Source organism: Nocardia sp. NBC_00511, from assembly GCF_045161165.1.
Taxonomy (GTDB): Bacteria; Actinomycetota; Actinomycetes; order Mycobacteriales; family Mycobacteriaceae; genus Nocardia.
Genome location: NZ_CP107849.1, coordinates 228345 through 342906, shown reverse-complemented (window position 1 = coordinate 342906; position 114562 = coordinate 228345). Strand labels below are relative to the sequence as shown.

The window sequence follows — 114562 nt, the reverse complement described above, 5'->3', positions numbered from 1 at the left end:
ACACCGCGGTCGCCATCGCCACCGAGGCCATCGACCGGCTGCACACCACCGCCGAATCGCATCAGCGCGTCATGCTGGTCGAGGTGATGGGACGGCACGCGGGCTGGATCGCCGTCAACTGCGGTATCGCCTCCGGCGCGCACCTGACCCTGGTCCCCGAGGTCCCGTTCGACGTGGACGAGGTCTGCGCCATGGTGAAACGCCGCTTCCAGCGCGGTGATTCGCACTTCATCTGCGTGGTCGCCGAGGGCGCGCACCCGGATCCCAACTCGATGACGCTGCGCGACGGCGGCATCGACGAATTCGGGCATGTCCGTTTCACCGGCGTCGCCCAGCAGTTGGCCATCGAGATCGAACGCCGCATCGGCAAGGAGGTCCGCACCACCGTGCTGGGCCACGTGCAGCGCGGCGGCACCCCCACCCCCTACGACCGGGTGCTGGCCACCCGCTTCGGCGTGCACGCGGCCGAGGCCGTGCACGCCGGGAGCTTCGGGCAGATGGTGTCGCTGAAGGGCAGCGATATCGAACTGGTCCCGTTGTCGGAGGCCACCAAGCAGCTCAAGCTGGTCCCGCCGGACCGCTACCGCGAGGCCGCCGCCTTCTTCGGCTGAGCCCACCCCGCAGCCATCACGAGCGCCCCGATCACCCGGTCGGGGCGCTCGTCGCGTGTGCGGCCCCGGCTCTCAGTCCCGGTGCTGCTGATAGTGGCGCGCGGCGCGGGCGCGGTTGCCGCATGCCACCGAGCACCACTCCTGCCGGGGATGGGCCTTCAGGTAGTAGCGCACGCAGCGCGGCGCGGGACAGACGCGGACCTGCTCGGGCAGCGGTCCGGTGAGGAATTCGATGGCGGCGTCGGCCAAGCCCGCACGGAGGGTGTCGATGTCGCCAGAGGTGAGCAGGCGGAATTCCGGCCGGGGACCGGCGTCGTCCCATTCCAAGCGGCGCAGCACGGGGGCGGCGGCGCGGTTGAGGGCCGCGAGGGCGTCCGCGAAGGGCGGCAGCACCGCGGCGTCGGCCGAGCTGGGCGCCTGCGGCGCAACGGCTTCGGCGAACAGGGCGCGCACGTTCCGGCGCAGCTCCACCAGCGCGAGCCGATCGGCTTCGGTGGGGTGGTACGCCTCGAGATCCAGGTACACCCCCAGGTTCGCGGCATTGGCGAGCAACCAGTCATGGGTGGACTCGGGGGTGGCGAAGGCATCGGTGAGACCGCGGCCGGTGGCGCGCAGGGTGTTCACGAACCGGAATGCCAAGGGGTCGACCATCTCTCGATTCTAACGGGAATTGAATCGGTAGGACATTATGTTCTAACGGATGAACAAACGATCTTCCGTTAGAAAGTCGCAGATCATGATCCCTCGGAGCACACCCGGAAACGACTGTCCGGCAGCCTGATCCACCCTGTCGCCAACTGTCCCCCACCTGGCGCGACATGCCCCGTAAGGCCGTCGCACGTCACCTTAAGGTCGGAAAAATGAACGCCGTCAACGTCAATCAGCCCCTGGATCTCACCGTGCTGCGCAGCCTGCTGCACAACGGAATCGTGCAGCGCGCCGTGGCCCTGGCCCTCGCGACCATCGTCCTGATCGCCCTGCACCACCCGACCTGGGTGCCGTATTCGGTGAGCCTGTACGCGATCTGGAACGCGGCCGCCGTCACCATCAACGCGACCCGCGCCGCCCGGTCACGCTGATTCCCACTCCCGGACAGGAGTCCGTCCCATGCCCTTCGCCCGACTCACCATCGCCGACCCCGCCGTATCCGCGGACGTACAAGCCGAATTGGCCGCCGCGATCACGGCGTTGCTCGAGAAGGACCTGCTCAAAGAGCCGGAAGTGACCGTCTTCCATACCAATCTGGTGCCCGCCGACCGCTGGTTCGTCGACGCCACCCGGCTCACCGGCACGACCGGTGCGCATCTGGAAGTCAGTATCACGGTGGGCACCAACACCGCCGCGGAGAAGGCGGCGTTCATCGAGCACGCCTACGAACTGCTGCACGATCGGCTCGGGCCACTGCCGGGTGCGGTCTACGTCGCCCTCTACGAACTCGACGGCGAGAGCTACGGTTACAACGGCGTCACCCAGTTGGCCCGACGGCGGCTCGATCCCGGCGAAAAGGACTGAGCCGCACCACCGTCCGCGCCCCGGCGGATTCGATCAGTTGGTATCGAACCGGCCGGCGGCCAGGGCGGCGGTGAAGCGGTCCCAGTCCGCGGCCGGGAAGATCAACGCGGGTCCGGTGGGATTCTTGCTGTCGCGGACTCCGACACCGGCGGACAGGAACGCGACTTCCACGCACTCCTTGGCGCCGGTGCTGCGGACGCTCTTGAACCACCTGACGCCGGATTCGACGGTCACGTCGCGTACTCCTTCGCTGCCCTCCGCAGGAGGTCTCTGCTGGTCGTCTCGTCCAGCGCGGATTGCTGGATCGCTTGGTACGCCTGGCGATAACGGTCCACCGCCGCCTGCTTCTCCAGGTAGAGGTCCCCGAGGAAGTTCTCCAGGTATACGACCGTGGGTTCGAGGGGCCGATTACCGCTGTCCGCACCGAACTCCAGGATCACGAACGGGCCGACGGTGTGACCGATCGGCACGCCCGCGGAGAAGGGTAGTACACGAACAGCGATCGACGGCAATGTCGACATGTCCGCCACGCGCCGAAGTTGCCCGGCCATTACGCGCGGATTGCCGACAACGCGATGTAGTGCGGTTTCATGCACCACCACATCGAATCCGGCAGGACTTCGCTTGCGCGTCAAGAGGCTTTGACGACGCACCTTCAGCTGCACCCGGCGGTCCAGTTGCTCGGGTACAGCATCCGGCCAGTAATCACCGATCAGGACCCGCGCGTACTCGGCGGTCTGCAGCAGACCCGGGAAGATCTCGGGCTGATAGGAGACCAGGTTGCGGGCCGAAGCTTCCAGCCCCACATACACATTGAAACCTTCGGGCAGCAGGTCGTCGTATTCGTGCCACCAGGACTTGACGCTGGCCTGTTGCGCGAGGCCGGTGAGCGCGGTGGTGAACTCCTCGTCGAAGTCGTAGATGCGGCACAGCTCCCGGATGTCGAGCACCCGGATCTTCTCCGCGTTCCCGGTCTCGAGTCGCTGTAGTTTCGACTCGCTCCACTCCATCAGGGCGGCGGCCTCGGCGATGGTCATATTGCACTGCATGCGGGCTTCCCGCAGGTAACGGCCCAGTTGGCGACGCGGCAGTGTGGAACCGTGCTCGGACATCGAATCCTCCCCCACGAAGGCTTATTTCGGTCACTGCGAATGATGCTCCCACGCGATATGAATGCCGACCTGGAGCTTTGGGAAAGTTTGCCACCACGACCGGCCTGCGATTGTCGGTTCGCCCGAACGGTGCTGGACTGGGTATCGCGCCCGGTGAGAAACCGGAGCCCTTGCTATCTCTGGACCCACTCGTCCCCGAGCCGGGCGCACCAAACTTCCCTCGCCGCCGATACCCTGGGCAGAGACCCGCGCTCATGCAGCGCCGACACCGACGCCGGATCGCGAACCTGCTCACAACCCTCGCAGACCGGTGGACGCGATGCTCTTCCTCTTCGACTGCATGATGGATCCCGGCAATCTGGCGCTGCCACAGGCACATCAGGCCATGCAGATCCACAAGTGCTGCACCACCGAGAACTGCATGGTGCGGCGACGAGCCCGTCAGGTCCTGGTCGAGCTGGGGGAAGTGGTGCTGAGTCTGCCGCAGGCCGACCTGTGCGGGCCGCCCCTGGCCCCGGGACGCTAACCCGCGACGACGACCAGCACGACCGCCAGCATGAGCACCAGGGTCAGCACCGCCAGGCCCAGCACCACCATCGCGGTGACTTGCGAGGGCTCGGCGCGCTGTGGGGTCCGAATCAGCCTGGGCGGCGTGATGTTCGGGGCGTACTGCCCGTACGGCGGCGGTACCGCGTATCCGGCCGCGGTGACATTCGCCGCGGATGCGTCGACACCGGCGGTCCCGAGCGCACCGTCCGAAACTGGCGAAATATCCGAATCAGGTTCGGCGGCAGCGGATGCCGCGAATGAACCGTCCGAAGTGTCGAGTTCCGAACCGGACCGGCGATGGGCACCGGGAGTCCGCGACCCGACGGCGGCACCCGCGACCGGGACGAACTCCCCGGATTCAGGGTGGCGGGCGTGTTTGCCTGAATTTCGGGGCATATCAGTGGAATCGGACAGGTCGGTGAAGTCGGCGGGTTCCGGCGCCCCGGCGACCGGTTCGCTCGGCGCGGACGTCGCCGCCACGCCCGATCCACGTTCGGCTACCGAGACGCGCTGTGCCCCGGCGAGAAACGCGGCCACCGCCACCAGCGGCTGCGCGACGGAGGTATCGGTGGGGGCAGCCTGCGCGGGCTCGGCGGTACTCGGGGATTCCGCCACCGGGTCCGGCGTACGGATCGGGTTCGGAGTGATCACCGGCTGCGCGACGATATCGGTGGGCTGCTGCGACGAATCACCCTGCGCCGGTTCGGCGGACCCCGGATAGGAGCGAACGGTCGGTCCGGACGCCACGGTATCGGCCTCCGACGCCGACGGCCCGGCAGGCGCGGGCGGCACCACGGGAACCAGCGGTGCGGGCACGGCGACGAGTTGCGGCGGCCCGGCGGGCACGGGCGGCACCACGGGAGCGGGCGGCGCGGGCACGGCGACGAGTTGCGGCGCAGGGGGCACTGCGGTAGCGGGCACGGGCTGCGGCGGCGGGCCGGACGGCTGCGGCGCGGGCGATGCCGACGGCTGCGGCACCGCGCCCGGCTGATGCGGCGGCGACGGATACACCGGGCTCGGATATGCCGGTGGTGGAACCGGATACTGCGCGGGCGGATAACCCCCGGCCGGTGGATAGCTCGGCGCGGCCGCCGGATATCCGGGTTGCGGGACGTAGCCGGGCGGGTACGGCTGCGGCGAATCCGCGTGCGCGCCAGGCGGATTCGGATACGGCCGCGGGGTCTGTGGCAGCAGATGGGACGGCAGCGGCTGCGCGGCGGTCAGGGCGCGGCGGGCGGCCTTGGCGAAATCGCTACAGGTGGGGAAGCGGTCGGCCGGGCGTTTGGCCATGCCCTTGCTGAGCACGGCGTCCATGGCCTGGGTGAGCCCGGGGCGGCGCAGGCTGACCGGCGGCGGCAGCATCTGCAGGTGGCCGTTGATGAGTTCCTGCGGGTCCGGCGAGTCGTAGGGGCCGGCGCCGACCAGCAGCCAGTAGAGCGACAGGGCCAGCGAGTACTGGTCGGTGCTGGAGTCCAGTGGCGCGCCGGTCATCTGCTCGGGCGAGGCGTAGGCGAGGGTGGCGGTGAACATGCCCGCCTGGGTGAGATGGGTGGAATCCTCGCGCAGGCGGGCGATGCCGAAGTCGGTGAGGAACACCCGCTCCCCGTGCCCGCCGATCGCGCGCGCCAGAATGATGTTGGCGGGCTTCACATCCCGGTGCAGCACCCCCATGCCGTGCGCGTAATCCAGTGCGCCCGCGACGCCTTCGATCACCTGGACCGCGCGCTCCGGCGGCAGCTGCGTCACGTCGACCGCGGCCGCGTCCACGCCGTCCACGTACTGCATGGAGATCCACAGCTGCTCGTCCTCGGTGCCGCGATCGAACACCTCGACGATATTCGGGTGGTCGAGCTGCGCGACCAGGTCGGCCTCGCGTTCGAAGCGGGCGCGGATCTCCCTGTCCGCGTACAGTTCCCGGTTCAGCAGCTTGAGTGCCGTCAACTTGCCCAGCCGGGGGTGGCGGGCGAGATACACCGCGCCCATCCCGCCCTGTCCGAGCAGTCGTTCGATGGTGAAACCGGCGAACACGTCACCGCTATTCAGCACTGTTCAGGACCCCCTTCCGGTGACGTACAAGTCCGTGAGCCTACCCGCAGAATCGCTGTCCGGGCAGGTCAGCCCGGGGTCACCAGGCCGGACTCGTACGCGAGCACCACCGCCTGCGCCCGGTCGCGCAGGTTCAGTTTGGTGAACACCTTCGAGACGTGTGTCTTCACGGTTTGCTCGGCGACGAAAAGGCTTTCGGCGATCTCGGCATTGGACATGCCGCGCGCCACCAGTTCCAGCACTTCGCGTTCGCGCGGGGTGAGCACCGACAGCTGCGGCGCGGGTGCGCGGCGGGCGCGGCGGCGGGTGACATCGGCGATCAGCCGCCGGGTGACGGTGGGTGCGAGCAGGGCGTCACCGGCGGCGACGACGCGCACCGCGCGCACCAACTCCTCGGCGGGGGCGTCCTTGAGCAGGAACCCGCTCGCGCCGAGGCCGAGCGCCTCGTAGACGTAGTCGTCGATATCGAAGGTGGTGAGCATGAGCACCCGCACCGGCGGTTCGAACCCGGCCGAGAGGATGAGTTTGGCCGCGTCGAGGCCGTTCATCTCCGGCATGCGCACATCCATCAACACCACGTCCGGGCGCAGCCGTTTCGCTTCCGCGACAGCGGTTTTCCCGTCCGGGGCGTCACCGACGACGCTGATATCGGGCTGAGCGGCCAGTAGCGCGCCGAACCCCTGCCGCACCATCGCCTGGTCGTCGGCGATCAACACGGTTATCGCCACAATCCCACCTCACGCACGCCACCGAGTTTGCCATGCCCGGGGGCCGAGAGCTGCCCGCACGGCAGGTTCGCACCCCGGGCACCGGCGATCCGGCGCGACCGGCGACGGTGAGCGGCCCCGCGGGGGTGACCGCGGGGCTCGGTGCGGGGCTCGGCTCAGCGTCGCACGGCGGTCGGATCCAGGGCGGCGACCAGCGGCAACTCCGCGCGCACTTCGAAACCGCCGTCCGCGCGGGGACCGGCGATCAGCATGCCGCCGACGGCGCTCGCACGGGCCTGCATTCCGGCGATCCCGCTGCCGGAGGCGCCGGAGTGCTCACCGGTGCGCACCGCGATCGGGCGGTCGTTGCCGACGATGAGGGTCAGGGCGGTCGCGCAGGTGATGGCCACTCGCACCGGCGCGCCCGGGGCGTGCCGGGAGGTGTTGGCCAGCGACTCCTGCACGATTCGATACAGCGCCAGTCCGGTGGTGTCGGGCACCGCGTCGAGGCTGCCGTCGACGGTCCAGGTGATCGGGACGCCCGCGCGCTGTGCGGCCTCGAGCAGGCCGGGCAGGTCGGTGGCGGCGGGTTGCGGGGAGTGTTCGGGCAGCTGCCCGTCGCTGCGCAGCACGCCGAGCATGCCGCGAATCTCGTTGAGCGCGGCCCGAGCTCCGGTGCCGATGGATTCGAATTCCTCGCGTGCCGCCGGAGAGAGTCCGTCGATGCGGTAGGGCGCGGTCTGCGCCTGCACCACCACCATCGACATGTGGTGGGCCACCACGTCGTGCAGATCCCGTGCGATGCGGGCCTTCTCCTCGAGGATGGCGCGGCGGGCCCGCTCCACCTCGGTGACCTCCTCCTGCTTGAGCAGGGCCTGCCGCGACACCACCACCCAGCGGATCAGCAGCCCGAAGATCACCAGCCCGGTGATGGCCAGCGGCCAGCCCAATCCGGTTTCGGCGAAACTGTCACCGGTCTGCGCCATGGTGGTGGCGAACAGCAGCGATGTCGCCACCCACACCACGGCCACCATCCGGACCGGCGAGCGCACCGCCACCGCGAACACCAGCACGAACAGCGCCAGAATGTGGACCACCTGGAACGGCAGCGAACTGCCCGCCTTGTGCGGCACCGCGAGCGCGATCAGCAGTGCCGACCCGGCCGAAACCGCCCATCCCAGTTGCGGATTCACCCGCACCAGCAGCACCGGCAGCGCCGCGAACCCCGCGATGAACGGCATCGCCGCCGCGGGCACCCGATGCGTCAACTGCAGCGTCGGCCACGCGACCGCCATGAACACGATCGCCACCAACACCGTGAAGCCATCGAACCACTGCCGCGCTCCGAGCACCCGCGACCGACCAGACAAAGTACCGACCATGCCCTCGACCGTAGAGACCTCCGGCGTCCCTCACCTCCCGCCCCCGGGTGATCTCCCACCCCCTACCCGGGTACTACACCCGTCCGCCACTCCCCCACCCCGCCCACCCCGGAACGCCCCCGCAGGCTGACGCCCCGCTCACACCCCGATTCCTAGCGTCGTCCTCATGAGAGCGTTCCCGACGTCCCCCAGGATCTCGCCCCGTTCCACCACCCCGCAGCCCCTGCGGGCCACCGACGACGCAGCGATCACTTCAGCGCCCGAGGAGTCGGCGAACAGGTCGCGGCACCCGCTGGCGCGAGCCGCGGTGCTGGCGGCGGCCGCCGCCATGGTGTTCTCCGGCGGCGTCGCCTTTGCGCCGAGTTCAGGCGCGGCCGTGACCACCCCGATCGCGCCCGAATACGCTCCCGCCCGCGTGGGGATTCTGGAAGCGGTTGCCGCGCAGCCGGATCCGGCGCTGATTCCCGATGACTTCGTCACTCAGGCCGGGTATCGGCCGGTGGTCGAGGCCGGGATGCTGATCAATCCGCAGGGGGACTGCTCCTCTCCGGTGCCGCTGCCCGCCGAGTTCGATCTGGCCTGCAAGTCGCATGATCTCGGGTACGACCTGCTGCGGTATGCGGCGGCGCACGGGGAGCCGCTGGGGCCGTGGGCGCGGCAGACGGTGGACGCGGCGTTGGAGCGGCGGATGCATGCCGCGTGCACGGATCGGGCCGGGGCGTTGTCGCGGGCGCAGTGCGATGTGATGGCGTCGGTCGCCACCACGGCGGTCGATCTCAATTCCATTCGCCAGGACTACGGCGATCCGATCTACGAGCCGTTCTTCGAACCCTCCTCGCATACCCCGTCCGAGGCGACCATGCTGCTGGGCGGGGTGGGGCTGGCGTTCGTGTCGGCCACTGTCGCAACGGTTCTCGTGCGCCGCCGTCGTGCTGCCGGTCACGTGTCGAGCACTCGTGCCGGGCGGGCGACCATGCCGATCGCGACGGTGTCGCAATGACCACTCGAATCGGGGTGGCCCCATCTGCCAGTGGCGTCACGACGCCCCTTGTCGCGCGCGAAAAGCGGCTGTCCGGTGTGAGTGGCGCGTCGGTCCACCGCTCCACGGCGACGACCGGTGCTCGCGGCCGAATGTCGTTGCGGAGCTTGGAAATCACGCTGCCGAGGTTTGGCACGAGTATCGCGGTGGGAGTGGGGGTCGTGATGTCGCTCGGGCCGGGACTGTTGCCGCGGACGCCGTCGGCGCAGGGGATGTTGACCGCGTTGCTGGTGCTGGTCGCGCTCGGGGTGGCGGCGCTGGTTCGAATGCTGTTGCGGTTGACCAGGTTCGGTGGGTTCACCTCGCGGTGGGGGCGGGCCTCGGCGGCGGTGGTGGCCGTCTTGGCGGTGAGTACGGCGATGGGGTACGCGGAGCACTGGCAGAACGAGTTGCGCTCGGCGATGGGGGTGGCGGGGATCGGTCCGGCGTACTGGGGACAGTGGGCGCTGTGGACGGCGGGGATCGCTGGGGTGGTGCTCATGGTCTGTCGCGGCGCGCGGTGGGTGGTGCGGCGGCTGGGGCGGGCGCGCAGCGTGGTGGCGGGAGTGGCGTTGTTGGTGGCGTTGCAGGCGATAGTTGTTCCGGCCGTGGTGGATTGGCGTCGCTCGGCGTACGCGGCGTCGAATTCTTTCGTGGATCCGGAGCTGGTGCAGCCGGAGTCACCGAGCCGGTCGGGGAGTCCGGTGTCGATGGCGAGCTGGCCGTCGCTGGGTGCGCAGGGGCGGCGCTTCGTGGCGGGCAGTCCGGCGCGGACGGCACGGATCTATGTCGGGTTGAATTCGGCGGTGGATCTGGATACCCGGGTGGCCCTGGCCATTCGGGAGCTGGAGCGCACCGGCGGGCTGTATCGGGGCAATATCGTGGTGACGGTGCCGACGGGTTCGGGCTGGATCGACGGTGATGCCGCGCGCGGCCTCGACGAACGCTTCGGCGGGGACGTGGCGCTGGTCGGCCTGCAGTATTCGGACGCCCCGAGCTGGGTGACCTTCCTGTTCGGCCGCCGCGCGGCGGAGGATTCGGCGCGGGCACTGTTCGAGGCTGTGGAGCAACGGATTTCGGCGCTGCCGCATCCGCCGAAGCTCTACATCTACGGTCAGAGCCTGGGTGCGCTGGGCGGCAGCTCGGTCTTCGCCGACGACGCCGATCAGGATCGCCGCACCTGCGGGGCGCTGTGGGCGGGTCCGCCCGCCGGGCAGGCCCATCACGGCCGCGCGACCGTGCTGGCCAATGCCTCCGACCCGGTGGTGCACTGGTCCCCCGCACTGTTGTGGCGCGCACCGGATCTCACCGGCACCCGCCCGGACGCACCTGTCCCGCAGTGGCTTCCGGTGATCAGCTTCCTACAGACCAGCGTCGACCTGCTCGGCGCACTCGACGCCCCGCCGGGACACGGCCATCGCTACGGCACCGATCAGGGCACCGCCATGCCGTCGTGCTGACCGAACCGGTCAGGGCATGATGCGCGGCATGGTGGTGCCGGGACGTGCTGGCGGGGAACGGAATTCGTGGTCGAAGTCGGTGGCGAGGCGTTCGATGGCAGCCGCCACGTCCAGGCGGGTCCGCCACAGCTGCGGGATGGCCTGCACACCGAGCCGGGTACCCAGCAGCGACCCGCAGATCGCACCGGTGGAGTCGCTGTCGCCGGAGTGGTTGACCGCCAGCAGGACTCCGGTGCGGAAGATCTGCTCCGGACTGCCGCCGATGTTCTCGGCGCACAGCGCGGCGCACACGGCCAGCGCCAGCGCCTCCGACCCGATCACCCCGGAGCCGAGCACTTCGAGCACGGCGGGATCCGGAATCCGATGTCCGGGAGCCGAGACCCGGTCGGCGAGCCGCACCGCCGCGTCCAGCGCCCCGGAGGTCTCCTCGTGGTCGCGATGCCGGATCAGCAGCACCCGCGCCCGTTCCAGCGCCGCCCGCACGTCGAGGCCGCGCCGCAGCCCGAACACGGTGGCGGCCAGCACCCCGGCGGGCAGCCACCCGCCGGGATTGCCGTGGGTGAGAGCCGCGGCGTCGCACGCCAATTCGAACGCGTACTCCATCGACTGGGTGAATCCACAGGGCGCGGAACGCACTACGGCCGCACAGCCCTTGGAGTCGTTGATCGGCCGATCCCGGGTGCCCAGCGGCGTTCCCGGGCGGCGCTGCGCCGCGACCCGCTGCAGCGCGGTGATGGTCGCGTGGGTGGGCCCGCGGTAGGTCATCAATTCCGGGTATCCGGTGAGCCCGCTCTGCAATGGCACCGGCTGTTCGGGCACGGTGGCCTGCCCCTGTCCGCGCAGCCAGACCAGCAGGTTCTCCTGCACCAGCCCGACGGTCGCGGCCACGCCGCGCTCCCGCGCCCGGGCGCCGCGGATCAACGCCTCCATGGTGAACAGGGTCAGCTGGGTCTCATCGGAGATGCGGCCCTTGTACGAGCTGCCTTCCCCGGTGATGCCCTGAATCCCGTACCGCTGCTGAATGTTGTGCAGCAGCATGGTTTCGATCGGCGCGCCCAGCGCGTCCCCGACCGCGCCGCCGTAGAGGCAGCCCAGCACGGTCTCCGGTCGCGGCGCGCGTTCGGTGGTCGCCGCGCGCGGCCGCCGCACCAGCGTCACCGGTTCGGCCATGGTCTCCCAGGCGGCCTGCGCGAATTCGAAGCAGGTGTCGTAGCGGTCGCGCGGATCCTTGGCCAGCGCCCGCCACAGCACCTCGTCGAGTTCTGCGGGCAGTTCGGGTCGTAGTCGGCTCACCGACGGCGGCGCGGACTGCAGATGCCCGAGCATCACGGTCGCGATGTTCGCGGCGTCGAACGGCCCCTGCCCGGTGAGCAGCCGGAACAGCGTGCACGCCAACGAGTATTGGTCGGAGCTGCCGTCCAGCGGCGCGGAGGTGAGCTGTTCGGGCGAGGCGTAGGCGAGGGTGGCGTTGAGCATGCCGGTGCGGGTCAGGTGCGCGTCGTCGTCGAGGGCGCGGGCGATCCCGAAGTCGCTGAGCAGCGCCCGCGCGCTGAATCCGGCGCCGATCCCACCCGAGCGCGACAGCAGGATGTTGGCGGGCTTCACATCCCGGTGCAGCACGCCGCGCTCGTGCGCGTAGTCGAGGGCGGCGGCGGTCTGCACGACGATCTCCATCGCGCGTTCGGGAGCCAGGTCGTAGGGGTCGATGGAGGCGCAGTCCACGCCGTCCACGTATTGCATGGCGATCCAGAGCTGTTCGCCCTCGGCCCCGCGGTCGTAGACGTTGATGATGTTGGGGTGGTCGAGCTGGGCGATGACGTTCGCCTCCCGCTCGAAGCGCGCCCGGGTCTCCGGGTCGGCGAACATTTCCCGGTGCAGCAGCTTGAGCGCGATCAGCCGCGGGAGCCGTGGGTGGCGGGCAGCGTAGACCGAACCCATTCCGCCACGGCCCACTTCGCGCTCGATCACGTAGTCCGCGAAGACTTCGCCGCGTCGCAACATCCCCTGAGAAACCCTTCAACCCTGCCGAACCGGTGCCAGCCTACCGGTCTGGTCCGACTGATCGCAGTCGTTGCCGATTCGAGAACGAACGGCCCCCACCGGTTTCGCCGGTGAGGGCCGAATTCGCTTGCGGAAAAACCCGTTCGGGCGATGCTCGATCAGGCGGTCAGACGATGGCGCCGCGGGCCGCCTCGTAGGCCGCGCCGACCCGGTAGAGCCGATCGTCGGCCAGCGCCGGAGCCATGATCTGCAGACCCACCGGCAGCCCGTCGTCGGCGGACAGGCCCGACGGCACCGACATGGCGCAGTGCCCGGCCAGGTTGGTGGGCAGCGTGCACAGGTCCGAGAGGTACATGGCCAGCGGGTCGTCGACCTTCTCGCCGAGCTTCCACGGGGTGAACGGGCTGGTCGGGGAGACCAGCACGTCGACGGTCTCGTAGGCCTTGTCGAAGTCGCGCGCGATCAGGTTGCGGACCTTGTTGGCCTGGCCGTAGTAGGCGTCGTAGTAGCCCGAGGACAGCGCGTAGGTGCCGATCATGATGCGGCGCTTGACCTCCGGACCGAACCCGGCCTCACGGCTGAGCGACATCACCTGGTCGGCGGAATGCGTGTGGTCGTCGCCGACGCGCAGGCCGTAGCGCATGGCGTCGAAGCGCGCCAGGTTCGACGACACCTCCGACGGCAGGATCAGGTAGTAGGCGGGCAGCGCGTATTCGAAGTGCGGGCACGACACCTCGACGACCTCGGCACCCAGATCCTTGAGCTGCGCGACGGCGGCATCGAAGGAGGCCAGCACGCCCGGCTGGTAGCTGTCGGAGTGAAGTTCGCGCACCACACCGACTTTCACACCCGACAGATCGCCGTTCGCGCCCTGACGAGCGGCGGCGACCACCGGCGGCACCGGCACATTGCGGGAGGTGGAGTCGCGCGGGTCGTATCCGGCGATGACCTCGTGCAGCAGCGCGGTGTCGAGAACCGTTCGGCCACAGGGCCCGCCCTGATCCAGCGAGGACGCGCAGGCGACCAGGCCATAGCGGGAGACGGTGCCGTAGGTGGGCTTGGTGCCGACCGTCGCGGTGACCGCGGCGGGCTGCCGGATGGAACCACCGGTGTCGGTGCCGATCGCCAGCGGAGCCTGGTAGGAGGCCAACGCCGCCGCCGAGCCGCCACCGGAACCGCCCGGAATCCGGTCGGTGTCCCACGGATTGCGGGTCGGACCGTACGCGGAGTTCTCGGTGGAGGAGCCCATGGCGAACTCGTCCATATTGGTCTTGCCCAGGATCGGGATCCCGGCTTCACGCAGCTTGGTGGTGAGCGTCGCGTCGTACGGCGACACCCAGCCCTCGAGTACCTTCGACCCGCAGGTGGTCGGCATGTCGGTGGTGGTGAAAACGTCCTTGAGCGCCAAGGGAACACCGGCCAGCGGCGAGGCGACGGTCCCGGCGGCGACCTGCCGGTCGACCTCGGCGGCGGTCACCAGCGCCTGCTCACCGGCGACGTGCAGGAAGGCGTTGATCTCCCCGTCGACCTCGGCGATGCGCTGGATGTGAGCCTCGGTGACCTCGACCGCGGAGACCTCACGAGCGTGGATCTTGCCGGCCAGTTCGGCGGCCGACAGTTTGGTCAGGTCGCTCATTCGCCCTCCCCCAGAATCTGCGGAACCATGAACCGCTGCTCGTCGACCGCGGGCGCCATGGCCAACGCCTGTTCAGGCGTCAGGCAGGGCTGCACCACGTCGGGACGCGTCACATTGGTCTCCGGATTCGGGGATGCGGTGGCGGGTACATCGGCGGCGGCGACCTCGGAAATCTGCGCGACGTGGGTCAGGATGGAATCCAGCTGACCGGCGTAGAGATCGAGTTCTTCGTCCGTCAAGGCGAGCCGGGACAACCGGGCGAGGTGTGCGACCTCGTCCCTGGAGATGGCGGGCACCGCAGGACCCCTTTCGGCGTGGTTCGTGCTCGGGTTTCGACCATCGACAGCCTAGTGGGTCGGCTCGGGCGCCCGGTCGCAGGTGCGGCCCGGACCTGGCACCATCAATAGGTGGCCCGTTCTCGAGTGGTCCGCGTCACAGCCCGAGTTCCGATTCGATAACCCGGTCCATAGGGTGTAAATATTGCGGGACTCGGGTACCCGTCCGAAAGTTTCGGTCGCAGAGGTCAAAGGAAAGGAAGGCACGTGTCATACCTGCTTCGCGTGCAACTTCCGGATCGCCCAGGGAGTCTCGGTTCGCTCGCTCTCGCGCTCGGTTCCGTCGGCGCCGACATCCTGTCACTGGATGTCGTGGAACGCGGTGACGGATTCGCGATCGACGACATCGTCGTGGAGGTGCCCTCGGGCGCCCTGCCCGACACCCTCATCACCGCAGCCGAATCCCTGCACGATGTGCAGGTCGATTCGCTGCGCCCGTACTCCGGAATCCTCGACACCCACCGGGAACTCGAGCTGATCGATCAGGTCGCCAACGCGCGCGACGATCGGCTGCAGGTCCTGGTCGACGGCGCGCCACGGGTGCTGCGCGTCGGCTGGTCGACGGTCATCGACATCGGTCCGCAGGGCGCGTACCGCGTGGTGGGCTCGCAGAGCGCGCCGTCCACGCAGGCGGCCTCCGCGCCGTGGATGCCGCTGGAGAAGCCGATGGTGCTCGACGGCGAAGGCGACTGGGTGCCGGACCTCTGGAAGGACATGGACACCAAGCTCGCCGCCGCCCCGCTGGGCAACACCGGCAAGGTGCTGCTGCTGGGCCGTCCCGGCGGTCCGGACTTCCGCCCCTCCGAGGTGGCTCGCCTCGGGTACCTGGCGGGCATAATCGCCGGGGTGCTCGGCTGATCGACGGCGGATCCCGCCGTACCGCAACGCTTTTCACGCCCCTGACCGGTTTCCGGCAGGGGCGTTTCCGTGCCTGCCACGGGGTGCCGTCACGTCGGCCGTCGAATGTGCCGTCGAGCACCATCTACGGACTTACTCAGTAGATTCCCAGGATTCACCTACTATTCACCTACGTAGATGACCTACTGTCTAACTACGTAGATAAGTCACCGACGTGACCTGAACCGGCAAGCAGAGAGGCAATGACGCCATGCCGCAAGCCCATCGATCACGCCCGAGAACCCGTCGAATCGGCCGCACCCTGGCCATGCTCGCGAGCGCGGCCACCGCCGCGGTCCTGACCACCGGCACCGCCCTGGCCGAACCGCCCGGCCGCGGCTCCACCACCGAGAGCGGCGGACGCGACAGCACGCCCGGCGGCGCGGGCAACTCACTGCACAATCCGAGCCCGCGCTACAACGGCGACACCACCGGCGCGCACCACAACGATCCGCTCGGCTACCACCACACCGACTCGAATCCCCTGCTGCAGAACGAACATTGGCAGAACCAGCGCGCGCAGTACCCGGGACAGCCGGCCGATCAGCCGATGAACTCCAACGGCGGCAGCGCCGCCGGCTGGACGCAGAACTGGAACCAGGACGGTTCCGGCTGGACCGTCTGCCCCGCCCTCGCCAGCCACTGCTGACCGCTCGCCGATCGAAGGGAATTCGCATGTCTGTCAATGCCACTGCCGTCAATGTCACTGCCGCCGCCCCCACCCGCCGACCCCGGTCGCGCGCCCTGCGCATCGCCGCGGCGCCCCTCACCGTCGCCGCCCTGGCCGTCGGCGGACTGCCACTGGCGGCCGCCGCCGAAGCCGACCCCGGCGAACGCCGCTCCCGCCCCGCCGCCGGATGCCTGTGGGCCGGAACGACTTACCCGCAGCAGAGCAGTGTCGTCGCGGGCGGTGTCGGCTACACCTGCGGCACCGAGGCCGGTGCCCCGCACTGGTTCGCCGGTGCGGTCAGCGGCAAGGCGAGCACGGCGCCGACCCCCGGCGCGATCGCCAACCCCACCGGCCAATTCAGTTCCGGCGCAAGACAACCCGGAACCGCCTACACCGATTACTGCGTCGGCAACCAGTTGATCCCCGGCACCGACGACGTCTACCAGGTGGTCCGCACCTCCGGCGGCCTGCTGTGGAAGGCCGCGACCCCGATCGGGCAGTGGAAGTTCGACACCGAGCGCCCCGCCGAAACGTGGCGCACGCCGTCGCTCTGTATCGACGGCACCCTCACCTGAGACCCCGCCCGCGGCATCCGCTCGCGGGCTCGCCAGGCAGGCTGACTCGGCCGCACACCGGCCGAGTCGGTCGGCCGCCTCACTCCGCCGCGGTGGTGTCCATTCGCATCACGGTCAGCGGCAGGCCCGTCCTGGTGAGCCAATCCCGTTCCGGCGCATGGGCGAACCCCATCCGGTCGTAGACGCGGCGAGCGTCCTGCATCGACGGCATGGTGGTGAGCACCACCGCCTCGAAGCCTTCCGCGTGGGCGATCTCGATCACCCGCCGCACCAGCGCCGTTCCGATTCCCAGCCCCCGGGCCCCCTTGGACACCGCCAGCATCCGGAACTCCAACTCCCCGTCGCGCGCGATATCGGCGAACGCCGTCCCCGGCCGAGCCACCGTCAAGGACCCCAGCAGCTCGTCCCCGCGCATCGCCACCAGCACCTCGGCCGCCGCGGCCCGCGTCGCGGTATCCGCCAACTCGCTCACATAGGGGCTGGCGGTCGAGACATGCCCCTCCCCCACGTACACCTCGACCGTCAGCTCTCCGATCGCCGCGAAGTCCGCAGGCCCCGCATCCCGGATCTCGAACTCCTGGCCCATCGATTACCTCCGTTATCCGACGATCGCACCGACACCGAACCCCCATCATTCCCATTCCGCGCGACCAGTCTTCGACCGGCATCCGATTCGTGCGGGTATCGCAACGGGAAACACACCTCGGTGTCGGGGGGATCTGTTAGGAAGGGTGACGTTCGGCTGCGATCGACCGAAGAGGTTCGCCATGGGGGTTCACGTCGTATTCGTGCACGGGTTGTTCTCGTCACCGGATACCTGGTCCGCGATGACCCGTTTCATCGAAGCCGACGAGGAGCTACGCGAACTGGTCGAACTGCACTATTTCCGGTATCCCTCACCGAAATTCATGTTCCGTCCCGACCGCCGCATCCCTGATCTGTCCGCCATCGGCGAGCAGTTGAAGACCTACCTGGACAACACCCTCGCGAATGCCGACCCGTTGGTATTGGTGACGCACAGCCAAGGCGGACTGGTGGTGAAACAGCTACTGGCCGACGCCTGCCACGCGCGAAAAATCCAGGAACTCAGCCGCATTCGGCAGATCGTCATGTACGCGTGCCCGACCACCGGGTCGGAGTTCATGCTGTCGCTGCGGCGCGGCGCCTGGTTCTGGCGAAATCCGCAGGAAGACAAACTCCGCCCGTTCAACCGCGAAGTCCTCGCCGCACACCAGACGGTGATCGAACGAATCGTCTTCGCGCAGAACAACACCGATACCGAGTGGCGAATCCCGATCGCGGCCTACGGCGGCAACGAGGACGGCATCGTCCCCGCCGAGATCGCCACCTTCGGCTTCATCGAGACCGGCGTGGTACCCGGCGACCACTCCTCGCTCATCCGCCCGACACCCGCGGACGACACCGCCTTCCGGGTACTGAAACGTGTATTGACGACCGTCGCCGCCACAGCACACCAGCAGCAGCGCACCGGTTCCGATCAGGACGAGATCGATCCGCGCGTCACCGAATCCGGTAGTGGTAAACAACTCTCGGAACCGGTCACCCCGCCCTGGGCCGATATGAAGCATCCGATCCGCGGCCGCGACCAACTGCTGGCCGACATCGACCACGACCACACCACCAGGGTGCACGTGCTCAGCGGTGAGGGCGGCGTCGGCAAGACCCGGTTGGCCCTGGAGATCGCGCAGCGCGCCAAACGCGCGGGTGAGATGGTCTGGTGGATCCGGATGGAACGACTCAACGGATGCATGCGGCAGGTGGCGACCCTGCTGGGCGCACCGGAGAACCCGATCGAACGCGCGTGGATGGGCATCGCGAGTCCGGCCGAGCTGGTCTGGAGTCTGCTGAACGAACAGCGCAGACCCTGGCTGCTGATCTTCGACAATGCCGACAAGCCGGAACGACTGGCCGCCCCGGGACAGCACATCGGTGACGGCGTCGGCTGGCTGCGCGAACCCGAGAACGATTACGGGCGCGTCGTGGTCACCAGTCGTCAGGGGGACGAATCGGTGTGGACACCCAACAGCCGCGTGCACCGGATCCCGACACTGGAATCCTTTGCCGGGGCCGCGGTGCTGCGCGACATCTTCCGCGCCGGCGGTAGCGTGCTCGACGCCCGCGAGCTGTCGACGGAGCTGGGCGGGTTGCCGCTGCGGTTGCGGCAGGCGGGCGTGCATCTCGAATCCGCCAACCGCAACGTGATCTACCAGGGCCCGCGGCCGGTACGCAACTTCCAGACCTATCGCCTTGCACTGCAAAGCCGTTGGGAATCGACCGAGGAGTCGCCCGGCGAGCTGGATGAGGCCCTGGGCCTGAATCTCACCCGAGGCGTGATCGACATGTCGCTCACCCTGGCGGTCGATCGCGGTAGCCACGACGCACCCCGGCTGCTGAAGCTGCTGTCCTGTCTGGATACCGCGGCCATCCCGTACTACCTGCTCCTACAGACGAATACGCTGGCCCGTTCCGAGCTGCTCGGCAAACTCACCACCAGGCAGGCGCTGGGTGCGCTGAAGGAACTCACGAATGTCGGATTGGTGCAACTACTGTCGTCACCTACCGAAACCGGCAGCGACATAGATCATCTACTGACCCTGCACCCCGAATACCACCATCTGCTCCGCGAGGACCCCGATGTGGTCGAACGAGCGGCGGAGTACTACACCCTGGCGGTCACGATGGTCGCGGCCGCGGTGGCCGACCACGACCCCGACGATCCCACGAACTGGCCGCTGTGGAACCGGCTCGTCGCACACTCCAACCAGGCCGCGCGCACCGCGCTGGTCGGCCCCCGGCCGCTCTCCGAGCACGACCCGGTCGCCCAGGCCATCGAACTGGCGCGCATGACGCTGCGATACCTGATCGCGCGCGGATTCCTCAATCCAGCCAGCGAACTCGCCGACGCCATCATCGACCGCTGCGATGAATGCCTGCTGGATATCGACGATCCGGAGATCCTGTCCATCCGGCACGAGAAGGCCCGCATCGCGCTCGAGCGCGGCGATCGGGAGACCGCCGAACGGATGTTCCGGGAGATCGTCATCGAGCGCACCGCCAAGCTGCCCGGCGGCGGCCGCAATGCCGACACGCTCGCCAGTCGGCACAAGCTCGCCCGCGCCATCCTCGAACAGGAGGGTCGCGCGCGCGAGGCCGAGACCGAGCTGCTGGCGATCGTCGAATTGGAGCGCGGGGTAAGGGGTTTCGATCACTCCGACACACTGGTGGTCCGGCGCAGCCTCGCGCGGGCGCTGATCTATCAGGGCCGTGCCGCCGAGGCATTGCCCCAGCTCCGGCAAATCCTCGCGGTCAGCGTGCGCACTTGGCCGGGAACCCGGCCGGAAACCCTCTGGGTGCGGCACACATTGGCGCGCTGCCTGCTGGAGCTGGAGCGGTACGCCGACGCGGAGGCCGAGGCGAGGTTCGCGCTGGATCTGGTCGGGAATCCGGCGAACCCGGTGGAGAGCCCGGTCATGCGCTGGTCGATCTCCATGCAGCGCACCCTCGCGATCGCCCTGCTCGGACTGGGCCGGCTCGACGAGGCCTACGAGATCGTGGACCGGATCCGGCAGCAGGCCGCCGATCAGCTCGACCCCGCCGATCCACTCTCGGAACGAATAATGAAACTGTTCAGGGACATTCGGGAGCAACTGCGGCGGCAGCAGGCCGAACCGCTCGAACCACCGAACGACACTCCAGAAGCATCGTCCGAGCACACCGAACCGCCGGACGACTGTGATGCAGGTGATGTACCGTAAATCGCGTCAGCGCTAACACTTTCGACATCAGTGGCGTTGTGTTGAGTATGGCCATCGACACCAGTATCGTCCGCACGGCGGGAGGGGCCGAAATGATACGGTCCGATAACGAATTCGAAGACTCATCGATCTCTACCGACACGATCGATCTCTCGATTCGCACACAGCGCCTACGCGATATTGCTCGCCAACTGGTACGAACCACATTGGATGGTGACCGCCGAATGCCGGAGCTCGACAACACTCCACCGCTCGGCCGAACCAGCCCCTGACAGCCACTATTCGGCGAACGTTACCTATATCTCGAAACGGCTCAATCGGGCTTGATGCTGCCCGAACTGTGAGAACCTCGACCTGCCTGGGTGTGGCATGTAATGCAATTCAACCCTTGGGGGCAGGTGGATATGACATCAGTTCGCGCCCGCGATCCGTTCTTCGTGGCCGTGACGGCCACCGGATTCGACCGTGACCACATCGCCGGTTTGGCGGCCGGTCGGTATGCGGCCGTGCAAGTGGCCGATTTCCTTCCGGCACAGACATGTTCGGAGTTGCTCGCCGCGCTGCGGCGGGTGCCGTTCGACGCCTACGACACCAGACGGGTGGATCCGCCGGTCTTTCGCTTCGGGGTGGGAGTGAGTGATCACCGGGTGGAAGGGGCACTCGACGAGACCTACTGGAAGGCATTGGATTCCAGCAATGCGGCGTGGTCGGAGCTCGACCTCGACCACGATCCGTTCGAACTGTGCCGCAGCGGCCTGGGTGCACGCTGGCCCGGGCGGGTTCGCGTCGCACACCATGATCGGCGCGAACTCGGGGCCGGAGTGGCGCGGGAACCGAATCAGGGATTCCAGGTCCATTTCGATGATTCCATTCGGGAATTCGCCGACGGATTGGTTGATGATCATCTGGTGGCGCAGTTCGCGTTCAATCTCTATTTGAGTGTTCCGGAACGCGGCGGACAGACCGTCGTGTGGCGGCACCGCTGGGCTCCCGGGGACGAGGAATTCCGCCTGCCCGCTTCGTACGGATATCAGCGGGATGTGGTCGGCGACGCCGAATCCTTCGTGCTGCAACCGCGAATCGGTCAGGCCCTGCTGTTCGATCCGCGCAACTTCCACGCGGTGCTGCCGAGTCACGGCGATCGGCGCATCGCCCTGGGATTCGCGGTCGGATTGACCGACTCGGGCGAATTGCTCACCTGGGGTTAGGTTTTCGAAATCCCGCTGCGGTCCACGGTGGTCACGCTACCTTCGTGCCATGCGAATCCTGCGCTACGCGGCATTCAGTGCGAACCCGGCCGGCGGCAACCCGGCCGGGGTGGTCCTCGACGCCACCGGTATGGACACCGACACCATGCTCGCCACCGCCGCCGAGGTCGGCTACTCCGAGACGGCCTTCGCCGTCCCCGAAGCCGAAAACGTGCTGAACGTCCGGTATTTCAGCCCGCTGGTCGAGGTGCCGTTCTGCGGACACGCCACCATCGCCACCGCCGTCGCCCACGCCGAACGCCACGGTCCCGCCGAACTGCTGTTCCGGACCGCGGCCGGGCCCATCCCCGTCCGCACCCATCGCGAGGCCGACGGGTCCATGGTCGCCACCCTGACCTCGGTCCCGCCGCGCACCCGCCCACTGGGGCCCGAACTCGCCGCGCTGCTGGCCGCCCTGCACTGGCACCCGGACGATCTCGATCCGCTGCTGCCGCCGCGCGTCGCCTACGCCGGAGCCTGGCATCCGATCATCGCCGCCCGCACCCGCGGCCGCCTCGCCGACCTCGACTACGACTTCGACGCGCTGGCCGCCCTCATGCGCGAGCACGCCTGGACCACCATCGACCTGGTCCGGCGCGCGGGTCCCACCGAATTCCACGCCCGCAATCCGTTCCCGCCCGGCGGTATCCACGAGGATCCGGCCACCGGCGCGGCCGCTGCGGCCCTCGGCGGCTACCTGCGCGAACTCGGTCTCGTCGATGTCCCGGCCACGCTCACCGTGCACCAGGGCGCGGACATGGGCCGCCCCGGCACCATCACCGTGAGCATCCCCGCCGACCCGGCGTCGGGCATCTCGGTCAGCGGCACCGCCGTCGCCATCGAAGCCGCAGCCGCCCAACCGAATCCCTGAACCCGGTCTTCACCCGGCCAGTTCGACGGTGACCTCGAGCTCCAGCGGCGCACCCAGCGGGAGCTCGGGCACACCGACGGCGGTGCACACCCCCATCGCCGATCGACCGAAGACCTCGGCCAGCAGATCCCCTGCCGCCGAAACGATCTCGAACTGATCGTGAAATCCGGGCGCGGACACCACATACCCCGCGACCCGGACCACGCGCACCACCGAATCGACATCCGCGACAGTCGACACCGCCGCCAGCACCGACAGCGCACACCGCCGAGCCAACTCGGCGGCCGCCGCCGTGGTCAGCTCCGCGCCGACCCGTCCGGCCGCGACCACCTGACCGGCCACCATGGGCACCTGACCGGCCACGTGGACCAGCACCCCGCTGCGCACGGCCGGAACATAGATCCCCTTCGGCGGATTCACCTCCGGCAGCGCCGATCCCAATTCCGCCAGCCGCGCTCGGACACCAGCCATGCGGGCAACGCTACCGACCCACCGCATCACGCACTTCGGTTTTCCGACGCGCACTCTTCACCATGGATCCGCCGTGACTCGGCGAGTTCCGTTGCACTGCGGACCTATTCGTCCGATTCGCCGACCGTCGCCACGGTGGGCGGCGCGAAGGCGTCCGGGCCTTCGGCGAGCAGCCTCACGAAACCGGCCTCGTCGAGGATGGGAACACCGAGCTCCTCCGCCTTGGCGGCCTTGGTGCCCGGGGCGTCGCCGATCACCACGAAAGCCGTTTTCTTGGAGACGGATCCGGCCGCCTTGCCGCCGCGGATCAGGATGGCCTCCTTGGCGCCGTCGCGGGTGAAACCCTCGAGCGAGCCGGTGACCACGATGGACAGGCCCTCGAGGTTGCGGTCGATGGATTCGTCGCGCTCGTCCTCCATCCGGACGCCCGCCGCCGCCCATTTGTCGACGATGTCGAGATGCCAAGCGACGGTGAACCATTCGGTGACCGCCGCCGCGATGGTGGGGCCGACGCCGTCGGTGGCGGCGAGTTCCTCGGCGGAGGCCTCGCGGATCCGGTCCATGGAGCCGAAGGCGGTGGCCAGGGCGCGGGCGGCGGTGGGACCGGCATGCCGGATGGACAGGGCGACCAGTACTCGCCACAGCGGGCGGGACTTGGCCGAGTCCAGATTCTCCAGCAGCCGTTTGCCGTTCGCGGAGAGCGTGCCGTTCTTGTTGGTGAACAGCGTGGTGGTGAGCAGCGTGTCCGCGTCGAGCGAGAACAGGTCGCCCTCGTCGGCGATGGCACCCGACTTGAGCAGGTCGATGGCGGCCTCATAACCCAGCGCCTCGATATCGAACGCGCCGCGCCCGGCCACATGGAACACCCGCTCCCGCAGCTGCGCCGGACAGTACTGCTGGTTGGGGCAGCGAATATCCGCGTCACCCTCCTTGGCGGGCGCGAGCTCGGTGCCGCATTCCGGGCAGTGCGTCGGCATCACGAAGGCCCGCTCGGTCCCGTCGCGGGCATCCACCACCGGGCCCAGCACCTCCGGAATCACGTCTCCGGCTTTGCGAATGGTGACGGTGTCGCCGATCAGCACACCCTTGCGCTGCACCTCCGAGGCGTTGTGCAGGGTCGCCATGGCGACCGTCGAGCCCGCCACCGTCACCGGCTCCATCACCGCGAAGGGCGTAACCCGGCCGGTACGACCGACATTCACCTGAATGTCGAGCAGTTTGGTGGTGGCCTCCTCCGGCGGATACTTGTAGGCGATGGCCCAGCGCGGGGCGCGCGAGGTGGAACCCAGGCGGCGCTGCAGGCTGAACTCGTCGACCTTCACGACCTGGCCGTCGATCTCGTGCTCGATGTCATGGCGGTGCTCGCCCCAGTAGTTCACCCGGTCGACCACCGCGTCCGCGCCCCGCACCCGCACCGTGTGCGCCGACACCGGCAGCCCCCACGACGCCAGCGCCCGATACGCCTCGAACTGCGATTCCGGCGCGAACCCTTCCAGTCGCCCGAAACCGTGGCAGATCATCCGCAGCCGCCGCCGCGCCGTCACCGCCGGATCCTTCTGCCGCAGTGAACCGGCCGCGGTATTGCGCGGATTCGCGTACGGCGGTTTGCCTTCCGCGACGATCTGCGCGTTGAGCGCCTCGAAATCGGCGAGCGTCATGAACGCCTCGCCGCGCACCTCCAGCAGTTTCGGCACCGGGAAGTCGTCGCTGTGGATGAGCTCGTGCGGAATGTCCTCGATGGTGCGGGCATTGAGGGTGACGTCCTCACCGGTGCGGCCGTCGCCGCGGGTGGCGCCGCGCACCAGCTTGCCGTCCTCGTACACCAGGTTGAGGGCGACGCCGTCGATCTTCACCTCGCACACATAGTGGATGTCGGTGCCCGCGTCGGCCTCCACCTTGGCGACCCACTGCCGCATCTCGTCCTCGTTGAACACGTTGTCCAGCGAGTACATCCGCTCGAGATGGTCGACGGCCTGGAAGTCGGTGGTGAACCCGCCGCCCACCACCTGGGTCGGCGAATCGGGGGTGCGTAGATCCGGGTGCGCGTCCTCGAGCGCGACGAGGCGGTTGAACAGCACGTCGAACTCGCCGTCGGTGATGATCGCCGCGTCCCGCACGTAGTAGCGGAACTGGTGGTCGCGAACCTCTTCCGCCAGCCGCTGCCACTCGACCCGCTCGTCCCCGGTGGCCGCCGCCTGCTCGCCCCCGGCCACCCCGCTGATCTCCATGCCCGTTTCGCTCACACCACGCACCCTAACCCAGCCGACCGACACCTTCGATCAACATTCCCGCACGTCGCGCGCCTATCTGACGGATTTCCCCGCCCCCGGGAACAGCCCCCGCGACCCCCGGGTTGCACCCCGCATGGACCTCACCGCCGCCCTGGATTTCGCCCGCGCCCACCAGAAGTCGGTCCTCACCACCATCCGCCGCGACACCCGCCCGCAACTGTCCAACGTCCTGCACTGGGTCGGCGACGACGGCATCCTGCGCGTCTCCATCACCGCCGACCGCGCCAAGTTCCACAACCTCCGCCGCGACCCCTGGGCCGCCCTGCACCTCACCTCCGACGACTTCTGGTCCTACGCCGTCCTGGAAGGCGAAGCCGAGCTGGCCCCGGTAGCCACCGACCCCCACGACCCCACCGTGGACGAACTCGTCGCCTACTACCGAGCCCTCACCGGCGAACACCCCGACTGGGACGACTACCGCCGCGCCATGGTCGCCGACCGCCGCACCGTAGTCCGCCTCACCCCCACCCACGCCTACGGCCAATTGCGCTGACCGCCAGCTCATTCACCGGCAGATCAACCGTCCTGGCACCGAACCCGGCCTGGCGTGGCGGGTTTCGGCCACAACCCGCGCGATGCGTTCCGCGGGATCGCGCACAAGCGCATGGTGGGGATATCCAAGCAGTTGATTGGATAACCCGTGGGGGGCAGTATTCGGGACCGCATTCTCGATGAGGCGCTGCGCCTTTCACCGAGCAGGGGTATCCCCATGACCGAAACCGGCACCGTCGCATTCGATCTCAATGATCCGGACGTGATCGCCGACCCCTATCCGCACTATGCCCGGCTCCGTGAACACGCGTCGGTTCACCACTCGACCGCACCGGATCTGTGGCTGCTGAGCCGCTACGATGACGTCGTCCTCGCCCTGCGCGATGCCACCCGCTTCTCCTCCGATCCGGGAACCGGGGGTGACTTCGCGGACAACCCGTTCAATCCGTCGACGTCGTTGCCCGGCTGGGCGACCCGGCTCATCGACCGGGTGCTGCCCACTCGAACGCTGCTCACCAGCGATCCGCCCGAACACACCCGGTTGCGCAAGAAGGTCAGCCGGGCCTTCGCTCCCCGTCGAATCGCCCAGTGGGAACCACGTATTCGCGAGATCACCGAATCGCTGATGGACGAGCTGGCCGATCGGGCGGCGCGCGGCGAATCGGTGGATCTGGTACGCGATTTCGCCAGTCCGCTGCCGACCATCGTGATCGCCGAGCTGATGGGCATCCCGGCTGCCCGCCGCGACGATTTCAAGCGCTGGTCCGACCACCTGATCGACGGTCTGCTCACCGGCGGCGACACCCGCCGCATGGCGACCAGCGCGGCCGCGATCTCTCTGTTCTTCGCGCGCACGGTCCGGCAGCGCCGACGCCACCCGGGCGAGGATCTGGTCAGCCTGCTCGTCACCCCGGACGCCGACGGCGTGCTCGGCACCATGGACCTGATCGTGTTCTGCGTGCTGCTGCTGGTCGCGGGCAACGAGACCACCACCAATCTGGTGTCCAACGCCGTGCACGCCCTGCTCGATCGTCCGGCCGTCTGGCAGCAGCTCATCGCCGAGCCCGGACTCGCCGCGGCCGCCGTCGAGGAGACACTGCGCTACGACAGTCCCGGTCAGGGCCTGCTGCGGTGCACCACGACCGAGGTACGACTGCACGAGGTGGTGATCCCCGCCGGGGCGAGAGTATTGCCGCTGGTCGGTTCCGCGAACCGCGATCCCGGCCGCTGGGACGCACCCGACGAGTTCCGGCTCGACCGAAACAGCAACGACCACATAGCGTTCGGCGTCGGCATCCATTACTGCATCGGCAATGCGCTGGCCCGGATGGAAGCCCGCGCCGCCCTCGAAACACTGGCTCGCCGAGCCCCGGCACTGTCCCGGGCCGGACACCCGATTCGCATTCCGAGCCCGGTGCTGCGCGGATTCCGCAGCCTCCCGATCCGCATCGAACCGTAGTCGCGCAGCCGGTTTCCGCGGCTCGCAGCGGGTCCGGCCGGCCGACGCCGGGCGGGGCGCATCGGACGTTTCGATGGGGATGCGTGTCGATCGTGGCGGATGCCCGAATAAGGTGAGTCGCATTTCGGGCCCACGACCGGCAGGATGTCCAAGGTGTTGCGGAGTTTTCAGGTGACGAATCATCGGTCCCTCGCCGAACCGCAGGAGTTGCGGTTGACCAGGGGTAACGGGCCAGTCGCTACGCCGGTCACCGCCGTGTACGGGACGGCTGCCACCGGCAAGTCCGGGTTGATCGACGCCCTGGACAAGATGCGCGATTCGGTGTTGAACTCGGTGACCGGGTGGGATCCCTTCTCCGGACCGGTGCGCACCCCGCACCTCGGATTCGCGGACCGGCCTTCGGAATTCGTCGCGAACTTCATCGCGGAGGGGTGCCCGTACACCTACGGGTTCCGGCTCGACAATGCGGATGTGGCGGCGGAATGGCTGCATTCGCATCCGCACAATCGCAAGCGGGTGGTGTTCGAGCGGGCCGGGGACGATATTCGGATCGGGCCGATGTTCGAGGCCGCCCGGTACGGTCTGGGGGCGGTGGTGCCCCTGGTGCGACCGAATGCCTTGCTGCTCAGCCTGTCCGGGCAGCTCTACGCCGAACCCCTGGTGCCCGCCTACCGCTGGTTCCAGTCGCTGCTGGAAGTGCAGTGCGGGCAACCGGATCCGCAGGAGCTCGCGCACCGGGTGGGTTCGCACATCTCGCGCTCCACCGATCACGCGGTCCGCCTGCTCACCCTGCTGCGCTCCGCCGACCTGGGCATCACCGATCTGCTGCTGCCCAGCGACGACCCGATGTACGCCGACTACCTGCGTGACCTGGACGCCGATATCGCCTCCACCACAAAGGAAATCGAGTCCTGCACGCTGTCGACCAGCTACGCCGAGGAGATGTTCCTCGAGCACGGCATCACCCTGACCCTGCTGCAGCGTGAGCTCGCGAACCTCTACGCCGCCCGCGACGCGCTCTACTCGCGGATGGTGGCGCGCCGCGGCGTCGGCCTGGGCCTCAGCCACGAGGGCATCGACACCGCCTTCGACATCACCGACGAATCCAGCGCCACCCTCGCCATGCTGCGCCTGCTGCCGCCGATGCTCGACGCCCTCGACACCGGCGGTGTGCTGGCCGTCGACGATATCGACGCCGCCCTCACCCCGGAAACCGCCGACAGCCTCATTCAGCTGTTCCAGAACCCGGAAACCAACACCCAGGGCGCGCAGCTCATCTTCACCACCGCCAACCGCACCCTCATCGATCGCGGCAACGGCCGCTCCCAGTCCAAACGCACCACGGTCTGGCAACTACGCCGAACCCACCAGGGCGTCTCGGAACTCTCCGCGCAGTAACCCCCGGTCAGCGCGCGGGCCGCGCCCACCCGGACCGGCCCGCGTCCGACCCCGCCTAGCATGGGTTTCATGCTGATGCAGCTCACGTTCATCCTGCTGATCGCCGGTGGCCTGGCCGTGGCGGTCATGTACTACCGCCGCGGCACCGGCGCCGCCCGCGCCGTCCCCGGCAACCCGAGCGGCACCCTGTTCAACCGCTCCCCCGTGAACCTGGAATCCGGCACCCTCTACGTCACCGGCGTCAGCCCCCGCCCCGATCAACCCGGCGAGCAGTACGTCACCCTCAGCGGCAGTATCTCCGGCCCCTCGGTGGTGGCCCACGAGGTCTACGGCCGCTTCGCCTGGGACACCTTCCAGTGGCCCGCCCCCGGCGACCAGATCCCCGTCGCCTACCCCGCCGGCAAGCCCGACCACTGGCAACTCGACCACCCCGGCGCCCGCCCCTACTTCGGCTCCCGCAAACCCAAGGGCCAGCAGTACTGATCGCGCGCGACGCTCAGCGGCGGATTGCGGCGATGCTGCCGATTCGGGGGTCGAGGGTGCCGGTGGGGCGGGGGAGGTCGGCGGTCATGGAGTTCCAGCTGCGGAATTCTGTTGTCCAGCCGATTTCTTGGAGCCAGGCCTCGACGTCGAAATCCGGGGGCGGGTTGCGAGGGGCGGAGTTCGATTCGCCGACGAAGTCTTTGAGGGCGCGGTACTGCGGGGCGTCGGGATCGACGACCATGCGGCCTGCGCCGAAACGGCTTGCGGGGGCCGACAATTCGGTGATGGTGCGGACTACACGCCGGTTCCAGTCCTGGTTCAGGTAGCCGAGGGAGCCTTCATCCACCCAGTAGGTGGGGACGTCGGGTTGGAAGCCGGTGGCCAGCAAGGGGGTTCGCCAGTCTTCGCGGAGGTCGGCGACGATGACGTGGCGCGGGCAGGTCGGGGGGACGCCGGCGGCGGCGAGGACGGGTTCCTTGAAGGCGAACAGTTCGGGGAGGTCGATTTCGTAGACGTGGACGTCCGCAGGTAGGGACATGCGGTGGGCGCGGGTGTCCAAACCTGCTCCGAGCAGGACGATTTGGCGGCAGCCCGCCTCGATCGCCTCGCGGAATCGATCGTCCACCAGGCGGACTCCGATGGTGCGGCCCTCGTAGAACTGGTCCGCGATCTCCTCCATGCGGGCCCAGCGGTCCGGTTCGAAGCCCGCGCGGGCGGCGGTCACGAATGCCGCGGCCAGGGGGTCGTTGTAGAGGCGGTCGGGGCGGAGGGATTCGCGCTCCCGGATGACGGCCACCCCGATCGCCGTCACTGCCACGCCGTCGACCGGCACTTTCGCTGCTGCCTCGGTCATGTTTTCTCCCCAGAAGATTTTTAACTTGTCGACCGGCTAGGTATCTGCCGATGGCGAAGACGCTAGGCTTCCCACTAGCCGGTCGTCAAGCAATTCTTCGCCGGTCATATGACTGGAAGGAAGCGATGGACGGGCGACGCAGCGATACCCGGGAACGGATCCGGTCGGTGGCCATGGAGCTGTTCTCCGAACGCGGGTACGAGAAGACCTCGCTGCGGGAGATCGCGGAACGGCTCGGCGTCACCAAAGCCGCGCTGTACTACCACTTCCGGACCAAGGAAGACATTGTCGCGAGCCTGTCGGAGGATCTGCGCGGCGGCATCGACGACATCGTGCAGTGGGCGCAGACCGCACCACCCGGGCGAGAACGCGCCCGCGAGATCGTGATTCGCTACGGGGCGCTACTGCACAGCCTCGGCAAGGACATGATCCGGTTCTGGCACGAGAACCAGCCCGCCTTCCGCGATCTCGGCTTCGGCACCAGCCTGCGCTACCAGTTCCGGGTACTCGCCGATCTGATGACCGCGCCCGGCAACGAACCCCTCGCCGTCTTCCACGCCCGCCAGGCATTGCTGGCGATCAGCTGGAGCCTGTCCATGATGGGCGATCTACCCCTGGATGACGACGAGAGCAATGCCGCCGCGGTCGCCATCGCCCTGGATATCCTCGAACGCATATGACCGCGAAAACCACCGGCCGCTAAGCGAAGTCGAGCGACTCCGGCTCATCGGCGTACACCCGAGCAACCTCGGCGGCCAAACTCAGCGCCTGCCGCGCCCAGCTCAGCGACGCACCGGCCAGCCCGCAGGCGGGCGAGACCAGCACCTGCTCGGCGAGCATCCGGCGCGGGAAACCCAGCCGATCGATCAGTCGCACACCGGGTTCGGCGATCTGCTGCCAGGTCACCGGCTTGGCGGGTGCGGTCGTCGGCACCAGGCCGAGCACCACCCGCTTACCGGTGTCCAGCAATTCGCCGATGGCGTCGAGTTCCCCGGTCCCGATGGTGGCCAGATCGAATCCGACCCCGGCGGCCCCGGTCTTGCGCAGGAATCCGAGCGCGGGCCGATCCGCGCAACTGTGCACCAGCACCGGCGCGGACTGCCGCCCGATCACCAGGTCCAGCACGTGCAGCGCCTCGGGTTCGGGCATGGCGCGCACCGTGTTCATGACGCTGACGGCGCGCAGCGTGCCGTCCAGCACCGCGGTCAGCCGCGGCTCGTCGAGCTGCAGGACGACCTCGGTACCCAGGCGCTTACCGACCTCCGCCACATGATTGGCGATCCCCTCGGCCAGCGACTCCGAAAGATCGCGCAGCGCACCGGAATCCGTGATCACCCGGTGCCCGCCCGGCAACTCCACCTCCGCCGCCACCGTCAGCGGACCGGCCACCTGCACCTTCACCGGATGCCCGGACCCGACGAAACCGCCTGTCTCCCAAGCCTCTTCGAGTGCGTCAAGGTCGGATCGCAGCAGATCGTGCGCACGACGCGACACCGCGCCGGGACGGACCGCGAGCCGGTAGCCGCGGGTGGTGCTGTCGAACCGCATGTCCACCAGCAGTTCCGACACCCGGCCGACCATATCCGCGCCGACACCGCGCGCGGGCAGCTCCACCAGATGCGGCAATTCACCCAGCTCGCCGACGACGGTGGTGGCGGCCTCGCGCGGATCGGCGCCCGGCCAGGAGCCCACGCCGGTCGCGATACCGCCGCGCAGCACGCCCGCGGTCGTGTCGTCAGTCATCCAGGTCGCCCCGATCGATTCGGCTCCACGACTTCGAAACCTGTGTCCGCCAACATGTCTTCACCATCGACCGGGCGACCGCGAGGTCACTCGTCGACATCGCCGGATTCGCCGGGATCATCGTTCGAATTCGCGTACCAGTCCCAGCAGGTCGTGTTCACGAACCAGTCCCAGGTGGCCCCGGCCAACTCACCGGACTGCGCCGCACCCGCGGCGATCCGACCACGCTCGGTGTAGGAGGTGACGGGGACCGACGCGCGGACGCGGGCGGCGGGGTCCGGGCCCGGTTCCGCCGACGGCTCCTCGGCCTGATCGTCCGAATCCGGTTCCGCCGCATCGGTTTCGAGCTCGTCAGCGACATCGTCCGCCGAACCCCGGGTCAACCCGGAGCCGGTGCGTCCGTGCCACGGCTTGCGCGGAGACCGCCGGGGCCGCAGCGCCGCCGGTTGCGCCAGATCACTGCGCCACACGGTGCGATCCGCCGCACCCGATCGACTCTGTTCCGACACATATGACTTCGCGCGCAGGCGCGAGCGGCGTTCCGTCACCGGGCGGTATCCGAGACCAGTTCGCTTGCGTACGAATGTCTTTCACGTTCGGTCCCGGAGATGGTGCCGCTGCCGAGCACTTCGTCACCGGCCTCGTCCGGGCGGTAGAGCACCACCGCCTGGCCACGAGCCACACCGGTCAGCGGCTCCCGCAACCGCACCACCAGGCCTCCGTCGACGGCCTCGACGACCGCGGCCGCGAGCCCGCCGTGCGCGCGCACCTGCACGACGCATTCGATGGCGCCGCTGGGCGTTTCGCCGGAGGTCCAGATGGCGCGGTCAGCCAGCACCGTCCACACCTCGAGGTCCGCGGCGGAACCGACGCGCACCACACCGGAATCCGGGTCGATATCGGTGACATAGCGCGGCTTGCCGTCGGCGGCCGGACCGGGCAGGCCCAGCCCCTTGCGCTGACCGATGGTGAAGCCGTGCACGCCTTCGTGATCGGCGAGCTTGGTCCCGTCGGCGTCGAGCACCGCACCGGGCCGGATGCCGATCTTCGCGCCCAGGAACGCCTGGGTGTCACCGGAGGGGATGAAGCAGATGTCGTGGCTGTCGGGCTTGCTGGCCACGGCCAGCCCGCGCTCTGCGGCCTCGGCGCGGATCTGCGGCTTGGGAGTGTCACCGACCGGGAACATGGCGCGCGAGAGCTGCTCTGCGGTCAGCACCGCGAGCACGTAGGACTGGTCCTTGTCGGGGTCCACGGCACGACGCAGCACGCCGTCCTCGAGCCGCGCGTAGTGCCCGGTGACCACGGCGTCGAAACCGAGCGCCACCGCACGATCGGCCAGCGCCGAGAACTTGATCTTCTCGTTGCAGCGCAGGCACGGGTTGGGGGTCTCACCGGCGGCGTACGCGGCGACGAAGTCGTCGATCACGTCCTCCTTGAACCGGTCCGCGAAATCCCAGACGTAGAACGGGATTCCGAGCAGATCGGCGGCCCGGCGGGCATCGCCGGAGTCCTCCTTGGAGCAGCAGCCCCGCGAACCGGTCCGCAGGGTGCCCGGGTTCGCCGACAGCGCCAGGTGCACGCCGACCACCTCGTGACCGGCGTCGACAGCCCGGGCGGCAGCCACCGCAGAATCGACGCCACCGCTCATCGCGGCAAGTACTCGCATCTAGAAGCCTCCCTTCGCTCCGGCCATTCCGGCCGCCTTCGCCCGCTCCACCACCTGCGGCAGCGCCGCCAGCAGGGCATCGATATCGGCGTCGGTCGAATTGTGTCCCAATGAGAATCGCAGTGATCCGCGCGCCAGTCCCGGTTCCACACCCATGGCCAGCAGCACATGGGAGGGTCCGGCCACACCGGCGTTGCACGCGGATCCGGTCGAGCATTCGATGCCGGCGGCGTCGAGCAGCATCAGCAGCGAATCGCCCTCGCAGCCCGGGAAAGTGAAGTGGGCGTTGCCCGGCAGCCGCCGATCGCCGGTGGTGCCGTTGAGGATGGCGTCGGGCACGATCTCGCGGACCCCGCTGATGATCCGGTCGCGTAGTCGCTCCAGTTCGGCGGTGCGGATCACCAATCCGTCGACGGTCTCGCGCAGCGCCGCGGCCAGTCCCGCCGCCGCGGGCACATCCGAGGTGCCCGAACGCAGATCCCGCTCGTGCCCGCCGCCGTGCAGCATCGGCACGGCGGGCACCTGCCTGCCCAGCAGCAGCACACCCGACCCGTGCGGGCCGCCGACCTTGTGACCGGCGAAACTCGCTGCGGCCAAACCACTCTCAGCAAAATCGATGGGCAGCTGCGCGGCCGCCTGCACGGCGTCGCTGTGCATGGGGACCTCGAATTCCTGCGCCACCGCGGCCAGTTCCCGGATCGGCTGAATGGTGCCGACCTCGTTGTTGGCCCACATCACGCTCACCAGCGCGGTGTCCTCGGCGTGCGCGGCCAGCGCCTCGCGCAGCGTGCGCGGCGAGACCACACCGTCGCCGTCGCATTCCAGCCAGGTGATCTGCGCACCCTCGTGCTGTTCGAGCCATTCGACGGTGTCGAGCACCGCGTGGTGTTCGACCGCGCTGACCAGAATCCGGGTCCGGCGCGGGTTCGCGTCCCGGCGCGCCCAGTAGATTCCCTTGACCGCGAGATTGTCGCTCTCGGTGCCGCCCGAGGTGAAGATCACTTCCGAGGGTCGCGCGCCCAGCCCCGCCGCGATCGACTCCCGAGCCTCCTCCAGCAACCGTCGCGCCGCCCGCCCCGATCCGTGCAGCGAGGAAGCATTGCCGGTCAGCCCCAATGCGCGGCACATCACCTCGACCGCGACCGGGAACATGGGTGTTGTGGCCGCGTGGTCGAGGTAGACCGTCTGGGCAGTGCTTGGACCCGGGAAAGCCGACATCATGACCGGTAAAGCCTAACCCATCGCTGACCTGCGCAACCTCGGGGTAGCCCCCGGCCGCCTAGCAATCCTCCACGCTTCCGTACACCCCGGACACAACCGACCGACCGCCCCGGAGATTCCCGCGCACCGGGTGCCGGGGAATCCCGCTGGGAGCGGCCGGAAGTCGGCCTCGAACCGGATACCGGCCAGCCAGCCAACGACAACGTGGCGGTGCCCTTTCGGGTCACCGCCACGTGGCCGGGTCACTCAGCTGGCGGGCGCAGGCGCGGGCGGCGAGAGCAGGTCGCTGGCGAACTGGAACAGGGCCGCGGCGGCGACGGGGCCGCCGATCAGGATGGTGCCGGCCACGGCGCCGATGGCGCCCGCGGCAGCACCGGTGACCAGGCAGCCGCCGATCGCGCCCGGAACCGTCAGGGTGCCGATGGTGGCGACGGTGGCTCCGGCGCCGAGGATGGCCCCGCCCGCGATGCAGCCGATGGTCGCGCCGATCGCGGTGCCGATCAGGGTGCCGACCGCCACGCCGACGGTGACCGCGCCGGACAGGTTGGTCAGCGCCTGGTTGAAGTTCGGGTTGGCGGTGGCGTCGACGTCCTTGGCGGTGGCGTCGACGCTCTTGTCGGCGGCGATGTCCTTGGCGGCGGCGATGTCCTTGATCGTCGGCGTGTCCGCGGCGAGCGGCTGACCGGACAGCGGGTCGACGTTCGGCGTCAGCGTGGCGGTGTTGCCGTCGATCTTGGCGGCGATCGGGTAGGTCTTACCGTTGTTCTGGTAGCTCATCGGCAGGGTGGCGACAGCCGCGCCCTTGCTGTCGAGAATCTGGAACAGGTTGTCCTTGACCGACATCGAGCCCGCGGCGGTGGTCAGGACCACGGCGTGATCGACGACGCTGGCCTGGTACTGAATGCCGGGAGCGATATCCGTGGCGACCGAGGGGCTGGCGGGATCCGCATAGGCGGAGTTCGCGGTGACAGCGGTGATCGACAGAGCCGCAACGGCAATGGTGGCGGTCGCAGCGACATTACGGAATTTCATCTGGGATCTCTCCTCGGTACTTCGGAATTGCATCGAACATCGGCATGAGGTGCCGCGCGCAGAGTTGTGCCCGAAATGCACACTCGGCGAGTTGATTTCAATGAATTACACGAGCGTTCTTGTCGGGCGTTGCCAATCATGTGGGGGTAGCCCGACGTTGTCAAACCGAGTCGGAAGAGAGTGACGGGCGCCGCAGTCGAGAGCAGATGCACACTGCTGGCCTGCAGTTATGTCACCGAAACACGTCGGATATCAGCGCGAAACATAGTGCACGAGAACGGCTTACCGACGGGTTCCTTACGGTATCCAATCGGGCCCAGATTAAATCTTGACGTCTTTCTGAGCCGCGCCGCATCCCGAAGATTCTTGTAGTCTGCGAGGGCCGCGACGGGGATGGCCACTAGCAATTCGAATTCCCCCTACCCGTCCCACAATTGGGATGCGGCGAAATCCAACGTCGTCCCTGGCGCGCCCCTCATGCGCCGCGGGCGATCTGGGTACCGGTGGCTCTCCGCCGATCGACCACCGATCAGCGGAGAGCCACCGGCGAAACAATTGCCGCAGTGGCGAGATCAGCCTCTTTTCGGCACCGCGGCTGTCAGGAGAGCTTCGAGTTCCGCGGCGACCTGATCGAGCGGGTCCATGGTGCGGGTGACGCGGCACAGGACGATGGCGCCCTCGATGGCCGAAAGGGTCAGATTGGCAAGGCTTTCCGTACGGGTCGGCGGAATGCCTGCGGCGGCGAGGGAGGTGGCGAGGGCGGTGCGCCAGCGGATGAGGATTTCGGCGACCTCGGGGTGGAGGGCGCGGTCGTCCTCGGTGCCGCCGACGGCCACCGCGATGGCGGGGCAGACGGCCTGGAAGTCTCCGGCGGAGAGCAGTTTTCGCCAGAATTCCACCAGGCGGCGCAGTGCCTGTTCGGGGCTGTCGGACGCCGAGTCCTCGATGAGGGTGGCAATGGCGTCGGCGGCCAGGCCGAGGCTTTCGCTGAGCAGTTGGCGGCGGCCGCCGGGGAAGTGGTGGTAGACCGAGCCGCGGGGCGCGCCGGTGCGGGCCAGAACGGCGTCGATGGTCACTCCGGCGGAGCCGCGTTCCCGCAGCAGGGCCACACCGCCCAGCAGCATGCGGCGTTTGGTCTCACCTCGGACGGCCACGGCTAGGCCTCCGCGGCCGCTTTGACGGCGGTCAGGTTGGCGCGCATATTGCGTTCCCACTCCGTCAACCGATTGGCGACGATGCGGGCCTCCTTGTCCGGCATGGCGGTGATGGCCACGTTCAGGCCCGACGGCCCGGGACCCATGCGGCCCCACTGCCGCACGATCACGCCGGAGCTGCCGGGGTCGATCTCGAAACCCCAGGTGGCGCTGACACCCTGCGGGCCGTACACCGCCCACACCCAACGACGTTCCGGCTCCACCTCGACGACCTCGCACTCCGTGCTCCACGCGCCGAGCGCGCTGTGCTGATTGGTGCCGCAGAACTTCGCACCCAGCTCGACGTGGTCCGCGCCGCCGAGCCATTCGACGGTCTCGAGTTCCTCGGAGACCCGCGACGGCAGTGCGATATCGGTGATCAGCGCCCAGGCCTGCGCGGGAGTACACGAAACCCGTTCGGAAACTTCGACGGTCGGTTGGTCGCGGTAGCGCACGGTGAGCCTTTCGGGGTTCCCAACGAGACTTTCTATGGTCTATAACATAGAACATGGTCGAAGTGGATTCCAGCCCGAAAGCGCTGCAGGTCGGCGTCGTCATCGAACCCCGCCTGCCGGGCGCGGCCGAATTCGCCGTGGAGGCCGAGAAACTCGGGGTCTCCTCACTGTGGGTGCCGGAGGTGTGGGGCTACGACGCCCTCACCGGGCTCGCATACCTGGCCGCCAAGACCACCTCGATCGGCTTGGGCACCTTCGTCGTTCAGCTCGGGTCCCGCTCCCCCGCGCTGCTGGCCACCTCGGCGCTGAGCCTGCAGGAGCTCTCCGGCGGGCGCTTCAAACTCGGCATCGGCGTCTCCGGGCCGCGTGTCATGGAGGGCTGGCACGGGGTGCGATTCCGCAAACCCGTTGCCACCACTCGCGAAACCATCGAGATCCTGCGCATCATCAGCCGTGGTGAACCACTGAGCTACGACGGGGACGTCTACCAACTCCCGCTGCCCGACAGCGCCGGACGCGCCCTGCGGCCACTGGTCGCCCCTCGCGACGTGCCGGTCTACGTCGCCTCCATGGGCCCGGCCAACCTGCGACTCACCGGTGCGGCCGCCGACGGCTGGCTCGGCAACGCCTTCATCCCCGAGGCCGCCGGAGTCTTCCTCGACCCGCTGCGCGAGGGCGCGCAATCCGCCGGGCGCACCCTGGCCGATCTCGACCTGGTCGCCCCGGTCGCCGTCGAATTCGCCGACGACGAAGCCGATGCGGCGCAACGCATTCGACGCCACGCCGAGGGCTACGCCTTCACCATCGGCGCGATGGGCGCGGCCGGACGCAACTTCTACAACGAGGCCTTCACCCGCCTCGGCTACGGCCCGGCGGTGGAACGGGTCGCCGAACTCTGGCAGTCCGGCAATCGCGACGAAGCCCGCCGCGCCGTGCCCCTCGAACTCGGCAGCCACACCAACCTGGTCGGCTCACCGGACACCATCGCCGACCGCGTCACCCGCTACCGCGAAGCCGGAATCTCCACCCTGCTCGCGAAGATGGAAACCCCGTTCGAGGACCAAATCGTCACGCTGCGCAGACTTCTCGACGTGGTGAACGCCTGACAGCACGCGAAAACCGCCCCGGCCACCGGGGGAAGACGGTGTGCCGGGGCGGTTTTCGCGGCTACTACACGGTCGCGGACGGAACCTCGACCGCGGCCTGACGGACCGCGCCGGTGCCGATCGCGGCGATGTTCTCCGAGCCGTGGATGACATCGGTGAAGGCGCGCTCGGTGGCATCGTCCTCGATGGCGCGCGCACAGCGGCGAGCCAGCTCGAAGCGGTCGGAGCCGGGAGTCTCGAGCGGCTGCAGCACGATCTCGGCCACCACACCGCGCGAGCGCAGCACCCGCTTGATGGAATCGCCGAGCGAGTCGACGCCGACGAACCCTGCGACCGTGGACAATTCGCCGGTCCGGTCCAGGTAACGCAGCCGGATCGGCTGCACCGCGACACCGGTGTCGACGGCCGCCTGGAACAGCGCGGGACGCAGGCTGCCGTGCGCACGACCGCACCAGGTGGTGCCCTCGGGGAAGAACCCGATGCGCTCACCGGCGGTCAGGCGCGCGGCCATGGTGGCGATGACGTCGGGCAGCGCGCGCAGGCGTTCGCGTTCGATCGGGATGACGCGGACCTTCTTGGCGATATTGCCGAGCATCGGCCACTCGACCAGGTCGGCACGGGCGACGAAGCTGGTGGGCTCCACCACGGTCAGCGCGACGATATCGGTCCAGCCGATATGCCGAGACGCCACCAGGACGCCGCCCTCGGGAACCTCGGGGCCGCGGTTGTCGACGATGCGCACCCGAATTCCGCAGCAGGCCAGCAGGGCTCGCGCGTAGTGACGCTGCAGGGTGGGACGGCGCCGCGCGGGCGTCGCCAGACGGGCGAACGGGAAGCTGACCAGCACCCCGGCGACACCGGTCAGGCGGGCGAGCACCCGCAGCGTGCCGGCCTCGTCGGGCGAGTCGACACAGGAAGCGCCACAGGGGCTATGCGGCATCCAGGAGTGTGCGTGTGCCGGTGCGGGAGGACAGTCCAGTCCCGTGGCGGCGGGCGAGAGCAGTGCGGGCATCATCGGGCATCACCGTGCGTCCAGGCTGTTGGCCGCGCCCTGCAGGCGCTCCAGGTAACGGGTGTTGATGGTTTCCAGACCGAGCAGCGCCACGAAATCGGCGACCGCGAAGTCCGGGTCGTGTGCGGGCTCGCCGCAGATCTGGGCACCCAGCCGCAGGTAGCCGCTCAGCAGCGGCGGCAGCTTCGGGCGGGCGGGAGCGGTCAGCTCGTCGAGGGTGCGGCCCTCGACGACCACCGGGTTGTACGGGCGCACATGGCGTTCCGTCTCCAGTGCGTGCTTGCGCAGCAGCATGTCGCGGACGCCGCGCACGTTCACGCCGGGCTCGTCCTCGGGATTCATCCGCATCGGGACCGATACGCAGCCCATCACCCAGTCGTAGCCGGTGAGCTGGATGTAGTGCAGGATGCCCGCCCACATCAGGGTGAGCACCGAACCGTTGCGGTGATCGGGCACCACGCAGGCGCGACCCATCTCGACGATCCGGTTGCCGGCGGGATCCAGTGCGGCCAAATCGAATTCGGTGGCGCTGTAGTAGCCGCCCGCGGCGGTCACCTTGTCCGGCGGCAGCATGCGGTAGCAGCCGACGAACTGCTCGGTGAGCTCGTCGCGCACCAGCAGGTGGTCGCAGTGATCGTCGAAACGATCGGCGTCCATACCGGTTCCGTTGTCGGGGATGGTGAATCCCGGCTCGTTGGCGAACACCTGGTAGCGCAGCCGCTGCGCGGCCTCGCGGTGTTCGGCATCGGAGGAGACGACCAGCGAGTACTGGGAGCGTCCCGTCGTGCGCGGCGCGACAGGGGCGGGTGCGGAACCAGCGGTGAGCAGGCTGGAATTCGACGCTGCCGTGGTGGTCATGGCTTGATCAAGCCAGTCCCAGAATGCATCGGGGCGAAGGTCGGATTACCTGCCGATGCCAGTCCGGTGAACGCGACAAAGACCGCCCCCGGAGTTCATCCGAGCGTCTATAAACGTTCCCTACCAGGACAAACGCTCGTATCCTGGCTGGGTACCGACGCCCTCGAGAGGGAGCTTCACACCCCTGCACGAGCGGTCGTGACGAGCGGAAGACGTTAGCGTACGCCCCCATTCCGAAGCTTGCATCGACCGGGGTCCAATTCTGGAACGATGCCCTTCAACTCGAGTGGGAGCGGCAGGTCATCTCCGGAAAAGCAGCGCGGTGTCACCGAATTCGTGCCACAGATATCCCGAGTCGAGCGCCGCCGCGTACGCCTCCCGCACCACCTCGGCCCCGGCCACCGATTCCAGCAGATGCAGATGCGATGCCCCCGGCGCGTGCCATCCGGTGATCAGCCCGTCCACCGCCCGGGCCGGACGGTCCCCGTCGAGCACCAGATCGGTCCAGCCCGCCCGCGCCCGCACCAGACCCGTGGCGGCCGTGGCGGATTCGAGGGCGCGGGTCACGGTGGTGCCCACCGCCACCACCCGGCCGCCCGCCGCGTGCGTGGCATTCACCAGCCCGGCCGTCATCTCCGGCACCGCGAAGCGTTCGGGACTCGGCGGCTCACCGGTCTCCGGTGAGGACACCCCGGTGTGCAGCGTGATCGGCGCGAGGCCCACCCCGCCCGCGACCAGCTCGGTCACCAGGGCGGCGGTGAAAGGCCGCCCGGCGCTGGGCATTTCCGCACTGCCCGGCTCGATCCCGAAGACGGTGCGGTAGTAGGACGCCGACCAGCGCTGCGGCACATACGAATAGGTGATCGGACGGCCGTACGCCGCCAGTAGCGCCCGCACCTCGGTATCCACCTCGGCGACCCACAGCCGGGTCCCGCCGGGCAGCCACGGTTCGCGCAGGACGGCGGCATGACCGTCCGGAAGCGCCACCCGGACATCGGATTCCAGCGCTTGCCCGCCCCACGGCGTCCCGCGCGGATCGCGCACCTCGACCACCCAGCGCCCGTCGTCCAGCCAGGTCGAGAAGTGCAGCACCGCCGCCGCACCCCGCACCGTCACGTCCAGGGCGGCGCTCAGCATCGCCGAATTGTTCACCACCACAAGATCTCCGGGCCGCAGATACGAGCCCAGTTCCCGGAAGCGGGCATGCGTGACCGTTCCGGCGTCGCACACCATCAGGCGGACTTCGTCGCGCGCCAGCCCCCTGGCCTCCGGCGGACTGGTCGCCGAACGGTCCGCGGGCAGCCGGAACTCGACGGTGTCGGTTCCGAGGGTCATGACGCCACCGGCACTTCCGAAGCGAGATAGCGGCCGCTCGGTGGTCGCGAGTGGAACAGTCGCAGCAGCGCGGGCACCACGGTCTCCGGTTCGGGGCGATCGGAGATGTCTTCGCCGGGGAAGGCCGCCTGATGCATCTCCGTGCGCATATCCCCCGGATCGACGCTGTAGATGTGCAGCGTGGGTTGCTCGGCGGCAAGGACATTGGTGAGCTGATCGAGGGCGGCCTTGGACGCGCCGTAGCCGCCCCAGCCCTCGTAGCCGCCGATCGCGGCATCCGAGCTGATATTGGCCAGCACCCCGTCGCGCTCACGCAGCAGCGGCAGGGTCAGCTGGATGACCGCCAGGGGCGCAATCACATTCGTGTCGAGCAAGGCGGCCAGCTCGTCGAGGGGATAGTTAGCCAGCGGCGGCAGCGGGCTCGGACCCAGGGCGCTGGCATTGTTGACGACCAGATCCAGCGGACCGGCCCCGATCGCCTGAGCCAGGAGTTGCCGGTGCGCGGGATCGGCGATATCGCCCGCGACGACGGTGGCTCCGGTGGCGGCCTGGACTTCGTCGAGGCGGTCCTTACCGCGAGCGGTGAGGATCAGCTCCCAATCGTGTGCGGCCAAGGCGAGCGCCAGCGCCCGCCCCAGCCCTGCTGATGCCCCGGTGATCAGGGCTCTCTTCTTGTTCTCGGACATACCGCCATGGTTCAACCTGAACCTCAGTTCAGGTCAAACGTCTTTCACCCACAGCGATATCAGGCGTTCTCCTTGGCGAAGCCGCGAGCCCCGATGGTCATCAGGATCAGCGCCAGCGCGACCGTCACGGCGGTGCCGACGTACACGTCCGAGGAACCCAGATCGCCGCGGAACAGGGCACGGGCCGCGTCCACGGTGTGCGAGAACGGATTCACCTTCGCGATGTTCTGCAACCAGGCCGGGCCCAGCGTCATGGGCAGCAGGATGCCCGACAGCAGCATGATCGGCACCGAGAAGGAGTTCAGCACCGAGGCGAGGGTGGATTCCTGCTTGGCCCACAGGCCCAGCGCGTAGGAGGCCGACGCCAGTCCCGCCGACATCACCGCGATCAACGCGATCGCCAGCACGGTACCCAGCGGGGCCGGGCGCAGCCCGAACGCCGCCATCGCCACCGCGATCAACACCGAGGCCTGCACGATCAGCAGCGTCACATCCTTGAGGACGCGGCCGACCAGCAGTGAACCGCGCGCCGCCGGGGTGACCCGCTGCCGTTCCACCACGCCCGCCCGCAGCTCCGACACGATCGAGAAGCCCGCGAAAGCCGAACTGAACAGGCCCAATTGGATGATCAGCGCGGGCGTCAGAATCTTCCACGGATCTGCCTCCGGGCCCAGCGAGGGCGCGATGCCCTTCACCAGCGGGCCGAACAGCACCAGGTACAGGACCGGCTGCGCCAGCCCGATCATCACCCAGACCGGGTTGCGCAGGTTGGCGCGCAGCTGCGCCCAGTAGATCAGTCCGGTGTCGCGCAGGAAGGTCATGACCGGTCTCCTTCACGGAGGGAACGCCCGGTGAGCGTGAGGAATACGTCGTCGAGGCTCGGTCGCTTCACGGTCAGCGAGCCCGGGGTGATGCCGCGCGCGCCGAGCGCCTGCAACAGCGGAACCACCGCGGCGTCACCGTGTTCCACCGTCAGGTGCACGAGAGACTTTCCGGCATGGCCGTTCTCGTTTCCGGTGGTGAGACGCTGCCGGACGTCGAGGACCTCGTCGGCGATCCGCAGTGCGAGTTCCGCGCTGTCGCTGGCGATTTCGAGGCTGATCACGTCACCGGAGATGCGGCGCTTGAGCTCGTCCGGGGTGCCCTCGGCGACGATGGCGCCGTGGTCCATCACCAGGATCCGATCACACAGCGCGTCGGCTTCCTCCAGGTAGTGCGTGGTCAGCACGATGGTGGTGCCCTCGTCGCGCAGCCGCCGGATGTGATCCCACAGGTTGGCGCGGCTCTGCGGATCCAGGCCGGTGGTCGGCTCGTCGAGATAGACCAGGGTGGGGTGGTGCACCAGGCCGAGCGCGATATCCACCCGGCGGCGCTGACCACCGGAGAGCTGTCCGCACTTGCGGCCTTCGAGGCCGTCGAATTCGAGGGCCTTGGCCAATTCCGCGGTACTGCGCCGTGCTTCGTCCTTGGACAGCCCGAAGAGCCGGGCCTGCAACATCAATTCGTCGGCGACCAGTTCCAGTTCATTGGTCGAACCGCCCTGCGGGACATAGCCGATGCGGGAGCGCACGGTGCGCGCTTCGGTGCGCAGGTTCGCGCCGACCACGGTGGCCTCGCCCGCGGTCGGAGCCAGCAGCGTCGAGATCATCCGCAGCGTAGTGGTCTTGCCCGCCCCGTTCGGACCGAGCAGACCGATGATCTCCCCGGGGCGCACCTCGAAGTCGATCCCGGAGACCGCCTGCACATCACCGGTTTTGGTTCGGAAGGTCCGTGCCAGCCCGCGTACCCGGATCACCGGTTCGGCGGGCCCACCGGAACCGGGAGTAGTCGTTTCCACCCGACCAACGTAGGAACAACCCTCGATCCGCGCCAGCCTCCGGCCATATCCGCACCCGTGCGCAGTGACCTCCACCGTGCACGAACGAGCCGCCCGGGCAGGGGCCGGGCGGCTCGTTCGGTTCGGGTCGATCGGTCAGGCCGCTACTTTTTCCCGCTTGGAATTCTTTGCGGCGGTGTCCTTCTGGACCTCGGCGAAGCCGGGGCGGCCACTGCCGATGAAGGCGACCAGCCAGGAGAAGACGGCAGCGAAGCGGTTGCGGAAGCCGACCAGGTAGAACAGGTGGACCGCCAACCAGGTGAACCAGGCCAGCAGACCGCCGAACTTCACCTTGTCGTTGAGCTTGGTGACGGCGCTGAAACGGCTGATCACCGCCATGCTGCCCTTGTCCCAGTAGACGAACGGGGTGGCGGCCTGCTTCTTGCCGCGAATGATGTCGGCGACGTGGCGGCCCTCCTGCATGGCCACCGGCGACTGGCCGGGGTAGCCGTTGAGGAAGGTCATGTCGCCGATGGCGAAGATGTCGGCGTGCCCGCCCACGGTGCAGTCCGGGTTGATGAGAAGCCGTCCGGCACGGTCGGTCTCACAGCCGGTGGCCTCGGCCAGCACCTGCGCGAACGCACCGGCCGACACGCCCGCCGACCACACCACGGTCTCGGCGGCGATACCGCGCTCCACCCCGTCCTTGCTCTTGACGGTGACCTTGCCGTCCTCGATATCGGTGACGAAGGTGTCCACCAGCACCTCGACGCCGACGCGGGTCAGCGACTCCCGCGCGTACTCCGACAGGTTGCCACCGAACGGGGGCAGCACCACACCGGCACCCTCCACCAGGGTGACCGTATCTTCCTGGTGGTAATACCTTTTCGCGAGTTCCTTCAGCTGTCCGGCGACCTCGACACCGGTCGCACCGGCGCCCACCACCACGAAGCTCAGCAACCGGCGGCGGGTTTCGGGGTCCGCGTCCTTGGCCTGCTCGAACACCCGCTGGATCTGCGCGCGCAGCGCCTTCGCGTCGTCGATGGTCTTGAGCGAATAGGTCTTGTCCGCGAAATCGTCACGGCCGAAATAGGACTGGCTCGCACCGGTCGCGGCGATCAACTTGCCGTACCGAATCTTGCGCGGCCCGTCGGCGGTCTCATAGGTCACCACCGCGTTGGCGGCGTCGATGGCGGTCACCTTGCCCAGGCGCGCCTCGCCGTTGCGGTGCTTACGGATGATGTTGCTGATGGGCGGCGCGATCTCGTCCGACGCCAGCACACCGGTCGCAACCTGGTAGAGCAGGGGCTGGAATAGGTGCTCGGGCGTACCCGAGATCAAGACGTACCGGACCCCCGACTTGTTCAGCTGCTTTGCGGCGGCAAGACCACCGAAGCCCGAACCGACGATGACGACATCTGCGGTTTCGATGCCCGCCTCCACGTTGTACATGACTGCTCCCTTCTGTCATGACTAACCGTGATTCGGAACGCTCTTGTTCCAGGGGTCAGGGCGCATAATCAAGATGACTCTTATCTACGTTGATCATGAATGGGAGATGTGCCGTGGAGCTGCGCCAACTCGCCTACTTCGTCGCGGTGTGCGAGGAGCTGAGCTTCAGCCGGGCCGCGAGCCGCTGCTTCATCTCGCAGTCGGCAATCAGCCACCAGATCGCCCGACTCGAACGCGACCTCGGCGTGAACCTGTTCGAACGCTCGACCCGCTCGGTCGTCCCCACCGACGCGACCACTCGGCTACTTCCCCTTGCGAAGCAAATGCTGAGTCTGGAATCCGCCATTCGCGCAGCTGTACGGGCCTCCGGGCCGCGCATTCGCTTGGCCGCCAATATGAGCTTCGCAACTAGATCGCTGTCCGCGATCGCCGGTGCGCGCGAGGCGCATCCGGGCGCGGAGATCGAATTCGTCATCAAGCCGTTCCGGCAGCGCATCCAGGCGGTCGCCGACGGGGACTGTGACCTTGCTCTCATCCGGGGGTCCGTCGACCAACCCGGACTCGAGGTGGAGAAGCTCTGGGTCGAGGATCTCGTCCTCGCCACCTCCACCGCGCACCCGCTCGCCGGACGCGACAGCGTCACCCTGACCGACCTCGGCGCGTACCCGCTACTACTCCCGCCGGAATCGGATCAGGTGCTGCTGCACAATGTCGTGCGCGCCGCCTTCGCGGATCTGCCGACCGGTCCGGCCTACGGTCCGCCCATTCCCCTCGACCACACCGCGACGATGGAGTTGATCAACCGGCCCGACGCCTGGACCATCCTGTACGCCGACAGCCAGACCGAGGGGATCGCGACGCTGCACCTCGCCGGGCATCCGCTGCGCATCCCGGTTTCGGCGGTCACCCGCAGCGACGGCAGGCGCTCGCCGATCCTCGATACCCTGCTGGCCGCGCTGCACTGCTCGTGAAACCCGCACGCGGTGGGGCGAATACGAGCTAGCGGTGCGGGTGGGCGGTGGCGTAGGCCGCCAGGCCCGCGGCGAAAGAATCGAACATCGGGGCCAGGACGCGGTCGGTGAACAGGCGCTCGATCGGGCGCAGTGCGGGGACCGGATCGAGGTGCACCTGCCAGGTGAGGGCGCAGTGCCCGGCGTCCAGGGGTTCGAAGGCGATGTCCTCGATCATGCGGTGGGCCAGGCCGATCGACATGGCGTCGGAGCTGAAGGCGAAGCGGCGGCCGGGTTCCCAGGCCAGGAAGCGTTCGCGCACGGTGATCCAGCGCAGGTGGATGTCGCGGATCGCGCCGGGACCGAACGGCGGCGGCGAGTGCCAGGTGGTGGCGCGGTAACCCTGCGCCCATTCCCGTTGCCCCTCACCGGTTGCCAGGACTTCGAAGGTGCGCTCCGCTGAGGCCGCGACCGTGCGATCGGTGCGCAGGTGCACGCGCATGGCGTCGATATCGGTGAGCCCGCTCGGGTGTCCGGCGAACATCATTTCGCGGCAACCAGATTGCGGGTGACCCGGATCGTGGTGCGGCGAGGCAGCATTCGGGGCAGCCGGGCCGAGAGCCGGTTGACGAAACCGGAGACCGCGCTCGGGGGCGGAGTGCGGCGATCCAGGGCGCGCAGGGCGGTGGCGACCACCTGCTGTGGGGTCTGACGGCTGCCGACGCTCGCGGATTCGCCTGCGATATCGAAGAATTCAGTGTCGGTCGCGCCGGGGCAGACGGCGACCGCGGTGACGCCGGAGCCTTCCAGTTCACCCCAGAGCGCCTCGGTGAACGACAGTACGAACGCCTTCGTCGCGCCGTAGACCGCCATGAACGAGATGGGCTGGAACGCGGCGGTCGAGGCGATGTTCACGATGACGCCGCGGTCGCGGGTGACCATGCCGGGCAGGACGGCGTGCGTGAGTTCGGCCAGCGCGGCCACATTCACCGCGATCTCCTCGCGCACCCGCTCGGCGGTGTGGTCGGCGAGCGCGCCGTGCGAGGCGAATCCGGCGTTGTTGACCAGAATGCCGACCGGATTCAGCGGGTCCGCGAGCACGGCGGCGACGCGGCTCACCTCGGTGGGCACCGACAGGTCGGCGGCCAGGACCCGGACCGCCACACCGTGTTCGGCGTGCAGGCGGTCGGCGAGTTCGCGCAATCGGGATTCGCGGCGGGCGACCAGGATCAGGTCGCAGCCGCGTTCGGCCAGGGCGGTGGCGAAGGCCAGGCCGATGCCACTGCTCGCGCCGGTGACGAGGGCGGTGGCCGGATGCCAGTTCTGCATGTCTCCTCCTAGGTGAACAGGTGTTCAGCTATGTATAGTGAACAGCTGTTCAGTGATTCCTGTCAAGGAGGAGATTCCATGCCGCAGGCCCGCCAGCGCCGAACCCGCGGAGAAGGCGACCAGCTGCGCGGCGAACTCGTCGCCGCCGCCATCGACCTGCTGCTGCAACCCCAGGCACTGCCGACCCCGTCGCTGCGCGCCATCGCCCGTAAGTCCGGCGTCGCCCCCAGCGCGGTCTACATGCACTTCGACTCCCAGGACGCCCTCGAATACGCGGTCACCGCCGAGCTCTTCGACCGCCTGCGCTCCACCCTCGACGCCGCCGACCCCGTCGACGCCGCACCTGCGACCCGCCTGCGCGCCCTGCTCGACGCCTACCTCGACTGGGCCGAAAACCAGCCCGGCGCATACCAATTGCTCTTCGAACGCCCCGACCCGACCGACAGTGCGGGCACGGGCCCCGGCCTGGATCTCCTCGACCGGCTCGCCCAGACCCTGCCCGCCTCAGCCCGATCGGACGCCCCCACCCGCGCCATGCAGGTGTGGTGCGCCATCCACGGCGTCGCCTCCCTGCGCATCCACAAGCCCTCGGCGCCGTGGACCCGGACCGCCGGATCCGACGCCTGGGCGCTGGTCGAACGTGTCGCGGGATTCGCCGACGCCGACTGACCGGGCCAACAGCGGACTCCCCCAACGGATTCGACCGATTTCACAGAACCCAGCCGCCGGGCGGGAGAGGCCCGGATCACCGCCGCGGCTGCCGACGACTGCGCCCGCGGATCGGAACGCCCGCGCGGACTCGAGCCGAGCTGTCACCGTGACGGCATCGAGGAAGCCGCGGGGACATGCGGATTCGAGCGGCGGCGGGCGGGAAATCGTCCTACGCTGTGGCCGTGGGGAAAGATGACATGCGGGCATCCGACGCGGACCGCGAGCAGATCGTGAACAGGCTCCGGCTGGCCATGGACGAGGGGCGGATCTCGCTGCACGAGTTCGATGAGCGGTTGCAGCACGTGTATTCGGCCAAGACCTACGGGGAACTCGAGCCGGTGCTGTCGGATCTGCCCGCACGGCGCGACAAGCGCAAGCCGGGGGACGTGGCGCGGCAGCTGGAATCCGGCGGGAACATACCGACCTGGGTCAAGATCATGTGGACGCCCTGGGTTTTCGTCAGCCTGCTGACCGTGCTCATCTGGCTGGCCACCGGGGCCGGATACTTCTGGCCGTTCTGGGTCGCGGTGCCGTGGGGGTTGGCGCTGTTCATCCCCACGACCATCGGCGTCCTCACCCAGCGCGATGCCAACCGCCGCAAGGGACGCCGGGCCGAGTAGCGGCTACCGCGACAGGGCCTGCGCCACAGCCGAATGCAGGCGCAGGTCTTCGGGCTCGTCGTCCTGAAGCGCCCAGGCGATCTCCTCCATTGCGCGCATGAACGCCCAGCCCTGCGCCCGCTCCGGCGAAATCTCCAATGCCGCTGCCGTCCGCTCGACCACCACGTGCGCGTGCTCGGCCGTCGGGTCGCTCTGCACCTGGATCATCACCAGGAATCCGGCGTCGAAGGCGGCTTCGCCCAGGTATGGCTTCGGGTCGATGAGCAGCCACGGTTCCCGGTGCGCCGCAACGATATTGCCCAGATGGGTGTCACGGTTCACCACCAGCAGCGGACCGTCGGGCACCGCCAACTCCACACACCACTGCACGGCGCGCTCACGCAGCGATTGCGGAATCACCTGGGCCAGTTCGGGTTCGGGCTCGTGGAACAGCCGAACCCATTCGGCCACCATGCCCGCGGCCTCGGGCAGAGCCGGATATCCGTCGGGAATCACGTCCGGCTCCCGGCGCAGCCGCCGATAGATCGCACACGCCGACTCGATCTTGCCGACATTCTCCGGACGACCTTCGAGGCTCGGGAAGCCCGGCTGGTGCAGCAGTTCGGTACCCGGGCGAGCCCATTCGAGCAGCATCGCCCCACTCGCGGAATCGAATTCGTAGAGTCGCACCGCGCCGTCACCGTCATAGGCGACGAGTCCGGCGGGCTCCCCCACATTCTCCTCGTCGACAACCGGCACCTTCAACACCGCCGCCGACCCGTCGGAGCGCCGCACCGGAGCGACCCAAGAATGCGTGCCGCCCCCGAAGCTGTCCCCCACGACCTCCAGATCCCAAGTCCCGCAAAGCCTGTCCACAACCTGGGGCAACTCGCGCAACCACCGCGGCCCCCGTTCCCCGAAGCTCTCGGCGATATTCGCGGCCACATCCGGCGGAAGGCTGATCGGCATGCATCCAGCCTGCCCGAATCCGAACCGGCCACGCGAACCGGCCCCTCCGGTGGCAACGGTCACCGCATCGGACCGTCCGCCCAACCTCAGCCGAGGTCGGCGCTCTTCTCCCACACGCCCGGCTCCCCGACGACCGCTCCACCCTCGACCTCGTCGGCCCCGGGTACGGACTCTTGATCGCTGCCCACAGGCACCGACGACATCCCGGTCTCATCCTCGGATGGCCCAGATTCGTCGGCCGCCGTCGTCGAAACAGCCTGCACCGCACTATCTCCCAGCGCGGCGGCAGCGATGGTCGCGTCCAACGCGACGGCGACGTCCGAGGCGGCAACGGTTTCCGGCACCGTGGCGGCTTCCGGCGCGGTGGCGACCGCCATCTCCTGGTCGATGACGGTCGCCGTCCCCGGTGCTGCGGGCGCGGCGGTTTCGGCGGGTGCGGCTCGAGGTGGTTCCGGGAGCGCGGTCTCGTGGACGGTGCGCCACAGGTGGGTGCGCCCGTCGGTGATCAGCGCGGCCGTCACGGTGCGCTGCTGCATACGGACCGTTCCCAGCCGGTTCTCCGCGACGAAGCGGACCAGGATCAGCTGGCCGCTGCGGGCGAGCTCCTGAGCTTCGGAAACCTCGATTTGCAGGCCCGCCAGCGCGTTTCGAGCCGACCAGATCCCGGCCAGGAACGTCTCGCGATCCACCGCCTGGCCGGTCGTCACGACCGAGGTGAAGCGCTCGTCGAGGGCGCCGGAGATCCGGTCGAACACCTTGGGCGGGGCGTCGGTTCCCAGCCATTCGGCCAGGTCGAAGTGCAGGGCGGCGACGATCTCGGTCAACTCGGCGCTGTCCGCACCGGAAGCCGCTGTCTCGACAGCCTGCTCGGCGGGAGGCTCCTCGGCCCGCCGTCGCCGAGGATCGAATCGCCCACGCACCGCGCAAGCGTGCCCGACCCCCGCCGCCCAGGCAAATTCAACCGGCGAGCCGAATCGCACCTGGTAATCCTGCATAAGGGCACCCCCGCCCCGGCCCGGCACCGTGCACAAACCCGGTCGCACGAAAGGAAACGTCCCCCGGCCGCGAGGGCTGGGGGACGTTTCAGTGCGTTGCCGCGGAGGTCACTCAGCCCTTGTGGGCCTTGACCGCCTCGGTCAGCTGCGGGGCGACGTTGAACAGGTCGCCGACGATGCCGAAGTCGCTGATCTCGAAGATCGGGGCCTCTTCGTCCTTGTTGACGGCCACGATGGTCTTCGAGGTCTGCATGCCCGCGCGGTGCTGGATCGCGCCGGAGATGCCCAGGGCGATGTACAGCTGCGGGGAGACCGTCTTACCGGTCTGGCCGACCTGGAACTGACCCGGGTAGTAGCCGGAGTCGACGGCGGCGCGGGAAGCACCGACGGCGGCACCGAGGGCGTCGGCCAGCGGCTCGACGACCTTGCCGAAGTTGTCGGCCGAACCGACACCACGGCCACCGGACACCACGATCGCGGCCTCGGTGAGCTCGGGACGGTCGCCGCCCACGTTCGGCTCACGCGAGACGATCTTGGTGACGCCTTCTTCCTGCGCGGGGACCTCGACGGCCACCTTCTCGCCGGCGCCGGCCTGCGGGGCCGACTCGATGGCGCCCGGACGGACCGAGATCACCGGGACATCGCCGGTGGCCTTGGCGTCCACGGTGAACGCGCCACCGAAGATGGAGTGCTGCGCCGAGCCATCGGCGTTGACCGCGATGACGTCGATGAGCAGACCGGAACCGATGCGGGCGGCCAGGCGACCCGACACCTCCTTGCCGTCCGCGGTGGCGGCGACCAGGATCGCGGCCGGGGCGGCGGTCTCGGACAGACCGGCGAGAACGTCGACCTTCGGGGTCACCAGGAAGCCTTCGGCCTCATCGGATTCCGCGACGTAGATCTTCTCGGCACCGGCGGCGGCCAGGGCGTCGGCCAGCTTGTCGGCGGTGCCGGGGACGGCGACGACGACGGCGGCCGGGGTGCCCAGGGCACGCGCGGCGGTGAGGAGTTCGGAGGTGACCTTCTTGGGGGCACCCTCGGCGTGCTCCACGAGCACGAGTACTTCTGCCATTGTTCTTTCTCCTGAAGTTCGTTGCGCTCGAGGGGCTTTAGATGATCTTCTGGCCAACCAGGTAGGTGGCGATCTGCTTGCCGCCCTCACCCTCGTCGACCGTCTTCTCACCAGCCGTGCGCGCCGGCTTCGGGGTCACACCGGTCACCTGGGTGCCGGCGTTCGCAACGCCCACGGTCTCCGGGTCGACGCCCAGATCCGCCAGGGTGAAGGTCTGAACTTCCTTCTTCTTGGCGGCCATGATGCCCTTGAAGGAGGGGAAGCGCGGCTCGTTGATCTTCTCGGTGACCGAGACGATGGCCGGGAGGGTGGCTTCCAGCTTGAAGACGCCCTCATCGGTCTCGCGCTCGCCGGTGATGCGCTCACCGTCGACGGTCAGCTTGCGCAGGTGGGTCAGCTGCGGCAGACCCAGGTACTCGGCGACGATGGCCGGCACGGCGCCCGCGCGACCGTCGGTCGCCTCGTTGCCCGCGATGACCAGTTCGATGCCCTCGATCTGGCCCAGTGCGGCGGCCAGGATGTACGAGGTCTGCACGGCGTCGGAGCCGTGGATAGCGTCATCCTTGATGTGGATGGCCTTGTCGGCGCCCATGGACAGCGCCTTGCGGATTGCCTCGGAAGCCCGTTCCGGACCGGCGGCCAGCACGGTGACCTCGCCGCCCTGCGCCTCCTTGATCAACAGCGCCTCTTCGACGGCGCGCTCGTTGATCTCGTCGAGGATGGCGTCGGCCGCCTCGCGGTCGAGGGTGTAGTCACCGCTGGTCAGCTTGCGCTCGGACCAGGTGTCGGGAACCTGCTTGATCAGTACGACGATGTTCGGCATTGGTCTTCGTCGACCTCCTGTTCTGGTGGCACTGGGGTGGCGGTCGTACGAGTTCCTCCGTACGTCCACATAAGTAGCTCGTCGGGGAGATTACCCTACGTTAAGTTACTCGTGGGTAACTTAGTGTGTGAAGTTCTTCATCGGTCTATCCGGTCGCCGCTGTGATATGGGCAACCGCTAACGTCGGAACCATGAGCGAGGCCGTGACACCCATGGAAAACCCCACCGATCCCCTGCCTTTGACCGGTGAGCGAACCGTGCCCGGAATCGCCGAGGAGAACTACTGGTTCCGTCGGCACGAGATCGCCTACGTGCGACTGCTCGACCAGTGCGCGGGCAAGACCGTGCTCGAGGCGGGCAGCGGAGAAGGCTACGGCGCCAATATGATCGCCGAGGTCGCCGCGCAGGTCACCGGCCTCGACTACGACGACAGCGCGGTCGCGCACGTGCGCGCCAAGTACCCGCGGGTGGAGATGATCCAGGGCAACCTGGCCGACCTGCCGCTGGCCGAGGGCTCGGTCGACATCGTGGTGAATTTCCAGGTGATCGAACACCTTTGGGATCAGTCGCAGTTCCTGCGGGAATGCCTGCGGGTGCTGAAGCCCGGCGGCAAGCTGCTGATCAGCACGCCCAACCGGATCACCTTCTCGCCCGGCCGCGACACCCCGCTCAACCCTTTCCACACCCGTGAACTGAACGCCGCGGAGATGACCGAGCTGCTCGTCGACGCCGGATTCCAGGTCGAACTGATGGCCGGAATCTTCCACGGGCCCGAACTCGTTGCGCTGGACCGCAAGTGGGGCGGGTCCATCATCGACGCGCAGATCGAGCGCGCGCTGGCCGGGGAACCGTGGCCCGCCGACCTGGCCGCCGACGTCGCCGCCGTGCGCCTCGAGGACTTCGAACTGGTCGCCGCCGCCGACCGCGACATCGACGCCAGCCTGGATCTGGTGGCCATCGCGGTGAAACCGTGAGCGAGGCGAAAACCGCGGTGCCGGGCCAGTTCACGCTGGTTCTGCATTCGCATCTGCCGTGGCTGGCGCATCACGGGCGCTGGCCGGTCGGCGAGGAATGGCTCTACCAGTCCTGGGCCGCGTCCTATCTGCCCGTCGCCAAGGTGCTGAGAACGCTTGCGGCGGAAGGTCGTTCACACCTGCTGAGCCTGGGCATCACGCCGGTGCTGGCCGCACAGCTCGACGATCCGCACTGCCTGCGCGGCATGCACCACTGGCTGGGCAACTGGCGGCTGCGCGCCGACGAGGCGTCGATGGCGGGCAACACCGCGCTCGGCGCACACGAACATCGGCTCGCCACAGCGGCTCTCGACGATTTCGAGACCCGCTGGCAGCACGGCGCGTCACCGGTGTGGCGGGAGCTGATCGACGCCGACGCCATCGAACTGCTCGGCGGGCCGCTGTCGCATCCGTTCCAGCCGCTGCTGGATTCGCGCCTGCGCGAATACGAACTGGTCGAGGGTCTCGCCGACGCGCGCGCCCGCTGGGGCCACACCCCGGCCGGGATCTGGGCACCCGAATGCGGGTTCACCCCCGGCATGGAGCGCACCTACGACGCGACCGGGATCAGCCACTTCATGGTGGACGGGCCCGCGCTGCGCGGCGACACCACGCTGGGGCGACCGGTGTGGGATTCGGATGTGGTGGCGTTCGGGCGGGATCTGGCCGTCAGCTATCGGGTCTGGTCGCCGAAATCCGGGTACCCCGGGCAGCCTTTCTACCGTGATTTCCATCACTATGATCACGCCACCGGACTCAAGCCCTCCCGTGTCACGGGCAAGACGGTCTCGGGTGCGGACAAGGCCCCTTACAACCCGGAACTGGCCGCCGCCGCGCTCGAGAAGGACGTCGCGGACTTCGTGGCGACCGTGCGGGAACGACTGATTTCAGAGTCGGAACGCATCGGTCGGCCCGCGCTCGTGGTCGCGGCATTCGACACCGAACTGTTCGGGCACTGGTGGCACGAGGGCCCGGCGTGGCTCGAACAGGTGCTGCGCGCGCTGCCCGAAGCGGGCGTCACCGTGGGCACGCTCGCCGATGCGCGAGCCCGCGGCTACGTGGGCGAACGCGTCGAATTGGCCGACTCCTCGTGGGGTTCGGGCAAGGATTGGCGGGTGTGGGCCGGCGATCAGGTCAGCGATCTGGTCGAGCTCAACGCCGAGGTGGTGCGGCTGGCCCTCGACACCCTCGACAAGATGCGGGTGGACGCGAGCGGCCTGCGCGATCCGATCGCCGACCAGCTGCTGCGGGAGGCCATCCTGGCCGTCTCCAGCGACTGGGCGTTCATGGTGTCCAAGGATTCGGCCGCGGGCTACGCACGTGACCGAGCCCATGAACACGCCCACGCGGTGCGCGAGATCGCTACCGCGGTAGCCGCCGGGCAACTCGCCAAAGCGGGTCAGTTGGCGGCAGGATGGGCAGCGGCCGACGGACTCTTTCCAGCGCTGGATGCGCGACGGCTCGGCCCCGCTTCAGAAGGACCCCAATGAAGATTTTGATGGTGTCGTGGGAGTACCCACCCGTCGTTGTCGGTGGGCTGGGCCGCCACGTACATCACCTGGCCACCGAGCTGGCCGCCGCCGGGCACGAGGTCGTGGTGCTGGCGCGCCGACCCATGGGCACCGACGCCACCACCCACCCGACCCACTCGTTCATCGAGGAGGGCGTGCTGGTGGTGGCGGTGGCCGAGGACCCGCCCGCGTTCGACTTCGGCGAGGACATGCTGGCGTGGACGCTGGCCATGGGACACGCCATGGTGCGTGCCGGGATCGCCCTCGACAAGCCCGGCATCGGTGACGGCTGGACGCCGGACGTGGTGCACGCGCACGACTGGCTGGTCGCGCACCCGGCCATCACGCTGGCCGAATACTACGACGTGCCTTTGGTTTCCACGATCCACGCCACCGAGGCCGGTCGGCACAGCGGCTGGGTTTCCGGCCGGGTGAACAAGCAGGTGCATTCGGTCGAATGGTGGCTGGCGCACGAATCCGACGCGCTCATCACGTGTTCGGAGTCGATGAAGGACGAGGTTCGCCGCCTCTACGGTGCCGAGAAGGTCCCGATGACGGTGATCCGCAATGGAATCGACGTGGGCGCGTGGACCTTCCGCGAACGCGCCCCGCGTTCGGGTCCGCCGCGCCTGCTCTACGTCGGCCGCCTGGAATACGAGAAGGGCATCCAGGACGCCATCGCCGCCCTGCCCCGCATCCGCAAGGCGCACCCCGGCACCACGTTGACGGTCGCCGGTATCGGCACCCAATTCGATTGGCTGCGTGAGCGCGCCCGCACCCACCGCGTCGCCCGCGCCGTGAACTTCGTCGGCAAACTCGACCACACCGACCTGCTCGGCTGGCTGCACAGCGCCGACGCCATCGTGCTGCCCAGCCGCTACGAGCCCTTCGGCATCGTCGCCCTGGAAGCCGCCGCCGCCGGCACCCCCCTGGTCACCTCCACCGCAGGCGGCCTGGGCGACCTCGTAACCGACGGCGTCACCGGCGCCTCCTTCGAACCGGCCGACGTGAACGGCCTTGTCGAAGCAGTGAATTCACTCCTCGACGACCCGGCCGCCGCCCAGGACCGAGCCTGGTCCGCCCGCGAACGCCTGACCGCCGACTTCGCCTGGGACGTGGTGGCGCAGGAAACCGCCCTGGTCTACCAGTCCGCCAAACGCCGAGTCCGCACCCCCCTGGGCCGCCCGGTCATCGCCGAACGCCCCCTCCCCGAACGCGACCCGAACCAGCCTTACTAGTCCGACACGCCCGGTCTGCCCGATTTCCCAAGGGGCACCTCTGCGCCTCGAATTGGAACAAGTTCTAATTCGAGGCGCGGCTCGGCGGTTCGCGAAACATCCACCACACAAGGCGAACCCGAGCAGTTCGTCAGTTGAACGGGCAGCCGGGGTTGGGGGCGTCTTCGGAGAGCGGGCTGCCGGTGGGGAGGACGTAGAGGACGTCGAGGATTTGGGGTTCGGTGCCGAGGTTGCGTTCGATGTGGATGTTGGTGGTGCCCGCGCGTTCCACGAAGGCGGTGCCGGGGCCGCCGGAGCCGTCGAGTTCGCAGCTGGAATCGAAGTGGCTCATTCGGCCTTGGCGGAGGACGGCGTAGAGGGTGCCGTCGTGGTAGTGCCAACCCGTGGAACCGCCTGGGGCGATGGTGATTTCGCGGAGGATGTAGTCGGTGTCGCCGATGGTGGTTCGGGAGAGGATCACGGCGGTGATGCCGGTCGAGGGGGTGGCGTTCGCCGTTGCGGCGAGGGAGGTCGCCAGGGCGAGGGCGGCGAGACCGGCTAGGGCGGTGCGGAGACCGGGAGTCACCGGCTCACCGTAGCGCGCGAGGGTGTGATCACGCAGGCGGTGACTGGAGATCGGGAGGACGATGTTGTGGGATGGGTTCGAGCCTTTCGTCGGGAATTAGAACGTGTTCTAATTCTGGGATGACGGGATGCGTTGAGGGGCTGGTGGATCCGGCATTTCGGGCGGTTCGGGAGGTGTTCGAGGCGAACGTGGCCGACGGGCTCGATCGGGGAGCGGGGGTCTCGGTGTTCGTGGACGGGCGGGCGGTGGTGGATCTCTGGGGCGGGATCGCGGATTCGCGCAGCGGGCGGGCCTGGGAGCGGGAGACGGCCTGTGTGGCGTACTCGTGTACCAAAGCCGTGACCGCTGCCGCGGCGCTGCGGGTGGCCGATGCCGAGGGGATCTCGATGGAGTCGGCGGTGGGGAGCTGGTGGCCCGAATTCGACTGTGCGGGAAAGGAAGACACGCGGACCGCTGACCTGTTCACGCACAGTGCGGGATTGCCGGTGATCGAGCGGACGGTGTCGATGCAGGAGGCCGCCGACCCCGCGTATATGGCGGCGTTGCTCGCCGCGCAGGAACCGTTGTGGGAGCCGGGCACTCGGCACGGGTATCACGCGTTCAGCTACGGCTGGCTCACCGGGGAGCTCGTGCGGCGCCACACGGGGGCGTCGGTGGGCGACTACGTGCGCCGCCATTTCGGATCCGCCCTGCGCCTCGGCGTATCGGACCCGGAACAGGTTGCGCGGGTGGAATTTCCGCCGCCCGAGGAAGCCGCGTGGACCGGGGACCCGGCGCCGATCGACGCCGCGACCGCGGCGCGGATGGCGCGCGCCTTTCGCGATCCGGAATCACTGATCATGCGAGCCTCGACGAATCCCCGTGCGGCATTCGGCAAACCGGAGGTGCTGGCCGGGGGCTGGCCCGCGGTCGGCCTGGTCACGACCCCGCGCGCACTCGCGACGTTCTACCGCGACCTGATCGCCGACGCCCTGCTGCCGCCCGAGGTCCTGCGTGACGCGATCCGCGAACGAGTCCGCGGCGCGGACGCGGTTCTCGAATCGGAGTCCGCCTACGGCCTCGGCTTCGCGCTCCCCTCACACAACATGATCGTCCCGGACTCCGCCCGCCCCACCGTGTTCGGGCACCCGGGCGCGGGTGGTTCGATCGGACTCGGGGATATCGGCAATCAGGTTGCCTTCGCCTACATTCCGAATCTGCGCCGCGACTGGCTGGCCGGTGACCGGCGCGCCTATCGGCTCATCGAGGCGGTCTACCGGGCGCTTTGAGAGCCCTCACTTGTCCATTTTGGCCAGGGTCTTCTGGACGGTGAGGAAGGTGCGGGTGGTGATGTCCTTGGTGTACAGCTTTTCGATGACCTGCATGAATTTGGTGGTGCTCGGGTCGCTGTTGTCGATCACCGAGAGCAGGGCGGCGGCGGGCTTGTCGAAGCCGAGAACTCGCACGGCGGGAGCATCCTCGGTCGGGAACCTCGGGATGGTTTTCGGGGCTTCGCGCACGAAGGTGACCGTCAGATAGGTTTCGCGGCAATGGGTGAGGCCCGCGAAAGGGTCGGCGTCGACCAGGTTCCGCAATTGGTCGTAGGTGCGGATCAGGGTGCCGCCGGGGATACCGAGTTCGGTGTTCAAGGCCTGCTGGATGGCCGATTCCAGTGCGGGGACATCGGTTTCGGGGCTGTGGAAGACCACATTGCCGCTGGCGAGCAGGCTGCTCACTTTTTCGAAGCCCAGGCCCTCGAAGACGCCGCGCAGCTTCTCGCCGCGCATATTGGGGTTGGTGGGCATGATCCCGCGCAGGAAGGCGGCATAGCGGTTCATGAGGCTAGAACCTACCCGCGCGGGATGACACGTCAGGACGCGGCGACGCCGTTCTTCTTGCGCTCGATATCGGCGAGGGCGGCCATATGGGCGGCGCGCTTCTCTGCGGCCGAATCCCAGGCGTCCTTGCGGTTCTTGACGACGCGGGCGGGCGCGCCGACCGCGATCGAGTAGTCGGGGTAGTCGCCCTTGACCACGGCGTGCGCGCCGAGCACACACCCGCGACCGACCCTGGTGGACCGCAGCACGGTGACCTTGGCGGCGATCCAGGTGTCGGGGCCGATGCGGACCGGCGACTTCACGATGCCCTGATCCTTGATCGGCAGGTTGATGTCGTCGGTGACATGGTCGAAATCGCAGATGTAGCACCAGTCGGCGACCAGCGTGGACTCACCGATCTCGATATCGACGTAGGTGTTGACCACATTGTCCTTGCCGAACACCACCTTGTCGCCGATGCGCAGCGAACCCTCGTGGCAGCGAATGGCATTGCCGTCGCCGATGTGCACCCAGCGGCCGATCTCGAGCCGCGCCAATTCCGGGGTGGCGTGGACTTCCACATTGCGGCCGAAGAACACCATGCCCCGCAACACGACATGCGGGTTGGCCATCTTGAACTTCCACAGCCGGTAGTAGCGCACCAGATACCAGGGGGTGTACGCGCGATTGGCGAGCGCCCATTTGAACGAGGCGGCCGTGAGGAACCGGGCCTGCTCCGGATCCCGGCGGCGCGAACCCCGCCACCGCGAGTGCAACGGTGCGCCCCACATGCTCGTCACGTACTCGCTCCTCATATCCGTACCGGCCGTTTCAACGAGGGTATCGGTCCCGTCCGGAGGGCGCGAAAGTAGGCTGTGCTCCGGCTGCAACAGCCCGGCGACAATCCAGACACTCCCGTACTGGCAGAAGGGACACCAGCAGGTGCGAAACGGCAGGCGGCAGAGCGGACATCACGAGCAGGCCCCGCACATCGGCGCGCCCGCGCCGGACGGTATCGCACAGGTTCGCACGCGCCCGGGTTCGCTACGCCGGACCGGAGCCAAAACGCTCGCGGTGGCGGCCGCCGGTGTCCTGGTCCTGACCGGCTGCGGCAGCACCAAGGTCGACGATATCGGCGTGGGCCCGGGCAAGGGCTGGCCGCTGGCTTTCCGGGATTCGCACAACAGTGGGTCGAGCCCCGTCACCGGGTCGCGCAAGCTCGCGCTGAGTTGGTCGCGTCCGGTCGGCGGGCCGATCGCGGAGCCGATCATGATCGGCGGCGACGGTCAGCTGTACGTCACCACCCGCACCGCCTCCTGCAATATCTTCTCCTTCCAGATGCCGACCGGCCGCAAACGCTTCTGTAACCAGATGGGCCCCAGCGCCATCGAGGGCGGGACCGCGATCGACGGCGGCGGCAACGCCTACGTCGGCGACGACGGCGCGGTGAACTCCTACAACAGTCTCGGGCAGCCGCGCTGGCGCACCCCCGCCGCGGGCGTCCCGGTGTCGGTGCAGTTCACCGGCGACGGCAATGTGCTCTCGGTGACCCAGTCCGGGCAGGTAGACGTGCTCAGCCGCCAGACCGGCGACCGGATGGCCTCCACCTTCCAGCTGCTCGGCGAACCCGACTTCCTGGCCAGCGCGTCGCTCAACCGCCCGCCGGACGGGCAGGGCATCGAGGATTGCGCGACCGGCGGACCGCAGTGCCCGGTCGCGAATGTGTCTGCCGTGGACCAGAAGTCGGGCCGCTTCTACGCCACCGTGTGGCAGCCCGGCGACCCCGTCGCCCAGCTCGCCGCCCTCACCTACGACGGCAAGACCGTGCACCGCGACTGGAGCGCGGCCATGCTCAACGAGGGCAGCGCCACCAGCCCCGCCCTGTCCGCCGACGCCACCACCGTCTATGTCGGCGACAACACCAACCGGCTGATCGCCGTCGACGCGGCCACCGGCAAGACCAAATGGGTTCAGGATCTCGGCTTCCCGGCCCGCGGCGGCATCTCGATCTCCGACGGCGTGCTGGTCCCCGCCGGCGACGACGGCCATCTGATGGCCCTGCGCGACAAGGGTGACAGCGCCGAGATCGCCTGGGAGCGCAAGGATCTCGAACTGCGCGGCCGTCCGGTGCAGACCGCGGGCAGCACCGGATACGCGGTCGCCCAGATCGGCGACAAGCTGACCCTGGTCACCTTCGACACCCGCAGCGGCGCGACCGTCGGCTCCAATGATCTCCCCGGCGCGGAGGGCACCACCGCGGGCACCTCGATCGGCGATCAGGGTGAAGTCGTGGTGGCCACCAAGATCGGCGAGATGTTCGCCTTCAAACCCGAGAAGTAGACCGGGCCCGTCGTTGTAATGGGGTTGAAAGGCCACCCTCCTAGGTTCGAGCGCAATCGGGTCGATACCCGTTCGGACGGAGGGAACGCCAATGTTTCGGGTAGCAACACTGATCGGGGTCGTCGCGTTGACGGGGATGGGCGTGCTGGCGGGCGGTGGTTCCGCGAGCGCCGAGGGGTTCGACGTGTGCGGTGAGGACCAGTACGTGGTCGATCTGTATGTGGATCTCTCGCACGACACGCCACCGGCTGATCGAGCCGGGGCGGCGGCGCGGGCGCAGCAGTTCGCGGCGAACGCACCCGCCGAGATAAAGGCCGATGCGGTGGTGCTGACCACCGCCGAGACGTCCGTGCTCGACGGTGCGCCCGCGAGCGTCGTGTTCATGCAGGATCCGGTGATTCAGGCGTGGGGTGACGTAATGGATTGGCGCACAGTGCATTGCCTGGGCGCGACCGGCTGAGACGACGGCGTCGAAGCGTTCCGGGCGGGCATCCGCCATGGTTCGGCCGCCTACGGCCAGGCGGTATCGGGGTGCGCGGGGTTCCTCGATGCGTGCGGCGAATACGCCGCCTCCGATAGGCGTCGGCCGCTGGCCGGGGGCATCCTGTCGTAGCCTGTGGTCCGTGCGATTGATCGGCCGGGACACCGAGACACGCGCGATCGACGGTCGACTCGATCGCGCGTCACAGGGCAGTGGAGATCTGATCGTGGCGGTCGGCGCGCGGGGAGCGGGCAAGACCGCACTGGCCGACTGGGCGGCGCGGCGGGCGGCCGAACGCGGATTCGAGGTGTTGCGGGTCGCGGTCGTGTCGTCGGATCAGGGGTTGCTGGTGTGGGCGCAGCTGCTGCGCGATATCGGCGCACCCGACCGGCTGGCCGCCGGACTGATGACGGACCCGAGCGCATTGGATCTCGACGATGTTGCGCGGCAATTGGTTTCGACGAAGCCCCGATTGATCATCGTCGACGACGTGGACCGGGGCGGGTCGGACGCACTGCGCATGCTGTCGGTCGTGGGCGGGCGCTGTCCGGGCGGCGCGACGGTGGTGCTGGCGACGTCGAAGACGAGCGCCGGGTTCGGCTCCGAGCTGTGGCTGGGCGGATTGACCGCTCCGGACATCGGAGAACTGGTCGGCGGCACCGAGGAACAGGTGTGGGCGGTGCAGGTCGCGTCCGCGGGCCTGCCCGGGATCGCGCTGACCCTGGCGCACGGGGTGCGGTCGAGCACGGATCCGATCGTGTGGCTGGCCCTGCGGACGGCATCGCGGATCGAATTCCTCGATGTGGACGTCGCGCTGGTCCGGCTGCTGGAACTGGCCGCGTCCCGGGCGCCCGACGACGGCACCCGGGCCCGAGTGCTCGCGCGGTTGGCGCGATCACTGCTCGGCGATGCCTCGACCGGTGCGCGACGGGAGTCACTGATCCGCGAATCACTCGCGCTGGCACGGGAATCCGGTGATGCGCGCACCCTCGCCGAGGTGTTGGACGCGAGCCTGCACGCGGTGTGGGATCCGGCCGGGGCGGTCGACCGGCTCGATACCGGCGCGGAGATCGTCGAGCTGGCCCGGTCCGCCGGTGATGACGCGCTCGAACGACAGGGCCTGTTCTGGCGATTCATCGCGCTGATGGAACTGGGCCGGGTCGGCGAGGCGGAATCCGTGCTCGCCGGATACACCCGGGCCGCGACCGCGGCGGGCGACGAGGTCGCACTGGTGACCGCTCGTGGGCGCGAGGCGGTGCTGGCCGCGCTGCGTGGACGATTCGACGACACCATGCGCATCGCCGACGAGGTCGCCGAACTGGGCCGGATCGCCGGTGTCGCCGACACCGAGCGGGTGACCAGCTCGATTCGCAGCATGGTGTGGACCGAACGCGGCGACGCCGCGGCGCTGGCAGCCGGATCGGCGCTGCTGCAAGCCATCGCGCGGCGGCTGCCCGGACATTTCTACGAGGCCGACCACGCCCGCCTCCTGGTCTTCACCGGTCACCTGGTCGAGGCGCAGACCGAACTCGAGCGCGCACTGCCGCAGGTGCTGGCGGGTTCGGGACCGCGCTGGATCCCGGCGGCCACGCAGCTGGCGCTCGCCGCGGTGGCGACCGGACAGCAGGAGGCCATGCGGGAGTTGGAAGCCGCGTTGCTGCCCTACCGCGATCGACTCGTGGTGTGGGCAGGCGCTAACAACGCGTGGCTGCCGGTCGCGCATCTATTGGGCCTGCTGGCACACGGGCAGGGGCGGCCCGACGACGCTCGCCGATGGCTGGAGACGGCGCTCGAGATGGAGCGGCGCAACGGTGCGGTGCCCTCGACCGCGCACACCCTGGCCGCACTCGCCGAGGTTACGGCCGACCCGCTCGAGGCCACTGAATTCCTCGGTCAGGCCCGCTCGATCGCCGAACGCCTCGGCATGCCGCGGCTGCTGGACACGCTGCGCCCGCCCGCCGACGAATGGCGGCTGCACCGCGACGGCGAACACTGGGTACTGCACGCGGGCGAGGAGCACGCCCGGCTGCCCGACATTCGTGGAATGGCGTATCTGCGCGCCCTCGTCGCGGTTCCCGGGCGGGAGATCGCAGCCCTGGATCTGGTCGCGGGTGGCGCGGGGCTGGTGTCGCCTTCCGCCGCACCGGTGCTCGACGACGCGGCGCGGCAGGCCTATCGAATCCGCCTGGCACAGCTCGACACTCGCCTCGAGGACGCCGACGACGCCGGAGACCAGGAGCTCGGCGCACGGTTGCAGGACGAACGCGATCAGCTCCTCGACGAGTTGCGCACCGGGACCGGACTCGGCGGGCGGGCCCGGCGCACCGGGGGTGAGAGCGAACGCGCCCGGGTGAATGTCACCAGGACCATCCGGACCGCGATCGCGCACATCGAGAAGTCCGCACCCCGCGCGGCCGCGCACCTGCGGTCCGCCATCCGGACCGGAAGCGAATGCCGCTATCAACCCGAATCGGGCGGGCCCGCGCGCTGGCAGGTCTGAGCGAACAATTCGTTCGGTGCGGATTTACGCCTTCGGTATGTGACACCACAACCGAAGGGGAATTCGATGCAGTCGACGATCGAACAGCGTGGGGGGCTCGCGACGCGGGCACGCGAACGGTTCCTGGCCGGATTCGCCCGGCAGCTCGGCCATCCGCGGGCGTCGGTGATGGCATTCCTGCTCAACAAGTACAACAACACCGCGATCACGGCGGCGGTCACGGAGCTCGGGGTGACCGAGGGCGATCGTGCGGCCGATATCGGATTCGGCGGCGGTGTGGGTCTCGGTCTGCTGCTGGAACAGGTTGGCACCGGCCAGGTTTACGGCGTCGACATCTCCGAGCCGATGCTGCGGCGGGCCGCCCGCCGTTACCGTGGCCGGGTCGATGTCCGGGCCGGATCGATCACAGACCTGCCGCTGCAGGACGCGTCGATCGATCGGCTGGTCACCACCAACACCCTCTACTTCGTGGACGACCTGCCCGTCGCCATCGCCGAACTGGCCCGGGTTCGTGCGCCCGGCGGGCGAGTGGTGATCGGTATCGCCGATCCGGATGCCATGCGCCGAATGCCCTACACGCCTTACGGTTTCATCCTGCGTCCGGTCGACGAGGTGGTGGCGGCGATGGCGGCGGGCGGCCTCGAGCTCACCGGCCACGCGCGGGTGGGCGACGGCCCCGACGCCTATCACCTGCTGGTGGCGCAGGCATGAGCCTGGATGCGATGCCCGTGCCGTTCTATCGGGTACTGGGGGCGACCGCGGTCGAAATCGACGGTGTGGCAGTCGGTCTCGGCGGGCCGGTCCCGCGCCGGGTGCTCACCGCCCTGCTGGCCACGCGGGGACACCCGCTCTCCGACGACCGGCTCTTCGACCAGGTGTGGGGTGCCACCACCCGCGATATGACCGCCGCCCTGCGCGTGGTCGTCTGGCGGTTGCGCACCGCACTGCCGGTCCGGGAAACCCTGTCCCGCACCGAATTCGGCTACACGCTGACCGTCCCGGAGACGGCCACCGATACCGAGCTGTTCACGTCCGGGATCCGCCACGGCCTGGCCCTGCTCGCCGCCGGAGACGGCCCTGGCGCCGTGCGCACCCTGGAGTCCGCCCTCCGCCTCTGGCGCGGCGACCCCTGGCTCGATCTGGGCGAATCCGCGCACACGCACACACTCCGGAGGCCACTGACCGAACTGCGCGAGGTGGCCGTGGAAGAGCTACAGGCAGCCCACCTGTCCTGCGGCAACACCCTTTCCGCCGTGGCGGCCCTGCAAGCCGCCGTCGACGAGTCCCCCTACCGCGAACGCCGCTGGGAACTACTGGCCCTCGCCCTCTACCGCAGCGGCCGCCAAGCCCACGCCTTCGCCGCCCTGCGCCGCGTCCACCACCTGCTGGCCACCGAGATAGGAGTGGCCCCCGGCCCCGCCCTCCGCACCCTCCAACACCGCATGCTCACCCACGACCCAGCCCTGCTGCTGGCCCACCCCACCCTCTCCCGCGCGGGCTGAACCGGGAATTACGGAGTGGCGCAGAGGAAGACGGTGGCGGTGCGGCCGATTCGGGTGATGACGAGGGTGTGGGGTTGGGTGCCACGGGGTTTGATGCGGGCGCGCAGGGCGTCGGGGTCGAGATCTACGCCGCGGGTCAGGATTTCGAGAGGGCCGCAGTCACGCCGGTGGAGTTCGGCGCGCAGGGGCTTCTCCTTGAAGTCCATGCGGGCGAGGATGCGGAACCCGCGCATGCCCTCGGGTACGGTGTCGCCTGTCAGGTAGGCGATGCGCGGATCCAGTTGCCACAGGCCGTGTTTGGCGGCGTAGTGGCGGACCAGGCCCGCACGCACGACGGCACCGTCCGGGTCGACGATCCACTCCCCCGGTTCACGCTCGGGGATGTCGTCGGGTTCGGCGTCGGTGAGGATCTGGGCGGGGCCGGTGGAGGACAACACCGAGGCGCGGCGAGTGATGCCCGGCCGCGCCAGTCCCGGCGACCACAGGCACGCTTCACGCACCGCACCGTCGAGGGACACCACCTCGACCTCGCCGTCCCAGGCCAGTTTGTCGAAATCCAGTCCGGGAGCGCACTTCACGGCCAGATCGCGGCCCGCGTACGCGGACAGCAGGTCAGGCAGCGGTGGCTGGAGTTTAGCCGGATCGTGGGTGCGCCGCCCGTCCGCGCGCCTGGCCGGATCGGCGATCACCACATCGGCACGACTACACGACACCAGGGCATCCGCCTTGGCCAGCAGTACATTCCGGCTCAGTGATCGCACCTGCCGCACACTGCCCGATTCAGCCATCGTGGCTGCCTCGCTGGATACCGCGACTCCGGCGACGGAGAGTTCAGCGACGCCGAGATCGGCTGTGGCCGAGGCGGACTCGCGACGGCCGGGGTCGGCGGAGAGGGCAGCTGCGCCGAGGTTGTGGGCGGCTATCGCGAGGCGTACGTCGTCCAGATCGCTGCCGATGACCATGGGGCAGTGCGCGGCGAGGGCGGCGAGCTCCGCGCCGATCGAACAGGTCACGTCGTGGACGGTGCGACCGGCCAGACGGCGGGCCCGGTGTTGCGCGACCGCCGAGGGCGTCGCCTGCTGGAGGGCGTCGTCGGTGAACAGCCAGTCCCCCGCGTCGGAGAGTTTGGCGGTGGCGCGGCGGCGGAGCCGGACTGTTTCGGCCAGTGCCGCCGCGCGGTCGCCGTGGGTGCGGCGCAGTCGCTCGAGGTCCTTGAGCAGGGTTGCCGGGGTGAGCGTGAGCTCGCCCGCCTCGGCCAGTTCGGCCGCACCGGCGGCACTGACGAGGTAGGCGATGTCGTCGCGAGAGAAGGCGTAGCCCACGGGGTTTCGCGGATCGCCTACTTGGCGGCCGCGCCCGGCTTCACACCGGTGATCATGACGTTGTAGAAGAACTGCCGGGGCACGATGTGCCGCAGCACCTTCTCGTCGAGCTTGCTCAGGCCCAGCCAGGCGCGGTACTGCGCCAGGCGGTAGGTGACGGTGAGCTTCTCCTCGGGCACGGCGGCCTCGAAGGTGCGCACCGGCCAGCCCCACAGGGCGGCCGCGAATTCCTCGGTCTTGGCCTCGACGCCGGTCGCGCCCGCACGGCGAGCGATGTTCTCCAGCTCGGACGGGTCGAAGGTGTGCAGGTCGACGACAGCCTCGAGAGCGGCGGCGCGCGAGGACTCGTCGAGCTCGGACTGCGGGCGACGCCAGCTGGACAGGAACGGCAGCTTGGTCAGCTCGGTGGTGATCTTCCAGGTGGCCTGGCCGAGGCGGCGCGCGTAGATGTTGCCGATGGTGGTCGGCTCGCCCGCGAACACGAAACGGCCGCCCGGCTTGAGCACGCGGAGGCACTCCTTGAGCGCCAGCTCGACATCGGGGATGTGGTGCAGCACGGCGTGGCCGACGACCAGATCGAAGGTGTCGTCCTCGTACGGGATGGTCTCGGCGTCGGCGACCCGGCCGTCCACGTCCAGGCCCAGGTTCAGGCCGTTGCGGGTGGCGACCTTGACCATGCCCGGGGACAGGTCGGTGACCGAGCCGCGCTCGGCGATGCCGGCCTGCATGAGGTTCAGCAGGAAGAAACCGGTGCCGCAGCCGAGTTCGAGGGCACGCTCGTAGGGCAGCTTGGCGTCGGGCACCACGGCGTCGAAACGGCCGCGCGCGTACTCGATGCAGCGCTCGTCGTACGAGATGGACCACTTCTCGTCGTACGTCTCGGCTTCCCAGTCGTGGTACAGGACCTGGGCCAGCTTGTTGTCTTTATATGCAGCCTGGACCTCGGCCTCGGTGGCGTGCGGGTTCGGCGCGGGGTCTACAGGACCAACAGTCATGCAGGGCAGCCTAATGAATGCCCCGGTAGGCGGTGCTATCGGGCCGCTTAACGGCCGGTGAACCGGGCACTATCCGGACCGTCGACCAAATAGGAACGTGTGCCAACCTGCTGATCTTCGGAACCGAACAGATCCGCCCATTCGCTACGAGCCCGATCATGCCCGTGCGTACCCGCCTCGAACACCCGCTTGGCCGCTGCCAGCGCCAGGCGCGGACCGTCGGTGAACTGCTTCGCCCAGCGCAGTGCGGCGGCGAAAACGTCGTCGGGCGCGACCACCTCGTCGACCAGGCCCAGGCCTTCGGCTTCCTTCGGATCCACGAATCGGCCGGTGTAGACGAGGTCTTTGGCCGCCGCCGGACCGATCAGCAGGCTCAGGCGGCGAATGCCCGCGAGGGGGATCAACCCCGCCTTGATCTGCGGCAGACCGAGTTTCACGTTGTCGCCGATGATGCGGCGATCGGCGCTCAGCGCCAGTTCCAGGCCCGCGCCCAGCGCGTATCCACTGATCGCGGCCACGGTCGGCTGTGGCAGCCGCGCGAGGGAGTTGAGGGCCGACTGGAAATCCGCGGCCATGGCCTGTGCCTGCTCGGGGGTGAGCCGGTTGAGTTCGGCGATCTCGTCACCGGCGCTGAAGACCCGCTCGTCGCCGTAGACCACCACGGCCGAGATCGAGGCGTCGGCCGCGATCTCCGCGGCGGCGGCGGCCACTTCCAGGGCCACCTGCAGATCGATCAGGTTCAGCGGCGGGCGGGCGATACGCAGGACGGCGACGCCCGGCGCCACCTCCCGGTCCACTGTCACGAATTCGGCCACGAGCCGACACCCTACTGCGGCACCACCGCGCGCCTGCTCGCCGCCCGGCGGCAAGCCGTGCGACGCGACACCGAATGCCGGTCGCGGGCGAACTCCGGAGTGCTACTCGGGGCGCTGGGAACCGCGGATGCGCGACTGGGCGGGCAATTCGGCGAAGTAGCGGTCGGCATGCGGGAACGCCAGTGCCGGGCCGCCGCCGGAGGGGTCGTAGATCGGCATGATCGGGGTGATGTCGCGGGTGGCGGCGAGAATGCCCGCGGTGGAGGCGAATTCGCGCAGCGCGACCAGCTGGGTCCAGGTCGGCGGCAGCAGCACGTCGAGGCCGTCGTGCCAACGCTGGATCGCCTCGTCCGGCGTGCACCAGGTGACCACGTCGGCCTCGGAGGTGGCGCCGTCGGCGAGCTGTCCCTGCGGGAGCACCGCCACGAAGAAGCGGGTGTCGTAGCGACGCGGCTCGACCACCGGGGTGATCCAGTGATCCCAGGGCCGCAGCAGATCCGCGCGCAGCACCAGCTGCTCGCGGGTCAGGAATTGGGCGAAGGACAGTTCGCGGCGTTCCAGCTGACCGCGGGCCTCGGCATAGACCGAGGTGTCGGAGACGACGGTGTCGGCGGTCGGGCCGGCCAGCAGCACCCCGCACTCCTCGAAGGTCTCGCGGACCGCCGCGCACACCAGCGCCTGGGCGCGGCCCGCGTCGGTGCCGAAACGCGCTGCCCACCAAGCCGGTTCGGGACCCGCCCAGTCGAGTTCGACGGACGCGTCCGAGGGGTCGACGCCACCGCCGGGAAATACGGTCATTCCGGCCGCGAAAGCCATCGCATTGACCCGACGCTGTAGGAAGACCTCGGGCCCGCGCGCACCGTCGCGCACCAGCACCACCGTGGACGCGTCCTTGACGGGCGCGGCGGGCTGGGATTCGGGCTGGGTCACTGTCTCGCTCACCTTTCGCACCATAACCGTTACCCGAGCGAAGCGAAATCACCGGACTCGCGACGCTGGTCAGTCGGTCAAACGCACTGATCCGGCGCGGGTTTCGATGGTGGCGGGCGCACTCGGGTCGGGATGGCGGGTCCAGGTCCCGGCCACCCGGCCGGTCCGGTAGTCCTGCACCTGGCTGATCACCGCACCGGCATCGTCGGTCCAGGTAACCAGAAATATGCCAGCCTCCACGGCGGCGATCGCGACGGGAGCGCTGGTGCGATGCCCGGTATCGGCGGCGGTGTAGGTCAGAGTCCTGCCGTCAGTGGCGAATTCGGCGGTGCCGCCGGAGCCGGTCTCATAGCTGAGCTGCACGGTCTTGCCGCTCAGGTCCGAGGGCACGGCCGCCTGGGCGAGACTCTCGGTGGCGTGGGCCTTCGAAACCCGCTGCGGCGCGGGTGGATCGGCACTGCAGCCGGTGGCGGCGAGTGCGACGACGATGAGCGCGACCGCACCGGTGATCCGACCAAACACCCCTGCTCCTCACTGTCCACGGCAGTTGCGGACAGTTTGCCCTTAGGGCGCAGTGGATGCAATCGCAGCGCGCCGCAGCGAGTCGAGCAGTGTGTGAGAGCGGAATTCAGCGGTTGCGATGACGGCCGAATCGCTGACTGCGGCGCGCGAAGTAGCGGCCGTCGATGCGATCGAGCTGAATCGACTGCCGGAACGCCTCACTCAGGTTCTCCGAGGTCAGCACATCGGTGAGCAGCCCCTGCGCGACCACGCTGCCCTCGTTGAGCAGCAGGCCGTGGGTGAAGCCCGGCGGAATCTCCTCCACGTGATGGGTGACCAGCACGGTGGCGGGCGCGTCCGGATCGGCGGCCAGATCGCCGAGGCGCTCCACCAGCTCCTCGCGGCCGCCGAGGTCCAGTCCGGCGGCGGGCTCGTCGAGCAGCAGCAGTTCCGGATCGGTCATCAGGGCGCGCGCGATGAGCACCCGTTTGCGTTCACCCTCCGACAGGGTCCCGTAGGCACGGTCGGAAAGATGTTCGGCGCCCAGGCTTTCCAGAATGTCGACGGCCCGATCGGTGTCCATGTCGTCGTAGCGCTCGCGCCAGCGGCCCAGCACCGCGTAGCCCGCCGACACCACCAGGTCCGCGACCTTCTCGTCGAGCGGCACCCGCGAGGCCACCGCCGCCGAGGACAGGCCGATGCGCGGGCGCAGCTCGTTGATGTCGACGCGGCCCAGCGTCTCGCCGAGCAGGTTGGCGGTCCCCGACGTCGGGTGCATCTCCGCCGCGGCCATGCGCAGCAGGGAGGTCTTCCCGGCGCCGTTGGGGCCGAGCACAACCCAGCGTTCGTCCAGCTCCACCTGCCAGGTCACCGGCCCGACCAGGGTGTGGCCGGAGCGTCGGACGGTGACGTCGCTGAAATCGATGAGCAGATCGGGATCCGGTTGCGGCACGGGGTCCATCTTGGCCCACCACCCTGGACGATCGTCAACGTGGTGCGAAATTCGCTACGTGTCTTCTCCGATGTTGCGGTGACGAGCTGCGAATTCGCCGGTGCGGCTGTCGAATTCCGATAGCTCGTGGTCGGCGTCGATCCGCCCGCGGGTGCGGGTGCGGGGCTTGGCGGACCGGAACATGCGCGCCAGGATCAGCGCCGCGGGCACCGAGAGCACCGCCCACACGATGAGAACAACCAACAGTGTTGTCATTTCGGTGGTTTCCTTTCGAGGAAACTCGTGAATCGATCCTGACCCACCCGCTGTGCGCTGTCGAGAGTCCGTGCCCATCTGCGACACGGCACCGACCATTCGGTTCGTGAGCGCGCCACCGGATTACGGCATCGCGATCACGGTCATGGAGCCCGGCGCCACCTCGGTGAAACCGGCATCGCGAACGGCCACCGCGGCACCGGCGCCCACCAGTTGCCCCCAGCGCGCCGGGTCCGCCTCCGCGACCGTGCACCGAAACCCCTGAGCGGCCCAGGCATACGCCTGTCGCACCGGCATCGCACCCGCCAGCAACATGCTGGCATGCCCGACCTGCGCGGCGGCCTTTCCTACAGTCATACCCAGATCAGAGTTCACCCATAGCACCGGAATTCCGGGGTCCCCGGGCTCCGGTGCGTCGAAAGGTAATTCGGTGCCGGAGATCTGAAGGCGTTTTATCCGTGCGTCGATGTCACCGACCGGGCCGGGAACCAGTGCCCGCGCCTGCGCGCCCGCCACCTCGACGGTCACCCCGTCGACCTGCTGCGCGGCCAGCCACTGCGCACCGCGCGCCCGCCGCGCCACCTTCCGAATGCGCGAGCGTTTCCAGGTCAGATACCGCTGCTCCCATTCGCCGTCCGGCCCGACGCGCTCGTCGAGGCACAGCGCCACCACCGCGCTGGCCGCCGCGGCCAGCAGCGCACTGCGGGCGGGCGGCTCGTCCTTGGGGATGTGCAGCACCATCTGCATGGCCTGCACCAGTGCGGGATCCTCGGGATCGCCGCCGCCGTAGCCGCGGGCCAATTCCGCGTGCCTGACCGCGAATCCGGCATCCACGATGGACTCGACGCTGGACACACTCGCTCCTCTCCCGGGCACAAGACCGCGGCCCCCGAACCCGGACAATTGATCAACAGCCAGCTTAGCCAGCGTGTGAAACCACCCAGGTCAACTCCATCGGGAAACGAACTAGCGCACGGTGAGGTTCAGCGTGAACTTCTGCGCGGGCTCCACACCCTGCTCCCAGGCGCGCTCGTAATCGAGCACCAACTGGGTGGTTCCGGGGTTCGCGCCGACGAAATTCAGCACCGATTTACCGCCCACCCCGACCATGCCGTCCGGGTTCGGATCCTGCTCGTATTCAGCGGAACCGTTCTGCCGCAACACATTCTGATCCAGTCCGGACACCACCCAGGCGTAGCCGGTGGTCGGATTGGCCGCCAGGGTGACGATCAGGCCCTGCCCGATCGCGAGATCCACCTGCTTGCCGGCGGAGTCCGCGCCGACCTTCACGGCCTCGTGATCCGACGGCGTCGGCTGCACCGCGGTGATGGACCCGGCAGCGGTGGGCGTCACCGAAGTCGGCTTCGCATCGCTGTTTTCGCTCTTCCCGCAACCGGCCAGCATCAGTCCGGCCAGCACTACCACCAGGGGCACTCGCATACGCACAGACTGTCTCCTCCACTCGCGGACGCGGTCCGTCACCACGCTACCGAGCGCGCGACCGCCCGCGGTGCAGGCGAATCACGCGTCGCGCGGGTATGGAGATCTGCCGCTACTGGTTGAGCGGTACGCGGCGGATACCGCCGTCGCGGGCGTCGGCGGCCTCGACCTCGTCGCGGGTGACGCCCAGGATGAACAGCACCGCGTCCAGGAAGGGATGCGAGAGGGCGGCATCGGCCACCTCGCGCAGGGCGGGCTTGGCGTTGAACGCGATACCCAGTCCGGCCGCGTTGAGCATGTCGATATCGTTCGCGCCGTCACCGACCGCGACGGTCTGCTCCATCGGCACGCCGGTCTCGGCCGCGAAACGGCGCAGCGCAACGGCTTTCGCGGCGCGGTCCACGATTTCGCCGACCACCGCGCCGGTCAGCTTGCCCTCGCGGATCTCGAGGGTGTTGGCCTGCACGAAGTCCAGTTCCAGTTCGTGCGCGAGCGGTTCGATGACCTGACGGAAGCCGCCGGACACCACGCCGCAGCGGAAACCCAGGCGGCGCAGGGTGCGAATGGTGGTGCGCGCGCCCGGCGTCAGCTCGATGCGCTCGGCCACCTCGTCGATGACCGAGGCATCCAGCCCGGCCAGGGTGGCGACGCGCTGCCGCAGCGATTCGGCGAAATCCAGTTCGCCGCGCATGGCGGCCTCGGTGACCTTGCGGACCTCGTCCTCGACACCGGCGTGCGCGGCCAGCATCTCGATCACCTCGCCCTGGATCAGGGTGGAGTCCACGTCGAACACGATGAGCCGCTTGGCCCGTCGCGCCAACCCGGCCCGCTCGACCGCGATATCCACGCTCTGCTTGGCGGCGACGGTGGCCAGCGTGGTGCGCAGCTCGGTCTCGGTCTCGGCGTCCGCGTTCGGGACGGTGACCGTGAGTTCCAGACCCGTCACCGGATAGTCGGCGATGCCGCGAATGGCGTCGATATTGACGCCCTGCTCGGCCAGCTTGCGGGAGATCGCGCTGAAGGCGCGCGCGGTGACCGGGCTGCCGATCACGACGACGGCATGGGTCGAATGCTTGGCACCGGAATTCGCCGCGGGGGCGATCTCGACGTCGACGTTCATGCCGACGGAGGCCATCGCGTCCTCGAGCTGATCCTGGAGGGCTTCCGGATCAGTGGGACAGGAGACCAGCACACCCAGGGTGAGGCGGCCACGAATGACGACCTGCTCGACATCCAGCAGGCTGACCGCGTTGTTGGAGAGCGCGGCGAGGAGTACCGATGTGACGCCCGGCTTGTCGGGTCCGGTGACCGTAACCAGAACCGTCGTGTCCGACGTACCCAATCGATGACTCCATTCCGTGCGACGCGGTGGCCACCGACATGCGGCGGCGGCCTCATTCTGTCAGGTCGACCGCCGAAGACCTGCGCCGCCCGCACGACCGGGTGGCGGGTATCACGCCCCCGCGCTCAGTGATGGCCTTCATTGCGCAGGTGGAGCGCGCCCGCACACAATTCGCGCAGCACCTCCCCCACCGGGCGCACGGCGGTCACCGCGCCCACACCCAGCCCGGCGTCGACCGGGGCGACCCGCAGGTCGTCGGCGGCAGCGGCTGCGCTCAGGGCGGCATGGGCGGACGCGTCGGCAGCCAGCTCGGCCTCGTGGCCCACCCAGCGACCGGTGAACTCGTTGCGCAGTACCCGCGCGGGAAACTTTGCGGGCCAAGGCAATTCGAGGCCCACATCGAACACCTCGGTGACGACCGTATCGGTCCCGTGGGCGGCCACCAGGGCGGCCCGGCCCGCATCGGACAGCAGCGATTCGGTGCACGCGGCCAGTCGCGTTCCCAGCCATGCCCCCGACGCACCGGCGGCCAAGACCAATTCGAGGTCGGCGGGCTCGGCCAACCCGCCCGCCGCCAGCACCGGCACCTCGGCGACCTTCAGCACGGCGTCCAGCAGCGGCAGCATGTTCATGCCCGCGGCACCGTGCCCGCCGCCCTCTTCACCGCGCGCGACCAGCACCTCGATCCCGGCATCCTGCGCCCGGCGGGCGTCTTCGGCATCGTAAACCTGTGTCGCCGTGACGATTCCGGCCTCCCGCACCCGAGCGACCCAGGCGGTGTCGGTTCCGAAGCTCACCGACAGCAGGCGCGGACGTGCGGCGATCGCCATCTCGAGCAGTTCGGGCCGCTCGCGCACCACCCAGTCGACCACGCCGATGCCGAAGGGCCCGTCTACCCCGTCCAGATAGGGCAGCTGGGTTTCCAGCGCCGGCGCCGAGCCCGCGCTGCCCATCCCGATCATGCCCAGTCCCCCGGCGGCCGTGACCGCCGCGGCCAGGCGGCCACCGGCCACCCCGCCCATGGGTGCGTTGACCACCGGCAGCCGCAATCCCATGGACCGCGACCACTCCGTCGACAGCTGCTGCGCATCTTCGTGTTCGGACATCGCCTTACCCTTCCGCAGCCGAGCGAGTTCCGGCCGCGGACACGGGTACCCGCTACCGCCGGACTCATGCCCGAACTGCTCGATTTCAGGCCTCGACCAGTTGGGGACGGCGTCGGCGGTCGGGTCGCCAGGTGGGTAGCGGGACCCGGAAGACGCGTTCGGCATCACGCGCTTCGGCGAGGTCGCGGACCCGGCCCGCCAGCAGCATGGTCAGGCTGACCATGCCGATGACGATGTCGGGCCGACCGCGTTCGACCACCGGCATCCGGTCGATGTCGTTGGCGGCCATGGTCATCGCGACCGCGCGCAGGGTGTCGTCCGGGTGCGCGACGATCGGCGGGATGACCAGGTCGGTGAGCGGCGCCTCGGTGTCCCCGGCGTGCACGAGGGCTTCGAGGGACGAGCGGGTGACGACGCCGTCGAGGGTGCCGTCCACGGCGAGGATCGGATACAGCATCTGGCGGCGGGCCGTGCGGTCGGCGGGATCGTGGCCGGAGAGCGCGGTCAGTGCGGTGCCCGCGGTGACATCACCGAGGAAGGCGCGGACCTCACGCTGCATCACCTCGTCGACGAACAGGATCTCGAGCGGGTCGACATCGTATTCGCGGGAGAGGTGGTAGCCGCGCCGAGCGATCTTCTCGGTCAGCACCGAGCGTTTGAGCAGCAGCACCGAGACCGCGTAAGCCGTTGTCGCGCCGATGATCAGCGGCAGCAGCGCGTCGAAGCGGTGGGTCAACTCGACCGCGAAGACCACGCCGGTGATCGGTGAGCGCAGCACCCCGCCGAGCACGCCGACCAGTCCGACCAGTGCCCAGAAGCCGGGCCCGACCGCCGGGAAGACATGCGATTCCAGTGCGCCGAGCGCGCCGCCGATCATGAACATGGGCGCGAGCACGCCGCCGGAGGTGCCCGAACCCAGTGACAGCGACCAGATCAGGGTCTTGACCACCAGGATGCCGACCACCAGGCCGAGTCCGATGGATCCGTCTAGTTCCGCGCCGATCACGTCGTAGCCGACGCCGAGCGCCTGCGGCACGAACAGCCCGCCGACGCCGATGATCACGCCGCCGATCGCCGGCCACCACATCCAGTGCAGCGGCAGCCGCCGGAACGCGTCCTCGGAGGCGTAGACCAGTGCGGTGGCGAGCACCGCGAGCAGTCCGGACGCGATGCCGGAGACCACGCACAGCCCGCAGGCCGCGACGGTCACGTGCAGGGTGCCGATCGCGGGGAACAGTGCGCCGGAACCCATCAGCTCCGGGCGCAGCAGCGCGGCCACCGAGACGGCCGCGGCCACCGGCACGAAACTGCGTGGCCGCCACTCGAACAGCAGCAGTTCGACCGCGAGCAGCAGAGCCGCGAACGGGGTGTTGAAGATGCCGGTCATGCCCGCGGTCGCTCCGGCGACCAGCAGGGTCTTGCGTTCGTCCGCGGTGAGGTGCAGGAATTGCGCGAGCAGCGAGCCGAGCGCGCCGCCGGTCATGATGATCGGGCCTTCCGCGCCGAAGGGCCCACCGGTGCCGATGGACACCGCGGCCGAGACCGGTTTGAGCGCGGCCACCCGGGGCGCGATCTTGCTGCCGCCCAACAGGACCGCCTCGATGGTCTCCGGCATGCCGTGTCCGCGAATCTTTTCCGAGCCGTAGCGGGCCATCAGTCCGACGATGAGGCCGCCCACGATCGGTGCGCACAGGATCAGCAGCGGGTTGTGGTGGATCGCGCCCGGGGCCACCAGCGCGGTGTCGAGGCGCTGATAGAAGACGAGGTTGCTGATCAACCCGATGAGCTTGGACAGCACCCAGGCGGCCGCGGCTCCCATCAGGCCGATCGGGATGGCCAGCGCGGCGATGAGGAGCATGCGCGGGGTGGCCGTGAAGTCGCCCAGATGTCCGACGTCACGGGTCGGTGGGGTGTGTGCTGTGGTCGCCATCGCATCCCTCTCAGAATTCATGCAGATAGCAACTGTTGCACATAGCACCGAAAATTCTCCACTCGGAAGCAGAGATATACGACACCCGGGCAGCGGAAGGGCAGCACTCGCGGATCACCGGGGCGCTCGGGCACGAAAAAGGCAGTGGCCCCGGCAACCTGGGTTGCCGGGGCCACTGCCCTCAATGCGTATTACGCGCTACCGACTAGCTGGAAACCTTGTCCAGCTCCTTGACGGTGTGGGACTTGGAGCCCCAGCCCACGTGCGCCTCGGCGCGCATGCGCTCCACCATGTGCGGGTAGTGCAGCTCGAACGCCGGACGCTCCGAACGGATGCGCGGCAGCTCGTAGAAGTTGTGCCGCGGCGGCGGGCAGGAGGTCGCCCACTCCAGGGAGTTGCCGTAGCCCCACGGGTCGTCGACGGTCACGACCTCGCCGTAGCGGTAGGACTTGAAGACGTTCCAGATGAACGGCAGCATCGACGAACCCAGGATGAAGGCACCGATCGTGGAGATGGTGTTCAGGGTCGTGAAACCGTCGCTCGGCAGGTAGTCGGCGTAGCGGCGCGGCATACCCATGTTGCCCAGCCAGTGCTGCACCAGGAACGTGGTGTGGAAGCCGACGAAGGTGGCCCAGAAGTGCCACTTTCCGAGACGCTCGTCCATCATGCGTCCGGTCATCTTCGGGAACCAGAAGTAGATTCCGGCGAAGGTGGCGAACACGATGGTGCCGAAGAGCACGTAATGGAAGTGCGCCACAACGAAATACGTGTCGGACACGTGGAAGTCCAGCGGCGGGCTCGCGAGGATGACGCCCGACAGACCACCGAAGAGGAAGGTCACCAGGAAGCCGACCGACCACAGCATCGGCGTCTCGAAGGTGAGCTGGCCGCGCCACATGGTGCCGATCCAGTTGAAGAACTTCACACCGGTCGGGACCGCGATCAGGAACGTCATGAACGAGAAGTACGGCAGCAGAACGGCACCGGTCGCGTACATGTGGTGCGCCCACACGGCGATGGAAAGGGCCGCGATACCCAGGGTCGCGTAGACCAGGGTGGTGTAACCGAAGATCGGCTTACGACTGAACACCGGGAAGATCTCCGACACGATGCCGAAGAACGGCAGCGCGATGATGTAGACCTCCGGGTGACCGAAGTACCAGAACAGGTGCTGGTAAAGCAGCACACCGCCATTGGCCGGGTCGTAGATGTGGCCACCGAGGTGACGGTCATAGGCGAGGCCGAACAGCGCCGCGGTCAGCAGCGGGAAGGCCAGCAGCACCAGCACCGAGGTGACGGCGATGTTCCAGGTGAAGATCGGCATCCGGAACATGGTCATACCCGGGCAGCGCAGGCAGACCACGGTGGTGAGCATGTTGACGCCACCCAGGATGGTGCCCAGACCGGAGACGGCCAGACCCAGGATCCACAGGTCGCCACCGACGCCGGGCGAGTGCACGATGTCGGAGAGCGGGGCGTAGGCGGTCCAGCCGAAGTCGGCCGCGCCGCCGGGGGTGATGAAGCCCGCGGTCGCCATGGTGCCGCCGAACAGGTACAGCCAGTAGCTGAACGCGTTCAGGCGCGGGAAGGCGACGTCAGGGGCGCCGATCTGCAGCGGCAGGATGATGTTGGCGAAGCCGAACACGATCGCGGTCGCGTAGAACAGCAGCATGATCGTGCCGTGCATGGTGAACAGCTGGTTGAACTGCTCGGGCGAGAGGAACTGCATGCCCGGCCGGGCCAGCTCGGCGCGCATGAGCAGCGCCATGATGCCGCCGACCATGAAGAAGGACATCGCCGTCACCAGGTACATGACGCCGAGAACCTTCGGGTCCGTCGTGGTGACCATCTTGTAGAGGAAGGAACCCTTCGGACCCGTCCTCTGGGGATATGGCCGAGCCGCCTCCACAAGGCTGGCCGGCCGTGGTTCTACGGCAGTCACGAAACCTCCACAGGTATGCCATCGTTCGTACGCTGCTCCGGCGTCCGGTTCGGCAAATGACGAACGACGGTTGGCTTGCGCTGTGAGAGATCGTAAACCGTGTTCCGACGGCGGTCGCCACGGGCTCCTACTCTGTGTCGTAATTGGGAGTCGCGAGGCCCGGATGTAGGCTGCCCCGCATGCCGGTGCGCGAGTCCGCTTCCACCCGAAACACCTTCGCCTCCACCCGCCCTGCGCTGCGCCGGGTGCGCGCCGCCGGGTTGGTCCCGGTAGCCGCGGTACTGGCAGTGGGGCTGGTCGCGGGGTGCAGCGCGAAGACCGACGACAACGCGGCGTCGATCGTGCGGACCACCACCACCATCGCGGGTGCGGGTGTGGTGGGGCTGGAACGGGATACGACGCAGGCGTGCGCGCTGCCGAGTAATCCCGACGCGGCCTCGGGCACCAAAACCGTCACGCACTCTTCGGGCACCTCGCTGGTTCCGGCGGATCCCAAGCGCATCGTGGTGCTGTCGACCTCGGCGCTGGACGCGGTGTGCGCGCTGGGGCTGTGGGATCGGGTGGTGGGCGCGGCGACGATCGCGGGTAAGACCGCGCAGCCCGGATACCTGGGGACCGGGATCGCCGAGATTCCGGGCGTGGGTCTGGTCGGCGACGCGGATCCCGCGAAAGTGGCCGAGCTGAAACCGGATCTGATCCTCGGCACGGCCAGCGACGGTCCGCACTACGACGCCTTCCAGACGATCGCGCCCACCGTGCTGGTCAGCACGGACAGTGGCTGGCAGGCGCAGTTCAGCGGGTTCGCCGAGGCGATGGACCGCAAGACCGCGGGTGTGAAGGCCCTCGACGACTACCGCGCCGACGCCAAGGACGCGGGCATCGCCGCGAACGCCAGCCTCACCCAGGCGTCGGTGATCCGCTTCGAGCCCAACACCATTCAGGTGCAGGGCGGCAACAGCTTCGCCGGTCAGGTGCTCGGCGAGGCGGGCGTGCAGCGTCCCACCGCCCAGCGCGGCGACTCCTTCGAGGTCGGTTCGAACCTCGGCGCGCAGACCGACCGCGACCGCCTCGAGGGCGACCTGATCTACCTCATGTTCGACGGCGCGGACGGCCAGAAGTACGGCGAGTCGATCATGAAGGGCAATGGCTGGAAACAGCTCGGCGCCGTCAGCGACCGCCGCGAGTTCGCCGTCGACGACAGCATCTGGCACGGCAACGGCATCACCGCCGCCCGCGCCCTCCTCGACGACGTCCGCAAATCCCTCAACGGCTACGACGGCGACTGACCCGAATCTCCCGGCGACTTCGGATCTCCCGGTCGAAAGCGGACAGGAACTGTCCTAGTCCGCTGACAGTGTGGTGTCAGCCCGGGAACCTCCCGGCCGACACCGAGGAGAAACGATGACCGTCGCCGCTGTCACCCACCTGAACTTCACCGGCCAGGCCCGCGCCGCCCTGACCTTCTACCAGCAGGTCTTCGGCGGCCAACTGTCCCTGGCCACCCATGCCGACTTCGGCATGCCCGCGGAACTGCCCGGCTCCGACGGCGTGGTCTTCGGACAGGTGCTGTCCGACAACGGATTCGCCATCATGGCCTACGACATCCCCACCGATCCCGACACCCTCCCCTCGACCCCCACCTGGACCCGCCGAGCCAACGGCACCACCGTGACCAACTCCCCCTTCTTCGTCTCGGTACGCGGCGAAACCGCAGAGGAAGTAGCCGCCCTCTGGGCCAAACTCTCCGACGAGGCGCAAATCGTCGAGGAATTCGGCCCGGCCCCTTGGGCACCGGGCTTCGGAATGCTCACCGACCGCTTCGGGGTCACCTGGATCCTCGACGTGGCGGCCACCTACTGATAGACCCGAATTCCGCAGTGCGAGACCGAAATCCGGGCCCGCGCTATTCATCGCGGTACGAAAGGCTTTGCGGCCGTGACCAACACCGACCGTCACCGGAATTGACACCCGGAGAGTGCAGGAAGCATGCTGCGGGGCGGCGACTTCGGAGTCGCTGATCCGTTTCGGAAGGAAGTCACAGCATGTCGCGTATTGCGGCACAGCGCGCAATTGCCGTTGGCGTGGGAACCGTGTTGATCGTGCTCGCTGCGGCGTGGGGGAACTCCAGGGCCGATTCGGTTCAATCGGGCACGGACAGTGGGGATTACGGTCAGGTCGGCCAGGGGCAGCTGATCTCCCGCCCCTGATCGGGAAGGTGTCCCCGGCTCGAGAACGGCCCCCCGGGATGACGTGGGGAAGTCGCCACCCCGGCGAGCCGCGGCCAGCTCACCAGAGGGAGTGTGAAGAAATCGTGATCGCGGGGGCGAATTACTCAGGGATGCAGCGGACGTCGCCGTCGGGGACCTGGTAGACGATGGTGTGCGGCGGGCAGCGGCGGATGTTGCCCCAGTCGCCGTTGATGCAGCTGTCGTACTCGTGGGGGTCGGCGGCGGGGGTGCGGGCGCCGGCGCGGCAACCCGTGGCGGAGCCGGAGTCGGCGGGCTGGGCGGTGGCGGTCACGGCGGGGAGCGTCAGGGCCGCACCGGCGAGGACGACGGCGGCTGTCATGCGTGCGCGGTTCATTGCCTCTCCAGGTCTGCTCGGTCACCAAGGGGTGCGCAGGCGCGCGCCTACCGGCGCTGCACGCGGCATCAGGGTGGTTCGGGGTGTTGACGAGGGAATTCCGTACTCGTCGAGAATCTGACTTCAATATACCGGTCGTTATACGTTGCGGTAATCAGACAAGCGTCACATTCGAACCGAGGAATAAGGCGGTGCGGAAGTTTGTGACCCAGGACAAAGATGGCACCGGAAACCGCAGCACTCGACCAGGATCACCGACCTGGCATCACGAGACAGCACACGGACAGCAAACGGCCCCGGGGTACACACCCCGGGGCCGCGCAGGATCGGTGATCAGTGCAGGATCAGAACTCCCAGTCCTCGTCCTCGGTATTGACGGCCTTGCCGATGACGTAGCTGGAGCCCGACCCGGAGAAGAAGTCGTGGTTCTCGTCGGCATTGGGCGAAAGTGCCGACAGGATGGCCGGATTCACGTCGCACTCGTCCTTGGGGAACAGGCCCTCATAGCCGAGGTTCATCAGCGCCTTGTTGGCGTTGTAGCGCAGGAACTTCTTGACGTCCTCGGTGAGGCCGACCTCGTCGTAGAGGTCCTGGGTGTACTCGACCTCGTTCTCGTAGAGCTCGAAGAGCAGGTCGAAGGTGTAGGCCTTGAGCTCCTCGCGCTCGGTCTCGGAGACGAGTTCGAGGCCCTTCTGGTACTTGTAGCCGATGTAGTAGCCGTGCACGGCCTCGTCGCGAATGATCAGGCGGATCATGTCGGCGGTGTTGGTGAGCTTGGCCCGCGAGGACCAGTGCATCGGCAGGTAGAAGCCGGAGTAGAACAGGAACGACTCCAGCAGGGTGGAGGCCACCTTGCGCTTGAGCGGGTTCTCGCCGTTGTAGTAGTCGAGCACGATCTCGGCCTTGCGCTGCAGGTTCCGGTTCTCCTCGGACCAGCGGAAGGCCTCGTCGATATCGCGCGAGGAGCACAGCGTGGAGAAGATGGAGCTGTAGCTCTTGGCGTGCACCGACTCCATGAACGCGATGTTGGTGTACACCGCCTCCTCGTGCGGGGTCAGCGCGTCGGGGATCAGGCTGACCGCGCCGACCGTGCCCTGGATGGTGTCCAGCAGGGTCAGGCCGGTGAATACCCGCATGGTCAACTGCTTTTCGCTGTCGGTCAGCGTCGCCCAGGACGGGATGTCGTTGGAGACCGGGACCTTTTCCGGCAACCAGAAGTTGCCGGTGAGCCGATCCCATACCTCGGCATCCTTCTCGTCCTGCACGCGGTTCCAGTTGATCGCCGATACCCGATCGATCAGTTTCACGCCCGCTCACTCACCCTTCTCAGCTCACCGGACCCTGCGGAATACTTTGCCCCTGAACACTACTACTTGGGGGTGACATCACCGTGCAGCACAAGACCTTGTGTCTGTAGCAGAACACAGTGACTCGATGCGCTGTCCTGCGGGAATGCCGGAGGGGTCGCGGGCAAGCCCGCCGCCGACTGGAAAATTACAGCGGTGCAATCCGTCACAGGCGCGCGGGGGTGGTCACGCGAACCGCTCGACCGACAGTTAGCCAGTCGGATGCCAGCAGACCGGGCTCGAACCACGCTCTCGACGAGGCAGCAGATTCCGTGAGAGAGTCGGCGGTAGCGGCGCAGCTGCCCGAACCGAGTTGCCTTCCCCGCGAATCATTTTCCGATCATTTTTCACTCAGCCCGCTGCTCCGGAACGTTGGGGCGGCGACCGAAATGCCCTAGTCTCTGGCTCTGTGCGTGTTTTGGTATTGGAGGACGACCATCAACTCTGCCGTGAAGTAACCGATGGGTTGCGCTCGGCCGGGTTCGCCGTCGACCTCGCCCACGACATCGCCGATGCCGAATTCAAGCTCGCCATCAACCGTTACGACTGCCTGGTCGTCGATCGCGGACTACCCGACGGCGACGGTCTCGACCTGGTCGCCGGGGCTCGCCGCAACGGGCACACGGTGCCCGCGCTCATGCTCACCGGCCGCGACGGACTCGACGACCGGCTCGCCGGATTCGAACAGGGCGCCGACGACTACCTGACCAAACCCTTCGCGCTGCCCGAGCTGGTGATGCGGGTGCGCGCGCTGTGCCGCCGCCGCGAACAGCCCACTGCCGCGCGAATCGCGGTGGCGGACATCGACATCGACCTGATGCGGCGGCGGGTCACCCGCGGCGGCATCATGCTCTCGCTCACCCCGAAGGAGTTCGCGGTGCTCGAACTCATGGCGACTCGGCGCGGCAATGTGGTGACCCGCAGCGACCTCATCGAATGCTGCTGGGACGAAATGGCCGATCCCGCATCGAATGTGGTGGACGCGGTGGTCGCCAAGCTGCGACGCAAACTCGGCGAACCCAATGTGATCGAGACGGTGCGCGGCACCGGATTCGTGGTGTCCGCAGAGTTCGGCGGATGAGCACGCACCGCTCCCCCGCCGTCGCGCGGCTCAAGCGGGCCCGCTGGCTGACCACCGCCCTGGTCACCGTGATCACCGCGACCGCGGTGCTGGTGCTGGGTTTCGTCGCGGCCACCATCGACGCCGACGCCCGCCACACCCGCGCCGACGACCGGGCCGAGCAGGTCGCGGGCGGGCTGGCGCGCGCCATCCAGCACGACGACAAGCAGACCCTGGACCTGTCCACGGTGATCGACGACGAACTCGCCAAGGGCACCACCGCCGTCGTGGTGGAGGTGCGCAAACCCGGCGACACGTGGAAACAGGCGCACACCTATCAGCGCTCGTTCATGCCCGACGACACCACCATCGCCACCCTCGCCACCCAGACCGAGGACCAGGCCGACGGCATCCTGTACGCCTCCAGCCGCCACGCCGCCACCGATATCACCGGGCGCAGCGTGACCGTGGCCAGCACCCCGGTGTTCTGGTCGGACTGGGACACCATCGTGGTGATCCTGGCCGGGACCGAAGCCATGGCCGACCCGGGCAAGCATCGAATGCTGGTGTGGGAGTTGACGATCGGCGGCGGGCTACTGGTGCTGGCGGCCGCCGCCAGCGCGTTCGTGCTGTCCGGCCGCAGCCAGCGGCAGGCGCTGCGGATGCTCGACGAGCACGAGCAGTTCCTCGGCGACGCCGCACACGAATTGCGCACGCCCCTCACCACTTTGAAGCTGCTCACCGAATCACGGCCGAAACCCGACGAGGTGCAGCAGACGCTGGCCGAGGCCCGCCGCCTCGCCGACCGGATGGCGCGCCTGGTCACCGGGCTGCTCGCGCGCGCCCGCATGCAGTCCGGGATCGCGGAGCCCGAACGCACGCTGCTGCGGCTGGATCAGCTCGCCGAATCGGTGGCCGAGGAGGCCGGGGACAGCCGCATCACGGTCACCGCGCACCCCAGCGTGGTGCTCGGCGACCCGCAGCTGCTGAGCCTGGCCATCCGCAACATGCTCGAGAACGGCCTGACCCACGGCGCGGTGAACCGGGCGGCACCGGTGGAAGTCCATGTGGCCGAGGGCCGGGTCAGCATCCGCGACCACGGTCCCGGCGTGGATCCGGTGATGTCCGCGAGCCCGTTCAACCGCGGCGCGGCCGGACGGACCGGACGCAACGGCATCGGCCTGGCGCTGGTCGCCTGGGTCGCGCAGGCACACGGCGGCAACGCCTCCATCGAACCGGCGGCGGGCGGCGGCACCATCGCCACCCTGTGGCTCCCCCAGGCCGACATCACCGCGAGCGCACCGGCCCCGAGTCGGCACTGACTCGGTCAGGATAGGTACATGGGTATCACGGGGGCTGGACTGGAATCGTTGACCGTCGTGCGGCACGGACAGAGCACCGTCAATGCCGTGCGGGCAACCGGGGCGGACGAGTACTGCACCGGAATCCGGGATGCGGACGTGCCGCTGTCCGAGCTCGGGCGGGAGCAGGCGGTCGCGGCCGGGAAACCGCTGGCGGCATACGATTTCGACCTGGTGCTGTGCTCGCCGTATCGGCGGGCACTGGACACCGCACGGTGGGCGCTAGGCGATCCGGCCACGGTGGGCGGTCCGGAATTCGTTGTGGACGAGCGGTTGCGGGATCGGGAGAACGGAATCCTGTTCGGGCTCACCGCCTCCGGGATCCGCAGCCGCTATCCGGCCGAGTATCGGGCGCGGCAGCAACTCGGCGGGTACTACTACCGGCCGCCGGGTGGGGAGTCGTGGCCGGATGTCGCGTTGCGGCTGCGCGGGGTGCTCGGTGAGTTGGACGGCCGGGTGCTGGTGTTCGCGCACGACATCACGGTGGTGCTGATCCGGGCGCTGCTGGGGCCGAAGTCGGGGCTCGAGATCGCCGAGACCGCTACCGCGCAGGTGTCGAACGCGTCGATAAACCATTGGGAGCGCGACAAATCCGGCATGCGACTGGTTCTGCTCGATGACACCCGGCACCTGGTCAGCGGGTTACAGTGAGTCCGTTTTGTCATATCCGATCGCTATGGCACATGTGAGAAGTCACAACATCGCGATTTACCTATTACTGTGCTTCACAGGAGGAATCGAAGCCGCCGCTGGGGGTTGTGGCATGCGTTAGCGTTTCAAGTCCCGGGGGTCGGAAGGAGCACGGATGTCCGTGGAGATTCCCACCGGGACGGGTCTCACCGTTTCCGGCAACCCGATGTCCTCGCCGCTGAAAGACGTTCGCGGCGTGGCACAGCACATGGTCGGCCACTTCGTGGAGACCGTCGCGCCCTGCGGCACCCTGCCCGGCGACGCCATTCACGGCGACGTCACCACCATCACCCGCACCTGCCTGGAACTCGCGATCAGCATGCTCGACGGGACCGACATCCCCGAGAAGACCAAGCGACTCGAGGAGGCCGCCGCGCAGTGGGCGCGCGAGGGCATTCCGATCGACACCATCCACCACGCCATCCACGAGGGCTTCAAGATCGGCTCGGATCTGGTGATGGGCAGCGCCCTCACCCAGCACCTGCGCCAGGACGGGCCGAACGGGGAGGCGGCGCTGGTCATCGCGGCCACCGACATGGCCAACATCATGGACGGCGCGAAAATGGTGGTGGAACTGCTGGATCGGATGACCTCGGCGGTCGCGCTGTCCTATGTGCGGGAACTGCGCTCGGTGGTCAGCGAACACCACACCGCCGTGCACACCCTCACCTCGGCGCTGCTGGGCGGGCATTCCACCTCCACCATGGCGCGCGAATGCGGCATCGAGGTCGCCGAGACGTATCACGTACTGGCCCTGTCGATTCCGCAGCATCCGGAGGAGCGCTCCGCGACCCTCGACGGCACCGTGGTGGCGCGGCGCAAGCTGCGCCGGGTGCAGGCCGAACTCGCCACCCGCTATCCCGATCAGGTGCTGTCACTGCTGAGCGTGGACGGCGGCACCCTGCTGGTGCCCGCGCCGACAATCGCCGACGACCAGCTCGACGAACTCATCGAGCGGCTCTCGCGGGCGGCGCGGGTGCCGATCACCGCCACCCGCGTCAGCGCCACCCCGCAGCAGATTCCGGACGCCGCGGATCAGGCCCACGAACTGCTCGACATCGTGCACCGGCTCGGGTTGGTGCGCGGGCTGTTCCGCTTCGACGAGCTGGCCCTGGAATACCAGCTGACCCGGCCCGGACCCGGACGCGACCACCTGGGCTCACTGCTGAACCCGCTCGACGAGCATCCCGAACTGCTCGAGACGCTGCAATCGCACATCAGCAACAACCTCAATCGGCAGCGCACGGCGCGCATGCTGCACGTGCACACCAACACCGTGGACTACCGGCTCAAACGGATCGGGCAGCTCACCGGATTCGACCCGACCCAGTCGTCGGGGCTGTGGTACCTGCGCTCGGCGCTGGTGGCCAGGACGTATCAGGCGGGCTGAAACCGATTGCGGGCCCGGCGGATTCACCACCGGGCCCATCGATCAGCAGTTGGACGGGGCGGGTTCGCCGCGCATGCGGGCATCCAGCCAGGCCAGCACGTCCGGCAGGCCCAGCACCGCTGCGGTGAGGTGATCCGGGACCGGCATCTGCTCACTGTCGACCCGCGCGCCCGCGGCGCAGTAGCGGTGGATGGTGTTCACGATCGCGTCCACCGGAACCAGTCCGTCGATGGGCGAATGCCATTCGAACACCGGCATATTCGGCACGCCCGGATACAGTTCGAGACTGTTCTCCTCGACCACCCCGCGCGCCACCGGATCGTCGGTCATCACCGTGGTCTTGGCGACGTCCAGTGCGCCCTCGCCCGCTCCGGCGGCCAGGATGTCGTTGGTGCAGCTGTTGAGCAGCTTGTCGCGCAGGGCGAGGCCGCGATCGTTGAGCTGCGCGGAAATCGGGAAACGGTCCGGGTATTCGCGTTCCAGGCCGAGTCCGGCCGCCAGCGCCAGACCGAACGCGGGATGGCGGTTCATGCCGAGGGTTTCGAGCATGTCGACCAGGTTCATCGGCACGCCGCCCATGGCCGCTCCGGCGATCCGCAGGTCCGGTGCGTAGACGGGGGCCAGGGCGGCGGCCCAGGCGGTGGCCATGCCGCCGCCGGAATACCCGGCCATGGCGACCGGGCTGTGCTGCACCTTCAGATCCGGGATGCGCTGCACGGCGCGCACCCCGTCGAGGGTGATCTGGCCGCCGAGTTTGGCTGCCCCGTAGGCGAATCGGGGGCCCAGGTGATCGGGTAGCGCGATCGTCCAGCCGCGTTGCAGCAGCACGTTCCAGGCCGGGGCCTCGCGGATCTGGAGGTTGGGGTCGCTGGTGTAGAGCACCCGCGACACCGCGCACTGCGCGCCCAGGCCGTTGATGATCTGCTGCAGCGACAGCAGCGGGGCGTCGGCGCCGCGGTTGCGCGGGGACAGCACGGTCGTGGTGGCGGCGATCGGGTGGCCGGTGGAATCGTTGGAGCGGAACTGGATCAGCTCGACGTCGGTGTCGGGGAAGTCCGGCAGGGCGGGCATGGCGCGCACGGCCAGCACGTCACCCGGCTGGTGATCGGCGATATCGGCCGGTGCGGAGTAGAACGGATCCGGATCCGGTGCCGGCATGAGGGGTTGCGCGGCAGCGGTTCCCGAGGTCGCCGCCAGCAACACCGCGAAGAGGAACTGGGCGGCGCGCCAGCGCGCGACCCGCGTTCGAGTGATCATCCTTTGGTCCTTTCCCACCTGGGCCACCGGTGTTTTCCCGGCCGGTGAACCTTGCCGGGAGCCTAGGAAGGCCGGTGGTGGGTGTCGAGGACGATCGGACACTGCTTCGAATATTCACAATCCGGGCAGGTTTACGTTGTGAGCGGTGGCAGCGCGGCCAGCAAAGTGAATGGCGTTTATTTCCATTCGAATCGCTAACAACCGGATGCGCGCGGCGCTTGTGACTAATCCAATGGGTTTCCGGAACACGTTCCCGCCCAGGATATTCCAGTTACCGTCAGTAACAGAGACGCGTTTCCGCCAGTGCCGCCGGACCGCGTCTCCCGGGATCACCCTGATGAGGAGTACCGCCCCATGACCAGAACCACTGACGGAAACGCTCTGCGCGACAGCCTGGGACAGCCGCTCACTCACCGGGTCACCGTCTACCTCGGCGGACCCGAGGACGGCGCGGAACTCACCATGGAGTACGCCGCCACCTGGCAGGAGGCCTCCGCCTTCACCACCGCCGCCGTCCACGCCGGATTGGCCGTGACCGTCGACAGCCGCATCCGGCCCGGTCTGCGCCGCCTACCCCGCTACGGCTTCCGGCACTGAAACTACGGCTTCCGACATCGAACCAGCCTCCACCGCAATCGATTCCGCGCCGGGCTCACCGGCCGGAATCCGGCCAGAACGCCGTGCTGAGCGCATCCCACGCGGGCCCCAGCTCGGCGGCGAAATCCTCCCACGCGTGAATCCCGGCGGACTCGTAGTGCACCGTCGCGGGAATACCCAAGTCGCTCAATCGTTTCGCGAAATTCTCGGTGCACAGGCGGGAACCGGCCTCCAGCGCCACACCACCGCCCACCAGTTGCAGCGCGGCCACCAGATCGGGTTGCCGGGCCAGCTCGCCGAAATCCGGTCCACCCGGCACACCCGTGGCGGCGGAGAGATAGATGACGGTGCCGCGCAAGGCTTCCGCGGCCACCGTGCTGTCATGGGTCAGCCAGTCGAAGGTGCCCGGCGGGCCCCACAGGTTCATCACATTGCCGCCGCGCGAGGCGACCGTGAGGGTGGTGACCGCGCTACCGGTGGTGTCCACCGTCGAATAGCAGCCGCTCATGCCCGCCACCGCGCGATAGAAGCCCGGATGCCGGTGCGCCAGCATCATCGCGCCCTGCGCGCCCATCGAGACGCCCGCGACCGCGCGCCGGCCGTCGCCGTGCAGATACGGTTCGATGGCGCCGGGCAATTCGGCGGTCAGGAAGGTCTCCCAGCGATTCCAGCCGAGGGTGGCGTCGGGGCGTTCCCAATCGCTGTACATGCTGCCGGTGGCACCGGCCGGGAAGACCACATCGATCGGTTTGTCGGCGAAGAAGTCGGCGGCGTGCCCCTTGGTCAGCCAGTCGGAGACCTCTTCGGCGTCGACGCCGTCGAGCATGTAGAGGGTGGGGCGCGGGCCGGTGCCGCTGCCGTGCAGCACGTCGACCGACACGGGGCGGCCCATGGCGACCGAGTCGACGGTGACGCGTTCCCAGTGCGAGGTGATGGTGCTGTTGTGGATCACCCTGGTGTGCGCCGGGATTCGCGCGGGGGCGGCGGCCGCGCCGATGGGCAGGCCCACCGCGGCCAGCACCGCGGCGATCACGGAGACGATGACCCGCCGCCGTCCGGCTCCCGGCCCCGATTCCCGGGCTCTTCGAAATCCGATGTCCGGCACGACAACTCCTCACGTCGGCAGGGGCTCGAATACCCACCGGGCGGATGCGAGGATCGCCGCCCGGTGGGTGTCCGATGGGAGTGCAGCCACGGCTGCACGGGCAGTGTGATGGCTCAACAGTCCTCAGGCACGGAGCAGGAGAGGACCCGGAATCACCTCCAAAGCTGTTGTCCCGGTGCGTGTCCCGGTTCCGAGGATCGACCGCGCAACCGGTCTGTTTCCCGATCTCGGAACCAGGGCGAGCCTATCCACGCTCCACCCCCACCCGTATGCCCTCTGAGACCTTCTGGAAACTTCACAACCCCTGTGGATCCCGCCGTGGGACCTGCCACAGCCCGCACCACCCCCGCTCCGTTCCCCTGCGGTCAAGTCCCCGAAACGCGGTGTCCACCACCCATTTCCATCCGATAAATCACGTTGACCAGGACATTGACACCGGATAGGTTCATGGTTGACCGATTGGTCTAGACCACAATTCGGCCAGTTGTCCGAAGCGATCGAAAGGGACGCGCGCGTGCAGACCATGGCGTATCTGGCCTTGACAGTGTCGGTATTCCTGCACGCCGGTTGGAATGTGGCACTGGCCTGGGTCCGCCGCCGCGATCACCCGGTCTCCTCCACCGCCGACATGCTCATCGCCGGTGGGCTGGTCTTCCTCCCGATCGCCCTGTACACCTGGCGATTCGACCTCGCGGCACTCCCCTTCGCCGCCGCGTCCATCCTGATCAACTGCTGCTACTTCGTCCTGCTCGAAAAGGCCTACGCCACCGCCCCCGTCGGCGAGGTCTACCCGGTGGTCCGCGGCAGCTCCCCCGTCCTGGTCGTCACCGCCACCGCCATCCTCGGCACCACCGTCGGCTGGACCCGTTGGCTGGGTGTGGCTTTCATCGCCACCGGCGTCGTGCTGATCGCACTCTCCCGCGCCCAGCCCACCGCCCCCGGCATCACCGGCGGCCGCCGCTCGGTCCTGTGGGGCCTCACCGTCGGCGCCTGCGTAGCCGCCTACACCCTCTCCGACAGCTTCGGCGTCCAGCACGCCTCCCCCATCGCCTACCTCGTCGTCGTCATGGCCGTCCCCGGCCTCATCCTCAAAGCCAGATCCCGCCTACGCGGCGACCACACCCCGATCCCCCTGCGCGCCATCCCTTTATCCATCGCAGGCGGCTCCGCCATGCTCGGCGCCTTCGGCCTCACCCTCATAGCCATGACCCACCTCCCCATCGCCGTGGTAGCCAGCGTCCGAGAATCCAGCATCGTCGTAGGCGCCCTCCTGAGCCGAGCCCTCCTATCCGAACGCATAGCCCCCCAGGGCGCCGTAGGCATAGCCAGCGTCCTCACCGGCACCCTCGTCCTCGGCCTTGCCACCTGAATCAGGTGCAGGCAGGGGAGGTTTCGCGGACTGCGGCGAGTTGCGCGCAGGACCAGTCGTGGTCCAAGAGCCATGCACCGTCGACGGGTGTGAAGGGGATGAGCATGGGGGCGTTGCCTTGCGGGGAGGTGGTGGAGGTGGTGGCGAACATGCCGTGGCCCACCACGTTGGTTTTGTCGACGGTGACCGTGATGGCGAGTTTCGTGTAGGCCTGGGCGAGTTTGGTGATCAGGTCGGGGTCGCGGTCGGTGTCGGCGATGCGAATTCGCTTGGCGGCGGCAGTGATCGACGGGTCGAGTGCCTCGCGTAGTTCAGCGTTCAGATCGGTGGGAGCCGGCAGCGGGGGTGTGGGCGGGGGCGCCTTGTCGGTGCCCGGGAGGGTGCCCGGGTAGAGCTGGGCTACCAGGTTGTACCAGAGGGAATCGCTGTTGAGGGACAACAGGGAGCCGTAGAGCGGGGTGTACTGGTTGCTGGCGATCGCTATCGAGACTTTGCGTTCGGGGAGGTACATGACCACCGCCGTGTAGCCGAGTACCGCGCCGGTGTGGCCGATCCACGAACCCTCGCGCATGATGCCGAGCCCGTATTCGAGACCTGCCGAGAATACCGTGCCGGTGGTGAAAGTCGTTCGCGCACGCTGAGTCTCCGGTTTCAACCCGCTACCCTCCCCCAGCAGTGGGGCGTACGCAGCCAGATCGGTGACGGTGGACACCAGCGAACCCGCACCGCCCCATACGCTCGGGGGCGTCCGTGTCGTCACGTCGGTGCGGACGTCGTGTTCGTAGGCGTAGCCGCGGCTCTCGGGAGCGGGCAGCGTGGCGTCGGCGGGGTACACCGTGTCGGGCAGGCCCTCGTCGTGGGCCAGGTCGTCGATGACGTCCCGGATCGGGCGGCCGGTGACCTTCTCCAACACCATCCCGAGCAGCAGATACCCCGAATTCGAGTAGTCGGTGACGGTGTCGGGCGGCTGCGCCTTGTCCGGATGGGTGCGGATGATCCGCAGCGCGTCCTCCGTGCTCCAGGCATGATCCGGCGCGGCGGCGTCCACCTGGGGCACGAACTCCGGGTCATGGGAGAAGTCGTAGACGCCGGCGCGCATACCCAGCAGCGCGCGCACGGTGATGGTGTCCCCGTTGGGAATACCGTCGACGTATTTGCTCAGCCGATCGTCCAGCGACAACCGGCCTGCGTCGGCCAGCCGCAGCAGCGCGGTGGCGACGAAGGTCTTGGTGATGCTGCCGACGCGATAGTGATCGCCGACGCTCGCCTGCCGTCCGGAGTTCGCGTCCGCCAGACCGTATGCGCGGCTGAAGGTTCCGCGCTCGGGATCGATGATCGCCACCGACGCGCCCGGAATCAGACCGGCGTCGATATCGGCTCGGATGATGCGATCCACCGTGCTCGCCAGGTCGGCGGGAAACTCTTGTCCCGCAGCATGTTTCGGTCCCGCACACCCGGCGGCGAGAACCAGCGCCGCGAGGCCCGCCAGGACCGCGCGCACCCCGAATCGATCGATCCCACCCATGTTTCCCCTCCCACCACGCCGGAATCCGGCGTCTCCACACAATAGCCACGGGCGCTCCCGGTGACCCGGAAGCGCCCGTGTGGAAAGCGTTGTCGCTCAGAGCATGCAGCTCACGCAACCCTCGACTTCGGTGCCCTCGAGGGCCATCTGGCGGATGCGGATGTAGTAGAGGGTCTTGATGCCCTTGCGCCAGGCGTAGATCTGGGCGCGGTTGACGTCGCGGGTGGTGGCGCTGTCCTTGAAGAACAGCGTCAGCGACAGGCCCTGGTCCACGTGCTGGGTGGCGGCGGCGTAGGTGTCGACGACCTTCTCGAAACCGATTTCGTAGGCGTCCTCGAAGTATTCGAGGTTCTCGTTGGTCAGGTAGGGGGCCGGGTAGTAGACGCGGCCGATCTTGCCTTCCTTGCGGATCTCGATCCGCGAGGCGATCGGGTGGATCGAGCTGGTGGAGTGGTTGATGTAGGAGATCGAGCCGGTCGGCGGGACGGCCTGCAGGTTCTGGTTGTAGATGCCGTGCTGCATCACCAGGGCCTTGAGGGTGCGCCAGTCGTCCTGCGTCGGAATGTGGACCTCGGCGTCGGCGAAGATCTGACGCACTCGCTCGGTGGCGGGCTCCCACACCTGCTCGGTGTACTTGTCGAAGAACTCGCCCGACGCGTACTTCGACTCGGGGAAGCCGCCGAAGTACGAACCCCGCTCCTGCGCAATCAGATTCGAGGCGCGGATGGCGTGGTAGGCAATCGTGTAGAAGTAGATGTTGGTGAAGTCCACGCCCTCTTCGGACCCGTAGTGGACGTGCTCACGCGCCAGGTAACCGTGCAGGTTCATCTGGCCCAGGCCGATGGCGTGCGACTCGTTGTTGCCCTGCTCGATCGACGGCACCGAGTAGATGTGGGTCTGATCCGACACCGCGGTCAGCGCGCGGATCGAGGTCTCCACCGTCTTGGCCAGATCCGGCGAATCCATGGTCTTCGCGATATTGAGCGAACCCAGGTTGCACGAGATGTCCTTGCCCACCTTGGAATACGACAGATCGTCGTTGAACTCCGAGGCGGTCGAGACCTGCAGGATCTCCGAGCACAGGTTGGAGTGGGTGATCTTGCCCGCCACCGGGTTTGCCCGGTTCACGGTGTCCTCGTACATGATGTACGGGTAGCCCGACTCGAACTGCAGCTCGGCGAGGGTCTGGAAGAACTCGCGAGCCTTGATCTTGGACTTGCGAATCCGCTTGTCGTCGACCATCTCGTAGTACTTCTCGGTGACATTGATGTCGGCGAACGGCACGCCGTAGATGCGCTCCACGTCGTACGGCGAGAACAGGTACATGTCCTCGTTCTTGCGCGCCAGCTCGAAGGTGATGTCCGGGATCACCACACCCAGCGACAGCGTCTTGATGCGGATCTTCTCGTCCGCGTTCTCGCGCTTGGTGTCCAGGAAGCGGTAGATGTCGGGGTGGTGCGCGTGCAGATACACCGCGCCCGCGCCCTGACGCGCGCCCAGCTGGTTGGCGTAGGAGAAGGAATCCTCGAGCAGCTTCATGATCGGGATGACGCCGGAGGACTGGTTCTCGATCTTCTTGATCGGCGCGCCGTGCTCACGAATGTTGCTGAGCAGCAACGCGACACCGCCGCCGCGCTTGGACAGCTGCAGCGCGGAGTTGATGGAGCGCCCGATGGACTCCATATTGTCCTCGATGCGCAGCAGGAAGCACGACACCGGCTCGCCGCGCTGCTTCTTGCCCGAGTTCAGGAAGGTCGGGGTGGCGGGCTGGAAACGCCCGTCCATGATCTCCTCGACCAGCTCCTGCGCCAGGGTCTCGTCACCGGCGGCCAGCGTCATGGCCACCATGCAGACGCGATCCTCGAAACGCTCCAGGTAGCGCTTGCCGTCGAAGGTCTTCAGCGTGTACGAGGTGTAGTACTTGAACGCGCCCAGGAAGGTCGGGAAGCGGAACTTCTTGGCGTACGCCTGCTGGAACAGTCGCTTGATGAACTCACGGCTGTAGAGGTCGAGAACCTCTGCCTCGTAATAGTTCTCCTTGACGAGGTAGTCGAGCTTCTCGTCCAGGTTGTGGAAGAAGACCGTGTTCTGGTTGACGTGCTGCAGGAAGTACTGATGCGCCGCCTCCCGGTCCTTGTCGAACTGGATCTCGCCGTTGGGACCGTACAGGTTCAGCATCGCGTTGAGCGCGTGATAGTCCAGGCCCTCGGTGGCGGAGTCGCCGCTGACGGGGCGTTCTACGCGGGCAGTCTTTCCGACCGGTGCTGTTGTCGTTGCCAAAACAAGTCCAATCCCTCTCGGACGCGCGCGACGTCCTCGGCAGTTCCCATGAGTTCGAAGCGATACAGGTACGGAACCCCTGTTTTGCGCGAGATCACTTCTCCCGCATAGCAGAACGTATCGCCGAAATTGGTGTTGCCACTCGCGATCACGCCCCGCAGCAGAGCGCGGTTGTGCGGATCGTTGAGGAATTTGGCCACCTGTCGGGGGACGAATTCCTTGTCGGATCGCTGCCCACCCAAAACGTGCCGACCTCCCCCGTAGGTGGGAACGATCAGCACGAAGGGTTCGTCGACGCGAAGCGAGTCGGCGGTGTGAAGCGGAATGCGAACGGCGGGGATTCCCACCCGTTCGACGAAGCGGTGCGTGTTCTCCGAAGCGCTGGAGAAGTAGACGAGATTCGGTGTCGCGGTGGACATCTCGGTTACCTCCTCGGCTTTGGAGCGGCTATGCGACCGCGACTGCGTCGGCGAGCGCCTTGATCCGGTCCGGGCGGAAACCCGACCAGTGGTTGTCACCGGCGACGACGACGGGAGCCTGCAGGTAGCCCAGGGCCATCACGTAGTCGCGGGCCTCGGGGCTCTCGGAGATGTCGATGACGTCGTAGTCGACACCGGCCTTGTCGAGGGCGCGGTAGGTGGCGTTGCACTGAACACAAGCGGGCTTGGTGTAAACGGTGATGGTCATTGGTATCCCCTTCTCCTGGCCTTCGATCCGTATGCAGTGCACGGGTGAAAGACGATCCACGTACTTGATGCGCAAACCCCTGGAAGCGGGACCGAAGTCCCTGGTCACCCGGCTGCGTTCGAGGTCGCTGCCTAGTGGCGTTCCAGCTCCCAAGACACTACACCTAGTGGCCGACAGATTCATACAACACGACATGTTGCGACTCACACGGATGAAATTCTGGTGGCGTAAGTACCAGGACACTCGATTCGCAACTCGACACGACTGAGGCGCACGTCACAATTTGGACCTTCAGTTCATTTCCAGCAAACTCACTGTTCCCCCTGATCAACACCCATCACACGAGTCACAGCAGACTCGCGCCACCAGCCGCTTCCCGCGCCCGGGCGCACCCGCCCCCAATTCCCGGGGCACCCCGTCGCCTCGGCGTGTCGCGGCTAGCCGATGGTGAACGACGATCCCTGCACCGGACCGGGAACCAGCAGGCGATCGGTCGCGGCGATGCCATAGGTCTGCGCGTCGTAGTCCGACAGCGGGCGGCCGTCGATCGAGATGTCGGTGAAGGTGATCGGATCGAACCCGGGCAGCGCGGCGTCCAGGTGACCCTCGACCACGATCTCGGCGGTGTCGGCCGGAGCGTTCGACGGCGCGACAGTGGTGCGCGACCAGCCCAGCGTGCGGTTGTCCAGGGTCATGACGTAGCGGCCGCCGTCCCAGCGGACCGTCGAATGCATGGTGTCACCGGGCCGCACCTGCACATCCTGGTAGGCGTACGGCGGATCCGGGTAGCCTTCCCACCACGCGTCCAGCGTCTTGTCCGGGACGCAGGACTCGTGCAGCAGACCGAGCGCGCACAGCCCGTCCGCGGCCGCGCCCAGCACATCGGAGACCTTCGCTCCGACATTCATCACCGTGCCCGCCAGGTGCGCGTCGACGTAGGACAGGCCCGCCGCGACAGATTCGACCTGTAGTCCCGGCATCGCCGCGTAAACGGCCGCGTCACTGGCACACAGGGATTCGACGCCGGTCTGCATCAGCGGCAGGGCGACGTGCCCGTCGAGCGCGGTGGCGCCGTTGAGGCCCACCCACGGCACCACGCGCTGCAGGACGCCGGGATTGCGGCAGTCGATCTGCGGCTGCACCCAGGTGGCGCTCACCTCGTGGACGGGACCGCGCACCACGTACCCGGCCCAGTTGCCCAGGAACAAACGGACATTCGATTCGGCGACGGCTTCGGCGGCGTTCGACGCCATCGCGACCGCGGAGATCGCGAGCGTGACCGCCAGGGAGCAACGGCTCCACACGGACTTCCTCGCAAGAGATTTGCCCGACGATAGCTGCATGGCTAGACGTTAGCCCGGAACGGTCCGGAAAAGCGTCAGGCCACGGCTCAAAAGCCGTGGCCTCGCACTGGATTCAGCGAATTATCGCCGCAACCGCCGGGCGGTTCCCGAGTCCGTCAGACGTTTGCCCGGGCCCGGGCAGCCTCGGCCAGCAGGTGCACGCTGGCGGCCAGCTGGGTCAGCGCCTCGGCATCGTCGGCCGGGTGGGTCTCGACGAAACGCGAACCGATGGTGCCGAAGTGCAGCGAGGCCTCCTCGACCACGCTCGCACCCGCCACGCCCAGCGCCTTCACCGCGTCGGCATGCGACCACTTGGCGGCGTTCTGGCTGATGGACGCCGAGATCACGGCCACCGGACGGCCCTTGAGCGCGCCCGCGCCGTAGGGGCGCGAAGCCCAGTCGATGGCGTTCTTCAGCACGGCCGGCAGGGTGCCGTTGTATTCGGGGGTGAGCAGCAGCAGCGCGTCGGACTCGCCGACCGCGTCACGCAGCGCCTGCGCGGCGGCGGGCACCTTGCCCTCGGCGTCGATGTCCTCGTTGTAGAAAGGAATATCACCCAGTCCGTCGTAGATGGACAGCTCTACCCCGTCGGCGGCGGTCTGCACGGCGGCCTCGGCGAGGCGGCGGTTGATCGACGCGGCACGGAGGCTGCCGACCAGAACGAGAATGCGGGTCTGCGACATGATGATCTCCAAGGGTTGCTGTCCAGCGGCGGAACTTTCGATACACTGTAACCGGACCGCAGTCCGCTTACATTCCCGGGCAGGAGCACATCAGCCGTGACGCCAGACACAACACCGGACGATCTCCGTCCGGACGCGGCCGCAGCGCTACCCAAGGATCTCGCACTGCCCGATGTCTCGCTGACCATCGAACCCATCGGCGACCAGCGGCCGCCACCACACTCGGTGCCGCTGCTCATGCCCGGCAGCAGCCACGAACGCAGCGACGCCGCCCGCAACCGGCAACTGCTGCTCGACGCCACCGAGGAACTGGTGCGCGAATGCGGCGCGGACGCCGTCACCATGGACGCGGTCGCCAAGAAGGCGGGCGTCGGCAAGGGCACGGTGTTCCGGCGCTTCGGCAATCGCGCCGGACTGATGCTGGCACTGCTGGATCAATCCGATCAGAAACTGCAGTGGGCCTACATGTTCGGGCCGCCGCCCCTGGGTCCCGGCGCGCCCGGCCTCGACCGGCTCATCGCCTTCGGCCGCGCCCGGCTCGAACTGGTCGAGGTGGAGGGCGACGTGCGCAAGAACGCCGACCTCGGCGGCCAGTACTCGGGGCCGCCCTACAACATCGCGAAAACCCATGTGTCGCTGCTGCTCCGGCAGGCGGGCGCGCCCGGCGACATCGGGCTGCTGGCCGACACCCTGCTCGCCAGCCTCGACGCGGGACTGGTGCTGCATCAGATCCGGGCCCGCGGCTACACCCCGGAGCAGATCGGTGATCACTGGGAGCGGCTCGTCCGGCAGGTCACCGCCACACCCGCACAGTAGAGTGTCGGCATGGGGAACCTGCGCGAACAGATCATCGCCGAATTGGGCGTCGTGGCGGCCATCGAGCCGAAAACCGAAGTGCGACGGCGCATCGACTTCCTCAAGGATTACCTGCGCTCCACGCCCGCGACCGGCTTCGTGCTGGGCATCAGCGGCGGCCAGGACTCCACCCTCACCGGGCGACTGTGCCAGCTGGCGGCCGAGGAACTGCGCGCCGAGGGCCGGGACGCCTCCTTCGTCGCCGTGCGCCTGCCCTACGGCGTACAGGCCGACGAGCAGGACGCGCAGATCGCGCTGACCTTCATCCAGCCCGACCGCCAGGTCACGGTGAACGTCAAGCCCAGCGCCGACGCCGCCGGTGCGGAAGCCGCCACCGGCATCGCCGAACTCACCGGCGAATCCCGCCTGCGCGACTTCGTGCGCGGCAATATCAAGGCCCGCGAGCGCATGGTGCTGCAGTACGCGGTCGCCGGTCAGCTCAACCTGCTGGTCGTCGGCACCGACCACGCCGCCGAGGCCGTCACCGGCTTCTTCACCAAATACGGTGACGGCGGCGTCGACATCACCCCGCTGACCGGACTCACCAAGCGTCAGGGCGCGGCCCTGCTGCAGGAACTCGGCGCACCGCCGAGCGTGTGGCAGAAGGTGCCGACCGCCGACCTCGAGGACGACCGGCCGGCGCTGCCGGACGAAGAAGCCTTGGGGCTGAAGTACTCCCAGATCGACGACTACCTCGAGGGCAAGCCGGTCGGCCCCGAGGTCTCCGATCGCGTCGAGCAGATCTTCCTCAACACCCGCCACAAGCGAGCCGTCCCGGTGACCCCGCTCGACACCTGGTGGAAGTAGCGCGCTACTTCTGCTGATCCGGGTCGTCGATCAAGCGACGGTGCAGTTCCTCCGTCATGGCGTGGATGGCCCGGGTCAGTTCGGTGTTGGTCTTGAGTTCGAGTTCCTGTTCGCGGAAGTCGTGATCCGCTTTGAGCTGCTGGAATTCGGCCTGGCGGTTCTGGCCGATCATGACGAAGGTCGACAGGAAGATGGCTTCCAGTGACACCACCAGGGTGAGGGTCGGCCAGGGGCTCTGCTCGACCCAGATCATCCACACCGCGAAACCCACCGCGTGGATGTAGACGAACAGCATCGAGCCGGCGAACTTGGTGATCCAATCCGCGACCCGCAATTGCATGCTCGCGGAACGCTTTTCCTGCAGGTGGGTGACGGCGGGGTGCTGGACCTTCGGGGCCTGCGTCATACGGGATCGGTCTCCTGGCGGCTGCGGGCGCTGACGCGGCGAATGCTAGCGGCCGACAGGGAGATTCGCGTGCTCTCGCCGCGCACACGCCGAACGGGTGCGCGCGGCGCGCTCGGGCTAGCCGCCCGCGAACGGCGGCAGGACGTCCACCCGTGACGACAGCCGGGCGGTCGCGTCGCGGGTGAGTTCGTCGCCGATCAGGTAGGCGCAGACCTTCAGCATCGGATCCAGTTTGGGACCGTAGGTGGTGGTGAGGGTGGTGCGCAGGTCGGCGACGGTGGCCTCGGCGGGCAGATCCAGGATCTCCCGGTCCTTGCCCACGGCGTCCGCGATCGCGGCGAAATAGCGAACCTCAACCACCAATTGCTCCCATCGATCGTTCGGGCGGGGTGAAACCGGCGGCGTCGATGCCGTGCCCGGCGGACTTGTTCCACATGGCGCCGCGCCACAGCGCCGCGATGTCGTCGTCGGATGCGCCCGAGCGCAGCGCGGCGCGAATGTCGTACTCCTGATCGCTGAACAGGCACGAGCGCAGGCGGCCGTCCGCGGTGAGGCGGGTGCGGTCGCAATCACTACAGAACTTGCGGGTGACCGAGGCGATGATGCCGACCGTGGCGGGCCCGCCGTCGACGTGCCAGCGTTCGGCCGGGTCCGAGGGATCCTCGCGCCCGGCCTCGGTGAGGGTGAAGCGTGCGCCGAGCACTTCGAGCAGGTCGGCGGCGGTGATCATGTTCGCGCGCGCCCACTCGTGATCGGCGTCGAGCGGCATCTCCTCGATGAACCGCAGCTCCGCGTTCGCCTCCAGGCAGTACTTCAGCAGATCGGCTGCGCCGGAGAGGTTTTCGCGCATGAGCACGGCATTGACCTTGATCGGGGTGAGCCCGGCCTGCCCGGCGGCGCTGATTCCGGCGAGCACCGAGTCGAGGCGGTCGCGGCGGGTCAGCCGGTAGAAGCCGTCGCGGTCCACGGTGTCGAGGGACACATTGATCCGGCCCAGCCCGGCCGCGGCGAGTTTGCGGGCACGATGCTCGAGACCGATGCCATTGGTGGTCATGGCCAGCGGCGTATCCGGCAGCTCGGCCCGGCAGCCGCCGATGATGTCCTCGAGATCACGCCGCATGAGCGGTTCGCCGCCGGTGAAGCGGACCTCGCGAATCCCCATCTCCCGGACCGCGAGCACCACCAGCCGGACGATCTCGGCACTGCTGAGCAGCTCGTGCACCGGTATGGGCGGCAACCCCTCCTCCGGCATGCAGTAGGTGCAGCGCAGGGAGCATTTCTCGGTGATGGACACCCGCAGATCTCGTGCGATCCGGCCATACCGGTCCAGCAGGAACGGCGTGTCCGGGCGGCCGTCCATCGAGGGCTGCCCGGAGCGCACTGCGGGCATGCCCATCGCGATCACGGTCATTGCACCATTATGTCCGCAGGTGCAAACCTTCGTAGATTCCTACAAGCGTGCCGGGTCATGACACCGGTCGCCATAGTGTGAGATCACTCGCGTATAGGCTCAGGACCATGAGTTCCCGGCACGCGCTAGCCCCGGCCCGACCCGTCGAAGACCATCGCCGCCGCATCGAGGATGCGCTGCGGCCGCTGGCCGACCGTGGCACCGAGTCGGTGCCGATGGCGCGGGCGCTGGGCCGCCGATTGGCCGTGGACGTGCACTCGCCCCTGGATCTGCCGGTGTTCCGGAACTCGGCGATGGACGGGTACGCGGTGCGCGCGGAATCGGTCGCCATCGTCCCGGCGACCCTGCCGCTGGCCGGGGTGGTCGCGGCGGGCAACACCGACGAACTGACCCTGCCCGAGGGCGCGGCGCTCAAGGTGATGACCGGCGCGCCGGTGCCGCCGGGCGCGGACTGCGTGGTGCCGGTGGAACACACCCGCTCCGATGGCGTCACTGTGACGATCGAAAAGAGCCGGGCCGCCGGGGATTTCGTGCGCGACGCGGGCACCGATGTACGTGCCGGAGAGTTACTGGCCGCCGCCGGGACCCTGCTGCGGCCCCGGCACATCGCGGCGCTGGCCGCGGTCGGACTGGCCGAACTGACCGTGCTGCGGCCGGTGCGCGCGGCCGTCCTCACCACCGGCGACGAACTGCGGCCCGCGGGCTCGGCGCTGCTGCCGGGCCAGATCTTCAACTCCAATGGCATCGCGCTGGCCGCCGCGCTCACCGACAATGCCGTCGACGTGGTGTCGGTGGCGCACTCCAGCGACGATCACGACGAGTTCCGGGCACGGCTGGCCGAGGCCGTCGCACAGGCCGACGTGGTGTTCACCTCCGGCGGCGTCTCGATGGGCGATTTCGAGGTCGTCAAGGAGGTGCTGTCCACGCTGGGCGGCGAATTCGGTTCGGTGGCAATGCAACCCGGCGGACCGCAGGGACTCAGCGTGGTCGACGGCGTGCCGGTGCTGAGCTTCCCCGGCAACCCGGTCAGCACCATGGTGTCGTTCGAGGTGTTCGCCCGCCCGCTGCTGCGCGAGCTGGCGGGATTGCAGGCACTGCCGGTCACCCGGCTGCCGCTGCGCGACGCGGTCCGCTCCCCCGCCGGGAAGCGACAGTTCCTGCGCGGCAAGGTGATCGACGACAGTGTCGGCCTGGTGGCCGGTCAGGGTTCGCATCTGATCGCGTCCATGGCCGCCGCCGACGTGCTCATCGATATCCCCGCCGACATCACCGAGCTGGCCGCGGGCGCACTGGTGGAGGTGCGTCCGCTGTGAGCCGGACCGTGAGAATCCCTGTGACCGTTGCGTTCCCGCGCCTGTGCCAAGGTGGTGCCCATGAGTGAGTTGTCGCATGTCGACCGCGAGGGTCGCGCCCGCATGGTCGACGTGAGCGCGAAGGCCGAGACCACCCGCGTCGCCGTCGCCGCCGGTGAACTGCACACCACCGCCGAGGTGATCCGCCTGGTGCGGGCCGACGACATGCCGAAGGCGGACGTGCTGAGCACCGCGCGGATCGCGGGCATCAACGGCGCGAAGAAGACCTCCGAGCTGATTCCGCTGTGCCATCAGCTGGCGCTGTCGTCGGTGAACGTGTCGTTCGGATTCACCGACACCGCCATCACCATCGAGGCGACCGCCAAGACCAAGGGGCAGACCGGCGTCGAGATGGAGGCGTTGACCGCCGTCGCCATCGCCGGGCTCACCCTGCACGACATGGTCAAGGCCGTGGACCCGGCCGCCACCATGAACGGGGTGCGGCTGGTCACCAAAGAGGGTGGCAAGCACGGACATTGGGTGCGCCCCGAGGCCGAGCGGGCCGCGGCTCCGCACGCCGGGCACCGGCACGAACACGGCAGCCACGAGAGCGCCGCGACCGCTACCGCAGCACACGCGGGACGTAGCGCGACCGTCGTCGTGGCGTCCACCGGCACCGCGGCCGGAACCCGCGTCGACACCACCGGCCCGGCCCTCGCCGAATGGCTGGCCGCACAGGGCTTCTCGGTGCGCGGACCGCTGGTCTTCGCCGACGCCGACATCGCGTCCGGACTGGCGGAGGCCCTGTCCACCGAGCCGAACCTGGTGATCACCACCGGCGGCACCGGAGCCTCCCCCACCGACGCCACCCCGGAAGCCACCCTCGCACTGCTGGATCGCGAACTCCCCGGTGTCGCCGACGCCGTCCGCCAGCGCGGCACCGCCAAGTTCCCCCTCGCCGCCCTCAGCCGCGGCGTCGCCGGACTGGCCGGACGCACCGTGATCGTCAATCTGCCCGGTTCGCCGGGCGGGGTGAAGGACGGCATCGCCGTGCTGACACCGCTTCTCGACCATTTGCTGGCCCAGGTGGCCGGAGGAGGCAACCATGACTGACCTGCTCGCCCGCATCAGCGATCAGCCCCTCGATCCGGCCGAGGTGGAGAAGGCCGTGAGCGGCCCGGAGCACGGCGCGGTCGTGGTCTTCACCGGCAAGGTGCGCGATCACGATGGCGGGCAATCGGTTTCGGCGCTGGAGTACTCCGCGCACCCGGAGGCCACCAAGTTCCTGGCGAAGATCTGCGCCGAGGTGACCGAACAGTCCGGGCTGCCGGTGGCCGCGGTGCACCGCGTCGGCGCGCTCGGCATCGGCGACCTCGCCATCGTGGTGGCGGTGGCGTCGGCGCATCGGGCCGAGGCGTTCACCACCTGCGCGGAACTGGTGGACCGCATCAAGCACGAGGTGCCGATCTGGAAGCGTCAGCTGTTCACCGACGGCCTGTCGGAATGGGTGAACGCCTGCGGGTAGACACAGGCCGAAGCCGTGGATTCGGACGGAATCCACGGCTCCGGTTCCCCGATGAGGAGGGGTCCTAGGTGACGGAAACAATCTCCCGTTCTTCGGTTTCTATTGTGCCACGGGCGATTTCACCGATACGAGTGTGATTGAACACAAGATTCAGGGTGAAAGCCGTTGCCGCGGCGAGACTGATGCCGCTGTTGAGCAGAATCTGGGCCGAGGACGGGAAGTGCGTGAACATGCCGGGCGTCAGCACCGGCACCAGCCCGACACCGACCGAGACCGCCACGATGGTGAGATTCACCCGATCCGAAAGTTCCGCTCGCCGTAGCGTTTCCACGCCGATCACGGTGATGGTCGCGAACAGCACCAGGCCCACGCCGCCGATCACCGGCTGCGGCACGGCGGCGACCAGTGCGCCGAAGCGCGGCACCAGCCCCAGCACCACCAGCAGCGCACCGCTGACTGCAGTCACGTAGCGGCTGAAGACCCGGGTGCTGGCGACCGCACCGACATTCTGGTTGAACACGGTGTCCACGAACGAGTTCAGCACGCCCGCCAGCACCGCCGAGAGTCCGTCGCCGACCAGTCCGCGCGCCAGATCGCCTCGGGTCAAAGGCTTTCCGGTGATCTCACTGATGGCCAGCAGGCTCGCGGTGGATTCGGCGAACACCACCGCCATCACAATGGTCATCGACACCACCGCCGCCACCGGGAACTGCGGTGCGCCGAAATGGAACGGATGCGGTGCGCCCAGCCAGGCGGCGTTCGAGACGGCGTCGAGTTTGATCAGGCCCATCGGGATGGCGATCACGATGCCGGCGATCAGGGCGATCAGCACCCCGAGCTGCGACCAGACGCCGCGACCCAGCACCGTGCAGAGCACGGCGATCGCCAGCACGGCGGCGGCGAGCCCGATATGCGACGGCATCGCGAAAGTGGCTGCCTTCGAATCGTTCCCGACGATCAACCCGCCCGCGACACCGATCAACGAGATGCCGACGACGGTCAGGACCGTGCCGGTGACCAGCGGCGGGAAGAACCGCACCAGCGACGCGAACGGCCAGGCCAGCGCGATGCCGATGACACCGCCGAGCAGCATCGACCCGTACACCGCCTGCAATCCGTACTGCTTGGCGATCAGCATCATCGGGCCCATGGCCACGAAGGTCGCGCCGGTGACGATCGGCAGTCGCGCACCGGCGAAACGCCCCAGCCCCAGGCTCTGCACCAGCGTGATGATGCCCGCGACCAATAGGTCGGCGCTGATCAGCAGGGCGATGGTGGCGGTGTCCAAACCCGCGGCGGCCCCGAACACCAGGGGGACGGTGACGCAGCCGGTGTACATGATCAGCACGTGCTGGATGCCGAACATCAGCAGGCGCGGCCAGGGCGGCCGGGCGTCGACGGGATGGGGCGAGGTCATGGCCGTGTCTTCCTTCCGGGTCGGATGTTCGTCAGGTTAGGCAGCGGCGCCCACCAGCAGTGTTGTCCGATTCGCCCAAACCTCGGGGTAGCCCGGTCCGGCGTTTTGTCGCCGGAACCAGCGTGTCCCGCAGCGGGAGTGCGTCAGAGTGGGGACAGTGTCCACAGACCCTTGGAGGCGACGGTGAGCGAGACCGCAGGCCAGATCGTGCTCGGCCCGCACCAGTACGGGAAGGCCGAGAACCGGGTGGTGCGCATCTACCGCGACACCGCCCGGCACGAGATCCGCGACCTCAATGTGTCGTCGTGTCTGCGTGGGGCGTTCGACGACGCGCACATCACCGGCGACCAGGGCGCGGTGCTGCCGACGGATTCGCAGAAGCAGACCATCTTCACCTACGCCAAGACCCACGGTGACGGCAGCGTCGAGGAGTACGGGCTGGCGCTGGCTCGGCACTTCGCCGGTGATATCGCCACCGTGGACGCCGCCCGCATCGAGATCGAAGAGTATGCGTGGCAGCGGGTTCCGGTCGCCGGGCGCGAGCACGACCACACCTGGACCCGGATCGGGCCAGAGGTGCGCACCGCCGCCGTCACCGTCGAGGGCAGCGGCGAAGCCCGTCGCGAGTGGGTGATCGGCGGGGTGAAGGACCTGGTGATCCTGAAGTCCACCGGATCGGAGTTCGCGGGGTTCCTCACCGACGAATTCACCGTGCTGGCACCGGATTACGACCGCATCCTCGCCACCAGCCTGGCGGTGCGATGGCGCTTCGCCACCCCGCCCGCCGACTGGGACGACGCCTACCACGGTATTCGCGCCGCTCTGGTGGAGACCTTCGCGACGCTGCACTCGAAGGCTTTGCAGCAGAGCCTGTTCGAGATGGGCAAGGCGGCCCTGGCGGCCTATCCGTGCCTGGCCGAGATCCGGCTGTCGGCGCCCAACAAGCACCACTTCGCCTACGACACAACCCGTTTCGGCGTCGAGAACAACGGCGAGGTCTTCTACGCCGCCGACCGGCCGTACGGGCTGATCCAGGCCAGCGTGCTGCGCGCGGACGCACCGGACGCGGGCACCGCCTGGGATCCCTACACCGGCGCGGTCTGACCGGACAGGGTCCGCACCGCCAGGTACAGGTCCAGCCGGTCGTCGATGCGCCCCAGATCGCGACCGGTCAACTCCTCGATCCGGCCGATGCGGTAGCGAACGGTATTGAGGTGCAGGTGCATTCGATCGGCGGCCTGCCGCCACGAACCTTCGCATCCGAGAAACACCCCCAGCGTCTCGAGCAGTCCGGCCCCGTGCCGTTCGTCGTACTCCACGACCGGCCCGAGCACCCGTTCGGCGAAACGGCGTTGCAGCCCACCGGGTACCGCGGTGAGCAGGCCCACCGCCGTATCGATATCGGCGACCCGCACGCTGACCGCGGCGGCATCGTCGCGGGCGGCGGTGGAGGCCGCCGCGGCCGCCCCGATCGCACCATCGAGAGGTTCCGCTCGCTGCCGGGCACTCACTCCTACAGCCAGCCGAACCCCGGTGAGCGCGAGCATGATCAACCCGAGCCGCCGCCGCAGCACCGCCGCGACCTCACCTTGCGTACCGACGGTGACCCCGACCAGCCTGCCCTCCCGGTCGATGGCGGTGGTGAGCTCCGGCACCGCGTCGTGCAACGCGGCCCGCACCACCTCCAGCGCACTCCCGGCGGGCTCGCGCACCGCGATCGCCGGGTCGTTCGCCCCGATCGCCGGTCCGTCCGGCACCGCGGCCGGGCTGTTCACCGCGGCGGTACTCGGTACCGCACGCTGTCCCGGCCCACGGTGACGCACAGGTGCCCCGGCTCGTCCGATCGCGCCGGCCACACCGCCCGCCGCGGGATCGCGGCGAGAATCGGGCGGGTCCGCGACGGCATGCAGTTCGCAGACGATCGCGACCTCGGCGCGGTCCGGCCGATCCGGGAACGGGACCGGGAAGCGGTCGGCGAGTTCCCAATCCAGGTGGCGGCGATCGGCGCGACGCTGGCGATACAGTTCGGCGACGGCGGCCAGGTCCGCGCCGAAGGGGTCCAGCGCCGGATCCGACGGGCGAATCACCAGGTACCAGGCGGTGATTCGATCGCCCGCCCCGACCTGTAGAACGCGGGTGGCCCCGGCGGTCACGGCGGGCAGGCGCGGTGCGGTCAGCGCGGTGGCGACGATCCGGTCGATCTCGTCCTCGGACAGTTCCCCGGAACCCGCGACGATGGTGCCGGTGGCCGTCAGCAGCCACGCCGAAACCCGCTGCTCCGCTGCGAAATCCGCAAGCAGCTCGGCGATATCGCCGCCCGCCGCGACCGCGGTCAGCAACCGGCGCTGCCGTTCGGCCCGCGATTGCACCCGCCGCCAGCGCTTTTCGGCCGCCTGCTCGGCCAGGTATTCGATGATCCGGCTGAACGGCATGCTCTGCGGCGCGGACAGCAGCGGCAGCCCGTGCCGGGCACAGGCCGCCACCACATCCTCGGGCACGTGCCCGTGCAGCGCCTGCCCGGCCACCACCCCGGCGACCCCGGCCCCGGCCAGCAGGCCCACGTAGCGTTCGGAATCGGCCGGGTCGTGCCGCCACACCAGGCCGGTGCAGACCAGCGCGCCCGCCGTCACGAACGGGCGCGGGTCGGGCATGTCGGTGGCGCAGACCCGAGCGACCGGGCGGTCCAGTTCGCCGGAGTCGCCGTGCAGCAGGCGCATTCGCAGCTGTGGCGCGTCCAGGATGTCCCGTACTCGCACGGCGCACCTCCCGTGATCGATTCGACTTGTTCGTCACGGTAGGAGTCCGCTATTTCCGGATGGTTTCGTCCATGCTGCCGCCACCTCACGACACCTCGCCGAACGCGCCGCGGGAGTCAGTAGGGTGTTGCGGATGAACCGGCGCATCCCTGTCCTGATCGTGGCCGGATTCCTGGGTGCCGGGAAAACGACACTGCTCAACCGGCTGCTGCGGACCCGGGAACTGCGGATCGGGGTGGTGGTCAACGACTTCGGCGCGGTCAATATCGACGCCATGCTGGTGGCCGGGCAGGTCGACGCGATGGTGTCACTGGGCAACGGATGCGTATGCTGCGCGGTCGACGTGGAGGAACTCGACGAACTGTTCGACCGGCTGGCGCATCCCAAACAGAAGATCGACGTGATCGTGGTGGAGGCGAGCGGACTCGCCGAACCCCGCAACCTGATTCGCATGGTGGTCAACAGCGACAACCCGCGCATCCGCTACGGCGGACTGGTGGAGGTGGTCGACGCCGAGCACTTCCAGGAGAGCCGCGAACGGCATCCGGAACTGACGAGCCATGTGCGACTGGCGGATCTGGTGGTGTTGAACAAGGCCGACCGCGTCGAAGCCGGGGCTCTCGACGCGCTGCGGGCCGAACTGAGCGAGCTGACCGGACAGGTGCCGGTGTATCCGACCAGCCACGGCCGCATCGACCCGGGCCTGCTGTTCGACGTACCCACCCGCGACCCGGACCGGCCGCGCATCGGCGAACAGTTGAGTTTCGACGAACTGCTGCACGACCACACCGAACACGAGCACGGCGAGGACTGCGACGGGCACTGCGATCACCGGCATCTGCACGACGGCTACGACAGCGTCTCGTTCACCAGTGACGTCGATCTGAATCCGCGCGAACTCATCGCGCTGCTGGAGGATCCGCCGTCAGGACTGTTCCGCGCCAAGGGCGTGCTGGCCTTCGCCGTTCCCGGCGATCCGCGAAAGTTCGTGCTGCACATGGTCGGCCGCCACATCACCCTCGAACCCACCCGCTGGGCCCGCCACGAACCCCGGATCAGCAACCTGGTCCTGATCGGTTCCGGCCTCGACGGCGACAGCGTCACCGCCCGGCTGCGCGCCACCGCCCACCACGCCACCGACCCCCTCGACGACCACGCCCTGCTCCCCGTCTGGCGCTACGTCACCGGCGACGACGAGGACCTCGTCGACAGCCTCGACCGGTAGCGACTCGGGTTCTCTACGCCCGCCCAGCTCGGTGAGCGCCTCGATCTCGGCGCGCATGTCCGCGACCTCCGCGGCCAGCGCGTCACGCAGATCCTCCCGCTCGTACAGCGCGGCCCGCATGCTCTCCACCGTGTCGTTCATGGAGTCGAGGCGCTGCTGCGCACCCTTCAACCGCCACTCGACCACCCCGCGCCGATCCACCGACGCGCTCGCGTCGCGCACCCACCCGATCACGAAGTCGATCCAGCCGGGCGGCTTGGGCATGTCCTTGGGGTTCTCCCACCCTTTGCGCTGCGCCGGTTTCGTCGACAGCACCAACTCCGCCTGCTTGCCCCGCCCCGGCGCGTTCAACTCCGCCAGCGTCAACTTCCCCGCACTGGTCACCACCGCCAGGAACCGATACCGCCCCGCCAGATGCATCCGCAGCTCCGCGGTCCCGCGCCCATCGGAATCCATCGACCCCACCCACGGCCCGTCCGCCGCGTCGATGATCGAGGCCAGCACCTCGAGCTGCCCCACCCCGCGCCGCAACCGCGCCGCACTCGTGCGCAGGGCGTCCGGCGTAGCGGTCATCTGGTCCCAATGCATGGCCCCGACCATATATCCGCCGAGGTTCGACGCCGGATGCGCATCGCCGTCGATACGCTGTCCGGATGTGGGGACCTTCCAGTAGTTTCGACGCGCTGCCGCAGGTGGCGGCGTGGCGGCATCGTGGGGCCCGCAGCGGGTTCGAAGTGGCGTTCTTCGAGGAGAATCCGTGGGGGATGCGGGCGCGCGGGACCACCACCGCCACCGAGGACGGGGTGTCGTGGGTGGTGGATTACATTGTGCAGGTTGACAGTTCGTGGCGGACCCGGTCGGCGCGGATCACCGGGCGCAGTGCCGCGGGGACACGGGTGATCGAGGTGGAGGCCGACGGTGCGGGCGGGTGGCGCATCGACGGGGCCGTCGCGCCGCACCTACAGGGGTGCCTGGATCTGGATCTCGAATCCTCGGCGATGACCAATACCTTTCCGATTCACCGGCTGCGGCCCGCGCCCGAGACACAGGTGTCCGCACCGGCCGCGTATGTACGGGCCGACGGGTTGAGCGTGCAACGGCTGGAACAGACCTACTATCGGACCGGGTCGCGGCGATTCCGGTATACCGCGCCTGATCTGGGGTTCACCTGCACCATGACCTACGACGCGCACGGGCTCGTCGAGGACTATCCGGGGATCGCCACCCGGGTGCAGTGACACGGCACGCAGCTTTTTCACCGGTCCGGGCCCGGGGTGCCATAGCCTGGCGGCGTGCGAGTTGTGGTGGCTAATCGGGGAGAGATCGCGGTCCGGGTGGTACGGACGGCGCGCGAGCTCGGGCATCGGACGGTGGTGCTGCATACCGCCGAGGACACGGGGAGCCTGGCGGTGCGGCTCGCCGACGAGGCGGTGGCGCTGCCGGGCAGCGGGGCGGGCGGGTATCTGGATATCGCGGCGGTGGTGGCAGCCGCGGGCGGGGTCGACACCGTGGTGCATCCGGGGTACGGATTCCTCAGTGAGAGTGCGGAATTCGCGCAGGCCTGCCAGGACGCGGGGCTGACGTTCGCGGGACCGTCGCCGGAGGTGCTGCGGATCTTCGGCGACAAGGTGTCGGCACGCGAGGCCGCCGAACGCGCCGGCGCGGCGATACTTCCCGCCACGCGCGCCGGAGCGGACGTCGCCGAGATCTCCGCGCTGCTCGCCGAACATCCTGGCGGGGTGATGGTGAAGGCCGCGGCGGGCGGCGGTGGACGAGGCATGCGGCCGGTCACCGATGCGGCGCAGGTCGCCGATACCGTGCGGCACTGCCGCGCCGAAGCCCTCGCCGGGTTCGGGGACGACAGCGTGTACGCCGAGGTGCTGGTCACCGGCGCCCGGCACATCGAGGTCCAGGTGGTCGCCGACGGGCTGGGCGCGGTCGCACTCGGCGATCGGGATTGCAGCGTGCAACGGCGGCGGCAGAAGCTCGTCGAGATCGCGCCCGCACCGGAACTGCCCGCGGCGGTACGGGATCGGGCGCATCGGGAGGCGGTGCTGATCGCCGAGACGGTGGGCACCCGGGGTGTCGTCACCGTCGAATTCCTGGTCGACGGCGGCAATGTCTGGTTCCTGGAGGTGAATCCGCGATTGCAGGTGGAGCACACCGTCACCGAGGCGGTGACCGGCGTGGATCTGGTTGCGGTGCAACTGGATCTCGCGCGCGGCCGCACGCTGACCGAACTCGATCTGCCCAAGAACGAGGCCCGCGGGTACGCCGTACAGGCCCGCGTCAATGCCGAACTGCTGGCCGCCGACGGCGCGGTGCTGCCCAGCACCGGCACCCTCACCCGATTCGAAGCACCGACCGGCACCGGGGTGCGTGTCGATACCGCCGCCCGGGTCGGCCTGCGCCAGGGCGTGCAGTTCGATTCGCTACTGGCCAAGGTGATCTCGCATGCCCCGTCGTACTGCGGTGCGCTGCAACGCTGTTCGGACGCACTCGCCGAGACCGTCATCACGGGCGTGGACACCAACCTGCACCTGCTGCGCGCCATTCTCGACGAACTGCGCGGCAACGGACCGGTATCCACCGACTGGTTCGAACAGCACCTCGACGAACTGCGCACGCGCGCCGACGAATTCGAGGACCCGACAGACGTCCCCGAGTCATCGGCCGTGACCGACCTCGCCCCGGAATCCCTCGCCGACGGCGAACAACCCCTGCGCTCCCCCATGGGCGCGACCGTCGTCTCCCTCACCGAACCCGGCACGGTGCTCGCGGCGGGTGCGGAAGTCGCCGTGCTGGAAGCCATGAAGATGCAGCACGTCCTCCGCGCCACCGAACCGATGCGGGTACTGCGGCACACCGTCGCACCCGGCGACGTGGTCGATCCGCATCAGCCGCTGCTCACCTTCACCGCCGCCGACCACGACGGCCCCACCGCCGAATCCGCAGCGGTGGACCTGGATTCGATCCGCGCCGACCTCGCCGAGGTACTCGCCCGCCACGACACCACCCTCGACGCCCGGCGCGAGACCGCCGTCGCCAAACGGCACCGCCTCGGGCGGCGCACCGCGCGCGAGAACATCACCGACCTCGTCGACCCGGACAGCTTCGTCGAATACGGCGCGCTCGCCGTCGCCGCCCAGCGCTCCCGGCGCGGGCTCGAGGACCTGATCGCCAACACCCCCGCCGACGGCCTGATCGCCGGTGTCGCCACCGTCAACGCCGACCGTTTCGGCCGCGACCACACCCGCGCCCTGATCATGTCCTACGACTACACCGTGCTGGCGGGCACCCAGGGCATGCGCAACCACGTCAAGACCGATCGCATGCTGGAACTCGCACGCCAGCAACGCCTTCCGGTGGTGTTCTTCACCGAGGGCGGTGGCGGACGCCCCGGCGACACCGATCACGGCGGCATCTCCGGACTCGACGTCACCACCTTCCGCGCCATGGGCGCACTGTCCGGCGTAGTGCCGCTGATCGGCATCGTGTCCGGCCGCTGCTTCGCGGGCAATGCCGCCCTGCTGGGCATGTGCGATGTCGTGATCGCGACCCCGGACGCGAACATCGGCATGGGCGGGCCCGCCATGATCGAGGGCGGCGGACTCGGCGTCTACACCCCGGAGGACATCGGCCCGATCGAGGTACAGCGCCGCAACGGCGTCGTGCACATCGTCGCCGCCGACGAAGCCGAAGCCGTCGCGATCGCCCGACGCTACCTCGGATATTTCCAAGGGGCCGAACCGGATTGGGAAGCGCCCGACGCCCGGTTGGCCCGGCACGCGGTACCGGAGAACCGGCTGCACGCCTACGACATCCGCGCCGCCATCTCCGCCATCGTCGACACCGGCTCCTTCCTGGAACTGCGCCGCGACTGGGGCGTCGGCATCGTGACCGCGCTGGTCCGTGTCGAAGGCCGCCCCTTCGGCCTGATCGCCAACGACTGCCACCACCTCGGCGGGGCCATCGACGCACCGGCCGCCGACAAGCTCAGTGCGTTCCTGCAACTCTGCGGCGCACACCACCTGCCCATCGTCTCCCTGTGCGACACACCGGGTTTCATGGTCGGACCGGATGCCGAGGCCCAGGCCACCGTCACCAAGTTCAGCCGCCTGTTCATCGACGCCGCCGCCCTGGACGTGCCGTTCGGCACCGTCATCCTGCGCAAGGGCTACGGGCTGGGCGCACAGGCCATGGCGGCGGGCTCCTTCCGCGCACCCCGCTTCGTGATCGCC

The 114562-nt window shown here is 68.4% G+C and carries 112 protein-coding genes (2 of these 112 only partly in view); 48 read left to right on the top strand and 64 right to left on the bottom strand.

Annotated elements, in window-relative coordinates:
• Positions 1 to 611, top strand: partial view of an ATP-dependent 6-phosphofructokinase gene (locus OG300_RS01645; RefSeq protein ID WP_405491375.1) — the 3' portion only. Its footprint begins 421 nt before the window's first position; only the last 611 of its 1032 coding nucleotides appear in the window; the start codon falls outside the window, past its left edge; its stop codon occupies positions 609 to 611.
• Positions 612 to 683: 72 nt separating this feature from the next.
• On the opposite strand, the gene OG300_RS01640 is transcribed toward OG300_RS01645, so the two are convergent.
• Positions 684 to 1262: a CGNR zinc finger domain-containing protein gene (locus tag OG300_RS01640; protein ID WP_405491373.1), complete on the bottom strand. Its 579-nt coding sequence runs from the start codon at positions 1260 to 1262 to the stop codon at positions 684 to 686.
• 209 nt (positions 1263 to 1471) lie between these two features.
• Here OG300_RS01640 and OG300_RS01635 point away from each other — a divergent pair, with 209 nt between their 5' ends.
• Together OG300_RS01635 and OG300_RS01630 are read left to right on the top strand one after the other, a co-directional pair.
• The gene (locus OG300_RS01635) at positions 1472 to 1690 is read left to right on the top strand and encodes a hypothetical protein (RefSeq protein ID WP_405491371.1); all 219 of its coding nucleotides are present in this window, start codon (positions 1472 to 1474) and stop codon (positions 1688 to 1690) included.
• Positions 1691 to 1718: 28 nt separating this feature from the next.
• A complete protein-coding gene (locus OG300_RS01630) occupies positions 1719 to 2123 on the top strand; it encodes a 4-oxalocrotonate tautomerase family protein (protein ID WP_405491370.1) in 405 nt (134 codons plus the stop codon).
• A 33-nt stretch (positions 2124 to 2156) separates the two neighbouring features.
• On the opposite strand, the gene OG300_RS01625 is transcribed toward OG300_RS01630, so the two are convergent.
• Both OG300_RS01625 and OG300_RS01620 read right to left on the bottom strand, forming a co-directional pair.
• Positions 2157 to 2357 (bottom strand): DUF397 domain-containing protein, encoded by a 201-nt coding sequence (locus OG300_RS01625; RefSeq protein ID WP_405491368.1) that lies wholly within the window; start codon positions 2355 to 2357, stop codon positions 2157 to 2159.
• Positions 2354 to 3235 carry a helix-turn-helix domain-containing protein gene (locus OG300_RS01620; RefSeq protein WP_405491366.1) on the bottom strand — a complete coding sequence of 294 codons (882 nt, stop codon included), beginning with the start codon at positions 3233 to 3235 and terminating at the stop codon, positions 2354 to 2356. The genes OG300_RS01625 and OG300_RS01620 overlap by 4 nt, the downstream gene beginning before the upstream one ends.
• Before the next feature lie 310 nt (positions 3236 to 3545).
• On the opposite strand from OG300_RS01620, the gene OG300_RS01615 reads away from it, so the two are divergent.
• On the top strand, positions 3546 to 3761 hold the full coding sequence (locus OG300_RS01615) for a hypothetical protein (RefSeq protein WP_405491364.1): 216 nt from the start codon (positions 3546 to 3548) through the stop codon (positions 3759 to 3761).
• On the opposite strand, the gene OG300_RS01610 is transcribed toward OG300_RS01615, so the two are convergent.
• From OG300_RS01610 to OG300_RS01600, 3 genes are all read right to left on the bottom strand, one after another.
• Positions 3758 to 5830 (bottom strand): protein kinase domain-containing protein, encoded by a 2073-nt coding sequence (locus OG300_RS01610; RefSeq protein WP_405491362.1) that lies wholly within the window; start codon positions 5828 to 5830, stop codon positions 3758 to 3760. The two genes, OG300_RS01615 and OG300_RS01610, sit on opposite strands and share 4 nt — an antisense overlap.
• A 68-nt stretch (positions 5831 to 5898) precedes the next feature.
• Positions 5899 to 6558: a response regulator gene (locus OG300_RS01605; RefSeq protein WP_405491360.1), complete on the bottom strand. Its 660-nt coding sequence runs from the start codon at positions 6556 to 6558 to the stop codon at positions 5899 to 5901.
• A gap of 155 nt (positions 6559 to 6713) precedes the next feature.
• Positions 6714 to 7919 carry a sensor histidine kinase gene (locus OG300_RS01600; RefSeq protein WP_405491358.1) on the bottom strand — a complete coding sequence of 402 codons (1206 nt, stop codon included), beginning with the start codon at positions 7917 to 7919 and terminating at the stop codon, positions 6714 to 6716.
• A 166-nt stretch (positions 7920 to 8085) separates the two neighbouring features.
• On the opposite strand from OG300_RS01600, the gene OG300_RS01595 reads away from it, so the two are divergent.
• The gene (locus tag OG300_RS01595) at positions 8086 to 8919 is read left to right on the top strand and encodes a hypothetical protein (RefSeq protein WP_405491356.1); all 834 of its coding nucleotides are present in this window, start codon (positions 8086 to 8088) and stop codon (positions 8917 to 8919) included.
• 185 nt (positions 8920 to 9104) lie between these two features.
• The gene (locus OG300_RS01590; RefSeq protein ID WP_405491354.1) at positions 9105 to 10397 is read left to right on the top strand and encodes an alpha/beta-hydrolase family protein; all 1293 of its coding nucleotides are present in this window, start codon (positions 9105 to 9107) and stop codon (positions 10395 to 10397) included.
• A gap of 9 nt (positions 10398 to 10406) precedes the next feature.
• Here the strand turns inward: OG300_RS01590 and OG300_RS01585 are convergent, their stop codons facing one another.
• From OG300_RS01585 to gatC, 3 genes are all read right to left on the bottom strand, one after another.
• A complete protein-coding gene (locus OG300_RS01585) occupies positions 10407 to 12398 on the bottom strand; it encodes an ADP-ribosylglycohydrolase family protein (RefSeq protein ID WP_405491352.1) in 1992 nt (663 codons plus the stop codon).
• A gap of 166 nt (positions 12399 to 12564) precedes the next feature.
• Positions 12565 to 14034, bottom strand: a complete 1470-nt coding sequence (gatA, locus tag OG300_RS01580) for an Asp-tRNA(Asn)/Glu-tRNA(Gln) amidotransferase subunit GatA (RefSeq protein ID WP_405491350.1) — start codon at positions 14032 to 14034, stop codon at positions 12565 to 12567.
• Complete coding sequence (gene gatC, locus OG300_RS01575; RefSeq protein ID WP_405491348.1) at positions 14031 to 14330, bottom strand: Asp-tRNA(Asn)/Glu-tRNA(Gln) amidotransferase subunit GatC; 300 nt, start codon at positions 14328 to 14330, stop codon at positions 14031 to 14033. The genes gatA and gatC overlap by 4 nt, the downstream gene beginning before the upstream one ends.
• Before the next feature lie 246 nt (positions 14331 to 14576).
• Here gatC and OG300_RS01570 point away from each other — a divergent pair, with 246 nt between their 5' ends.
• The 3 genes from OG300_RS01570 (at position 14577) to OG300_RS01560 (ending at position 16511) form a co-directional block, all read left to right on the top strand.
• On the top strand, positions 14577 to 15227 hold the full coding sequence (locus OG300_RS01570; RefSeq protein WP_405491346.1) for an amino acid-binding protein: 651 nt from the start codon (positions 14577 to 14579) through the stop codon (positions 15225 to 15227).
• Between the two features lie 250 nt (positions 15228 to 15477).
• Positions 15478 to 15915: a hypothetical protein gene (locus OG300_RS01565; RefSeq protein WP_405491344.1), complete on the top strand. Its 438-nt coding sequence runs from the start codon at positions 15478 to 15480 to the stop codon at positions 15913 to 15915.
• A gap of 26 nt (positions 15916 to 15941) precedes the next feature.
• A complete protein-coding gene (locus OG300_RS01560) occupies positions 15942 to 16511 on the top strand; it encodes a hypothetical protein (RefSeq protein WP_405491342.1) in 570 nt (189 codons plus the stop codon).
• Between the two features lie 79 nt (positions 16512 to 16590).
• Here OG300_RS01560 and OG300_RS01555 read toward each other — a convergent pair whose 3' ends face one another.
• Positions 16591 to 17097, bottom strand: coding sequence for a GNAT family N-acetyltransferase (locus tag OG300_RS01555; protein WP_405491340.1), 507 nt, complete (start codon positions 17095 to 17097; stop codon positions 16591 to 16593).
• 181 nt (positions 17098 to 17278) lie between these two features.
• Between OG300_RS01555 and OG300_RS01550 the strand changes: the two genes are divergently transcribed.
• The 3 genes from OG300_RS01550 to OG300_RS01540 all read left to right on the top strand — a co-directional run bounded on the left by OG300_RS01550 (position 17279) and on the right by OG300_RS01540 (position 22405).
• Positions 17279 to 20287, top strand: coding sequence for an alpha/beta fold hydrolase (locus OG300_RS01550; RefSeq protein ID WP_405491338.1), 3009 nt, complete (start codon positions 17279 to 17281; stop codon positions 20285 to 20287).
• A 404-nt stretch (positions 20288 to 20691) separates the two neighbouring features.
• Positions 20692 to 21495: a 2OG-Fe(II) oxygenase gene (locus tag OG300_RS01545; protein WP_405491336.1), complete on the top strand. Its 804-nt coding sequence runs from the start codon at positions 20692 to 20694 to the stop codon at positions 21493 to 21495.
• 49 nt (positions 21496 to 21544) lie between these two features.
• The gene (locus tag OG300_RS01540; protein ID WP_405491334.1) at positions 21545 to 22405 is read left to right on the top strand and encodes a PhzF family phenazine biosynthesis protein; all 861 of its coding nucleotides are present in this window, start codon (positions 21545 to 21547) and stop codon (positions 22403 to 22405) included.
• Between the two features lie 9 nt (positions 22406 to 22414).
• On the opposite strand, the gene OG300_RS01535 is transcribed toward OG300_RS01540, so the two are convergent.
• Entirely contained in the window at positions 22415 to 22876 is a 462-nt protein-coding gene (locus OG300_RS01535) for a RidA family protein (protein WP_405491332.1), read from the bottom strand.
• 104 nt (positions 22877 to 22980) lie between these two features.
• The gene (ligA, locus tag OG300_RS01530; protein ID WP_405498873.1) at positions 22981 to 25104 is read right to left on the bottom strand and encodes an NAD-dependent DNA ligase LigA; all 2124 of its coding nucleotides are present in this window, start codon (positions 25102 to 25104) and stop codon (positions 22981 to 22983) included.
• 136 nt (positions 25105 to 25240) lie between these two features.
• Here ligA and OG300_RS01525 point away from each other — a divergent pair, with 136 nt between their 5' ends.
• The 4 genes from OG300_RS01525 (at position 25241) to OG300_RS01510 (ending at position 28999) form a co-directional block, all read left to right on the top strand.
• Complete coding sequence (locus OG300_RS01525; RefSeq protein WP_405491330.1) at positions 25241 to 25660, top strand: PPOX class F420-dependent oxidoreductase; 420 nt, start codon at positions 25241 to 25243, stop codon at positions 25658 to 25660.
• Between the two features lie 216 nt (positions 25661 to 25876).
• The gene (locus OG300_RS01520; protein WP_405491328.1) at positions 25877 to 27118 is read left to right on the top strand and encodes a cytochrome P450; all 1242 of its coding nucleotides are present in this window, start codon (positions 25877 to 25879) and stop codon (positions 27116 to 27118) included.
• Positions 27119 to 27289: 171 nt separating this feature from the next.
• Entirely contained in the window at positions 27290 to 28516 is a 1227-nt protein-coding gene (locus tag OG300_RS01515) for an ATP/GTP-binding protein (RefSeq protein WP_405491326.1), read from the top strand.
• A gap of 126 nt (positions 28517 to 28642) precedes the next feature.
• The gene (locus OG300_RS01510) at positions 28643 to 28999 is read left to right on the top strand and encodes a hypothetical protein (RefSeq protein WP_405498872.1); all 357 of its coding nucleotides are present in this window, start codon (positions 28643 to 28645) and stop codon (positions 28997 to 28999) included.
• A 13-nt stretch (positions 29000 to 29012) separates the two neighbouring features.
• Here the strand turns inward: OG300_RS01510 and OG300_RS01505 are convergent, their stop codons facing one another.
• Complete coding sequence (locus OG300_RS01505; RefSeq protein WP_405491324.1) at positions 29013 to 29852, bottom strand: SAM-dependent methyltransferase; 840 nt, start codon at positions 29850 to 29852, stop codon at positions 29013 to 29015.
• A 125-nt stretch (positions 29853 to 29977) separates the two neighbouring features.
• On the opposite strand from OG300_RS01505, the gene OG300_RS01500 reads away from it, so the two are divergent.
• The gene (locus OG300_RS01500; protein ID WP_405491322.1) at positions 29978 to 30532 is read left to right on the top strand and encodes a TetR/AcrR family transcriptional regulator; all 555 of its coding nucleotides are present in this window, start codon (positions 29978 to 29980) and stop codon (positions 30530 to 30532) included.
• A 19-nt stretch (positions 30533 to 30551) separates the two neighbouring features.
• Here the strand turns inward: OG300_RS01500 and OG300_RS01495 are convergent, their stop codons facing one another.
• The 5 genes from OG300_RS01495 to OG300_RS01475 form a co-directional block, all read right to left on the bottom strand.
• Positions 30552 to 31595, bottom strand: coding sequence for a methionine synthase (locus OG300_RS01495; RefSeq protein WP_405491320.1), 1044 nt, complete (start codon positions 31593 to 31595; stop codon positions 30552 to 30554).
• Between the two features lie 86 nt (positions 31596 to 31681).
• Positions 31682 to 32143, bottom strand: a complete 462-nt coding sequence (locus OG300_RS01490; RefSeq protein WP_405491318.1) for a hypothetical protein — start codon at positions 32141 to 32143, stop codon at positions 31682 to 31684.
• Positions 32140 to 33261: a tRNA 2-thiouridine(34) synthase MnmA gene (gene mnmA, locus OG300_RS01485; protein ID WP_405491316.1), complete on the bottom strand. Its 1122-nt coding sequence runs from the start codon at positions 33259 to 33261 to the stop codon at positions 32140 to 32142. Before mnmA ends, OG300_RS01490 begins: the two co-directional genes overlap by 4 nt.
• Positions 33262 to 34482 (bottom strand): cysteine desulfurase family protein, encoded by a 1221-nt coding sequence (locus OG300_RS01480; protein ID WP_405491314.1) that lies wholly within the window; start codon positions 34480 to 34482, stop codon positions 33262 to 33264.
• Between the two features lie 246 nt (positions 34483 to 34728).
• Positions 34729 to 35514, bottom strand: coding sequence for a hypothetical protein (locus OG300_RS01475; RefSeq protein WP_405491312.1), 786 nt, complete (start codon positions 35512 to 35514; stop codon positions 34729 to 34731).
• Between OG300_RS01475 and OG300_RS01470 the strand changes: the two genes are divergently transcribed.
• On the top strand, positions 35480 to 35698 hold the full coding sequence (locus tag OG300_RS01470) for a zf-TFIIB domain-containing protein (protein WP_405491310.1): 219 nt from the start codon (positions 35480 to 35482) through the stop codon (positions 35696 to 35698). The two genes, OG300_RS01475 and OG300_RS01470, sit on opposite strands and share 35 nt — an antisense overlap.
• A 388-nt stretch (positions 35699 to 36086) precedes the next feature.
• On the opposite strand, the gene OG300_RS01465 is transcribed toward OG300_RS01470, so the two are convergent.
• Entirely contained in the window at positions 36087 to 36668 is a 582-nt protein-coding gene (locus OG300_RS01465; RefSeq protein WP_405491308.1) for a TetR/AcrR family transcriptional regulator, read from the bottom strand.
• 2 nt (positions 36669 to 36670) lie between these two features.
• On the bottom strand, positions 36671 to 37162 hold the full coding sequence (locus OG300_RS01460; protein ID WP_405491306.1) for an SRPBCC family protein: 492 nt from the start codon (positions 37160 to 37162) through the stop codon (positions 36671 to 36673).
• A 53-nt stretch (positions 37163 to 37215) separates the two neighbouring features.
• On the opposite strand from OG300_RS01460, the gene OG300_RS01455 reads away from it, so the two are divergent.
• Positions 37216 to 38268 carry an LLM class flavin-dependent oxidoreductase gene (locus tag OG300_RS01455; protein WP_405491304.1) on the top strand — a complete coding sequence of 351 codons (1053 nt, stop codon included), beginning with the start codon at positions 37216 to 37218 and terminating at the stop codon, positions 38266 to 38268.
• A gap of 64 nt (positions 38269 to 38332) precedes the next feature.
• Here OG300_RS01455 and OG300_RS01450 read toward each other — a convergent pair whose 3' ends face one another.
• From OG300_RS01450 to OG300_RS01420, 7 genes are all read right to left on the bottom strand, one after another.
• Complete coding sequence (locus OG300_RS01450; RefSeq protein WP_405491302.1) at positions 38333 to 39208, bottom strand: lysophospholipid acyltransferase family protein; 876 nt, start codon at positions 39206 to 39208, stop codon at positions 38333 to 38335.
• Between the two features lie 81 nt (positions 39209 to 39289).
• On the bottom strand, positions 39290 to 40138 hold the full coding sequence (locus OG300_RS01445) for a GNAT family N-acetyltransferase (protein ID WP_405491300.1): 849 nt from the start codon (positions 40136 to 40138) through the stop codon (positions 39290 to 39292).
• 300 nt (positions 40139 to 40438) lie between these two features.
• The gene (locus tag OG300_RS01440) at positions 40439 to 41473 is read right to left on the bottom strand and encodes an S-adenosylmethionine:tRNA ribosyltransferase-isomerase (protein ID WP_405491298.1); all 1035 of its coding nucleotides are present in this window, start codon (positions 41471 to 41473) and stop codon (positions 40439 to 40441) included.
• A complete protein-coding gene (locus OG300_RS01435; RefSeq protein WP_405491296.1) occupies positions 41470 to 42159 on the bottom strand; it encodes an SDR family NAD(P)-dependent oxidoreductase in 690 nt (229 codons plus the stop codon). The genes OG300_RS01440 and OG300_RS01435 overlap by 4 nt, the downstream gene beginning before the upstream one ends.
• A gap of 59 nt (positions 42160 to 42218) precedes the next feature.
• Positions 42219 to 42980, bottom strand: coding sequence for an ABC transporter permease (locus OG300_RS01430; protein WP_405491294.1), 762 nt, complete (start codon positions 42978 to 42980; stop codon positions 42219 to 42221).
• Entirely contained in the window at positions 42977 to 43996 is a 1020-nt protein-coding gene (locus OG300_RS01425) for an ATP-binding cassette domain-containing protein (protein ID WP_405491292.1), read from the bottom strand. The genes OG300_RS01430 and OG300_RS01425 overlap by 4 nt, the downstream gene beginning before the upstream one ends.
• Before the next feature lie 135 nt (positions 43997 to 44131).
• Positions 44132 to 45427, bottom strand: coding sequence for an NAD(P)/FAD-dependent oxidoreductase (locus OG300_RS01420; RefSeq protein WP_405491290.1), 1296 nt, complete (start codon positions 45425 to 45427; stop codon positions 44132 to 44134).
• Positions 45428 to 45540: 113 nt separating this feature from the next.
• Between OG300_RS01420 and OG300_RS01415 the strand changes: the two genes are divergently transcribed.
• The gene (locus OG300_RS01415) at positions 45541 to 46398 is read left to right on the top strand and encodes a LysR family transcriptional regulator (RefSeq protein WP_405491288.1); all 858 of its coding nucleotides are present in this window, start codon (positions 45541 to 45543) and stop codon (positions 46396 to 46398) included.
• A 28-nt stretch (positions 46399 to 46426) separates the two neighbouring features.
• On the opposite strand, the gene OG300_RS01410 is transcribed toward OG300_RS01415, so the two are convergent.
• Together OG300_RS01410 and OG300_RS01405 are read right to left on the bottom strand one after the other, a co-directional pair.
• The gene (locus tag OG300_RS01410; RefSeq protein ID WP_405491286.1) at positions 46427 to 46924 is read right to left on the bottom strand and encodes an SRPBCC family protein; all 498 of its coding nucleotides are present in this window, start codon (positions 46922 to 46924) and stop codon (positions 46427 to 46429) included.
• A complete protein-coding gene (locus OG300_RS01405) occupies positions 46921 to 47706 on the bottom strand; it encodes an SDR family NAD(P)-dependent oxidoreductase (protein WP_405491284.1) in 786 nt (261 codons plus the stop codon). Before OG300_RS01405 ends, OG300_RS01410 begins: the two co-directional genes overlap by 4 nt.
• 78 nt (positions 47707 to 47784) lie before the next feature.
• Between OG300_RS01405 and OG300_RS01400 the strand changes: the two genes are divergently transcribed.
• Both OG300_RS01400 and OG300_RS01395 read left to right on the top strand, forming a co-directional pair.
• Complete coding sequence (locus OG300_RS01400) at positions 47785 to 48375, top strand: TetR/AcrR family transcriptional regulator (protein WP_405491283.1); 591 nt, start codon at positions 47785 to 47787, stop codon at positions 48373 to 48375.
• 224 nt (positions 48376 to 48599) lie between these two features.
• A complete protein-coding gene (locus OG300_RS01395) occupies positions 48600 to 49037 on the top strand; it encodes a DUF1707 domain-containing protein (RefSeq protein WP_405491281.1) in 438 nt (145 codons plus the stop codon).
• A gap of 3 nt (positions 49038 to 49040) precedes the next feature.
• Here the strand turns inward: OG300_RS01395 and OG300_RS01390 are convergent, their stop codons facing one another.
• From OG300_RS01390 to OG300_RS01375, 4 genes are all read right to left on the bottom strand, one after another.
• Entirely contained in the window at positions 49041 to 49985 is a 945-nt protein-coding gene (locus OG300_RS01390) for an aminoglycoside phosphotransferase family protein (protein ID WP_405491279.1), read from the bottom strand.
• Between the two features lie 86 nt (positions 49986 to 50071).
• Entirely contained in the window at positions 50072 to 50905 is an 834-nt protein-coding gene (locus tag OG300_RS01385) for a hypothetical protein (protein ID WP_405491278.1), read from the bottom strand.
• Between the two features lie 187 nt (positions 50906 to 51092).
• The gene (locus OG300_RS01380; protein WP_405491277.1) at positions 51093 to 52052 is read right to left on the bottom strand and encodes an electron transfer flavoprotein subunit alpha/FixB family protein; all 960 of its coding nucleotides are present in this window, start codon (positions 52050 to 52052) and stop codon (positions 51093 to 51095) included.
• A gap of 37 nt (positions 52053 to 52089) precedes the next feature.
• Positions 52090 to 52875, bottom strand: a complete 786-nt coding sequence (locus OG300_RS01375) for an electron transfer flavoprotein subunit beta/FixA family protein (protein ID WP_405491275.1) — start codon at positions 52873 to 52875, stop codon at positions 52090 to 52092.
• Positions 52876 to 53066: 191 nt separating this feature from the next.
• On the opposite strand from OG300_RS01375, the gene OG300_RS01370 reads away from it, so the two are divergent.
• Genes OG300_RS01370 through OG300_RS01360 form a run of 3 tightly spaced genes read left to right on the top strand, consistent with a single transcriptional unit; the run spans position 53067 to position 56637 of the window.
• Complete coding sequence (locus tag OG300_RS01370) at positions 53067 to 53849, top strand: class I SAM-dependent methyltransferase (RefSeq protein WP_405491273.1); 783 nt, start codon at positions 53067 to 53069, stop codon at positions 53847 to 53849.
• Positions 53846 to 55378, top strand: a complete 1533-nt coding sequence (locus tag OG300_RS01365; RefSeq protein WP_405491271.1) for a 1,4-alpha-glucan branching protein domain-containing protein — start codon at positions 53846 to 53848, stop codon at positions 55376 to 55378. The genes OG300_RS01370 and OG300_RS01365 overlap by 4 nt, the downstream gene beginning before the upstream one ends.
• Positions 55375 to 56637 carry a glycosyltransferase family 4 protein gene (locus tag OG300_RS01360; RefSeq protein ID WP_405491270.1) on the top strand — a complete coding sequence of 421 codons (1263 nt, stop codon included), beginning with the start codon at positions 55375 to 55377 and terminating at the stop codon, positions 56635 to 56637. Before OG300_RS01365 ends, OG300_RS01360 begins: the two co-directional genes overlap by 4 nt.
• A 130-nt stretch (positions 56638 to 56767) precedes the next feature.
• Here OG300_RS01360 and OG300_RS01355 read toward each other — a convergent pair whose 3' ends face one another.
• Positions 56768 to 57202: a cupin gene (locus tag OG300_RS01355; RefSeq protein WP_405491269.1), complete on the bottom strand. Its 435-nt coding sequence runs from the start codon at positions 57200 to 57202 to the stop codon at positions 56768 to 56770.
• A gap of 119 nt (positions 57203 to 57321) precedes the next feature.
• Here OG300_RS01355 and OG300_RS01350 point away from each other — a divergent pair, with 119 nt between their 5' ends.
• Entirely contained in the window at positions 57322 to 58470 is a 1149-nt protein-coding gene (locus OG300_RS01350; protein WP_405491267.1) for a serine hydrolase domain-containing protein, read from the top strand.
• Positions 58471 to 58476: 6 nt separating this feature from the next.
• Here the strand turns inward: OG300_RS01350 and OG300_RS01345 are convergent, their stop codons facing one another.
• Positions 58477 to 59019 carry a DUF1697 domain-containing protein gene (locus tag OG300_RS01345; RefSeq protein ID WP_405491265.1) on the bottom strand — a complete coding sequence of 181 codons (543 nt, stop codon included), beginning with the start codon at positions 59017 to 59019 and terminating at the stop codon, positions 58477 to 58479.
• Positions 59020 to 59051: 32 nt separating this feature from the next.
• Entirely contained in the window at positions 59052 to 59798 is a 747-nt protein-coding gene (locus OG300_RS01340; RefSeq protein ID WP_405491263.1) for an acyltransferase, read from the bottom strand.
• Positions 59799 to 59940: 142 nt separating this feature from the next.
• Between OG300_RS01340 and OG300_RS01335 the strand changes: the two genes are divergently transcribed.
• From OG300_RS01335 to OG300_RS01315, 5 genes are all read left to right on the top strand, one after another.
• A complete protein-coding gene (locus OG300_RS01335) occupies positions 59941 to 61338 on the top strand; it encodes a PQQ-binding-like beta-propeller repeat protein (protein WP_405491261.1) in 1398 nt (465 codons plus the stop codon).
• A 91-nt stretch (positions 61339 to 61429) separates the two neighbouring features.
• A complete protein-coding gene (locus OG300_RS01330) occupies positions 61430 to 61798 on the top strand; it encodes a hypothetical protein (RefSeq protein ID WP_405491259.1) in 369 nt (122 codons plus the stop codon).
• Between the two features lie 163 nt (positions 61799 to 61961).
• Positions 61962 to 64319 carry a BREX system ATP-binding domain-containing protein gene (locus OG300_RS01325; RefSeq protein WP_405491257.1) on the top strand — a complete coding sequence of 786 codons (2358 nt, stop codon included), beginning with the start codon at positions 61962 to 61964 and terminating at the stop codon, positions 64317 to 64319.
• A gap of 66 nt (positions 64320 to 64385) precedes the next feature.
• Positions 64386 to 65030 carry a class I SAM-dependent methyltransferase gene (locus OG300_RS01320; RefSeq protein ID WP_405491255.1) on the top strand — a complete coding sequence of 215 codons (645 nt, stop codon included), beginning with the start codon at positions 64386 to 64388 and terminating at the stop codon, positions 65028 to 65030.
• A complete protein-coding gene (locus OG300_RS01315) occupies positions 65027 to 65821 on the top strand; it encodes a BTAD domain-containing putative transcriptional regulator (RefSeq protein WP_405491253.1) in 795 nt (264 codons plus the stop codon). The genes OG300_RS01320 and OG300_RS01315 overlap by 4 nt, the downstream gene beginning before the upstream one ends.
• A gap of 8 nt (positions 65822 to 65829) precedes the next feature.
• Here OG300_RS01315 and OG300_RS01310 read toward each other — a convergent pair whose 3' ends face one another.
• The 13 genes from OG300_RS01310 to ctaD form a co-directional block, all read right to left on the bottom strand.
• Complete coding sequence (locus OG300_RS01310) at positions 65830 to 67143, bottom strand: THUMP-like domain-containing protein (protein WP_405491251.1); 1314 nt, start codon at positions 67141 to 67143, stop codon at positions 65830 to 65832.
• Positions 67144 to 67160: 17 nt separating this feature from the next.
• Positions 67161 to 68138 carry a class I SAM-dependent methyltransferase gene (locus tag OG300_RS01305; protein ID WP_405491249.1) on the bottom strand — a complete coding sequence of 326 codons (978 nt, stop codon included), beginning with the start codon at positions 68136 to 68138 and terminating at the stop codon, positions 67161 to 67163.
• Positions 68139 to 68185: 47 nt separating this feature from the next.
• Positions 68186 to 68953: an enoyl-CoA hydratase-related protein gene (locus OG300_RS01300; protein ID WP_405491247.1), complete on the bottom strand. Its 768-nt coding sequence runs from the start codon at positions 68951 to 68953 to the stop codon at positions 68186 to 68188.
• 102 nt (positions 68954 to 69055) lie between these two features.
• Positions 69056 to 69895: an NUDIX hydrolase gene (locus OG300_RS01295; protein WP_405491245.1), complete on the bottom strand. Its 840-nt coding sequence runs from the start codon at positions 69893 to 69895 to the stop codon at positions 69056 to 69058.
• A 57-nt stretch (positions 69896 to 69952) separates the two neighbouring features.
• Entirely contained in the window at positions 69953 to 70405 is a 453-nt protein-coding gene (locus OG300_RS01290) for a MoaF-related domain-containing protein (RefSeq protein WP_405491243.1), read from the bottom strand.
• A 106-nt stretch (positions 70406 to 70511) separates the two neighbouring features.
• Positions 70512 to 71345: an ABC transporter ATP-binding protein gene (locus OG300_RS01285; RefSeq protein WP_405491241.1), complete on the bottom strand. Its 834-nt coding sequence runs from the start codon at positions 71343 to 71345 to the stop codon at positions 70512 to 70514.
• A gap of 45 nt (positions 71346 to 71390) precedes the next feature.
• A complete protein-coding gene (locus tag OG300_RS01280) occupies positions 71391 to 71591 on the bottom strand; it encodes a hypothetical protein (RefSeq protein ID WP_405491239.1) in 201 nt (66 codons plus the stop codon).
• A gap of 123 nt (positions 71592 to 71714) precedes the next feature.
• Positions 71715 to 72446, bottom strand: coding sequence for an aminoacyl-tRNA hydrolase (locus OG300_RS01275; protein WP_405491237.1), 732 nt, complete (start codon positions 72444 to 72446; stop codon positions 71715 to 71717).
• A 111-nt stretch (positions 72447 to 72557) separates the two neighbouring features.
• Positions 72558 to 73031: a protease inhibitor I42 family protein gene (locus OG300_RS01270; RefSeq protein WP_405491235.1), complete on the bottom strand. Its 474-nt coding sequence runs from the start codon at positions 73029 to 73031 to the stop codon at positions 72558 to 72560.
• A gap of 112 nt (positions 73032 to 73143) precedes the next feature.
• Positions 73144 to 74373 carry a phosphoserine phosphatase SerB gene (serB, locus tag OG300_RS01265; protein ID WP_405491233.1) on the bottom strand — a complete coding sequence of 410 codons (1230 nt, stop codon included), beginning with the start codon at positions 74371 to 74373 and terminating at the stop codon, positions 73144 to 73146.
• Positions 74374 to 74498: 125 nt separating this feature from the next.
• A complete protein-coding gene (locus OG300_RS01260; protein WP_405491231.1) occupies positions 74499 to 75479 on the bottom strand; it encodes an NAD(P)H-dependent flavin oxidoreductase in 981 nt (326 codons plus the stop codon).
• 85 nt (positions 75480 to 75564) lie between these two features.
• Positions 75565 to 77409: a chloride channel protein gene (locus tag OG300_RS01255; RefSeq protein WP_405491229.1), complete on the bottom strand. Its 1845-nt coding sequence runs from the start codon at positions 77407 to 77409 to the stop codon at positions 75565 to 75567.
• A gap of 205 nt (positions 77410 to 77614) precedes the next feature.
• Positions 77615 to 79351 carry a cytochrome c oxidase subunit I gene (ctaD, locus tag OG300_RS01250; protein WP_405491227.1) on the bottom strand — a complete coding sequence of 579 codons (1737 nt, stop codon included), beginning with the start codon at positions 79349 to 79351 and terminating at the stop codon, positions 77615 to 77617.
• Positions 79352 to 79530: 179 nt separating this feature from the next.
• On the opposite strand from ctaD, the gene OG300_RS01245 reads away from it, so the two are divergent.
• Positions 79531 to 80637 (top strand): ABC transporter substrate-binding protein, encoded by a 1107-nt coding sequence (locus OG300_RS01245; RefSeq protein WP_405491225.1) that lies wholly within the window; start codon positions 79531 to 79533, stop codon positions 80635 to 80637.
• Positions 80638 to 80752: 115 nt separating this feature from the next.
• Positions 80753 to 81211 (top strand): VOC family protein, encoded by a 459-nt coding sequence (locus OG300_RS01240; protein ID WP_405491223.1) that lies wholly within the window; start codon positions 80753 to 80755, stop codon positions 81209 to 81211.
• A gap of 468 nt (positions 81212 to 81679) precedes the next feature.
• On the opposite strand, the gene OG300_RS01235 is transcribed toward OG300_RS01240, so the two are convergent.
• Positions 81680 to 81934 carry a hypothetical protein gene (locus OG300_RS01235; RefSeq protein WP_405491221.1) on the bottom strand — a complete coding sequence of 85 codons (255 nt, stop codon included), beginning with the start codon at positions 81932 to 81934 and terminating at the stop codon, positions 81680 to 81682.
• Between the two features lie 344 nt (positions 81935 to 82278).
• Positions 82279 to 83241, bottom strand: a complete 963-nt coding sequence (nrdF, locus tag OG300_RS01230) for a class 1b ribonucleoside-diphosphate reductase subunit beta (protein ID WP_405491219.1) — start codon at positions 83239 to 83241, stop codon at positions 82279 to 82281.
• 448 nt (positions 83242 to 83689) lie between these two features.
• Here nrdF and OG300_RS01225 point away from each other — a divergent pair, with 448 nt between their 5' ends.
• From OG300_RS01225 to OG300_RS01210, 4 genes are all read left to right on the top strand, one after another.
• Positions 83690 to 84361: a response regulator transcription factor gene (locus OG300_RS01225; RefSeq protein WP_405491217.1), complete on the top strand. Its 672-nt coding sequence runs from the start codon at positions 83690 to 83692 to the stop codon at positions 84359 to 84361.
• On the top strand, positions 84358 to 85662 hold the full coding sequence (locus OG300_RS01220; protein ID WP_405491215.1) for a sensor histidine kinase: 1305 nt from the start codon (positions 84358 to 84360) through the stop codon (positions 85660 to 85662). Before OG300_RS01225 ends, OG300_RS01220 begins: the two co-directional genes overlap by 4 nt.
• 18 nt (positions 85663 to 85680) lie before the next feature.
• Positions 85681 to 86352, top strand: coding sequence for a histidine phosphatase family protein (locus tag OG300_RS01215; RefSeq protein ID WP_405491213.1), 672 nt, complete (start codon positions 85681 to 85683; stop codon positions 86350 to 86352).
• 154 nt (positions 86353 to 86506) lie between these two features.
• On the top strand, positions 86507 to 87781 hold the full coding sequence (locus OG300_RS01210) for a PucR family transcriptional regulator (RefSeq protein ID WP_405491211.1): 1275 nt from the start codon (positions 86507 to 86509) through the stop codon (positions 87779 to 87781).
• Positions 87782 to 87823: 42 nt separating this feature from the next.
• On the opposite strand, the gene OG300_RS01205 is transcribed toward OG300_RS01210, so the two are convergent.
• Entirely contained in the window at positions 87824 to 89038 is a 1215-nt protein-coding gene (locus OG300_RS01205; protein WP_405491209.1) for a lipase family protein, read from the bottom strand.
• A 354-nt stretch (positions 89039 to 89392) separates the two neighbouring features.
• Here OG300_RS01205 and OG300_RS01200 point away from each other — a divergent pair, with 354 nt between their 5' ends.
• Positions 89393 to 89635, top strand: coding sequence for a hypothetical protein (locus tag OG300_RS01200; RefSeq protein ID WP_405491207.1), 243 nt, complete (start codon positions 89393 to 89395; stop codon positions 89633 to 89635).
• Between the two features lie 55 nt (positions 89636 to 89690).
• Here the strand turns inward: OG300_RS01200 and OG300_RS01195 are convergent, their stop codons facing one another.
• A complete protein-coding gene (locus OG300_RS01195) occupies positions 89691 to 90740 on the bottom strand; it encodes an alpha/beta hydrolase (RefSeq protein WP_405491205.1) in 1050 nt (349 codons plus the stop codon).
• Between the two features lie 484 nt (positions 90741 to 91224).
• Here OG300_RS01195 and OG300_RS01190 point away from each other — a divergent pair, with 484 nt between their 5' ends.
• Positions 91225 to 92109 (top strand): EamA family transporter, encoded by an 885-nt coding sequence (locus OG300_RS01190; RefSeq protein WP_405491203.1) that lies wholly within the window; start codon positions 91225 to 91227, stop codon positions 92107 to 92109.
• Position 92110: 1 nt separating this feature from the next.
• Here the strand turns inward: OG300_RS01190 and OG300_RS01185 are convergent, their stop codons facing one another.
• The 6 genes from OG300_RS01185 to OG300_RS01160 form a co-directional block, all read right to left on the bottom strand.
• The gene (locus tag OG300_RS01185) at positions 92111 to 93634 is read right to left on the bottom strand and encodes a serine hydrolase domain-containing protein (RefSeq protein ID WP_405491201.1); all 1524 of its coding nucleotides are present in this window, start codon (positions 93632 to 93634) and stop codon (positions 92111 to 92113) included.
• Between the two features lie 96 nt (positions 93635 to 93730).
• On the bottom strand, positions 93731 to 95812 hold the full coding sequence (gene nrdE, locus OG300_RS01180; RefSeq protein ID WP_405498871.1) for a class 1b ribonucleoside-diphosphate reductase subunit alpha: 2082 nt from the start codon (positions 95810 to 95812) through the stop codon (positions 93731 to 93733).
• Between the two features lie 59 nt (positions 95813 to 95871).
• Complete coding sequence (gene nrdI, locus OG300_RS01175; protein WP_405491199.1) at positions 95872 to 96333, bottom strand: class Ib ribonucleoside-diphosphate reductase assembly flavoprotein NrdI; 462 nt, start codon at positions 96331 to 96333, stop codon at positions 95872 to 95874.
• A 28-nt stretch (positions 96334 to 96361) separates the two neighbouring features.
• Positions 96362 to 96601, bottom strand: coding sequence for a redoxin NrdH (locus OG300_RS01170; protein ID WP_405491197.1), 240 nt, complete (start codon positions 96599 to 96601; stop codon positions 96362 to 96364).
• A 437-nt stretch (positions 96602 to 97038) separates the two neighbouring features.
• Positions 97039 to 97905: a G1 family glutamic endopeptidase gene (locus tag OG300_RS01165; protein WP_405491195.1), complete on the bottom strand. Its 867-nt coding sequence runs from the start codon at positions 97903 to 97905 to the stop codon at positions 97039 to 97041.
• Positions 97906 to 98060: 155 nt separating this feature from the next.
• Positions 98061 to 98627: an NAD(P)H-dependent oxidoreductase gene (locus OG300_RS01160; protein ID WP_405491193.1), complete on the bottom strand. Its 567-nt coding sequence runs from the start codon at positions 98625 to 98627 to the stop codon at positions 98061 to 98063.
• 237 nt (positions 98628 to 98864) lie between these two features.
• On the opposite strand from OG300_RS01160, the gene OG300_RS01155 reads away from it, so the two are divergent.
• Together OG300_RS01155 and nadE are read left to right on the top strand one after the other, a co-directional pair.
• Positions 98865 to 99443: a TetR/AcrR family transcriptional regulator gene (locus OG300_RS01155; RefSeq protein ID WP_405498870.1), complete on the top strand. Its 579-nt coding sequence runs from the start codon at positions 98865 to 98867 to the stop codon at positions 99441 to 99443.
• A 9-nt stretch (positions 99444 to 99452) separates the two neighbouring features.
• Entirely contained in the window at positions 99453 to 100289 is an 837-nt protein-coding gene (gene nadE / locus OG300_RS01150) for an ammonia-dependent NAD(+) synthetase (protein WP_405491191.1), read from the top strand.
• 4 nt (positions 100290 to 100293) lie between these two features.
• Here nadE and OG300_RS01145 read toward each other — a convergent pair whose 3' ends face one another.
• The 3 genes from OG300_RS01145 to moaA all read right to left on the bottom strand — a co-directional run bounded on the left by OG300_RS01145 (position 100294) and on the right by moaA (position 102106).
• Positions 100294 to 100695, bottom strand: a complete 402-nt coding sequence (locus tag OG300_RS01145) for a DUF1003 domain-containing protein (protein WP_405491189.1) — start codon at positions 100693 to 100695, stop codon at positions 100294 to 100296.
• Between the two features lie 117 nt (positions 100696 to 100812).
• Positions 100813 to 101055 carry a MoaD/ThiS family protein gene (locus OG300_RS01140; protein WP_405491187.1) on the bottom strand — a complete coding sequence of 81 codons (243 nt, stop codon included), beginning with the start codon at positions 101053 to 101055 and terminating at the stop codon, positions 100813 to 100815.
• The gene (gene moaA / locus OG300_RS01135; protein WP_405491185.1) at positions 101048 to 102106 is read right to left on the bottom strand and encodes a GTP 3',8-cyclase MoaA; all 1059 of its coding nucleotides are present in this window, start codon (positions 102104 to 102106) and stop codon (positions 101048 to 101050) included. Before moaA ends, OG300_RS01140 begins: the two co-directional genes overlap by 8 nt.
• Positions 102107 to 102213: 107 nt before the next feature.
• Here moaA and glp point away from each other — a divergent pair, with 107 nt between their 5' ends.
• The 3 genes from glp to OG300_RS01120 are packed head-to-tail and all read left to right on the top strand — an operon-like array spanning position 102214 to position 104923.
• Positions 102214 to 103419, top strand: a complete 1206-nt coding sequence (gene glp / locus OG300_RS01130) for a gephyrin-like molybdotransferase Glp (RefSeq protein WP_405491183.1) — start codon at positions 102214 to 102216, stop codon at positions 103417 to 103419.
• A 60-nt stretch (positions 103420 to 103479) separates the two neighbouring features.
• On the top strand, positions 103480 to 104511 hold the full coding sequence (gene moaCB / locus OG300_RS01125) for a bifunctional molybdenum cofactor biosynthesis protein MoaC/MoaB (RefSeq protein ID WP_405491181.1): 1032 nt from the start codon (positions 103480 to 103482) through the stop codon (positions 104509 to 104511).
• Positions 104504 to 104923, top strand: a complete 420-nt coding sequence (locus OG300_RS01120) for a molybdenum cofactor biosynthesis protein MoaE (protein ID WP_405491179.1) — start codon at positions 104504 to 104506, stop codon at positions 104921 to 104923. Before moaCB ends, OG300_RS01120 begins: the two co-directional genes overlap by 8 nt.
• A gap of 64 nt (positions 104924 to 104987) precedes the next feature.
• Here OG300_RS01120 and OG300_RS01115 read toward each other — a convergent pair whose 3' ends face one another.
• Positions 104988 to 106340: a uracil-xanthine permease family protein gene (locus OG300_RS01115; protein WP_405491177.1), complete on the bottom strand. Its 1353-nt coding sequence runs from the start codon at positions 106338 to 106340 to the stop codon at positions 104988 to 104990.
• Between the two features lie 183 nt (positions 106341 to 106523).
• Here OG300_RS01115 and pucL point away from each other — a divergent pair, with 183 nt between their 5' ends.
• Positions 106524 to 107444 carry a factor-independent urate hydroxylase gene (gene pucL, locus OG300_RS01110; RefSeq protein ID WP_405491175.1) on the top strand — a complete coding sequence of 307 codons (921 nt, stop codon included), beginning with the start codon at positions 106524 to 106526 and terminating at the stop codon, positions 107442 to 107444.
• Here pucL and OG300_RS01105 read toward each other — a convergent pair.
• Complete coding sequence (locus OG300_RS01105) at positions 107426 to 109096, bottom strand: helix-turn-helix domain-containing protein (protein WP_405491173.1); 1671 nt, start codon at positions 109094 to 109096, stop codon at positions 107426 to 107428. The genes pucL and OG300_RS01105 overlap by 19 nt on opposite strands.
• A 133-nt stretch (positions 109097 to 109229) precedes the next feature.
• Here OG300_RS01105 and OG300_RS01100 point away from each other — a divergent pair, with 133 nt between their 5' ends.
• From OG300_RS01100 to OG300_RS01090, 3 genes are all read left to right on the top strand, one after another.
• Positions 109230 to 110321 (top strand): CobW family GTP-binding protein, encoded by a 1092-nt coding sequence (locus tag OG300_RS01100; protein WP_405491171.1) that lies wholly within the window; start codon positions 109230 to 109232, stop codon positions 110319 to 110321.
• Positions 110322 to 110974: 653 nt separating this feature from the next.
• Positions 110975 to 111559 (top strand): putative glycolipid-binding domain-containing protein, encoded by a 585-nt coding sequence (locus OG300_RS01095; protein ID WP_405491169.1) that lies wholly within the window; start codon positions 110975 to 110977, stop codon positions 111557 to 111559.
• 54 nt (positions 111560 to 111613) lie between these two features.
• Positions 111614 to 114562, top strand: partial view of a carboxyl transferase domain-containing protein gene (locus OG300_RS01090; RefSeq protein WP_405491167.1) — the 5' portion only. The gene runs 228 nt beyond the window's last position; the window shows 2949 of its 3177 coding nt (coding positions 1-2949); it begins with the start codon at positions 111614 to 111616; the stop codon falls past the right edge of the window.

Bases quoted from the DNA above. Each gene is read 5' to 3' on its own strand.
- OG300_RS01430 (WP_405491294.1), bottom strand. From the start codon at position 42,980: ATGACCTTCCTGCGCGACACCGGACTGATCTACTGGGCGCAGCTGCGC.
- OG300_RS01285 (WP_405491241.1), bottom strand. From the start codon at position 71,345: ATGGACCCCGTGCCGCAACCGGATCCCGATCTGCTCATCGATTTCAGC.
- OG300_RS01170 (WP_405491197.1), bottom strand. From the start codon at position 96,601: ATGACCATCACCGTTTACACCAAGCCCGCTTGTGTTCAGTGCAACGCC.
- OG300_RS01260 (WP_405491231.1), bottom strand. From the start codon at position 75,479: ATGTCCGAACACGAAGATGCGCAGCAGCTGTCGACGGAGTGGTCGCGG.
- OG300_RS01405 (WP_405491284.1), bottom strand. From the start codon at position 47,706: ATGCAGAACTGGCATCCGGCCACCGCCCTCGTCACCGGCGCGAGCAGT.
- OG300_RS01410 (WP_405491286.1), bottom strand. From the start codon at position 46,924: ATGATGTTCGCCGGACACCCGAGCGGGCTCACCGATATCGACGCCATG.
- OG300_RS01115 (WP_405491177.1), bottom strand. From the start codon at position 106,340: ATGACCTCGCCCCATCCCGTCGACGCCCGGCCGCCCTGGCCGCGCCTG.
- OG300_RS01215 (WP_405491213.1), top strand. From the start codon at position 85,681: ATGGGTATCACGGGGGCTGGACTGGAATCGTTGACCGTCGTGCGGCAC.
- OG300_RS01445 (WP_405491300.1), bottom strand. From the start codon at position 40,138: ATGACCACCACGGCAGCGTCGAATTCCAGCCTGCTCACCGCTGGTTCC.
- OG300_RS01270 (WP_405491235.1), bottom strand. From the start codon at position 73,031: ATGCGAGTGCCCCTGGTGGTAGTGCTGGCCGGACTGATGCTGGCCGGT.
- OG300_RS01470 (WP_405491310.1), top strand. From the start codon at position 35,480: ATGGTGGCGGTCGCAGCGACATTACGGAATTTCATCTGGGATCTCTCC.
- glp (WP_405491183.1), top strand. From the start codon at position 102,214: ATGAGTTCCCGGCACGCGCTAGCCCCGGCCCGACCCGTCGAAGACCAT.
- OG300_RS01435 (WP_405491296.1), bottom strand. From the start codon at position 42,159: ATGTCCGAGAACAAGAAGAGAGCCCTGATCACCGGGGCATCAGCAGGG.
- OG300_RS01360 (WP_405491270.1), top strand. From the start codon at position 55,375: ATGAAGATTTTGATGGTGTCGTGGGAGTACCCACCCGTCGTTGTCGGT.
- moaCB (WP_405491181.1), top strand. From the start codon at position 103,480: ATGAGTGAGTTGTCGCATGTCGACCGCGAGGGTCGCGCCCGCATGGTC.
- OG300_RS01370 (WP_405491273.1), top strand. From the start codon at position 53,067: ATGAGCGAGGCCGTGACACCCATGGAAAACCCCACCGATCCCCTGCCT.
- OG300_RS01315 (WP_405491253.1), top strand. From the start codon at position 65,027: ATGAGCCTGGATGCGATGCCCGTGCCGTTCTATCGGGTACTGGGGGCG.
- OG300_RS01540 (WP_405491334.1), top strand. From the start codon at position 21,545: ATGCGAATCCTGCGCTACGCGGCATTCAGTGCGAACCCGGCCGGCGGC.
- nadE (WP_405491191.1), top strand. From the start codon at position 99,453: ATGGGGAACCTGCGCGAACAGATCATCGCCGAATTGGGCGTCGTGGCG.
- OG300_RS01495 (WP_405491320.1), bottom strand. From the start codon at position 31,595: ATGACTGACGACACGACCGCGGGCGTGCTGCGCGGCGGTATCGCGACC.
- OG300_RS01160 (WP_405491193.1), bottom strand. From the start codon at position 98,627: ATGTCGCAGACCCGCATTCTCGTTCTGGTCGGCAGCCTCCGTGCCGCG.
- OG300_RS01280 (WP_405491239.1), bottom strand. From the start codon at position 71,591: ATGACAACACTGTTGGTTGTTCTCATCGTGTGGGCGGTGCTCTCGGTG.
- OG300_RS01305 (WP_405491249.1), bottom strand. From the start codon at position 68,138: ATGACTGTTGGTCCTGTAGACCCCGCGCCGAACCCGCACGCCACCGAG.
- OG300_RS01635 (WP_405491371.1), top strand. From the start codon at position 1,472: ATGAACGCCGTCAACGTCAATCAGCCCCTGGATCTCACCGTGCTGCGC.
- ligA (WP_405498873.1), bottom strand. From the start codon at position 25,104: ATGGAGATCAGCGGGGTGGCCGGGGGCGAGCAGGCGGCGGCCACCGGG.
- OG300_RS01555 (WP_405491340.1), bottom strand. From the start codon at position 17,097: ATGGGCCAGGAGTTCGAGATCCGGGATGCGGGGCCTGCGGACTTCGCG.
- OG300_RS01155 (WP_405498870.1), top strand. From the start codon at position 98,865: ATGCCCGGCAGCAGCCACGAACGCAGCGACGCCGCCCGCAACCGGCAA.
- OG300_RS01320 (WP_405491255.1), top strand. From the start codon at position 64,386: ATGCAGTCGACGATCGAACAGCGTGGGGGGCTCGCGACGCGGGCACGC.
- mnmA (WP_405491316.1), bottom strand. From the start codon at position 33,261: ATGCGAGTACTTGCCGCGATGAGCGGTGGCGTCGATTCTGCGGTGGCT.
- OG300_RS01630 (WP_405491370.1), top strand. From the start codon at position 1,719: ATGCCCTTCGCCCGACTCACCATCGCCGACCCCGCCGTATCCGCGGAC.
- OG300_RS01600 (WP_405491358.1), bottom strand. From the start codon at position 7,919: ATGGTCGGTACTTTGTCTGGTCGGTCGCGGGTGCTCGGAGCGCGGCAG.
- OG300_RS01200 (WP_405491207.1), top strand. From the start codon at position 89,393: ATGACCAGAACCACTGACGGAAACGCTCTGCGCGACAGCCTGGGACAG.
- OG300_RS01145 (WP_405491189.1), bottom strand. From the start codon at position 100,695: ATGACGCAGGCCCCGAAGGTCCAGCACCCCGCCGTCACCCACCTGCAG.
- OG300_RS01620 (WP_405491366.1), bottom strand. From the start codon at position 3,235: ATGTCCGAGCACGGTTCCACACTGCCGCGTCGCCAACTGGGCCGTTAC.
- OG300_RS01400 (WP_405491283.1), top strand. From the start codon at position 47,785: ATGCCGCAGGCCCGCCAGCGCCGAACCCGCGGAGAAGGCGACCAGCTG.
- OG300_RS01640 (WP_405491373.1), bottom strand. From the start codon at position 1,262: ATGGTCGACCCCTTGGCATTCCGGTTCGTGAACACCCTGCGCGCCACC.
- OG300_RS01390 (WP_405491279.1), bottom strand. From the start codon at position 49,985: ATGCCGATCAGCCTTCCGCCGGATGTGGCCGCGAATATCGCCGAGAGC.
- nrdI (WP_405491199.1), bottom strand. From the start codon at position 96,333: ATGTCCACCGCGACACCGAATCTCGTCTACTTCTCCAGCGCTTCGGAG.
- OG300_RS01550 (WP_405491338.1), top strand. From the start codon at position 17,279: ATGGGGGTTCACGTCGTATTCGTGCACGGGTTGTTCTCGTCACCGGAT.
- OG300_RS01595 (WP_405491356.1), top strand. From the start codon at position 8,086: ATGAGAGCGTTCCCGACGTCCCCCAGGATCTCGCCCCGTTCCACCACC.
- OG300_RS01480 (WP_405491314.1), bottom strand. From the start codon at position 34,482: ATGATGTCGGCTTTCCCGGGTCCAAGCACTGCCCAGACGGTCTACCTC.
- OG300_RS01210 (WP_405491211.1), top strand. From the start codon at position 86,507: ATGTCCGTGGAGATTCCCACCGGGACGGGTCTCACCGTTTCCGGCAAC.
- OG300_RS01455 (WP_405491304.1), top strand. From the start codon at position 37,216: ATGGTCGAAGTGGATTCCAGCCCGAAAGCGCTGCAGGTCGGCGTCGTC.
- gatA (WP_405491350.1), bottom strand. From the start codon at position 14,034: ATGAGCGACCTGACCAAACTGTCGGCCGCCGAACTGGCCGGCAAGATC.
- OG300_RS01205 (WP_405491209.1), bottom strand. From the start codon at position 89,038: ATGATCACTCGAACGCGGGTCGCGCGCTGGCGCGCCGCCCAGTTCCTC.
- OG300_RS01235 (WP_405491221.1), bottom strand. From the start codon at position 81,934: ATGAACCGCGCACGCATGACAGCCGCCGTCGTCCTCGCCGGTGCGGCC.
- OG300_RS01510 (WP_405498872.1), top strand. From the start codon at position 28,643: ATGTACTACCGCCGCGGCACCGGCGCCGCCCGCGCCGTCCCCGGCAAC.
- OG300_RS01500 (WP_405491322.1), top strand. From the start codon at position 29,978: ATGGACGGGCGACGCAGCGATACCCGGGAACGGATCCGGTCGGTGGCC.
- OG300_RS01440 (WP_405491298.1), bottom strand. From the start codon at position 41,473: ATGACCCTCGGAACCGACACCGTCGAGTTCCGGCTGCCCGCGGACCGT.
- OG300_RS01525 (WP_405491330.1), top strand. From the start codon at position 25,241: ATGGACCTCACCGCCGCCCTGGATTTCGCCCGCGCCCACCAGAAGTCG.
- OG300_RS01585 (WP_405491352.1), bottom strand. From the start codon at position 12,398: ATGTTGCGACGCGGCGAAGTCTTCGCGGACTACGTGATCGAGCGCGAA.
- OG300_RS01350 (WP_405491267.1), top strand. From the start codon at position 57,322: ATGACGGGATGCGTTGAGGGGCTGGTGGATCCGGCATTTCGGGCGGTT.
- moaA (WP_405491185.1), bottom strand. From the start codon at position 102,106: ATGACCGTGATCGCGATGGGCATGCCCGCAGTGCGCTCCGGGCAGCCC.
- OG300_RS01380 (WP_405491277.1), bottom strand. From the start codon at position 52,052: ATGGCAGAAGTACTCGTGCTCGTGGAGCACGCCGAGGGTGCCCCCAAG.
- OG300_RS01330 (WP_405491259.1), top strand. From the start codon at position 61,430: ATGTTTCGGGTAGCAACACTGATCGGGGTCGTCGCGTTGACGGGGATG.
- OG300_RS01245 (WP_405491225.1), top strand. From the start codon at position 79,531: ATGCCGGTGCGCGAGTCCGCTTCCACCCGAAACACCTTCGCCTCCACC.
- OG300_RS01240 (WP_405491223.1), top strand. From the start codon at position 80,753: ATGACCGTCGCCGCTGTCACCCACCTGAACTTCACCGGCCAGGCCCGC.
- OG300_RS01100 (WP_405491171.1), top strand. From the start codon at position 109,230: ATGAACCGGCGCATCCCTGTCCTGATCGTGGCCGGATTCCTGGGTGCC.
- OG300_RS01560 (WP_405491342.1), top strand. From the start codon at position 15,942: ATGTCTGTCAATGCCACTGCCGTCAATGTCACTGCCGCCGCCCCCACC.
- OG300_RS01255 (WP_405491229.1), bottom strand. From the start codon at position 77,409: ATGGCGACCACAGCACACACCCCACCGACCCGTGACGTCGGACATCTG.
- OG300_RS01095 (WP_405491169.1), top strand. From the start codon at position 110,975: ATGTGGGGACCTTCCAGTAGTTTCGACGCGCTGCCGCAGGTGGCGGCG.
- OG300_RS01420 (WP_405491290.1), bottom strand. From the start codon at position 45,427: ATGTACAACGTGGAGGCGGGCATCGAAACCGCAGATGTCGTCATCGTC.
- OG300_RS01120 (WP_405491179.1), top strand. From the start codon at position 104,504: ATGACTGACCTGCTCGCCCGCATCAGCGATCAGCCCCTCGATCCGGCC.
- OG300_RS01450 (WP_405491302.1), bottom strand. From the start codon at position 39,208: ATGCCGCATAGCCCCTGTGGCGCTTCCTGTGTCGACTCGCCCGACGAG.
- OG300_RS01375 (WP_405491275.1), bottom strand. From the start codon at position 52,875: ATGCCGAACATCGTCGTACTGATCAAGCAGGTTCCCGACACCTGGTCC.
- OG300_RS01535 (WP_405491332.1), bottom strand. From the start codon at position 22,876: ATGGCTGGTGTCCGAGCGCGGCTGGCGGAATTGGGATCGGCGCTGCCG.
- nrdE (WP_405498871.1), bottom strand. From the start codon at position 95,812: ATGCTGAACCTGTACGGTCCCAACGGCGAGATCCAGTTCGACAAGGAC.
- OG300_RS01185 (WP_405491201.1), bottom strand. From the start codon at position 93,634: ATGGGTGGGATCGATCGATTCGGGGTGCGCGCGGTCCTGGCGGGCCTC.
- OG300_RS01505 (WP_405491324.1), bottom strand. From the start codon at position 29,852: ATGACCGAGGCAGCAGCGAAAGTGCCGGTCGACGGCGTGGCAGTGACG.
- OG300_RS01475 (WP_405491312.1), bottom strand. From the start codon at position 35,514: ATGAAATTCCGTAATGTCGCTGCGACCGCCACCATTGCCGTTGCGGCT.
- OG300_RS01520 (WP_405491328.1), top strand. From the start codon at position 25,877: ATGACCGAAACCGGCACCGTCGCATTCGATCTCAATGATCCGGACGTG.
- OG300_RS01220 (WP_405491215.1), top strand. From the start codon at position 84,358: ATGAGCACGCACCGCTCCCCCGCCGTCGCGCGGCTCAAGCGGGCCCGC.
- OG300_RS01565 (WP_405491344.1), top strand. From the start codon at position 15,478: ATGCCGCAAGCCCATCGATCACGCCCGAGAACCCGTCGAATCGGCCGC.
- OG300_RS01345 (WP_405491265.1), bottom strand. From the start codon at position 59,019: ATGAACCGCTATGCCGCCTTCCTGCGCGGGATCATGCCCACCAACCCC.
- OG300_RS01545 (WP_405491336.1), top strand. From the start codon at position 20,692: ATGACATCAGTTCGCGCCCGCGATCCGTTCTTCGTGGCCGTGACGGCC.